Here is a 114,773-nt window from a genome sequence, read left to right on the forward strand (position 1 = left end):
CCCCCGGCCCCCCCCCCCGCCCCCCCCCCCCCCCCCCCCCCCCCCCCCCCCCCGGGGGGGGGCCCCGCTTCCCCGGCAGAGGAGACCATGGAGACCTTCGTCAACGAGTTCGGCACCATCTGGGGCGGATTCCTCGCGACCTTGTCGCTCGCTGCCGCCTCGGCGGTGCTGTCATTGGTGCTCGGCACGCTGCTCGCGGTGATGCGCGTCTCTCCGATCGGCCCTCTCCGCACCTTCGGCACCGCGTACGTCGAGATCGTCCGCAACACCCCGCTCACGCTCATGTTCTTCTTCTGGGTGTTCGTCGCGGGATCGCTCGGCATCCTGCCGGGCCTGGGATTCCAGACGGCGCTGGTCTCGCTGTCGCTGTACACGAGCGCCTTCGTCTGCGAGGCGTTGCGATCCGGAGTCAACTCAGTCGGGCTGGGGCAGGCGGAGGCCGCCCGGAGCATCGGTCTGACCTTCGGCCAGACGCTGTCCCAGGTGGTGCTGCCGCAAGCGTGGCGCACGTCGGTGCCGCCGCTGATCTCCGTGCTCATCGCGCTCACCAAGAACACCTCGGTGGCCGCCGGCTTCGCGTACGCCGAGCTCGTCACCGTGCAGCGCAACCTGATGACCGACGCTCCGGGTGACGCCCTCTTCATCTTCTTCGGAATCGCGCTCATGTACCTCGTGATCACCATCCCGCTCGGCGTCACCGCCGGACGTATCGAGAAGAAGGTGGCGTTCGCACGATGAGCAGCTCCTCGGTCCTCTACGACGCTCCCGGTCCCCGCGCCAAGCGGCTCGACCGCATCTTCAACGTCGGCTTCTCGCTGCTTCTGCTTGCCGGCATCGCGTACGTCATCGTGTCGTTCTACCGGCGCGGCATCTTCGACGAGCGATGGGCCGTGCTGTGGGACCCGCCGAAGGGACAGACAGCATCGGACGTGTGGCGCTCCCTGTGGTCGGGGCTGCGCGCGACTCTCTGGGCGGCGCTGCTCGCCACCCCTCTCGCGCTCGTGATCGGAAGCGCCGTGGCGATCATTCGTCGTGGCGTGACCAAGCGGCTGGTGACGGGCAGCGCGACCGTCGTCACCGAGTTCGCCCGCGGGCTGCCGGTGCTGATGCTGATGTTCCTCGCCCGATTCGGGTTCCAGTGGGAGACCCTGCCGTCAGTCGTGTTCGGGCTCGTGGTCTACAACGCGGCGGTCGTCGCTGAGATCCTGCGCGCGGGCCTCGCGGCGCTGCCGAAGGGACAGCGCGAGGCAGGATTGAGCATCGGCCTGTCGCCGATGCGCACCACGCTCATGATCGAGCTGCCGCAGGCGGTGCGCATCATGCTGCCCGCGCTCGTGAGCCAGATCGTGGTGCTCCTCAAGGACACGGCGCTCGGGTACATCGTGGCGTACCCGGAGCTGCTGCGGACCATCAAGATCAACCGTGACTACTTCGGCGACCAGTACACGATCCCCCTGTTCGTGGTGGGAGCCACGATCTACATCCTCATCAACCTCGCGATCTCCCGCCTGGCCACGCTGATCGAGCGCCGGCTGCGCGAGCGCGGCAAGGGAGGCACACCTCCCGAGATCGGCCCGGCGGGTCCGATCCCGCAGTCCGGCATCGGAGGCCCTGCCCGTGAGGAGGGCGCCCGCGCAGGCGACCCCGTCTTCGGCGCGAAGCGTCCGGTGCAGTCGCATGGAGCGCCGCAGCGTCGTCCGGGCGAGACTGACGAGGACTTCCGACGTCGTGTCGGGGAGGTCGACTGGCGTCGCGCAAGCATGCGGTCCAACACCAGGACGGGCGACTCCGAGATCTAGGGCGCTGGCGCGTCGATTCGAAGCGTGCGGCACGGCTCGCCATTCCCGCACCGTGCCCTGACGTACAGACAAGCCGGCCCGCCCATCGCCCCGTCCCGCCTTTACGCCGTCCCGCCTTTACGCCGTCCCGCCTTCGCACCGTCACCCCCCCGTCCCGCCTTCACCCCGACACTTCGCACCAATCTCGGCGGCGACACCCGGGCGACACCCCGCGTTTGGCCGCGACACGCTGGCGTGTCGCTCGGCAGTCTGGTTCGAACTGTCGGGGTGGGCCGGACGTGGGCGGGGTGGACCGGGTGGACCCGACCGGGACAGGGGGGGCGCACCGGGGTGGGTCGGACCGGGAGGGGCGACTCGGCCCTCGCGCACGCGTCGGCCCCTACCGGTTGGGGTGGACGACGCCTGTGGGGTAGAATTGTCGTCGCCGTAAAACGGCCGCGGTTCATAGTGCCCCGGTGAACAAGCCCGGGTGCGCCGCGCAACGATCCTAGAAGGAGAGCACAGTGCCGCTCGACGCAGCCACGAAGAAGTCCATCATGACCGAGTACGCGACCAGCGAGGGCGACACCGGCTCGCCCGAGGTCCAGGTCGCGCTGCTCACCGCGCGCATCACCGACCTGACCGAGCACCTCAAGGAGCACAAGCACGACCACCACTCGCGTCGTGGCCTGCTGCTGCTCGTCGGTCGCCGCCGCAACCTGCTGAACTACCTGCAGCGGGTCGACATCGAGCGCTACCGCTCGCTGATCGCGCGTCTCGGCATCCGCCGCTAAGACTTCCGCCCCGGGGCTTCCAGCCCCGGGGCGATTTCTGTGTCACGCTAGTGACCGGCGGCTCGACGCCGCCCACACAATTTCACCAAAGAAACGCGTCCGGCTGCCTGGTCCTCGGTAGTGGCCTCCTCACTTGAACACAGGGGAGTGGGCCTCGATCGACGACCGACATCTGGACGCCCTCATGACAAGGAGGGTGACCCATGGAGGGTCCCGAGATCCAGTTCGCCGAGGCCGTCATCGACAACGGTTCGTTCGGCAAGCGCGTGGTGCGCTTCGAGACCGGCCGCCTCGCACAGCAGGCCGCCGGCTCCGTCGCCGCCTACCTGGACGGCGACACGATGCTGCTGTCCGCCACCACCGCGGGCAAGCACCCGCGCGACGGCTTCGACTTCTTCCCGCTGACCGTGGATGTCGAGGAGCGTTCCTACGCTGCCGGCAAGATCCCCGGCTCGTTCTTCCGCCGCGAGGGCCGTCCGTCCACGGACGCGATCCTCACGTGCCGCCTGATCGACCGTCCGCTGCGCCCCACCTTCGTGTCGGGCCTGCGCAACGAGGTCCAGGTCGTCATCACGGTCCTGTCCATCAACCCGGACGACGCGTACGACACGCTCGCGATCAACGCCTCGTCGGCGTCGACCCAGCTGTCGGGTCTGCCCTTCACCGGTCCGATCGCCGGTGTGCGCATCGCGCTCATCGACGGCCAGTGGGTGGCGTTCCCCAAGTACTCGCAGAAGGAGCGCGCGGTCTTCGACATGGTCGTGGCCGGTCGCATCGCGGGTGACGACGTCGCGATCATGATGGTCGAGGCCGAGGCGACGGACGATGCCTTCAACCTCATCTCCGAGGGCGCCAAGGCTCCCACCGAGGAGGTCGTGGCCGAGGGCCTCGAGGCCGCCAAGCCGTTCCTCAAGGCGCTGTGCGAGGCTCAGATCGAGCTCGCCGAGAAGGCCGCCAAGGAGACCGTCGAGTTCCCGCGCTTCCTGGACTACCAGGACGACGTGCTCGCGGCCGTCACCGAGTTCGCCGGCGGCAAGATCGCCGAGGCGCTCACGATCGCCGACAAGCAGACCCGCGAGAGCCGCCTCGACGAGATCAAGGCCGAGACGCTCGACAACTTCGCGACCGAGTTCGAGGGCCGCGAGAAGGAGGTGTCGGCAGCGATCCGCTCCGTCACCAAGCAGTCGGTGCGTCAGCGCATCCTCAAGGACGGCGTTCGCATCGACGGTCGCGGTCTGCGCGACATCCGCCCGCTGTCGGCCGAGGTCGGTCCGATCCCGCGCGTGCACGGCTCCGCGATCTTCGAGCGCGGTGAGACCCAGATCATGGGCATCACCACGCTCAACATGCTCAAGATGGAGCAGCAGATCGACTCGTACAACCCCGAGACGCGCAAGCGCTACATGCACCACTACAACTTCCCGCCCTTCTCCACGGGCGAGACCGGTCGAGTGGGCTCCCCGAAGCGTCGCGAGATCGGCCACGGTGCGCTCGCTGAGCGTGCGCTCGTGCCGGTGCTGCCGTCGCGTGAGGACTTCCCGTACGCCATCCGCCAGGTGTCCGAGGCTCTCGGCTCCAACGGCTCCACCTCGATGGGCTCGGTCTGCGCCTCGACGCTGTCCATGCTCAACGCCGGTGTGCCGCTGCGCGCACCCGTCGCGGGCATCGCGATGGGCCTCGTGTCCGACACGGTCGACGGTGAGACCCGCTACGCGGCCCTCACCGACATCCTCGGTGCCGAGGATGCCTTCGGCGACATGGACTTCAAGGTGGCCGGAACCTCCGAGTTCGTCACCGCGATCCAGCTCGACACCAAGCTCGACGGCATCCCCGCGTCGGTGCTCGGCGGCGCGCTCACCCAGGCCAAGGAGGCCCGCCTCCACATCCTGGACGTGATGGCCCAGGCCATCTCGGAGCCCGACGAGATGAACCCGTTCGCGCCCCGCATCATCACCGTGCGCGTGCCCGTGGACAAGATCGGCGAGGTCATCGGCCCCAAGGGCAAGATGATCAACCAGATCCAGGACGACACCGGCGCCGACATCTCCATCGAGGACGACGGCACCGTGTTCATCGGCGCCGTGGACGGCCCGTCGGCGGAGGCCGCGCGTGACGCGATCAACGCCATCGCCAACCCGCACATGCCTGAGGTCGGCGAGCGCTTCGTCGGCACCGTCGTCAAGACGGTCGCCTTCGGCGCCTTCGTGTCCCTCTCGCCGGGCAAGGACGGACTGCTGCACATCTCGCAGATCCGCAAGCTCGTGGGCGGCAAGCGCGTGGAGAACGTCGAGGACGTCCTGAACGTCGGCCAGAAGATCCAGGTCGAGATCACCGAGATCGACCCGCGCGGCAAGCTGTCGCTCGGCGTGGTCGAGGAGGCTGCTGCCGAGTAGTCAGCAGCGCCACACGTCCGCAAGGGGCGGTCCCGATTCCTCGGGGCCGCCCCTTCGGCGTTAGGCTCGCTCCCATGCCTTACGTCCTGCCCCTGGTGGCACCGTCGTCTGTCGGGAGCTCGGTGACCATCGAGCAGGATCACGGAGCCGTGATCCGACGTTCCATCCTCCCCGGCGGTGTGCGCGTGTTCACCGAGACCATCCCCGGAATGCGGTCCGCGACGATCGGCGCCTGGTTCGGCGTCGGCTCCCGTGACGAGACCGACGAGCATGCAGGGTCCACGCACTTCCTCGAGCACCTGTTGTTCAAGGGCACGGCGCGTCGCAGCGCGCTCGACATCGCGGAGGCCTTCGATCGGGTCGGCGGCGAGTCGAACGCTCTGACCGGCAAGGAGTACACCTGCTACTACGCGCGGGTGATCGACCAGGACCTTCCGATGGCGATCGACGTGATCCTCGACATGGTCACCTCGGCGCGGCTGGACCAGGCGGACTTCGACATGGAGCGTGGCGTGATCCTCGAGGAGATCGCCATGAACGAGGATGACCCGGGCGATGTGATCCACGAGCGCTTCGCGGAGGCGGTGCTGGGCGGCCATCCGCTCGGACGCCCGATCGGCGGCACCCCCGAGATCATCGAGTCCGTCTCCCGCGAGGCCGTGTGGGAGCACTACACGCAGCACTACGGGCCGCAGACGCTGATCGTCACCGCTGCCGGAGGCGTGGACCATGACGTGGTGTGCGCGCTCGTCGAGCAGGCGCTGCTCGCCGGTGGATGGGACCTGTCCGGCACCGGCGCCCCCGCGGGCAGGCGCGACCCCTTCGCGCCCGTCGCCTCGCTCCACACGGCGGAGATCGACGTGATCCGCACCGAGCTCGAGCAGGCGCACCTGCTGCTGGGCGCGCGCGGGTTCGCGGCGACGGACGATCGGCGCAACACGCTCGCCGTCTACAACGCGATCCTGGGCGGAGGCATGAGCTCTCGCCTGTTCCAGGAGATCCGCGAGAAGCGCGGTCTCACGTACACGGTCTACTCGTTCGGCGCACCGAGCGCCGAGACGGGGCTGTTCGGCATCTACGCGGCGTGCACGCCCAGCAAGGCTCCTGAGGTCGAGCGGCTCATGGCGCACGAGCTCGAGCGGATGGCGGAGGGCGTCACGGAGGCCGAGCTCGAGCGCGCGAAGGGCCAGATCGCCGGTTCCATGGTGCTGAGGCTCGAGGACTCCTATTCGCGCATGTCCCGTCTGGGCAAGGCCGAGATGGCGTTCGGTGAGCTGTGGAGCATCGGCGAGATGCTCGACCAGGTGCACGCCGTCACGGCCGACGAGGTGGTCTCGCTCGCCGCGGAGATCGCGGGCAGGGAGCGTGCGGTGGTGCGGGTGGGTCCCGCGCGGTAGCCGGCCGGCGGCCCGGACACGCGCACGCTGAGACGGCGCACTCCCGTGTCCGACGTGCCCGGTACGCTCGAACCATGATCAACGTCGCAGTGCTGGGCGCCTCCGGGCGCATGGGAGCAACCACCTGTCGTGCCGTCGAGTCCGCGGAGGACATGGCCCTCGTGGCCGCGCTCGACGCGGGTGATGAGGTCGCGATGGCGGTCCGCGCCGGAGCCGAGGTGATGGTGGACTTCACCGTGCCGTCGGCCACCGAGGCGAACGTGCACGCGGCGATCGAAGCCGGTCTCCACTGCGTGGTCGGCACCACGGGATGGACTGCCGATGCGCTCGCGCGCGTGGACGAGCACCTCAAGGAGCGTCCTGAGCTCGGTGTGCTGATCGCCCCGAACTTCGCGCTCGGCGCGGTGCTCGCGATGAGGCTCTCCGCGGCGGCAGCCCGCTACTTCGAGTCAGTCGAGATCGTGGAGCTGCACCACCCTGACAAGGTCGACGCGCCGTCAGGCACCGCACGCCACACCGCCGCGGGCATCGCCGCCGCGCGAGCGACCGCGGGAGTCGCGCCGTCGCCCGACGCGACGACCGAGGACCCGGACGGTGCCCGCGGCGCCGTGGTCGACGGCATCCACGTGCATGCTGTGCGCCTCCGCGGACTGGTGGCGCACGAGGAGATCATGATGGGCAACCCGGGGGAGCAGTTCACGATCCGCACCGACAGCTTCGACCGCGTGAGCTTCATGCCCGGCGTCCTGCTCGGCGTGCGAGAGGTCGCGATGCACCCGGGCCTCACGGTGGGCCTCGACGGATACATGAGCCTATGAGGCTGATGCGTCGCCCGGCGTTCCTGGGCGCCGTCGCCATGACGGTGCTCGTGGCGCTGTACTCCGTGTACGTGGGCCAGCAGGCGGTGCTGTTCCTCGAGTCAGGTCAGATCGTCGGTTTCGCGATCGGTGTCGCGATGCTCGCGCTGCCCGTGCTCGCGGTGTGGTGGCTGTACAACGAGTGGCGGCTCGGCGTGACCGTGCAGCGCATGGCCGACCGCCTGGGCGAGGAGGGGCGCCTTCCCGTCGATGACCTGGAGCGCACGGAGTCGGGACGGATCTCCCAGGAGAGCGCCGACGCGGCGTTCGAGGTCGCGAAGCGCGCCGTGGACGAGCGGCCGGAGGACTGGGCTGCGTGGTTCCACGTGGGCTTCGCGTACGACGCCTCGGGCGACAAGCGCATGGCCCGCAAGTCGCTCAACTACGCCGCCCAGCTGTTCAGGGCTGAGGGCCGTCGGGGCTGACCCCTGGCGGATGGCTTCCGGGCGTCACGCCTCCGGCGTGAGGTCGGTGTGCCACAGCTGCTCGGGGATCGTGATCCCAGGGCCGTCGAGCTCGCGGCGCATGCCCGCCTCGGCGAAGCCGGCCATGCGCAGGAAGTCCACACGCACCCGGTCCTTCTCGAGCGCCCACAGGCGCATCGTCTCGGCGCCGTGCGCACGCATGTGATCGGCCGCGGCGGCGAGGAGGCGTGAACCGTGCCCCCGGCGGCGCCGGTCCGGCGACACCTCGAGCGCGATGAGGTCCTTGGGCGGTGCGCATGCCACGAATCCGCACACCTCGCCCTCGTCTCCGAGCGCGACGAAGACCTGGTGGCCCTCCGATGGGGGCTCGACGATCGCCTGGTGCCATCCGGCCTCGACCGCCACCGGGTCGAAGGCTGTCTGCCTGCGAGGCCCGAGGCGCTCGCCCAGGGCTGACACCCAGGACGCGATCTGGATCTGGGCGATCGCCGCCTCGTCTCCAGGACGGGCGGCACGGACGGTATCTGCGGGGGAGGCAGGTGCGCTCATGGACACGACACTAGGGCCTTGCGGTCCCGGAAGGGAGGACAACGGGCCCACGGACCCTCGCTAGGGTGGCGGAATGGGCCTGCTTCTCTCCGCATCGGCCGCCGCGATCGGTATCGGCACTCTGCTCGTCGGCGCCCTGATCGCATGGCGGTGGGATCTGCCGACGCGGGCCGTCGGCGCTGTGATGGCCTTCGGCTCGGGGGTGCTGATCGCGACGCTTGCGCTCGAGCTCGTCGCCGAGGCGTCCGACGGGGGCGTGGTCTGGCCGGTGGTCGTCGGCTTCGCTGCTGGTGCAGTGCTCTATGTCGCGGGCGACCAAGGGGTGAGCCGGCTGACATCGCGCCGACGCCGTCACTCGACGGGGGAGTCGGGCTCGCGGAACGTCACCGCACGACGTGGCGGTGACACCCCGGGTGACGAGGCGGCCATCGCCGTCGGCGCACTGCTCGACGGGATTCCTGAGGCGATCGTGATCGGCCTGTCGGCGGCGAGCGGTTTCCCTGTCGGCATCGTCGCGGCGATCGCGTTGTCGAACGTCCCGGAGGGGCTGGCGGGTACCGTCCCGCTCAAGCGCTCGGGCAGGAGCCTCAGGTTCGTGCTGCTGCTGTGGGGCGGAATCACCGTGCTCGCCGTCGCCGCGTCGCTCGTCGGCGCCGCGCTGATGGCCGATGCGTCGCCCGAGGCGCTCGCCGTCGTCCTGTCGCTCGCCGCTGGCGCGTTGCTGGCGATGGTGAGCAACGCGATGATCCCCGAAGCGTTCGACGACGATCGCCAGTTCACCGGTCTGATCGCGACCCTGGGCTTCCTGGTCGCGTTCGTGCTGCAGGAGCTCGCCTAGCCCCAGCCGAGCGCCCGAAGTCCCGCCGCAGTGGCCGCCGCGGCGACGACCACCACGAGGAACGGTGCCCGACGCCACAGCAGGATGGCGGCCACCGCGATCGCTGCCACCCGCGAGTCGAAGGCGAGCGCCGCGTCGGACGTGAAGGTCTGGACGGCGGCGAGCGACACGAGCAGTGCGACCGTCACGAAGGCGGCGATGCGATGGACCCGGGGGTTCTCGACGAAGCGTTCGGGAACTGTGTGCCCGGCGAGCTTGGTGAGCCAGGCCAGCAGCCCCGCGGCGATGATCGCGATCCACGTCCACGCGTAGGCGCTCATTCGGGCACCTCCTCGACGGGAGCCGCCTGCCATCCGGCGGCGACGCCCACGAGCGCCGCGACGAGGATCGGCACGCCTGCGGGCAGCAGCGGCGTGAGCGCGAGCGCGACCACGGCGGAGATGGCGGCGACCGCCTGCGCGCGGCGGGAGGCGAGCCTGGGCCAGACGAGGCCGAGGAAGGCGGCGGCCGCGGCGGCGTCGAGCCCCCAGTCGGCAGGATCGCCGATCTGCTGGCCGAGCACAGCTCCCAGGACGGTGATGGCGTTCCACAGCACGAACACCCCGACGCCGGTCCACCAGAAGCCGACCCGACGCGCATCAGGCCGGTCGTGCGGCTGCGCGAGCGCCACGGCCGTGGACTCGTCGATGGTGACCTGCGCGCCCCAGGCGAGCCTGAGCCCGCGCAAGGGACGCATGAACTCGGCGAGGGCGACTCCGTAGAAGCCGTTGCGGATGCCCAGGAACGTGGACGTGGCGACGGCAGCGGCCGCGGTGCCTCCCGCGCCCAGCACCCCGACGAACGCGAACTGAGAGCCGCCGGAGAACACGAGGAGCGACAGCGCCATCGTCTGCCACACGTCGAGCCCCGCGGCGACGGAGAGCGCGCCGAAGCTCAGCCCGTAGGCGCCCGTCGCGATCGACACCGACAGCGCCTGCTGGCGCGTCGGATCGAGTCGTGGCAGCGGCATGCGTTCATCCTGGCATCGAGGGGGCGGTCCGCGACCGTCCCGGGTGGCCCCTTGTCGGTCGCGGTGTGGGATCGGACCAGCGGGGTGTCAGGCCGACGTGATGGGGTCCGGACGACGCGACGGTGTCAGGCCGACGCCGCGCTCGGCCAGGAGATCTCCTGACCGTGCGCGTCGAAGGCGCGGGGCCGCGCGAAGTTGCCGGCGAGCGACCCGCCCAGCTCCGCAAGCCGCAGCTGCCAGATCTCCACGAGCGCCCGATGGTCGGGCCCGCCGCACATGTCCACCCGGGTGTCCATGTGAGTGAAGCCGAGCCGCTCCGGGACCCGGTGCGAGGGCGTGTTCGCGGGTTCGCACCGGATCTCCACCCACTCCGCGCCAAGCAGCTCGAGTGCGATCCGGGCGAGCGCGGAGGCCGTCTCGCTGACGAGCCCCTCGCCCTGACGGTCGGAGCGGATCCAGTAGCCGATCTCGAGCGCGTCCTCGCCCAGGCGGGTGTGCAGCCCGGTGCCGCCCAGGTACGTGCCGTCGGTCCGGTCGAAGATGCCGAGCGTGAAGTCCTTGCCGGAGTCGAACTCGTCCATGAACCGCGTGACGGTGGCGGCACGCGCCTCCTCGGTGACCGGTTCCGCCTCCGCCCAGGTGAGGAAGGGCAGCAGGTGCTCGCGTTGGGCCGGGATCAGCCCGGACATCGCCGCAGCGTCCTCCTCCCGGTAGCGGCGCAGCTCGAGCCGGTCGGTGAGGATGGTGTGGGGCATGTCCCAGGTCATGTGCGTGAGCCTAGCGAGCGCTCATGTTGTGCCCGGGAGGGCCGAGGCTCCCGTCGCGGATAGCCGGGTGGAGTCGCCTAGAGGCGTGTGTAGGTCAGGTACCGGTACTCGGGTCCGTCGCCGTCGCGCTGCGGCTCAGACTCGGCGGCGACCCGCCAGTACGCGGGGGAGACCTCGGGGGCGTACGTGTCACCCTCGACCTCCAGGTCGATGAACGTGACCTCGATCGTGTCGACCACGTCGAGCGCCTCGGCGAACAGCCGTGCTCCGCCCATGATCCAGATGTCGGTGCCGGGGTCCTCCGCTTCGGCGAGCTCGAGCGCGGCCGGCAGCGATGAGGCAGCGGCGGCACCCCGAGGCGCCTCGTGCGAGGTGACGACGATGTTGAACCGGTCGGGCAGCGGGCGCGCGCGATCGGGCAGGGACTCCCAGGTGTGGCGGCCCATGATGACGGCGGCATTGTGCGTCAGGCGCTTGAAGCGTGCGAGGTCTCCGGGAAGGTGCCAGGGCATGCCGCCGTTGAGGCCGATGACCGGCCGGCCGCTCGCGTCCCGGGCCTGGGCCCAGATGGCGTGGATGGGGGCGCGATCGTCCGACATATGACCTCCTACACCGCCACCGGTGCCTTGATCCCTGGGTGATGCACGTAGTCCTCGATGACCACGTCCTCGATCTCGTAGTCGAAGAGGCTGTCGCGCGGTGCGAGCCGCAGCGTGGGGTACGGGTAGGGCTCGCGGGAGAGCTGGAGCTCGACCTGCTCCACGTGGTTGGAGTAGATGTGGCAGTCGCCGCCCGTCCACACGAAGTCTCCGACCTCGAGGCCGGTCTGCGCGGCGATCATGTGGGTCAGCAGCGCGTACGACGCGATGTTGAACGGAACGCCGAGGAACAGGTCGGCGCTGCGCTGGTACAGCTGGCACGAGAGCTTCCCGTCGGCCACGTAGAACTGGAACATCGCGTGGCACGGCGCAAGCGCCATGTCGGGGATGTCGGCCGGGTTCCAGGCGGAGACCATGAGGCGGCGCGAGTCGGGGTTGTCGCGGATCTGCTGGACGACCTCGCTGATCTGGTCGATGTGGCGTCCGTCCGGCGCCGGCCACGACCGCCACTGGTAGCCGTAGACCGGGCCCAGCTCGCCGTCGGCGTCCGCCCACTCGTCCCAGATGGTCACGCCATGCTCGTGGAGCCACTGCACGTTCGTGTCGCCTCGGAGGAACCACAGCAGCTCGCCGACGATCGAGCGCAGATGCACCCGCTTGGTCGTGATCAGCGGGAAGCCCTGGGACAGGTCGTAGCGCAGCTGGCGTCCGAAGACGGAGGAGGTGCCGGTCCCCGTGCGGTCCCCCTTGGGGGTGCCGGTGGCCAGCACGTCGCGAAGGAGGTCCTCGTACGGCGTCGGGATGTCGGTCACGGGGTCAGCGTACGGCCTGTGAACGGTCCCGGGCGGGCGATCGGCCGAGTCCGCCGGGATCTGCGCGCCGATGGGCGTCACGGAGGCGCCGGACGACGGGGGAGCGGACCCGTCGTGCGCGGTAGGTTTAGACCTATGACTGATCCCGCACGCCCCTTCGGCACTGTCCTGACCGCGATGGTCACGCCGCTGCATGAGGGAGGTGCCATCGACTACCGGGGCGCTCAGCGTCTCGCGCAGTACCTCGTGTCCCGCGGCTCGGACGGCCTCGTGCTGTCCGGCACCACGGGCGAGGCCCCCACCACGCACGCTCCCGAGAAGGTGGACCTGATCCGTGCCGTCCGTGAGGCGGTCGGCCCCGACGTCACGCTGCTCACGGGAGCGGGCTCGAACGACACCGCGCACGCGGTGCGCATGGCGGAGCAGGGCGAGGAGGCGGGCGCCGATGGCATCCTGGCGCTCGCGCCCTACTACTCGAAGCCGTCTCAGGCAGGCATCGTGGCGCACTTCCGTGCGATCCTCGGCGCCTCCGGGCTCCCCGTCATGATCTACGACATCCCTGGCCGCACCTCGATCGCGATCTCGGACTGGGCGTACGACGAGCTCGCGCCGCACCCGCGCGTCGTCGCGGTCAAGGATGCGACCGGCGACGTCGCCACGGGGAAGGCGCGTCACGAGCGCACCGGCCTCGCCTGGTACTCGGGCGACGACGGTCTCACCCTCGACTTCCTCCGCGCCGGCGGCGTCGGCACGGTGTCCGTCATCGCGCACGTCGCCTCCCAGGAGACCAAGGCCATGATCGACGCGTACGTCGCGGGCGACGAGGCGGAGGCCCAGCGCATCCACGAGTCCCTCCTGCCCGTCGTCGACGCGATGTTCGCCATCCCCGGCGCCGTGAGCGCGAAGGCGTCGATGCAGTGGGCCGGCGTGCTGGACAACCGCGCCATGCGGCTCCCGCTGCTGCCCGCCTCCGACGCCGAGTACGGCGCACTGACCGCGGCCCTCGAGGCCGCAGGAATGACACGATGAACTTCCACCCTGAACTGTCCGCGCCCCCGGCGCTCAAGCCCGACACCCTCCGCGTCGTCCCGCTCGGCGGGCTGGGCGAGGTCGGCCGCAACATGCATGTGCTCGAGCTCAACGGCCGCCTGCTCGTCATCGACTGCGGCGTCCTCTTCCCCGAGGAGAACCAGCCGGGGGTCGACCTGATCCTGCCCGACCTCACGTACCTCGAGGAGCGGCTCGACGACATCGAGGCGATCGTCCTCACGCACGGCCACGAGGACCACATCGGCGCGGTGCCGTACCTGCTGCGCATGCGCCGTGACATCCCGATCCTCGGATCGCAGCTCACGCTCGCCTTCATCGAGGCGAAGCTCAAGGAGCACCGCATCACGCCGGTGACCCTCGCCGTCAAGGAGGGGCAGGTCGAGCAGCTCGGGGCCTTCGGGCTCGAGTTCGTCGCAGTGAACCACTCGATCCCGGACGCGCTCGCGGTCTTCGTGCGGACGAGCGCGGGCACCGTGCTCAACACCGGCGACTTCAAGATGGACCAGCTGCCGCTCGACGGCCGCATCACCGACCTGCGCGCCTTCGCCCGGATGGGCGAGGAGGGCGTCGACCTGTTCATGGTCGACTCGACCAACGCCGAGGTGCCCGGGTTCACCACCGCGGAGGCGGAGATCGGGCCGACGCTCGACGGGCTCTTCGCCCGCACCGAGGGCCGGATCGTCGTCGCCTCCTTCGCGAGCCACGTGCACCGCGTCCAGCAGGTGATCGACGCCGCGCACGCGCACGGACGCAAGGTCGCGCTCGTCGGCCGATCGATGGTGCGCAACATGGGCCTCGCGGCCGAGATGGGGTACCTGACCGTCCCGGACGGGATCCTCGTCGACCCCAAGAAGGCCGACCAGATGCCTGGCCACCAGGTGGTCTACATGTCCACCGGATCCCAGGGCGAGCCGATGGCCGCGCTGAGCCGCATCGCCACCGGTGACCACAAGGTGACCGTGGGGGAGGGCGACCTCGTGATCTTCGCGTCGTCGCTGATCCCCGGCAACGAGAACGCCGTCTACCGCGTCATCAACCTGCTCATGCGGATCGGCGCGACCGTCGTGCACCAGGGCAACGCGCGGGTCCACGTCTCGGGTCACGCGAGCGCGGGCGAGCTGCTCTACTGCTACAACATCCTGCGGCCCAAGAACGTCATGCCGATCCACGGCGAGGTCAGGCACCTGCTCGCCAACGGCAACCTGGCGATGAAGACCGGCATCCCGTCGGAGAACGTGATGTTCGCCGAGAACGGCGTCGTCGTGGACCTCAAGGACCACAAGGCGCGCATCGTCGGCGCGATCGAGCACCACAACGTCTACGTGGACGGCTCGTCGGTGGGCGAGATCACCGAGACCGAGCTCAAGGACCGCCGCATCCTCTCCGAGGAGGGCTTCGTGTCCGTGTTCGCGGTGATGGACTCCGCGACGGGCAAGGTCGTCTCGGGCCCGGAGGTCCACGCGCGTGGCCTCGCCGAGGACGATGCGGTGTTCGAGGCGGTGCTGCCCCAGATCAAGGAGGCGCTCGAGGACGCCGCGAAGGGCGGCTCGACCGACGCGCACCAGCTCCAGCAGGTGATGCGCCGCGTCCTGGGACGCTACGTGGGCAACAAGCTGCGCCGCCGCCCCATGATCGTGCCCATCATCATCGAGGCGTAGCCGACGCGCCTCCACCGCACGCGCGCGCGTCCGTCGTAGCCTGGCGGCACCATGGCTCAGTCACGCTCGTCCTCGCGCACGTCGACCACCAACCGTTCCGGTGGGTCGAAGCCGCGCTCGCGCGCGCCGCAGAAGAAGCAGCCCGCGAAGAAGCAGCCGCCGGCGATCCTGCGAGGGATCCGCGCGGTCGGCAACGGCATCTCGCACGGCATCGGTGCGGTGGTGCGGTCGATCGGTGACGGAGCCAGGGACGTCAGCCCCGAGGTGCGCCGTGACGGCGCCGCGGTGCTGCTGCTCATCGTCGCGGTCATCGTGGCCGCACGCGAGTGGTGGCACGTCGACTCGGTCGCGGGCGACGTGGTGCACCGCATCTTCGCCGGCACGTTCGGCGTGCTCGCCTACGCGCTCCCTGTCGTGCTGCTGGCCTTCGCGATCCGGCTGTTCCGCGCGCCCCAGGAGGACGACGCGAATCAGCGCATCATGGTGGGCGGCCTGCTCGTAGCGCTCACGCTGGGCGGTCTGATCCACCTGGGCGCGGGAAGGCCCTCCCCGTCGGACGGGCTCGGCCCCGTGCAGGACGCGGGTGGCATCCTCGGGTTCCTCATGGGCACCCCGCTCGCGGCGGTGGTCACGGTGCCGATCGCGGCGATCATCCTCGTGCTGCTGCTGGGACTGTCGCTGCTCGTGGTCGCCGGGATCCCGCTGCGCGAGGCGCTGGCACGCGCGAAGGCGCTCGGCTCGCGCATCGGCGGCCCCCGCGTCACCGTGAGCCGCGACGGCGACGACCTCGACCTTCCTGACCACGGCTCACTCGAGGGCGACGAGGCACCCAAGCGGCGCCGAAGCCTCATCGGGCGCAAGCGCAAGGACGACGACGGCCTCGACTCGTACGAGGGCGACGAGGCGTTCCAGTCCTCCGCGAGCGTCGAGCGCCACGCCGAGGACGACGTGTACGGCGCCGAGCCGGGACCGGCTCAGGCAGCGCGCACCGAGGTTCTCGGCGGCCCGGACGAGCCCGCCCCGAGGACGCCAGGCCCCATCTCGCCCTACGTCCCGAGCGACGACGAAGGCGACGACTACGAGCCGCGCGCGACGGTCTCCGACCCCGAGGCGCCCACCGAGCCCGAGTTCGAGATCGCCGCGCCCGCCGCCACGCACGTGGTGCCGCAGGGGGAGCAGGGCGAGCTCGACGACCTGGGGCCCTACATCCTCCCCGAGATGACGGTGCTCGCGCAGGGCGCGCCGCACAAGACCCGCTCCGCCGCGAACGACCGCGTCGTCGAGTCGCTCCAGGGCGTGTTCGAGCAGTTCAACGTGGACGCCGAGGTCACGGGCTTCACGCGCGGGCCCACGGTCACCCGCTACGAGATCGAGCTCGGCACCGGAGTCAAGGTCGAGAAGATCACGCAGCTGAGCCGCAACATCGCCTACGCCGTCGCGAGCCCCGACATCCGTATCCTGTCGCCCATCCCCGGCAAGATGGCGATCGGCATCGAGATCCCCAACGTCGACCGCGAGACGGTCTCGCTCGGCGATGTCCTCCGTTCGCCTGCGGCACGCAAGAACGACCACCCCATGGCGATCGGCATCGGAAAGGACGTCGAGGGAGGGTTCGTCATGGCGAACCTCGCGAAGATGCCGCACCTCCTCGTCGCAGGTGCCACGGGAGCCGGCAAGTCCTCGTTCGTGAACTCGATGATCACGTCCATCCTCATGCGCGCGACCCCCAAGGAGGTCCGCATGGTGCTCGTGGACCCCAAGCGCGTCGAGCTGACGATCTACGAGGGCATCCCGCACCTGATCACGCCCATCATCACCGACCCCAAGAAGGCCGCTCAGGCGCTCGAGTGGGTCGTCAAGGAGATGGACACCCGCTACGACGACCTCGCGCTCTTCGGCTTCAAGCACATCGACGACTTCAACAAGGCGGTACGCGCCGGCAAGGTGAAGCCGCTCCCGGGCTCGAACCGCCGCATCACCACCTACCCGTACCTGCTCGTGATCGTCGACGAGCTCGCCGACCTCATGATGGTCGCGCCGCGTGACGTCGACGAGTCGATCCAGCGCATCACCCAGCTCGCGCGTGCGGCAGGCATCCACCTGGTGCTCGCCACGCAGCGTCCGTCGGTGGACATCATCACGGGAACGATCAAGGCGAACGTCCCCTCGAGGCTCGCGTTCGCCACATCGTCCCTTGCGGACTCCCGCGTCGTGCTGGACATGCCCGGCGCCGAGAAGCTGATCGGCCAGGGTGACGCCCTGTTCCTGCCCATGGGGTCGTCGAAGCCGATGCGAGTGCAGGGCGCGTGGGTGTCCGAGACGGAGATCCACGCCGCCGTGGAGCACACCAAGTCGCAGGCGGAGCCGCAGTTCAGGGACGACGTCATCCAGGCGCAGTCGAGCGCCGTGGTCGCCGAGGACATCGGTGACGACCTCGAGGACCTCATCGCCGCGGCCGAGCTCGTGATCACCACGCAGCTCGGATCCACGTCGATGCTGCAGCGCAAGCTCAAGATGGGATTCGCCAAGGCGGGGCGTCTCATGGACCTGCTCGAGACCCGCGAGATCGTCGGCCCGTCGCAGGGATCCAAGGCTCGCGACGTGCTGGTCAGACCCGAGGATCTGGCTGGTACGCTCGCTATCCTCAGGGGGGAGAGCCCCCCAGCGATGGCCGCAGGCCCAGAGGACACCGAGGAAGTGCCATGGGAGGACTCGTAGACGGGACGAGCACGTCGACCGTCGCGATCGGGCTGCTGGCTGTCCTCCTCGTCTTCGCGGTGGCGGCGTTCATCTTCCTGGGTCGCGCGCGACTCGCCCGTGAGGCCCGCGACGGCGCAGTGTCACGCGAACGCGCGCTGCGCCGCCAGTTCGAGGCCGTCATGTCCTCCGCGCGCGACGGCGTCCTCATCACGACCCGCCGAGGCGACGTGGTGCTGCTGTCCGAGACCGCGGCGCTGATCCTGGGCGTCACCCGCGAGGAGATGCTCGGCCGCTCGATCGCCCGCCTCCCGCTGCGCATCGTGGACGAGCACCTCAGGCCGGTGCTGCCGCAGGAGGTCTTCATCCCCAACGTGGACGACGAGGTGCCGCGCATCGTCGGCGTCCCCGGCCGACGTGGTGCCGAGGACATCCGCTGGGTCCAGGTGTCGTCGCGCCTCCTCACGGGGGAGGACGACGGAGAGCCGATCACCGTCACGACGATCATGGACACCTCCGGGCTGCGCGAGGCCGCCGAGGCGCTGAGCCGTTCCGACGCCCAGTTCCGCAAGGCCATGGAGAACGCGCCGGTCGGAATGGCGCTCGTCGACCTCGAGTGGCGGCTCATGGAGGTCAACCGTGCCTTCGCCGAGATGATGGGCTCCACCGTGGCGGCGCTTCGAGGAACCCCGTTCTCGGCGCTGTCCCACCCGCAGGACATCTCCGCGGAGGCCGATCAGCTCCAGCGCCTCTACGACGGCTATCAGACGCGGTTCACCTGTGAGAAGCGCTACGTGAAGGCCGACGGCAACGTGGTCTGGGCCGTGCTCGACGTCGGCCTCGTCCGGTACCCAGGTGGGGCACCGGACCACTACATCGTCCAGGTGCGCGACAGCACCGACGATCGCATGAACTCCGAACTGCTCGCACACCGCGCCATGCACGATCCGCTGACAGGTCTCGCGAACCGCACCCTGCTTCAGGACGTGCTCCAGCGGGTGCTCGCCAAGCATGCGGATGACGAGCAGGTCGGCCTCATCGCCGTGGACCTCGACGGCTTCAAGGGGCTCAACGACCGGTTCGGCCACGCGACCGGCGACAACGCGCTCGTCCACGTCGCAGGCGTGCTCCGCACGGCTGCAGGCAGCCGCGGCACCGTCTCCCGGATCGGCGGCGACGAGTTCATCATCGTGGTCCAGTCTCCCGAGTGCGCCCAGGCCATGAGGGAGATCGCCGACGCGATCCATGCCGGACTGCGGCGGCCCCTCCAGGTGAAGCGCCACCAGATCAACCTCAACGCCTCCGTCGGGCTCGTCGTCGGTGACGCGGAGCTCGTCGCTGGCGGACCCACCGCCCTCCTCAGCGCGGCCGACGCGGCGATGTACAGGGCGAAGGCCGCGGGCAGGTCCCGCACTGAGATCTACGACAGCTCGATGCGCACCGCGTCCGACTCCCAGTCGGCGCTCGCGCTCGAGCTCGACGATGCGATCCGCCGTGGTGACCTGGTGCTGCACTATCAGCCCGTCTACGACCTCACATCCCGCCGCGTGGTCGGCTTCGAGGCGCTGGTCCGCTGGCAGCACCCCACGCGGGGTCTGCTGCTGCCTGGTGCGTTCCTGCCGCTGCTCGAGGACCGGAACCTCTCCGTCGCGCTCGGCATCGCGCTCGTCGACCAGGCCGCCGAGTTCCTTGCGGCGCAGCCCATCGACGACACGTGGGTCTCCCTCAACGTCTCCGCGGACCAGCTGGGCAACTCCGAGTTCGCCGACAGGGTGCTCAGCTCGATCGGCACGTACCACCTGAGCCCTCAGCGCATCGTGATCGAGCTGACCGAGGCGTCCCTCGTGGCGCCGAACACCCGCGTGCGCCACGAGCTGACGGAGCTCCGCAACGCGGGCGTGCCGATCCTCCTGGACGACTTCGGCACGGGTGTCTCGCCGCTGTCGTACCTGCGCGATCTTCCCGTCTCGGGCGTGAAGCTCGACATGTCCTTCGTGGCAGGGATCCCCGAGGATCCTGCGGGTGCCAGGGTGTCCCGCGCGCTCGGCGCGCTCGCCCGCGAGCTGGGGCTCGCGACGATCGCCGAAGGCATCGAGACGGAGGCGCAGGCGGACTTCCTGCAGAGCTGCGGGTGGCGTCTGGGCCAGGGATGGCTGTTCGGCGTCGCGCAGCCCGGTCAGGCCTTGCTGGAGATGGGGCTCGACATCGGTTCAGGGCCGATCGACCCGCGCCCGGTCGACCTCGACGAGTCGACCGACCTGCTCTAGTCGTCGCCGGACGACAACCAGGCCACGACGGCGTCCGCGATCATCCCGCGGTAGTGGTCGCGCCGTTCGGGGTCGAGCATGTCCCGCTCGAACAGGAATCTGATCGTGTAGCGGTTCGCGACCTGGAAGAAGCAGTAGGCGCTGATCATCATGTGCACGTCGAGCGCGTCGACGTCGGTTCGCACGGTGCCGTCGGCCCTGCCTCGCTCGAGGAGTCGATCGAGGAGACCGAGCGCATTGCGGTTGACTTCTCGCAGGGGCTCCAGGTGGCGGATCGAGCTGCCGTGGTGGATGTTCTCGATCGCGACGAGGCGGATGAACTCGCTGTGCTCGAGGTGGTGGTCGTAGGTGACCTCGGCGACCCTGCGGAGCGCGTCGAGCGGGGACATCTCCTCCACGTCGGGCGCCTGCTCGGCCTCGCGGATCCCGCGATACGCCTTCTCCAGCACGGCGAGGTACAGCTTCTCCTTGCTGCCGAAGTAGTAGTAGATCATCCGCTTGGTCTTGTGGGCGCGCTCAGCGATGTCGTCGACGCCCGTCCCGGTGTAGCCCGAGGCGGCGAAGGCGGTCGTGGCGACGTCGAGGATCTCCGCGCGGGTGCGCTTGGCGTCGCGGAGTCGTTCCCGGGGCTCGTTCACGGGACCACCCTACTGACGAGGCACCGAGGGTCAGCGGCGCGGCGCGGCGTCATGCGCGTCCCAGCAGCGTCGCGGGGTTGCGCACCATCATCTGGTCCAGCTCGTCCTGTCCGACGCCGGCGCGCTCGAGCTCGGGGATGATCCTCCGGTGCAGCGAGTCGAGCCGCCAACGAGGTGATCTCGCCGCGCGCCAGGACGGCGGCGTGGCGGTGCTGAAGACGGCGGCGTCCTGCGAGAGGACGATCTGGCTGGCGAGCCCGCGCTCGAGCAGGGCGAGCAGCGTGCGCACCCGCGCCTCGTCGTCGAGCACCTGCTCCATGCCGAACCGGTCGAGTCCCAGGAAGGCGCCTCGCGAGGCTATCTCTGCGAGGAGCGCCACGTCGGTGGTGTCGCCGCAGTGTCCGACGACGATCCGTGCGGCGGGCACCCCGCGACGGACTAGGAGATCGAGCTGTGCCAGGCTCGAGCCCGTCGCGGGGTCGCTGTGGGTGAGGATCGGCGCTCCGGTCCTGCGGCTCGCCTCCACTGCGGCCACGAAGGCGTGCCTCGTCTCGGGCGCGGGGTCCGGTGAGTCGGACGCGACCTTGATGGCCGCGGCCTTCACATCCGTGCCTTGGATCCCCAGGGTGAGGTCGCCGATCATGAGGTCGATCAGCGGGTCGTCGTCGCACGCCGGTCGCTCGCGAGCCTCCTCGAGGGCGTGCGACGGCAGCGGGCGTGTCGAGTACCAGCCGGTGGCGGCCATCAGCAGGACGGGGGAGCGGGCGGCGACTCGGGCGACGCGCCCGGCGTCGCGCCCGAGCCCCGGCACGGTGAGGTCCATGAGGGCGCTGACGCCGAGCGCAGCGAGAGCCTCGAGCTCGCGTACCGCGGTGTCGATGGCCGTGTCCTCATCCCACTCGGCGTGCTCCCATGGCCCGCGCGGCTCCTCGACGTTGACGAACAGGTGCTCGTGGATCAATGTCTGGCCGAGCCGAGGGGCCGGGACGGTGCCGCTGAAGGTGGGCACCGTCCCGGTGATCGGCGCGCCGTGGCGCGCGGCGTGCATCCGCCGTCAGTTCGCCGTGGCGCGGATCGCCTGGAACACCTCGAGCGATTCGCCGGTGAACGTCTCCTCGAGGTAGGTGGTCGCCATCTCGGAGAAGGCATCGCGGTCGACGTCGTCGATGACCTCCATGTCATCGCCGGCGCGCCACTCGTCCAGGGTGGCCTGCTCCGTCTCGTCGATGCATGCGGTGACCTCGGTGACGGCCATCTCGACCGCGCTCGTCAGCGCGTCCTGCTGAGCCGAGTCGAGCTCCTCCCACACCGGGCTCATGACCACCAGGTTGGTGTTGAGCTGGTGTCCGGAGAGGCTGATGTAGTCCTGCACCTCGGCGAGGTTGGACGCGAGGATGTTCGTGACCGGGTTCTCCTGACCGTCGACGGTGCCGTTCTGGAGCGCGAGGTACAGCTCCTCGTACGCCACCTCCGTCGCGGTCGCGCCGAGAGCGTCGGCATTCATGAGGTATTGCGGTGACCCGGGGAACCTCATGCGCAGTCCCTCGAGATCGTCGGGCGTGCGGATGGGCGTGTTCGCGGTGAAGTGGCGTGCTCCAGCGGACCAGACGCCGAGCGTGTACACCCCCGTCTCCTCCGCGAAGCCGTCCACGAGGACCGCGGACTCGTCGCTGGCCATGAACGCGGCGAGGTGATCGGCGTCGTCGAATGCGAACGCGGAGTCGAGCACGGAGATGGGCTCGTACACCGCGCCGAGGGCGGACGCGCCCTGGATGTCGATGTCGATGTCTCCGGACACGACGGAGGCGATGCGGTCGGCATCGCCTCCGAGCTGGCTCGCGGGGAAGATCTCGATCGTGAGCCCGACGCCGGCCGCAGCGACCTCGTCGGCGATGACCTGGGCTCCGCAGGCGTGCTGCGGCTGGTCCTCGGTGTAGCTGTGGGCGAGCGTCAGCGTGCGCTCCTCGGCCATGGTATCGCCGTCGTCGGACGCGCCGGCGTCGGTCGGGTCGGCGTCGTTGCCACCCGACGAGCACGCGGTGAGGGCGAGCACGGGCACGGCGGCGAGGGCGAGCCAGCGCGCCCGGTGGGGACGTGTTGCCTTCATCGTTCCTGTCCTTTCCTAGTTGCCCCGTCGTCAGGGGCCCGGGTCGCCTCGTCGGCGACCAGGTCTGTGAGGTCGCCGAGCATCGCTCGGCGGTCGGCCTTCTCCTGGGTGAAGATCTCGAAGGCGTCTGCCGCCTGGTTCATCGCCATGCCGAGCCCCGTCATGACTCGCATGCCTCGCTCGCGTGCGCGGCGGATCATCTGGGTCTCGACGGGCCGGTAGACGATGTCCGCGACGAGCGCGCTGCGGGGCACGATCGCGGGATCGACAGCCATGCCGGGGTGATCGTGCATCCCGAGCGGGGTGGCGTTGACGAGCGTGTCGGCAATGGTGAGCGCCTGCTCCGCGGTCGTGGGGGTGAGTGCGGTGACGCGGCCGGGGGCGTCCAGCCTGTCGACGAGCTCGTCCGCTCGCCGCTGGTCCGTGTCGAGGATGGCCAGCGTGGTGTCCTCCCGGTCCAGGAGGGCGTGGGCGACGGCCGCTCCGGCACCTCCGGCTCCGCACAGCACCGTGAATCCCGCAGGTGCACCGGCGAGGGTCGAGTCGAGTGCGGCGGCGAAGCCGGACATGTCGGTGTTGTGGCCTATCGAGCGGCCGTCCTGGAGCACGACGGTGTTGACGGCGCCGACGCGGGCGGCGCTCGGCGCGAGGTCGTCCAGCAGCGGCAGCACCGTCTGCTTCACAGGGTGGGTGACATTGAGCCCGTCCAGGCCGCACATCCATGCGGCCTCGAGGATGGTGCGCAGGTGCTCCTCGGTGCCTTCGTGGGCGGCGATCTCGATGAGGCGGTAGACGTACGCCATGCCGTGGCGTGCGCCTTCGAGCTCGTGAAGGGCCGGGCTGAGAGACGGCTGGATGCCCGAGCCGACGAGGCCGACGACGCGGCTGCGGGGACGGGTGCGTGCGGCGTTCGTCATAGTCCGAGCACCGTGGGCAGCCAAGCGATCGTGCCGGGGAAGACGATCGCGGTGATCGCGATGAGCACCGAGGGGATGAGGAACGGCAGGGAGCCGCGGAACACCTCGCCGACCCGGGTGTGGGAGACGTGCGCGGTGACGAAGAGGACCGTGCCGACGGGCGGGGTGAGCAGCCCGATCATGAGCGACACGATGAGCAGCACTCCCAGGACGATGGGGTCGATGCCGAACTGCGCGGCGATGGGGAGCAGGATCGGCACGGTGAGCACGAGGATCGCCGTCGCGTCGATCACGGTGCCGAGCATCAGCATCATCAGCGCGGTGAGCGCGAGGAAGACCATCGGGTCGGAGGTCACGGAGAGCGCCGCATCGGTGAGCAGCTGCGGCAGCCGCTCCTTGGCGAGGATGTATCCGAGGAGGGACGCGGAGGCGACGATCAGCATGATGCTCGCGGTCGTGGTGACGGCGTCCTTGATCGCGGCGATCGCGACCTTCACGGTCAGGGAGCGCTGCACCAGGCCGACGAAGGCGATCCAGACGACGCCGATGGCGGCGGCCTCCGTCGGGGTGAAGAGGCCTCCGAGGATGCCTCCGAGGATGATCACGGGCGCGAGCATCGGGAGCAGGACTCCGGGGATCGAGGCTTTCAGCTCCGTGACGTCGAACGTGCCGGCCTTGATGGAGCGGTCGCGTCGGACGAGGACGAACACCACGATGCACAGTCCCAGCGCCATCAGCAGCGCGGGGATGACGGAGGCGGCGAACAGCGCGCCGGTCGAGACGGCGGCGAGGCCCGCGTAGATCACGGCGGGGATGCTCGGGGGCATCACGGGCGCGACGAGGGAGGAGGTGGCGGACACTCCGGTGGCGAATCTGCGGCTGTAGCCGGCCTTCAGCATCGCGGGGATCTGCACCTTGCCCAGTGCGGCAGCGTCGGCGACGGCGGACCCGCTCATCCAGGAGAAGGCGACGGAGGTGCCGACGGCGACGTAGCCGAGGTTTCCGCGGATGCGGGCGAGTGCGGCGAGGGCGAACCTGAAGAACTTCTCGGCGATGCCGGTGTGGTTCGCCAGGGTGCCGAGCAGCACGAACAGGGGCACGGCGAGGAGCGGGAAGCTCGCGGCCGCGTTGGTGACGTGGCGCAGCGCCATGCCGAGCGACTGGCCTTCGACCGCCATGTACACGAGCGAGGGTCCGAGGAACGCGAATGCGACGGGAACCCTCAGGACCAGCAGGAGGGCGATGCCGATGCCGAGCAGTGCGAGGGTCATGCGGCGCGCTCCTCGGTCTCTGCGTCGACCTCTGACGGGTCGATCCAGGGTCCGTGCCGCGCGACGTCCCACGCGGCGAGGGCGGCGCGGACGGTGGTGCTCGCAGCACCGAACAGCACGGGCATGTACACCCACGACATCGGCAGCCGCAGCACCGGCGATTTGATGATGCCCTGCGTGGTCACGAGCGCCCAGGCCTCGATCGTGAGGCCGGCGCCGGTGGCGGCGACGATCACGAGCGCGAACACCTGCACCGCGCGGACGAGCTGCGGTCGGGGGATCGTGTCGACGATCTCGAGCGCGATGTGCCCCCGTGCGGTGACGAGCCATCCTGCGACGGAGAAGGTCAGCCAGACGAGTGAGAAGCGGGCGACCTCGCCGGTCCATGCGATCTGGTCGATCGGGAGGTAGCGCTGCAGCGCCTGGTGGAACACCAGCACCAGGATCGCCACGAGCGAGAGGGAGCCGAGCGTGAGCTCGATGACGCCGAGCACCGTGAGGAGGCGGCGGATGCCGCCGGAGGTGCCGCGCTGTCGCGGTAGTTCGGTCACGAGACGCCTTTGTTCGTTCCGAGTCGACCCGTCGTTGGGCCGCCTGCGCCACAATGTACCGACCGGTACATAACTTCGCAAGACCCTCGGGCGAACTAATGTACCGAGTGGTACATTGCCCGCATGAGGACCTCCATCGCCACCGTCTGCCTGTCCGGTGGCCTCGTCGAGAAGCTCGAGTCGTGCGCGGCAGCAGGCTTCGACGGGGTCGAGATCATGGACGCCGACCTCGTCGCAGCGGTCGAGTCACCCGAGGAGATCCGAGCGCTCTGCGCGAGGCTCGGGCTCACGATCGACATGTACCAGCCGTTCCGCGACGTGGAAGGCGTCACCGACGACGAGTTCCAGGACACCCTCCGTCGCGCGGAGGCGAAGTTCACGGTGATGGACAGGCTCGGCACCGACCTCATGCTCGTGTGCAGCAACGTCGGTACGGCGTCGATCGACGACGACGCGCTCGCCGCGGAGCAGCTCGGCGCCCTCGCGGACCTCGCCGCCACCCATGGCATCAGGCTCGCGTACGAGGCGCTCGCGTGGGGCCGCTACGTGAACGACTACCGCCATGCCTGGGACATCGTCCGCCGCGCCGACCGGCCGAACCTCGGCACCTGCCTCGACAGCTTCCACATCCTGTCCCGCGGCGACGATCCGTCAGGCATCGAGCAGATCGACGGCGAACGGATCTACTTCGTGCAGCTCGCCGACGCGCCGGTGCTCGACATGGATCTTCTGTCGTGGAGCCGCCACCACCGACTCTTCCCTGGCGAGGGTGGGTTCGACCTCATCGGCCTGCTGGGCCACATCGACCGCGCCGGATACCGCGGCCCGATCTCGCTCGAGGTCTTCAACGACACCTTCCGACAGACCGACGTCTCACGCACCGCCGCGCATGCGCGGCGGTCCCTCACGTGGCTCGCTGATCGCACGTCGGAGGCGGAGCATCGCGCGCAGGACAGGCTTCCGGCAGCGCAGCAGGCGCGAGGAATCGACTTCGTCGAGATCGCGGGCCAGGACCTCGCGCCTGTCGACGAGCTGCTGTCGCAGCTCGGCTTCTCGTTCGGCGGTCGCCACCGAAGCAAGGACGTGAGGCTATGGGAGGCGGGCGACGCCCGCCTCATCCTCAACGAGCAGCGGCGGTCGGAGAGCTGTGTCCTGTCGGCGATCGGCCTGTCCGTCGACGACGCCGCGACCGCCTCGGCCAGGGGCGAGCTGCTGGGCGCACCCCCGGTGTTCCGGCGCACCTACGCGGGGGAGCACGAGCTCCGCGCTGTCGCAGCGCCCGATGGCACCGAGGTGTACTGGAGCGACGCAGGCGCCGAGCCCGCCTGGCTGCCGGAGTTCGTCGGTGGCTCCCTGGCCGCCACACCTCTCCGTGCCGTCGTGGACCACATCAACATCGGCCATCCGTGGCAGGAGTTCGACGAGGCGGTGCTCTTCGCAGGCGCGGTCCTGGGGCTCACGCCGGAGCCGGTCGAGGAGGTTCCTGGGCCGGTCGGGCTCGTACGCAGTCAGGTGATGCGCTCCGCGGACGACGTGGTGCGGCTTGCGATCAACGTCGCCCCGCCGACGTCCCCAGAGCCTCCGCGCCACGTCGCGCTCGCGTGCGACGACGTGCTCGCCGCGACGCGCCATGCGAAGGCCGCGGGCGCGGCCCTGCTCCCCGTGCCTGCGAACTACTACGACGACCTCGAGGCGAGGTTCGGAGGCACGATGGACCGCGCGCTGCTCGACGAGCTCAGGGCGCTCGGGGTGTTCTACGACCGCCAGGGCGCGGGTGAGTTCCTGCACGTCTACACCCAGGCGGTGGGTGGAGTCTTCTTCGAGCTCGTGGAGCGCAGGGGAGGGTATGACGGCTACGGCGCCCCGAACGCGCCCGTGCGGCTCGGTGCTCAGCGGCGGGTCGCGGCACACCGCTGAACCGTCGTCTCATCTGGCAGCGGGAGACCTCACCAGCCGGTAGGAGTAGTCGGCGAGGGACTCGGCCGGACGGAGCCGCTCGGGGGCGGGATCGCCCACCGCCTTGGCGACCATGGCGTGCCGCCGGGCCACCTCGTCGGCGCTGAGCGTGCCGAGCGGCCCCTCGGCGCCGCTGAGCACGTACATGCGATGGCCGCCCGACCGATCAACCGTCGTGGCGGTCCACTCGACGCCCACGTCGACCTCACCGGAAGGTTCGACTGTGAACGTCGCGGTGAGCAGCACTCCGTTGCTGGTCTGCGGGACGCAGCAGGCCGAGGACTGGTTCGAGAGCATGTTGCCGAGTCCATAGGCGACCCACATGCCGTCGCCGTCGGGGCCGCCTGGAAGGTCCACGATGGGCTGCGGGACGTGCGCGTGGTGGCCGACGTACAGATCCACGGTGCCGGACTCCGCGATGAGCTCGGCGATGCGGATCTGCGCGTCCGTCGGCAGCGTCCTGTACTCGACGCAGCAGTGCACGGAGGCGATCACCACGTCGGCCCCTGCCTCGCGTGCCGCGGCGGCCGCCTCGATGATCGGCGTCGGGTCGGCCGCGTCGGCGTCGAACAGGTCGACCGATCCGGGAACGGTCACGGGCAGCCCGTTGGTGCCGTACGAGTAGGACACATGCGCGACGTCGAGCGGCGCGCCCGCGTCGCCGATCCGATACGTCTGCACGCTCGCCGCCTCCTCCTCGTCGCGCGCCGTGCCTGCGTATCCCAAGCGTGCGGCCTCGAACGCCTCGATGGTCGCGACCACGCCGTCGTACCCCTTGTCCACCGAGTGGTTGGAGGCCGTGGAGCAGCCGTTCCAGCCCACCTCTGCCAGAGAGCTCACGAGCTCGACGGGAGCGCCGAAGACCGGGAAGGTCGTGATGTCGCCCTGATCAGGCGCGACGGGCACCTCCATGTGGCATAGGGCCAGGTCCGCGCCGGACACGAACGGCGCGATCCCCTCCATGAGAGGCGCGTAGTCGTAGCCGCCTTCCACGGCGGCGGAGCGGTTGACGGGGGAGTGCGGGAGCACGTCCCCCGCCGCCACGAGGGTGAAGCTCACAGGGTCGGGCTCGGTCGGCGCTGCGAGAGAAGGCGACGGTGTCGTCGAGTGCGAGGCGGCCGGCGTCGGCGCCGCGAGGTCCGTGCCAGCCACCTCTGCTCCGATCGCGGCGACGATGGTGAGCAGTCCGAGCGCGCCGAGGAGGGACGCGAGCGCCGTCGTGCGCCTCGTGCGCCGCGCGCGGCCGGCGGTGTCGTTCCTCATGCGACCAGTATCAGGCCCGTGGCGGACGTTCCTCCACGCTCGCCCCAGTAGGGTGTGGGGGTGATCTCCGCGCTGCCCAACGTGCTCACGGTGCTCCGGCTCATCGGCGTGCCGGTCATGGTCGTCGCGCTCCTGCTCGACGCCGGGGAGCAGGGCGCGTGGCGCTGGGCGGCGCTGGTGATCTTCCTTGCCGCTGCGGCGACCGACTACCTCGACGGCTACCTCGCACGACGCTGGGAGGTGGTCTCGGACTTCGGCAAGCTGGCGGATCCGATCGCCGACAAGGCGCTCGTGCTGGCCGCCCTGGGCACGCTCATCGCCACGGACGGGCTGCCGTGGTGGCCCGTCGCGATCATCGCGTTCCGCGAGGTGTACGTCACGGTCGGCCGCCTGCTCGTGGCGCACGACGTCGTGATCGCCGCATCGCCCGGGGGCAAGCTCAAGACCGTGCTGCAGATCGCGTCGATCGCCCTGTACCTGTGGCCGGCAGCGCCCACGTGGATGCTGACGACAGCGTGGGTCCTGCTGCTCGCCGCGACGGCGGTCGCGCTGTACTCCGGGATCGACTACGGCATCAAGATCGCACGGGCGCGCCGCGAGCATCCGCCGCAGCCGGGCGAGTCGCGCGTGCCTGAACCGGAAGCAGGAGGATTCCCCGAGTGACCGCCCCTTCGGACGTGATCCACGCCGCCAACGAGTCTGGCGTCACGGTGGCGGTCGCAGAGTCCCTCACGGGAGGAGCCGTGTGCTCGGCGCTCGTCTCCGTTCCCGGAGCCTCGGAGGTGCTGCTCGGCGGCGTCGTCTCGTACGCGGTCGAGGCGAAGCATCGGCTGCTCGGCGTGCCCCGTGAGCTGCTCGACGAGGTGGGCCCGGTGTCGCGCGAGGTCGCCATGGCGATGGCCGAAGGGGTACGCGCACGGCTGGGTGCCGACGTGGCGGTGTCCACGACCGGCGTCGCCGGACCGGACCCTCATGACGGCCAGGCGCCCGGAACCGTCTGGATCGGGGTGGCGACCGCACAGGGGTCCGAGGCCACGCTCCACCGGATCGAGGGCTCCCGGTCGGAGGTCCGCACGGCCGCCGTCGCATGCGCGATGGCCGCGCTCGCAGCGGCGTTGACGCAGGTTTCACACGACTGAAACCGGCTCGTAGCCTCGCGGAACAACCGTGGGGTAATGTGCGTTGTGTCAGACATGGACAAGGGCCTGACTCTCAAGAAGGGAGGACGCATGCCAATTCTCCGCACCGAACTGGGCGACGTCCTCCGCGAGGCGCGCCTCACGCAGGGCAAGACGCTGCGTGACATCTCCTCGGCCGCACGCGTCTCCCTCGGATATCTGTCCGAGGTCGAGCGTGGCCAGAAGGAGGCGTCGTCGGAGCTTCTCGCGTCGATCTCGGATGCTCTGGAGGTGCCCATGTCGGACATCCTCCGAGAGGTCTCGGACCGTTTCGCGACCGCCGAGACGCTGGACCAGGTCGCGGTGATGCCGGTGATCCCGGACACCGCCGAGGAGCTCCTCGACTCCATGCCCCGTCGCTGACGGGCTCTCCGCACCAGTGCGCCACAGCGAGTTCTGGAAGCTCATGGACGCCGTCTTCGGCGAGGTCTATGCACCCACGCTCGCGCGCGACCACGCCCTGACGGCTCTCGACTCCCGCACGTGCGTCCAGGCGCTCGACGACGGGGTCCCTCCTCGCGATGTGTGGCACGCGCTGTGCGACGAGATGGAGGTGCCGCTCGACCGCAGGGACGGCGGCGATCGCCGACGCATGGTTCCACCGCGGCGCTGAGCGCGCACGATGCTGACGCTGCACTGAGCTGATCTCAGCGCCTCGGGTGGTCGAAGGCGCCAGGGGTGAGGCTTGCTCGCCGTGAGCCTGTCCGGCGTGTCGCTTGCCTTCGTTCGAACATTCGTTCGATACTTGTGCACAGGACGCCGGGACGCGGGCGTTGTCCCCCGAGGGGCAGGCGCGCGGCTGCGATGTCAGTGGCCCCGCATAGCGTGGGTCATGTTCACAGGACGGCTCACCGGCCACGACAGCGAGACAGGGGAGAACCCGGATGGCACAGGCAGCAGACCGCGCGAAGGCCCTCGAGGCGGCGCTCGGACAGATCGACCGTCAGTTCGGCAAGGGCTCGGCGATGAGGCTCGGCGAGCAGCAGCGGGTGGCGGTCGAGGCGATTCCGACCGGTTCGCTGTCGCTCGACATCGCTCTCGGTATCGGCGGACTTCCGCGCGGCCGCGTCGTGGAGATCTACGGACCGGAGTCGTCCGGTAAGACCACGGTGGCGCTCCACGCCGTCGCCAGCGTCCAGCGCGCTGGTGGCGTCGCGGCCTTCGTGGACGCTGAGCACGCGCTCGACCCGGAGTACGCCCGCAAGCTCGGCGTCGACACCGACAACCTGGTCGTCTCGCAGCCCGACACAGGTGAGCAGGCACTCGAGATCGCCGACATCCTCGTCCGCTCCGGTGGTATCGACATCCTCGTCATCGACTCCGTCGCGGCGCTCGTGCCGAAGGCTGAGATCGAGGGCGAGATGGGCGACTCGCACGTGGGCCTCCAGGCGCGCCTGATGTCTCAGGCCCTGCGCAAGATCACGGGTGCGCTCAACACGACCGGCACCACCGCGATCTTCATCAACCAGCTGCGAGAGAAGATCGGCGTCTTCTTCGGGTCGCCCGAGACCACCACGGGTGGAAAGGCGCTCAAGTTCTACGCCTCGGTGCGGCTCGATGTGCGACGGATCGAGACCCTCAAGGAGGGCACCGAGCCGGTCGGAAACCGCACGCGCGTCAAGGTCGTCAAGAACAAGATGGCCCCGCCGTTCAAGCAGGCCGAGTTCGACATCCTCTACGGCCAGGGGATCTCCAAGGAGGGCGGCATCATCGACCTCGGTGTGGAGCACGGCTTCGTGAAGAAGTCCGGTGCCTGGTACACGTACGAGGGAGACCAGCTTGGTCAGGGCAAGGAGAACGCCCGCAACTTCCTCAAGGACAACCCGCAGCTCGCCGACGAGATCGAGCGCAAGGTCAAGGGCAAGCTCGGTATCGGCAAGGCTGCCGAGGTTGAGGCCGAGCCGGCCGCGGCCCCAGCCGAAGAGGCCGCGCCTGCCGCTCCCGCCAAGGCGGGAGCGAAGCGCGGACAGAAGGCTGACTTCTGACGGGACGACGACGGCCGCCGGGCCGGTCGCGCAGGGAAGGATCTCCCGATCACAGCGCGGTCGACCCTGCGGAGCGTGCCCGTGAGATAGCACTTCGTCTGCTCGACCATTCCGCGCGATCAGCCGCACAGCTGCGCGAGGGACTGCTGAAGCGCGAGGTCGCACCGGAGATCGCCGAGCAGATCATCGAGCGGTACCGCGAGGTCGGTCTCCTCGACGACGCGGCGCTGGCGAGCACCATCGCCCGCACCCGTCACAGGGAGCGGGGGCTGTCACGGCGCGCCATCGAGCAGGAGCTTCGCCGCAAGGGTTTTGAGCACCCCGAGATCGAGGGCGCCCTCGCACAGATCGACGGTGACGACGAGGCGGATGCCGCGCGGGAGCTTGCCGCGGTACGGTGGCGTCGTCTCGCGGGGCATGACGATCAGACTCGCGTGCGTCGCGTGGTGGCCATGCTCGGAAGGAAGGGCTACGCCCCCTCGCTTGCATTCGAGGTCGTGCGCGAGCTTCAACATGCCGATAATGTCGGTGACTCTGACTGAAGGATGCGGGAGGTGAGTGCCTGTGGAGGCGCCGGTCATCATCGTGATGTTGCTCGGCGCTTCGCTGGTCGCGCTCCTCCTCGTCGTCTTCGCCAGGCGCGAGGCCGCGGCGGAGCGCGCCTCCGCGCACCGCGAGGCCGAACTGCTGCGCTCCGAGGCGAAGTCCGCGATGGCCGAGGTCGTGCGCCGCGACCAGCACGTGGCCGAGCGCGAGAAGGAGATCGCCTCCGATCAGCGCAACGCACAGGCGTATGCGCGCGGGCTCGACGAGCGTGTCGAGGTCATCGCGCGGGACGAGAGGCGCATCGCCGCCGAACGTGCAGCCCTGGAGGAGGAGCGTGCACGCCTTCGCGCGGATCATGCGGCTGAGATCGCCGCGCTCACGCAGACGGACCCCGACACGCTCCGTGAGCAGTTGAGGCAGCAGCTCCTGGATGAGGCTCAGGAGTCCGCGCAGACCGAGCTGCGGCGCCTTGAGCGCAAGGCCGAGGCCGACGCCGCGCAGCGCGGGCGCGAGATCCTCGTCGATGCGATGCAGCGTCAGACCGGCGAGACGACCACCCATGCGACCACCACGTGGATCGCGCTGCCCTCGGACGAGATGAAGGGGCGCATCATCGGACGTGAAGGCCGGAACATCCGTGCCTTCGAATCGCTCACCGGAGTCAACGTGATCGTCGAGGAGAACGTGGACGCGGTTCAGCTGTCCTCGTTCGACGTGCAGCGGCGTGAGATCGCCGAAGTCACGCTCCGCGCGCTGATCGAGGATGGGCGGATCCAGCCTCAGCGCATCGAGGCGGCCTACACCCGCGCACTGGTGGGGGCGGACCAGCGACACCGTCAAGCGGGGCTCGACGCCGTCGACGAGGCAGGCGTCAAGGGAGTGCCCCTCCCGATCGTGGACACGCTCGGCAGGCTGCGCCTGCGCACCTCGTTCGGGCAGACGGTGCTCTCCCACCTGGTCGAGTGCGCGCAGCTCGCCGCGTCGATCGCGACCGACCTCGGCGCGGACGTCGACAGGGCGCGCCGCGCGGCGTTCCTCCACGACATCGGCAAGGCCTTCACCCACGAGCGTCAAGGCACCCACGCGCGCCTCGGAGCGGACCTGCTCGCCGAGCATGGCGAGGACCCGCTCGTCGTCAACGCCGTCGCGGCGCACCACGATGAGGTTCCGCAGGAGTCGCTCGAAGCGGTGATCGTCCAGGTCGCGGACGCGCTCAGCGCGGCGCGCCCCGGCGCGCGCCGAGAGGACCTCGACGCCTATGTGCAGCGCATGGAGAGCCTCGAGAAGCTCGTCGGATCCCACGCCGGAGTGTCCTCGGCGGTCGCGATGGCGGCAGGCCGAGAGATGCGGGTGGTCGTGGAGCCCGACGAGGTCGACGACGAGGGGGCCCGGGCGCTGGCGCGTACAATTGCTGAGCACATCAGCAAGGACTTCACGTTCCCCGGAGAGATCAAGGTGACGGTGATCCGCGAGCTTCGCGCGGACGCCGTCGCAGGATAGGCATGACCGACACCACCCTCGCCCCCACCTACGTCGTGCGCACGCTCGGCTGCCAGATGAACGTCCACGACTCGGAGCACATGGCCGGGCTGCTCGAGGGAGCGGGCTACGTCGCCGCCCCCGAGGGCGTGGACGTAGCCGACGTGGTCGTCATCAACACATGCGCGGTCCGCGAGAACGCGGCGACCCGCCTCTACGGAAACCTCGGTCAGCTCGCCTCGAAGAAGGCCTCGCGCCCGGGAATGCAGATCGCGGTCGGCGGATGCCTCGCGCAGAAGGACCGCGGCGAGATCGTGGACAAGGCGCCGTGGGTCGACGTCGTGTTCGGCACGCACAACATCGACGTGCTGCCAGCGCTCCTCGAACGGGCTCGCCACAACGCGCAGGCCCAGGTCGAGATCGAGGAGTCGCTCAAGGTCTTCCCGTCCACGCTGCCGAGCCGCCGCGACGCGATCGCGTCCGGATGGGTCTCCATCTCGGTCGGCTGCAACAACACGTGCACGTTCTGCATCGTGCCGTCCTTGCGCGGCAAGGAGCGCGATCGCCGTCCGGGCGAGATCCTCGCCGAGGTGGAGGCGCTCGTCGCGCAGGGCGCGGTCGAGGTGACGCTGCTCGGGCAGAACGTGAACTCGTACGGCGTCGAGTTCGGCGACCGCGGCGCGTTCGCCAAGCTCCTGCGCGCATGCGGCGAGATCGAGGGCCTCGAGCGTGTGCGCTTCACGTCGCCGCACCCGGCGGCGTTCACCGACGATGTCATCGAGGCGATGGCAGAGACGCCCAACGTCATGCCGAGCCTCCACATGCCCCTGCAGTCCGGGTCCGACCGGGTGCTGAGGGCGATGCGTCGCTCCTACCGGTCCGAGCGTTTCCTCGGGATCCTCGACAAGGTCCGTGCTGTCATGCCGGACGCCGCGATCACGACCGACATCATCGTCGGGTTCCCCGGGGAGGCCGAGGAGGACTTCCAGGAGACCCTCCGGGTGGTCGAGGCCTCGCGGTTCACGTCGGCCTTCACCTTCCAGTACAGCCCCCGCCCGGGCACTCCTGCCTTTGAGCTCGAGCCTCTGCCCAAGGAGGTCGTGCAGGAACGCTTCGAACGGCTGCTCGCACTCCAGGAGAGGATCACGCTTGAGGACTCCCAGCGCTTCGCTGGACGCACCGTCGAGCTGCTCGTTCTCGATGCGCCCGGGCGCAAGGACGACGCGTCGGCGCGCATGTCGGGCCGCGAGGCCGGCAACCGGCTCGTGCACTTCAGCGTGCCCGCGGGCGACGGCCCCGACGGGCGCGGAGCCCCACGGCCCGGTGACCTGGTGACGGTCGACGTCACCCGCGCCGCGCCACACCATCTGATCGCCGACTCCGCGATCGAGGGCGGCACCTATCGTGTCCGTCGGACACGAGCAGGCGACGCCTGGGATGCGGTCCAGCTCGGAGAGCACACCCACGGTGGCGACTCGTGCGGCACTGGCGCTCCCGCGCCTGCCGGCCCCGTGGGGCTCGGGATCCCGACCATGCGCCCCGTCGGCGCCTAGGCGCACGTGAGCAGCGCCCGCGCAGGCGCCTCCACCGAGGATTCGTCAGCGCCCTCGTCTCACGTGATCGCGATCGTCGGAGCCACCGCGACCGGCAAGTCAGCGGTCAGCGTCGCGATGGCTCACCTCCTGACGGAGCGGGGGACGCCCGCCGAGATCATCAACGGCGACGCGATGCAGTTCTACCGGGGGATGGACGTGGGCACGGCCAAGATCTCCGAGGAGGAACGTGCTGGCGTCCCGCACCACGAGCTCGACTGGCTCGACGTCACCGAGGACGCGTCGGTCGCCCGGTTCCAGGAGCGGGCTCGTGCGGACATCGAGGCGATCCACGCCCGCGGCGGGCGCGCCATCGTCGTCGGCGGGTCGGGGCTGTATCTCCGCGCGCTCCTGGACGTGTTCGAGTTCCCCGCGACCGACCCGACGCTGCGTGCCGTGCTCGAGTCCCGCTGCGCCGTCGAGGGCCCGGGCGTCCTGCATCAGGAGCTCGCGGCCCTGGACCCCGAGGGTGCGCGGACGATCGACCCCCGCAACGCGCGCCGCGTCGTCAGGGCGCTCGAGGTGGTGACCCTCACAGGGGAGCCTTTCGGTGCGACCCTGCCCCGGCACGAGTACGCGATCCCTGCCGTCCAGGTCGGACTCGAGCTCGGCTACGACGTCCTCGATCCCCGGATCGAGTCGCGCGTGCAGCGCATGTGGGAGTCCGGCCTGGTCGAGGAGGTCGAGCGGCTTGTCGATGAGGGGCTCCGCGAGGGCACCACGGCCCGTCGCGCCGTCGGCTACGCCGAGACGCTCCGTCATCTGGACGGCGAGTTCGACGCCGCGACAGCGCAGGAGCTGATCGCGCAGCACACCCGCCGGCTCGCGCGTCGCCAACGACGTTGGTTCAACCCGGATCCGAGGGTCAGCTGGGTTCCCGCTCCGGCGGATGCCGCCGACGTGGAGCGCGCTGCCTCGGAGGCGTTGGTCGCCGTCGACCGGGGCGGTCCGGCACCGTCGGACCCGGCCGTAGGCTAGGGCGCATGACGACTCTGCGCTTCACCAAGGGGCACGGCACCGAGAACGACTTCGTGCTGCTGTTCGACGAGGGTGGACAGACGCCGGTGACTCCGGATCGGGTGCGGTTCCTGTGCGACCGCCGTGCGGGTCTCGGAGCGGACGGCGTGATCCGCGCGGTGCGTGCTGGAGCGCTCGACGCCGGTGCGGGCTTCGCGCCGGACACGTGGTTCATGGACTACTGGAACGCGGACGGCACCACCTCCGAGATGTGCGGGAACGGCGTGCGCGTCTTCGCCCGCTTCCTTGAGCGCGAGGCAGGGGTCGACCTGGCCCAGGGGCTCGCGATCGGCACCCGCGCGGGTGAGCGGACCGTGACCTCGCTCGGCGGAGGTCGCTACTCGGTCGGGATGGGGGCGTGGAGCCTGGACGACGAGGTCGCCGTGGTCTCCGCGGCAGGCCTGACGCCACCCCGTCCTGCACAGCCTGTCGATGTGGGCAACCCGCACCACGTGGTCGCGCTCGCGTCAGAGGCGGAGCTCGCCGATCTCGATCTTCACCGTGCTCCTGAGGTCTCGCCGCGTCCGCCGGAAGGGTCGAACGTCGAGTTCGCCGTGGCCTTGGGGCACGACGAGGTCGACGGCGAGCTGCGAGGACGCGTGCGCATGCGCGTCCACGAGCGCGGTGTCGGGGAGACCCGCTCATGCGGCACAGGCGCCTGCGCGGTCGCCCTGGCCGTGCGTTCGTGGGCTGGTCCCGGTGCCCCGGATGTGTGGGACATCGAGGTGCCGGGGGGCGAGGTGACGGTCAGGGTCGAGGACGGCCGCACCGTGCTGGAGGGCCCCGCGGAGCTCATCGCCGACGGAGACGTCGTGCTGCCCGCGGCTATCGCCTGACGAGAGCCGCCGCCCAGCGCTCGGCCTCTGGGGCGTCAGCGCGCGTCGACGCGCAGGACGCGGAACCCCTTCGCCGAGGCGACCTTCTCCACCGCGCCCCAGCCGCCCGTCTGCTCGCCGCGGACCGTGAGCCACTTCGCAAGCGAGTCCGCGCCGAGGTTGCGCTGGACGACGAGCCATGCGCTGCCGCCGGGAGCGAGCCGTGGCAGCCACATGTCGAGCAGGTCATGCAGCGCGTCCTTCCCGATGCGGATCGGAGGGTTCGACCAGATCACGTCGAAGCGCACCTCAGGATCGACCTCGTCTGCCCGCGCGGCGGTGAGGGGGGCGAGCGGCGCCACGGCTGCGGCCCGCGTGGCGTTGCGTCGCAAGAGGTCGAGCGCGCGCTCGTTCACGTCGACGGCCGTGACGGCGGCCTCCGGGGCCCGCAGCGCGGCGGTCAGCGCGATCGGACCCCACCCGCATCCGAGGTCGAGGACGCTCCCGTGCGGTTCGGGCACCGACCTCAGCAGCACCTGTGTGCCCAGGTCGACGTGGCCTGGGGAGAACACGCCCGCGGCGGTCTCCAGGGTGAGCTCCGTGCCTGCGAGCACCACGGGGATGGTGCGCCGCTCGTCGGCCGAGGCGGGCTGGGCGCTGAAGTAGTGGTCTTCGCTCACGCCAGAAGCGTAACGTTCCCCACCTCATGGTCGGTCGGCTCCCAGGGGTGAGACAATGGATGCCCTATGACAGACCGCCTTCCTCATCTCGATGATGACCTCGCCGACGAGCTGGAGCTCCTCGGTCCGCAGTCCCACGCGGCACGCACCGATGCGGTGATCGACCGCGTGCTCTCGCGCGCCGGTACAGCGGTGAGCGAAGGCGGCAACGTCGAGACCGAGTACGACGGCGACCAGTACGACCGCGAGGAGCGTGCCGCGCTTCGACGCGTCGCTGGCCTGTCCACGGAGCTCGAGGACATCACCGAGGTCGAGTATCGCCAGCTCCGCCTGGAACGGGTGGTGCTCGTGGGTCAATGGTCGCGAGGCACCGTGGAGGAGGCCGAGATCGGCCTCAGGGAGCTCGCGGCACTGGCGGAGACCGCAGGCTCCGAGGTGCTCGATGGCGTGCTCCAGCGTCGGCCCCACCCTGACCCCGCCACATACATCGGCGCGGGCAAGGCGGAGGAGGTGCGCGACCTGGTCAAGGCGCTCGGGGCGGACACGGTGATCGTCAACGACGATCTCGCGCCCAGCCAGCGGCGCGCGCTCGAGGACGTGGTGAAGGTCAAGGTGATCGACCGCACTGCGCTGATCCTCGATATCTTCGCCCAGCATGCCAAGTCCCGAGAGGGCAAGGCGCAGGTCGAGCTCGCGCAGCTCGAGTACCTGCTCCCGCGACTGCGCGGATGGGGCGAGTCGATGTCCCGCCAGGCCGGTGGTCGCGTCGCGGGCGGTGAGGGCATCGGCTCCCGTGGCCCCGGTGAGACGAAGATCGAGCTGGATCGCCGCCGTATCCGCACCCGCATGGCGCAGCTGCGGCGTCAGATCCGTGCGATGGAGCCTGCACGCGCCGTCAGGCGCGAGCGCAGGCTCGGGCTGCCGAACGTGGCGATCGTCGGCTACACCAACGCAGGGAAGTCCTCCCTGCTCAACCGCGTGACGGGCGCAGGCGTGCTGGTCGAGAACGCGCTGTTCGCGACGCTGGACCCGACCGTGCGACGCTCGCAGACGCCCGACGGTCGCGCCTTCACCGTGTCCGACACCGTCGGATTCGTCCGTGATCTTCCACACCAGCTGGTGGCGGCGTTCGCCTCCACCCTTGAGGAGGCGGCGAACGCCGATCTGATCCTCCACGTCGTCGACGCGTCTCACCCGGATCCTGAAGGTCAGGTGCGCGCGGTCCACGAGGTGCTCGCGGATGTCCCCGGTGCCATGGAGGTGCCCGAGCTCCTGGTGCTCAACAAGTGCGACGTCGCCGACGCCGCGACTCTGATCGGGCTCCGCTCGCGTCGCGAGCGGACCGCCGAGGTCTCCGCGCTCACCGGCGAGGGCATTCAGCCGCTCATGGAGGTCATCGGGGAGATGCTTCCGCGGCCCGGCGTCAGGGTCGACCTCGTCGTGCCCTACACGCGTGGTGATCTGATCAGCGAGACGCACACGCACGGCGAGGTGCTCACGGAGGAGCACGGCCCCGATGGCACGCACCTGATCGCGCTCGTGGACGAGTCGCTTGCAGCCCGCCTCGAGGCGAGCGCGGCGGCATCCTCGTGACGTCTGCTCAGAGCGACGTGGAGTCGCCCGAGCTGGAGGACCCGCACGAGATCGCAGAGCTGCTCGAGGCTGCGGTCGAGGCGTTGGCAGGGCGTCCGCGCGAGGGCCAGCAGCGGATGGCCGCCCTGGTCGCCCGTTCCCTTCACGACGGTGAGCATGCGCTGGTGCAAGCCGGCACCGGCACCGGAAAGTCGCTCGGATATCTTGTTCCGGCAGTCGCGCACGCGGCGCGCACGGGGCAGCGCATCGTCGTCTCCACAGCGACGCTCGCCCTGCAGCGCCAGGTGTACACGAAGGATCTTCCGCTCGTGCTCGACGCCCTCGAGCCGCTGCTGGGTCGTCGGCCGGGGATCTCCCTCTTCAAGGGTCGTTCGAACTACCTGTGCGTGCATCGTCTCAGCGGGGAGTACCCCGAGCCGGATGACGGGCAGCTCTTCGACGTCGGCCCCACGAGCGAGCTCGGCAAGGAGGTCGCGCGACTTCACCAGTGGGCGGACCAGACCGAGACCGGGGATCGGGACGACCTGGTTCCCGGCGTCTCGGGCCGTGCGTGGGCGCAGGTCTCGGTGTCGGGGCGTGAGTGCCTCGAGTCCAAGTGCCCCATGGCGACGGAGTGCTTCTCGCAGCGCGCCCGCGCGCAGGCCGCCGACGCGCAGATCGTGGTGACGAACCACGCGGTGCTCGGAGTGCAGGCGGCGAGCCACGACCTGCTCGGCGAGCACGACGTGCTGATCGTCGACGAGGCGCATGAGCTGGTGCAGCGCATCACGTCGGCCGCGACGCACGAGCTGACCGTGCGGGGGCTCGATCGCGCTGCGAGCGCGGTACGTCGGTGCGGCAAGACCACGGACGATCTGGACAGGGCGGCACGCGCCGTCGACTCCGCCCTCGGGGATCTCAACGTCGGACGCCTGCGACTGGGTCTTCCTGAGGAGCTGGCCGCCGCAGTCGAGCTGACGAGAGGAGCGGCGCGCGCGCTGTTGACGGAGGTGGCCAAGACCTCGGAGCAGCTGGGCGCGACCGCGAAGATGGCGACGGCGCAGCTGACCGAGATCATCGATGTGTGCGAGGAGCTGCAAGGGGATCACGGTCGATACGTGATCTGGCTGGCACCGCCAGACGGCGAGTACGACGAGCAGCGTCCCTCACGCATCGTTGCGGCACCGCTCGACGTGGCCGGTCTGATCGGGCATCGCCTGGTGGAGGAGAAGGCGACCGTCTTCACCTCGGCAACTCTCGCCCTCGGTGGAGGGTTCGACGCGATCTCGCGCCACCTGGGTCTCGACGAGCCCTTGACGCTCGATGCGGGCAGCCCGTTCGACTACGGGAAGCAGGGGATCCTGTATGTCGCCTCGCATCTGCCCCGGCCGGGCGCGGGCGGGATCTCCGAGGAGGCGCTCGAGGAGCTTGTCGCGCTGGTGCAGGCTGCGGGTGGACGCACGCTGGGTCTGTTCAGCTCGCACCGCGCGGCGCAGGCGGCGACCGACGCCCTCAGGGAGCGGCTCGACCTTCCGGTGCTCAACCAGAGGGACGATCAGCTGCCCACGCTCGTCAAGCAGTTCGCCGAGGACCCGAGAGCCTGCCTCTTCGGATCGACCTCGCTGTGGCAGGGGATCGACGTGCCAGGGCCGACGGCCTCGCTCGTGGTGATCGACAGGATCCCGTTCCCGCGTCCTGACGACCCGGTGGCTCAGGCCCGCACGGAGGCGGTCGCGGCAGGGGGAGGGAACGGCTTCATGGCTGTGAGCGCCACGCATGCGGCGCTGTTGATGGCTCAGGGTGCTGGCCGCCTGATCCGCGCGATGGATGACAAGGGCGTGGTCGCGGTCCTCGACTCGAGGCTCAAGACCGCCAGGTATGGCGGCTTCCTCGCGCGTTCGATGCCGGCGCTGTGGGGGACGACTGATCGCGACGCGGTGCTGGGTGCGCTCAGGCGCCTGGATGACGCGGCGTGCGCCGACGGTCGGTAGGGCCGCCGTCAGACTCGACGCATCACCGAGACGACCTTGCCCATGATCTGGGCGTGCGTGCCGTCGATCGGCGTGTAGGCAGGGTTGTGGGGCATGAGCCACACCTGGCCGTCTCGCCGGCGGAAGGTCTTCACAGTCGCCTCGTCGTCCAGCAATGCGGCGACGATGTCGCCGTTGTCGCAGCTCGCCTGACGGCGCACGACGACCCAGTCGCCATCGCAGATCGCGGCGTCGATCATCGAGTCACCTGAGACCTTGAGCATGAAGAGCTCTCCGTCGCCCGTCAGCTGGCGGGGCAGGGTGAAGACGTCCTCCACGACCTGGTCGGCGAGGATCGGTCCACCTGCGGCGATGCGGCCGACCAACGGCACTCCGACGGTCGGCCCGTCCGAGTCGCCTGCGTAGGGGAGAGCGGTGGGTGTCTCTGGGGCGCTCTCGGCGGGCGCAGCGATCTCCTCAGGCATCACGACCTCGATCGCACGAGGCCGGTGGGGGTCCCGGCGCAGAAGGCCCTTCGACTCCAGGGCGCTGAGCTGGTGCTTGACCGACGAGGTGGAGGTGAGGCCGACGGCCTCGCCGATCTCGCGCATCGACGGCGGATAGCCGCGCGAGGCGACCGAGTCGCGGATGTGCTCAAGGATGAGGCGCTGGCGCTCGGTGAGGCCCACGCCGCCGCTCACGTCGGGGAACGCGTGGATCGTCGCGTCCTGCTGGTCGTCGCTCGCCATGACTGTGTCCTCCATGCCCGCCGGGTTGTCAGACCCCGGTGATGTCCTTGTCTCGAACCTAGGGCAGACGGACTGCGAAATCAAACATTTGTTCGACCGTGTCTTGTGAATGTCGGCGGGCGATGCTAGAACTAGAACATACGTTCGATAGAACACATGTTCGAAGGAGGATGAGATGACGATCGGAACGATGACGGTGACGGCCCCTCGGACCGCATCCGCTCGCATGCGCAGGAGCGTGCTGCTCGCTGTCCTTGTCCTCCTCGCCACGCTGATCGCTCCGCGAGCCTTCGCCGGCGGCGATGAGGTGCCGGTGGGCTCCGCGCTCACCACCTACACCGTGTCCTCTGGGGACACCCTCTGGGAGATCGCCTCCTCTCTCACTCCCGCTGGCGAGGACGTCTCAGAGAAGCTCGCGGACATCGTCGAGCTGAACCGGATGGAGTCGTCCACCATCGTCACGGGCCAGCAGATCCTGGTTCCGCTCGCAGGCTGACGCAGCGGCTCGACGCGGTGCACCGCGCGCTGGGCGTGAAGGCTCCTGAGGTGCTCACACGGTTTCGCGGTGCCCCCTGAACGTGGCCGCCTCGGCATAGCTCTCGGGCGAGTCCGGCATGTGAGTCGCCTTGCAGGGAAGGACGCTGATGCGTGCGTGACAGGTGTGAGTCGTGGGAGAGTAGGGGCATGTACTGCCCGTTCTGCAGGAACCCTGACTCCCGCGTGGTCGACTCTCGTGTCGCCGACGACGGAAGTCAGATCCGTCGTCGGCGCGAATGCCCCCAGTGCGGCAAGCGCTTCTCGACCGTGGAGACGCCCACGCTCATGGTGATCAAGCGCACCGGTGTGGCCGAGCCCTTCAGTCGGGACAAGGTCGTCACGGGCGTCCGCAAGGCGTGCCAGGGACGGCCGGTGGGCGAGGACGACCTGATCAAGCTGGCGTACCGCGTCGAGGACTCGATCCGCGAGGGCGGCCAGGCGGAGATCAACGCGCCGGACATCGGCAAGGCGATCCTGGAGCCGCTCCGCGAGCTCGACGAGATCGCCTACCTGAGGTTCGCGAGCGTCTACCAGAGCTTCGACTCGCTCGACGACTTCCAGGCCGCGATCGACAGGCTCCGCGCCGAGGACGCCGCCCGCGACGCATAGTCGGCCTCAGGTGACTTGCAGCCCGGGTCGTCTACCGTCTGCTGCTCGATGCCCAGCGCCGCCCATCCACCATCGCGGATGCGCCGCCCACGCAGGCGGTCGTCCGTCGATCACACGACGAAGGCCCGGTCCGAGGATCCTCGGACCGGGCCTTCGTGCTGAGCGCTGAGCGCTAGGACAGGACGCGCACTCGCACGGTGCCCGCCATACCGCGAAGCTCTTCGACGGTCTCGCGGTCGAGGCCCGACGCGACGTCGGTGACCACGTATCCCAGCTCACCGCGGGTCGACAGCATCTGCGCATCGATGTTGACGTCGTGCGCCGCGAACACCTGGTTGACGGCGGCGAGCACGCCGGGCACGTTCTCGTGCAGGTGCGCCACGCGGTGCGAACCCTGCACCTGCTCGAGCGACAGGTTCGGCATGTTGACCGACAGGGAGGTGGAGCCGTGCCGCATGTAGTCACGCATGCGCGAGGCGACGAACTGGCCGATGTCCCGCTGCGCCTCCTCGGTGGAGCCGCCGATGTGGGGCGTGAGGATGACGTTGCGCTTGCCGCGCAGCGGCGAGTCGAACACGTCGCCCTTCTTCTTCGGCTCCACGGGGAAGACGTCGAGAGCGGCACCGCCGATCGCGCCCGACTCGAGGCCTTCGCCCAGCGCCTCCATGTCGACGATGAATCCGCGCGACAGGTTGAGGAACTTGGCGCCGTGCTTCATCGCGCCGAACTGCTCGCGGCCGAAGAAGCCCGAGTTCCCGGCGCGCCCGTCCACGTGGAGCGTGACGATGTCGGCCTCAGCGAGCAGAGCCTCCAGTGAGGGCATGGGCGTCGCGTTGCCGAGCGCGAGCTTCTCCGCAGTGTCGTAGAAGATCACGTTCATGCCGAGCGCCTCGGCGATGACGGACAGCTGCGAGCCGATGTTCCCGTAACCGACGATGCCGAGAGTCCGCCCGCGGATCTCATGCGAGCCCTCGGCGCTCTTGGACCAGACGCCCTCGTGCATCGAGTTGTTGTGCTCGGCGAGGCGTCGGGTCAGGGAGATCATCTCTGACACGGCCATCTCCACCACGGAACGCGTGTTCTGGAACGGCGCGTTGAACGCGGCGACCCCGTATCGCGCGGCAGCGCCGAGGTCGATCTGGTTCGTGCCGATCGAGAAGGCGCCGACCGCGAGCAGGGACGGGGACTCCTTGATGACTCGCTCCGTCAGGTGGGTCTTGGAGCGGATGCCGAGCATCTCGACACCGTCGAGGGCCGAGATCAGCTCGTCCTCGTCCATCGCTCCGACATGGTTGTCCACCTCGATGCCGGCCGCCGTGAGGACGTCGGTGGCTCGGGGGTGGAGGGACTCGAGAAGTAGTGCGCGCACGAGCGCAATACTCTCGCAATTCGCGTGGATTCCCAACTTGTTGCGCCTCCCTGAGAGAGCACTCGCTCCCGGCGTGGCAGTCTGAACCCGTGAACTCCGCAGGCCGCGCGCTCTCGACCTTCCTCATCGCCGTGATGGTGGTGGGCGTGGGCGGTTTCGTCTGGGCGGCGTTCGCGAGGGGCCTGACCTGGAACGACGTCACGCAGTTCGCCCTCCCGCGCAACGGCGTGATCGTCGCGGAGCAGCGCTATGTGGTGCCGGAGCCCACGGGGGACGGGTCTCGGCTCCTGCCACAGGTGATCGTCGCCGAGGGCGGCACCTACGAGATGTGGTACCCGGGCGTCGACGGCGACCCTGTCCGCTACGACCCGTGCGAGCCGGTCGAGTGGGTGTACAACCCTGGCTCCGAGCCCGAGGGCGGCGCGCAGATCGTCGCCGACGCTGTCCAGCGTGTCTCCGACGCGACGGGCCTGCTGTTCGTCTACGAAGGCGAGACCGAGGAGCCCCTCTCGGACTCACGCGACGCGATCCAGGAGCGCTACGGCGTCGACCGTTACGCGCCCGTCGTGATCGGGTGGAGCGACTCGGGAGCCCTCGCCGCGCTCGAGGGCACCGTCGTGGGCGTGGGCGGCTCGAGCGTCGTCCCCGCAGCCAAGGGCGACGGCGAGTACCTGGCCGCCGGCTCCGTCGTGATCGACGTGGACGACGCACAGGACCTGCTCGACGGCTTCGACGGAGATGCGGTGCTTCGCGCGGTGATCATGCACGAGCTCGCGCACGTGGTGGGTCTCGCCCACGTGGACGACGAGGCCGAGCTGATGAGCCCCGCCAACCGGTGGAAGACCGAGTGGGGCCCTGGCGACCGGACCGCGCTTGCGCTCGCCGGCAGCGGCGCCTGCCAGTCCTGACCGGCGGCTAGCCCTCCAGGCCCGGCGGCAGAGTCCCCGTGTGGACGATGTCGAGGTGCCTCGTGGGTCGGGTGAGCGCCACGTAGAGGTCGCCTGCGCGTGCCGCGATCGCGGCGGGATCCACGACGACGACCGCATCGAACTCGAGGCCCTTGGACGCAAGCGCCCCGATGACCTCCACGTCGGAATCCCCGAGGGCGGCCCGCAGGTCCGCGTGCAGGCCCTCGGGCGCGATGACTGCGACGAGCCCTCCACCCGAGGAGGCGAGCTCCTCGAGCCGATGTGATGCCCGTCGTGCAGACGCATCGACGAGCGAGCTCGCGTCCACGCGGTGGAACGCCACCGCGTCGTCCACGTCGCGCGCGGCGCTCAGCTCCGAGACGGGCAGCCCGACCGCCTTCGCGAACGACTGCGCAGCCTGCGCGACCTGCGCCGGGATTCGATAGCTGACGGTGAGCTCGCGCAGGTTCCACGTGCCGCCGAACAGAGGGTCCATCGCCTCGGGCCACCACGTGGTGCCCGCAGCCGACGACGTCTGGGCGACATCGCCGACGATCGTGAACGAGCGGGTGGGGCAGCGGCGGGACAGCATCCGCCACGCCATGGGGCTGAGCTCCTGCGCCTCGTCCACGACCACGTGCCCGTACGTCCACGTGCGGTCGGCGGAGGCGCGCTCCGCGACGGTGAGGCGGGTCGACCCCTCGCGCATGCGGGAGGCGAGCGCCTCGGCGGTGACCATGCCCCCGTCGCCGAAGGTCTCGAGCACCTCCTTCGCGTACTCGACCTCCTCGGTGGTCAGCGCGCTCGCGTCGGGCCGGGGCGAGCCGTTCGGCATGTCGCCGAGCAGCTCGGCCGCCTCGTCGAGCAGCGGGACATCCGCGTCGGTGAACGGTGCCGAGGTCGGGCGCAGGAGGAGATCCCGGTCGGAGGCGCTGAGCCGCGGCGCCGCGTTGTCGAGCAGATGCGGCTTGGAGAACAGGTCCTTCAGCAGCTGCGCCGGGGTGATCGGCAGCCAGCACAGGTTGATCGCGACCCGGATCGACCGGTTGTCGCGCACCTCCCGTTCGAGCTCCATCCTGTCGTCGGCCTCGACGTGCTCCAGCTGCTCAGCGAGCTGCGCGGTGAGGCGACCGATCATGTCCTTCGCGAACGTGGCGCGTGCCTCGTTGTGCGGGCGTCCGTCGCGTCGTGCACGGGCCTGGGCGTCGCGGATGTCGGACCTGCGGATCACGACGGGCCGGCCGTCCAGGCGGACCGTCTGGTCGGTGCGGGGGACGCGCTGGCGCTCGCGGACGGCCCGCTTGATGACGCCCGCCATGTCGCTGCGCCCCTTGATGCGGGCCACGGCGTCGGACTCGACGCCGGCGATGGTGACGCCCTTCACGAGGCCCTCGAGCGTGGTGGAGACCGCGCCGGTCTCGCCAAGCGACGGCAGCACGTGGTCGATGTACCGGAGGAACTGGCGCGAGGGGCCGATCAGCAGCACGCCGCGGCTCGCGAGCCTCTCACGGTGGTGGTAGAGCAGGAACGCGGCACGGTGCAGCGCGACGGCTGTCTTGCCAGTGCCGGGTCCGCCCTGGACGACGAGCGCTCCCTCCATGGGGGCGCGGATGACGGCGTCCTGCTCGGCCTGGATCGTCGCGACGATGTCGCCCATGCGTCCGGTGCGGCGTGCGTCGAGGGCCGCAAGGAGCGCGCCTTCACCGGCGAGGGAGCCCTCACGGCCGGCGGCACGGAGAGCCTCGACGTCGAGCACGTCGTCCTCGACCGCTGTCACGGTGCGGCCGCGCGTCGTCAGATGGCGGCGGTTCATCACGCCGCTGGGCGCGGCGGCGGTGGCCGAGTAGAAGGCGCGCGCGGCGGGCGCGCGCCAGTCGGTCAGCAGGGGAGCATGCTCGGCGTCGGACAGCCCGATGCGGCCCACATAGAGGGTCTCGCCGTCGATCATGTCGAGCCGACCGAAGCACAGCCGGTCCTCGACGGCGTCCAGCTGGCCGATGCGGTCCTCGTACAGGGTGGCGAACGCGTCGCGCTCCGAGCGGTTCTGCGGCGAGCCCGAGGGGCCCTGGCGACGGATGTCGGCGAGCCGCTCCTCAGCCTCGTCTCGCAGCGTGTCGAGCCGTCCGTAGAGCGTGTCGACTACCTGCTGCTCGGCATCGAGTCCCGTGGCGGTGGCGGCGGGCTCGTCGTGCATGGCATATCCCTCGGGTCGGGTGGTCCGTGGCGAAGCAGTCAACCATTATCGCAGGATTCGCATGCCGCATCGTACGCATTCCCGGCTTTCGCCCGACGCGGAAGTCGACGGATGTGCTCGCGGGCCATGCCAGGATGGAGCGATATGGAGACGAAGCTGGTGACGTGGGACCCGGACGGCGTCGCGGCGTGGGCCGAGGAGGCCCCGTCGGAGGGCGCCGTGCTTCTGCATGCGCTGCGCGGGTTCATCGACGCAGGCAAGACTGGACGCCTCGTCGCGGAGCACGTGCATGACATGGGAGAGCCGGTGAGGCTCGCGACCTTCGACATCGACGAGCTGCTCGACTACAGGTCGCGCCGCCCCGAGATGACCTTCTCCATCAACGAATGGACCGACTACGACGAGCCGTACCTCGCACTCGACATGGTTCGTGACGCGGAGGGCACCCCCTTCCTGATGCTGCATGGCTTCGAGCCTGACATCCGGTGGGAGGCGTACATCAGGGCCGTGCGGGACGTCGTCGAGCGTCTCGGCATCGGCCTGGTGCTCGGCACCCACGGCGTCCCCATGGCGGCGCCTCACACGCGCGCGCTTGGCGTCACCGTGCACGGCACGTCTCAGGAGCTGCTGCCCGATCAGCCCAGCATGTTCGGCACGGTGAGCGTGCCCGCCTCCGCGCAGAACCTGCTGGAGTACCGCTTCGGACAGTGGGGCCTCGACGTGGTGAACGTCGCCGTCCACGTGCCTCACTATCTTGCGCAGTCCTCGTACCCGCAGGCGGCGCAGCGTGCGCTGACCGCGCTCGAGGATCTGTCCGGCCTGGTGCTGGAGCCGCAGGGGCTCGATGCCGAGGCTGATCGCGCGGAGGAGGAGATCACGCGGCAGCTCACGGAGTCGGAGGAGGTCCAGGCGCTCGTCGCCGCGCTGGAGGAGCAGTTCGACGCGTTCCAGGAGTCGCGCGACGACGAGATGCTCCAGGACGGGCTCATCCCCTCGGCGGACGAGCTAGGCGCCGAGTTCGAGAAGTATCTCCGTCAGCACGGGCGGGATTTCCCTCAGGGCTGATCATTTTTGCGGCGCGGCACGCCCAGAAGTGTCGCGCTCGCGGCCCTGTGCATGACACACTTGGTCTCGGTTGCAAGAACGTAGTGTGCAGGAACCCGCCCCTCATGGGTGGGAGAGGTCATTGCGGCGACGAGCGCGGCAAAGTGTCGCGCTTCCCTCCCAGGGCATTTGAAACAAAGGGAGAAACCCGCATGGCGCAGGGTTCCGTGAAGTGGTTCAACGCAGAGAAGGGCTTTGGATTCATCGCCCAGGACGGTGGCGGCGCTGACGTCTTCGTCCACTACTCGGCGATTGAGACCGATGGCTACAAGTCGCTCGACGAGCAGCAGCGCGTCGAGTTCGAGGTGACGCAGGGTCCCAAGGGCCCGCAGGCGTCGAACGTCCGCCCGCTCTAAGGACGACGCGGGCGCCCGTCAGGGCGTCCAGTCGCTCCTGACGCCCGTCGGCAGGGATGCCGACGCGGCGTAGCGTGCGAGCACATCCACATCGAGGCGCGTCGACGCGGCGAGCACCACGTTCCCGCGTCGACGCCCCTTGAGGACGGCATGCTCGCCGATCGCCACGACGCTCCCGAGCGCGGCCCGCGCGGCCGTGACATCGGTTCGAGCGGTGGCCCCCTGAGGCCCAGCGCCCACATTCGCGAGGATCAGTCCTCCTGGCCGTAGCGCACGACGCGCGTGGCCCCACCACTCCTCGTCCGCCAGATGCGGCGGAGTGTCCGACCCTGAGAAGGCGTCCCGCACGATCAGGTCGATGCTCTCGTCACGCCGAGCGGCAAGCGCCTCGAGACCGTCCTGGGCGCGGATCCTCAGCCTCGGAGCGCGCGGAAGATCCCACCACGTGCGCACCAGCTCGGGCAGGGTCGCGTCGATGTCGACAGCGATGTGCCCCGAGTCGGGGTAGCGGTGCGCGAGATACCGCGGGAAGGCGCACGCGGCCGCGCCCACGTGAAGCGCGAGCATCCTCGCAGGAGGCTCCCATGCCTCGACGACCGCCGCGAAGCGCTCCATGTACTCGAAGTCGAGCACGTCGAGCTCAGGGCGCAATGGCGAGCTGGGAACTCCATTGACCCATAGAAACGTTGTCCCATCGGGTTCGTCCTCAAGACGCGCGACGCCGGTGGCGATGGGGAAGTCGACTCCCCGCGGCACGTGTGGCGCGATCGCGTCGAAGGTGTTCCCGCGTCGTGCCATGGGTCCAGCGTAGACGGCTGGATTGCGGTGGCTGTTCGAACTAGACTGGCGTCAGGTCCAGGTCCCCATGGACCTCATGACGGTGAGGAGGTGGCGCGATGCCGCTGTCGGAGTATGAGCAGCGCGTGCTCGAGCAGCTCGAGCGCGATCTGGGTTCCGACCCGCAGCTCGGGCGCGCGATGAAGCGCGGACCGAAGTCGCGCAGTCGCATCGCGCTCGGCGTCGTGGGCGTCGTCGTCGGACTCGGCGTCGTGGTGATCGGCGTCATGACCCAGCTGCTGTGGCTCGGCATCGTCGGATTCGCGCTGATGATCGCGGTGGCCCTGTGGGCCCTGCTCGGCGGCTCGTCCTCCAGTGAAGGCACGACCCCTGCCAAGCAGGCGAAGGGCAAGTCGGGGCCATCCAAGCCGCAGGCGAAGAAGCCCTTCATGCAGCGCATGGAGGAGCGGTACGACCGTCGCCGCGAGAAGGGCGACTTCTAGTCGTCTGCGCTGGTTCCTGAGACCGGCTCCTCTTGACGCGCGCCCTGGGGCGCGCGCATTTCTGTGTCCACCGTGGTGCCGTTGAGCCCGCCGTGGTGCTGTGCCTTCGGCGAGCCGGCGTGGCGTGACGTGGGCGGCACCCGTGCGACCTTCACGCGGTGCCGGCGCGGCTGGCTCCTGTGACGACGGCGTCCGCCAGACCCTTGAGGCGCTCCACCTCGTCGTGCGGCAGCTCCTCGGTGGCTCCGTGCGGCGCGTAGCGCAGCGTCATGACGGACTCCGTGAGCTCGTCCAGCGCCGCGTCGGCCTCAGGCGAGAGGGCGACGTGATCTCGGACGTGCCGAGCGGCCTCGTAGGGTGTGGCCGACAGGGCCCATCGAGCCTCCGCAGGAAGCCTGTCGCGCAGTCGCGACCACGCCGACTCGGCGCCCCTCGCCGCCTCCCGCGCGGAACTCCGCCGGCGGCCGAGGATCCACGCGGCGACGCCTGCGGCGGCGATCACCGCGAGCGCGACCCAGGGCAGCACCGCAGGAACCCCTGTAGGTGAGGCATCACCCGGCTCAGCGGCAGCGCTCGCAGACGCGGACGGGCTCGCCTCAGCGGACGGCTCCGCAGGCGCGGACGGCGCAGGCTCGGAGGACGTGCTGGGCGACGGCGAGGGAGTGGGCGTCGCGCCGGAGTCGGAGCCCTCGGCGTACTCGGGGGCGCTCGCCTGGATCGCGGGCGTCGGCTCGAACCTCACCCAGCCGGTGCCGGGGAAGTACAGTTCGGGCCACGCGTGGGCGTTGCCGCCGATCACCTCGTACTCGCCGGGCGAGATCGCCTCGCCGCCGAGGAACCCGACACCCATGCGTGCGGGGATGTCGAGCGTGCGTGCCATCACGACCATCGTGGTGGCGAACTGCACGCAGTAGCCCTGCCTCGTGTCCAGGAACTCGGACACCGCGTCGCGTCCTTGGAGCGCCACGGTCGTGTCGTAGGTGAACTCTGCCGGGTCGCGCAGCCACCGCTGAATCGCGAGCGCCTGCTCGTACTCGGTGGTGGCTCCCGCCTCGGTCACGAGATCGCGGGCGATCGCACCGATCCGGTCCACGTCGATCGGGTCGGCGAGCTCGAGCGCCTGGCTCTGCTCGCCTTGGAGGGCAGGTGCCGCCTGAAGGCGCTCCGCGGTGATGTAGCCGGGGTCGGTCACGACCGTGTAGGCGAGGCCCTGCGTGTCGGTGGTGGCCGACCGCACCTCGTCTCGGACGGGGTCGTAGAACCAGTCATCTGAGGCGTACACCCGCCGCGGGTCGACCGTGACCGGCAGCGCGTCCTGCTGGAGGGTCTCGATCGAGATCTCGAGGGAGGCCCCTGGATCGCGTTCGAGCAGGCCCGGTTCCGGCCACAGCACGCCGGTGTTGACCGGGCTGCCCTGCTCCTGCTCCTCGCCGCGATCCCACTCGCTGCCGTTGAAGTCCTCGGCGGTGTAGAGCCGGAGCACGTCGGCGCTGCCGCTGGTGGACGCGTAGGTCAGCACCACGGAGTTCGATCGAGAGTTGAGGGACTCCCTGAGGTCGAGGTCCAGGTCGAGGCGGGTGGCGGCGTCCCCGCCGATCTGCGCCTGGGGGAGGCGTCCCCAGCCAGGAGCTCCGACGGCGAGGGGTGTGAGCATGGCGGCGACGACGATGGTGGCGGCGACTGCGGGCACCCAGGCGGTGAGGCGCGGCGGAAGCGGCACGTCCTCATGCATCGAGGTGAGGGCGAGCGCTCCGAGCCAGGCAGCCAGGGCGGCGGCGGCTGCCTGCCAGGGCACCGACCAGGGGACGATCGCCGCGGGCAGCCAGGGCAGCAGCAGGAAGGCTCCCGCGATGCCTGTCGCACGCCAGGAGACGGAGATGTGCTCGGTCACGAGGAACAGCAGGACCAATGCCACGGTCACGAGTGGCGCGAGCGGGGTGGCGTCCTCCACCGGCGCGACGGAGGTGGCGGCGTAGGTGACGCCCTCGCCCACGGCATCGACGAGGGCACGTGCGGCGGCGGGAGTGGGGAACGCGTAGTCGGTGTGCAGCGGCACCGCTCCTGCGAGCGCGACCAGCAGTCCGAGCGCGGTGGGCAGCAGTCGCGAGCGGGTCACCGCGCGCGTCACGACCACCACGAGGGCGACACCGGCCAGCAGCGTGAGAGGTCCGAGCAGCCAGCCTCCGAGGTCGACCGGATCGGAGTACGCGAGCAGGCTGATGCCTGTCGCTAGCGCGAGCAGCATCGAGGCGGGCCACGGGACCCGGATCCTGCCGCTCATGCGCGCTCCGTCGCCTTGGCGACCGCTGCCCAGGCCTCGGGGAGGTCCTCGAGATCCTTCCATCGGGCGCATCGCCAGCCGCCCCGCTCGAGCGCATGGGCGGTCTCGGCGGCTCGCGGCGCCTCACGCACGAGTGCGACGGCGTGCCCGGCGGCGCCGAGCCCCGCGAGCATGCGCACGCCGGCGTCGGCTTCTCCCCGCGGCTCCACGAGCGCGACGAGCAGGGAGCCTGAGCCTGGCTCGGACATCAGCGCGTGCGCCGCGTCGACGAGGGCGTCCGAGGGTGAGCCGTGGGCGGGCTGAAGGTCGATGCAGTCGTCGAGCAGTCCTGCGCGTGCCTCGTCCCGCGCCTCGGCGGCCCAGCGGTTCAGCGGTCGTGTGCCTGGTGCGACGATCCGGACCGCATGTCCGTCGGCCAGTACTGCGAGCGAGAGGGACGCGGCGGCAGCGACCACCGTCTCCAAGTCTTCTCCGGGGGAGGGCAGGTCTGCGAGGAGGTCCGCCGGCGGGCGGCCCGCGTGCTCGTCGGCGCGGACCACGAGTGAACCGCGTCGGGCGCTGCTGGGCCAGTGGACGCGTCGGGGGTCGTCGCCGTGCCGGTACTCGCGGACCGCGGCGTCGTCGGCCGAGGCGCGGCGAGCTCCGCGTGAGATCTGCTCGAGCCCGTCAAGGCGTGAGCCGCCGGCGGCCGTGAGATCGACGACCCTGGGGCGGACGGGCACGAGCTCCTCGGCGCCGACGGGGGTGTCGGCCCATGCGAGACCCAGCGGGTCGGCGGCCCGCACCACGGCGGGGCCGAGCGGCCAGCGCCCGCGGGAGGTCGGGCTCAGCGAGTACGACAGGAGCACGGAGCCGGGCCTGCGCGTCACGGAGGCCGAGGTGGGGCGCATGCCTGTGAGCTCGGCTGCCGCCTGCTCGCGGATGTCGAGCTGGGGCACACGGGTGCTGCCGTGAGAGGAGGCGACCTCGACATGGACGGTGCCGGCTTCCCCTGCCACGAGCGGGAAGGGGCTGATGACGCGCCGCGCAGTGCGATAGCGGCGTCTGAGGAGCTGGACGGAGCTCAGGAGCCAGAGGGCGGCGACCGCCGCCGTGGCGAGGGTGGCGATTCCGAGCATCACGATGAGCGTCGAGGCGAGGCCGATCCCGAGCGCGGTGAGCGCGAGGCCGCCTCCCGTCATCCCGATGCCCCTTGCGGTGACGACTGTCTCCGTCCTGCCGGGACGCGTGGAGGCGGGAGCCGTGGCGGCCGTGGCGGTGCCGCGGCGGCTCATACGGTCTGCACGCTCCTGTCGCGGGCGTCGGCCGGGACGGGGACCTGGTCGGTGAGGCCCGCGATGATCTGCTCCGCGGTGCGTCCTGCGGTGCGTGCCTCGATCGACGGGATCACGCGGTGCGCGAGCACGGGCACGGCGAGCGCCTTGAGGTCGTCGGGCAGGACGTGGTTGCGGCCGTGGAGCGCTGCGCGTCCCTTGGCTGCGGCGAGCAGCTGGAGAGAGGCGCGCGGGGACGCGCCGAGCCGGAGCGTGCTCTCGGCGCGGGTGCCTCGCACCAGGTCCACGATGTACTGCTTGATCGCGGGTGCTGCGTAGATGCGCGTGGCGACGCCGATCAGGCGGGCGAGGGTCTCCGCGTCGGTGACCGCGGTGACGTGGTGCAGAGGATCGGTGCCGTCGTGGCTGTCCAGCATCGCGAGCTCATCGCCTGCGGAGGGGTAGCCGACGGAGATCCGCGTCATGAAGCGGTCCCTCTGGGCCTCGGGAAGCGGGTAGGTCCCCTCCATCTCGACCGGGTTCTGCGTCGCGACCACGAGGAAGGGCGAGGGGAGCGGGTGGGTGGTGCCGTCGATGGTGACGCGCCGCTCCTGCATCGACTCGAGGAGCGCGGACTGGGTCTTGGGCGAGGCGCGGTTGATCTCGTCGGCGATCACGACGTTGGCGAACACTGGGCCCGGCCTGAACTCGAAGCGGTGCTCGTCTGCGCGGTAGACGCTCACGCCGGTCACGTCGGACGGCAGCAGGTCGGGGGTGAACTGGATGCGTCCGACGCTCGCACCGACGGAGGCGGCGAGCGCTCGGGCGAGCGTGGTCTTGCCGACGCCGGGGACGTCCTCCATGAGCACGTGGCCCTCCGCGAGCACCGTCGCGAGGGTGGTCTCGATCGCAGGCTCGAGTCCTGACAGGACCGTGGCGATCGAGGCGCGGACGCGCCCGAGGACCTCCGCCACCTCGTCGAGCTCCGCTGCGGTCGGGATCGGGTGTGCCATGCGGTTCCTCCTGTTCGCCCTGGTTCGAGGGTAGCCGACCCGCAGGTGGGTGCGATGACCCTCCACCATGTGATGTGGCCACCTACCGGGGATTTTGATCCTCTGAGTGTCAGATTTCTCTCAGGTATCGCGTTTTGTGGGGGGAAGTGGAGTAAAGTGGGGGCATCGGGTGAGCCGTGGCGAGGGGAGGTGAGGCCACGTGTCGGACGCGGCAGTGCATGGCCTGGGCCCCACAGGGGTCTTCCTTGGCACGTTCATGCCTCGCCTCGACGACAAGGGCCGGCTGATCCTGCCGGCCAAGTTCCGTGGCCGGCTCGCCTCAGGCCTGGTCGCCACCCGCGGCCTCGACCGCTGCATCTTCGTGTTCCCGATCGACGAGTTCCAGGAGGTCCACAGCCGGCTTCGCAAGGCGCCGCTCGAGAACAAGGCGGCGCGCGACTACATGCGCAGCTTCCTGGCGTACGCCCAGGACGACATCCCCGACAAGCAGGGGCGGGTGCTCCTGTCGCAGCCGTTGCGCAAGTACGCGGGCATCGACCGCGAGGTCGCCGTGGTCGGCATGGGCTCGCGGGTCGAGATCTGGGACGTGGAGGCGTGGGAGGCCTACCTGGAGGCAGGCGAGGACGCCTACGCGGAGACGGCGGCAGAGGTCTTCGACGACATGTGACGGCGCGTGCCCTGTGGCCTTCTTCCGAGCAGCTCTGGCGGACTTCCCCCCGCCAGAGGGCCGGAGGGAGACCTCGGGGCACGACACGACTGAAGGAAGGGAGGGGCCATGGGCCAGGACGCCGCGTCACGGCACGTGCCGGTCATGCGTGACCGGTGCGTCGAGCTGATGGCCCCTGCGCTCCAGCATGAGGGCGCGGTCGCGATCGACGGCACCCTCGGCATGGGCGGCCACACGGAGGCCCTTCTCGAGCGCTGCCCGAGGGCACGGGTGGTGGGAATCGACAGGGACGAGCAGGCCATCGCGCTCGCGTCGGAGCGGCTCGCGCGCTTCGGCGACAGGTTCCTCGCGCACCACGCGACGTACGACGACATGAGCGGCGCGCTCGCCGCGGCCGGTGCCGACGCCGCGGACGCGATCCTGTTGGACCTGGGCGTCAGCTCGCTGCAGATCGACGAGGCCGACCGCGGCTTCTCCTATGCGCAGGACGCGCCGCTCGACATGCGGATGGACCGCTCCGAGCCGCGCACCGCGGCGGACCTCCTCCGCGACGAGGACGAGCGGGAGCTGACGCGGATCCTGCGCGTCTACGGAGAGGAGCGCTTCGCCCCGCGGATCGCCCGAGCCATCGTGCGTCGCCGCGAGACGGCGCCCCTCACCCGCTCCACCGAGCTGGCCGAGCTCGTGCTCGAGGCCATGCCCGCGGCGGCGCGTCACGCGCCCGGCGGTCACCCCGCCAAGCGCACCTTTCAGGCGCTCCGCATCGCCGTCAACCGCGAGCTCGAGGTGCTTGAGCGCGCGGTGCCCGCCGCCGTCGAGTCCGTCGGCGTCGGGGGACGTGTCGTGATCATGAGCTACCACTCGCTCGAGGACAGGCTCGTGAAACGCGCCTTCGCCGCCGGCTCCGAGGTCGACGCGCCCCCGGGGCTTCCCGTCGTCCCCGACGAGGCTCAGCCCTACCTCCGACTCCTCACGCGCGGCGCCGAGAAGGCGTCCGAGCTCGAGGCCCAGGAGAACCCGCGCTCCAAGCCCGTACGGCTCCGAGCCGTCGAGCGGCTGCGCCCCACGCCGCCGTCACGCCTCAGGAGGTCCGCGTGAGCGCCGTTCCGAAGCATCGTCCTGCCCCCGCGTCCCGACCCGCACCGGTGCGCGGGGCTTCCGCGCGCGCCGCCACCGCCGCCGCCGCGACCGCGCCGCGTCGCCAGTCGCCGCGGACCGAGCAGGCAGAGCCGAGCCGCGCCTCGCACCTGCGGGCCGTCGCCGCGCCCCAGCAGGCGCGCTCTCTCGTGCCCTTCGCGCTGCTGTGCATCGGGATCGTCGTGGCCGCGCTGGCCTCGGTCCTGCTGATCAACATCGTCATGACCGAGGGCGCGTACGAGCGTCGCGACCTCAAGCTCGAGATCGCGGACCTCGCTCGCCAGCGTGATGACCTGGTCATGGAGCTCGAGGCGAACGCCGCGCCCCAGCAGCTGGCACAGCGTGCCTCCGAGCTCGGCATGGTTCAGGCGGATACTCTCGGCTCCGTGTTCCTCCAGCAAGGCGTGGTCCTCGAGGCAAGGACGGGCTGATGGCTGAACGCGCCAGGCCGTCGCATCTGCCGCGCGTGGGGCACCCCGTGCGCCGGCAGCGGCTCCTCTCCGTGGCATCCCTCGTCGTCCTGCTCGTCTTCGTCGGCAGGCTGGTCATGGTGCAGGGCGTCGACGCCGCCGAGCTGTCCGCGGAGGCACTCGCAGGGCGCCTCACCACCGCGAGCGTGTCCACCGAGCGTGCGGACATCGTGGATCGCAACGGAGTCGTGCTCGCCACGTCTGTGCAGCGGTACCACGTGGTGGTCAACCAGGAGGAGCTCGCGGGCTGGATGCGCGCGGAGAACGGGCACATCACGGCCGAAGGGCCGCTCGACGCGGCGCGCATCCTCGCGCCCATCCTCGGCGTCAGCGAGAGCGAGCTCGCCGCCGAGCTCGTCGGCGACAGGACCTACGTCTACATCGCGAAGTACGTGACCCCGGAGACCTGGGAGCTGATCGACGACGAGGACATCGCCGGGATCTCTCGGGAGAGCGCCTCGCTTCGGATCTACCCGAACGGCAGCGTCGCGGGCAACGTGATCGGCTTCATGGGCGGACGCTCCGACCAGCCCGGAACCTTCGGCAACGCGGGGATCGAGCTCGCGCTCGAGGACACGCTCGTGGGCGAGGACGGCTCCATCACGTACGAGCGCGGAGGCGGCGGCACGGTCATCCCGACCGGCATCCTCGACGAGGTGGCCGCGCGGCCGGGGGACACCGTGGTGCTCTCGGTCGACTCCGACATCCAGTACCAGGTGCAGCAGATCGTGGACGACGCGGTCGCGAAGACGGGCGCCTCCGCGGGCATCGTGATCGTGGAGGACGTGAAGTCGGGCGAGATCTACGCGCTCGCAGACTCCGACACCGTCGACCCGAACGAGCCAGGCGAGTCCGACGCCGACGACCGGGGATCCCGTGCCGTGTCGACCGTGTTCGAGCCGGGCTCCACAGCGAAGGTCATCACGATGGCCGCCGCGATCGAGGAGGGCACCGCCACACCCACGTCCAAGTACGTGGCGCCGTACGAGTACACGACCGAGAACGGTCAGACCTTCAAGGACTCCCACGAGCACGCGGACCAGCCGCTGACGCTCGCGGGCATCCTCGTCTCGTCGTCCAACACCGGCACCATCCAGGTGGGGCAGGAGCTCGACCTCGCCACCCGCTACGAGTACCTCTCGGCCTTCGGGTTCGGGTCCGCGACGGACGTCGGACTGCCCGGTGAGTCAGGAGGCATCCTGCGCGACTGGCAGAACTGGGACGGCCGCACGGAGTACGCGGTGCTCTACGGCCAGGGCGTGTCCGTGACCGCGCTCCAGACGGCGCAGGTGTATCAGACCATCGCGAACGGCGGGGTGCGGGTGCAGCCCACGGTCGTGTCGGGCTACGAGTCGGCCGACGGCACCTTCACGCCTCGCGAGACCCAGGACGAGACCCGGGTGATCAGCGAGGAGACCGCAGACGACCTCATGAGGATGCTCGAGGATGTCACCGCCGAGGGCACGGGCGGCAACGCACGCATCGACGGCTACAGGGTCGCAGGCAAGACGGGTACCGCCCAGGTCTTCGGCAGCGACGGGAAGCAGAACGGCACCGTCGCGTCGTTCGTGGGCATCGCGCCTGCGGACGACCCGCGTATCGTCGTGTCGGTCATCATGTTCGACCCGAAGACCTCGATCTGGGGCGGCGAGGTGGCCGCGCCGGTGTTCCGCGACGTGGCAACATTCACGTTGCAGTCGCTGGGGGTGCCCCCGTCGACCGGCAAGGCGGACCCGTACCCCACGACCTGGGAGTGAGCTTGACTCAGATGGAGCTGCGGCCCGCACACGCGGAGCCGGTCAGCGTCGCACGCGTCGCGGCGAGGCTCGGCGTGGACGTGCCCGCCGACGTCGCCGCTCTGCAGGTGACGGGAGCGACCGTCGACTCGCGCGAGGTACGCGCGGGGGACCTCTTCGGCGCCTTCCCCGGTTTCAAGGTCCACGGCGCGCGCTTCGGCGCGCAGGTCTCCGGCTCAGGGGCGGTCGCCGTCCTCACGGATGCGGAGGGTGCGGAGATCCTCCGTACCGACGGGGTGGACCTGCCCGTCATCGTCGTGGACGACGCGCGTGCGGCCATGGGCGAGGCCGCGGCGCTCATCTACGGAGACCCGTCCAAGGACATGGCCTTCGTCGGCGTCACCGGCACCAACGGGAAGACGACCACCAGCTACTTCATCGAGTCGGCGCTGAAGAGGGTGCACGCGCGCACGGGCATCATGGGCACCGTCGAGCTGCGGATCGGCGACGAGGCGATCGAGAGCCCGCGCACCACGGTCGAGTCGCCCGTGCTGCATGGCCTGCTGGCGCGCATGCGCGAGGAGGGCGTGACCTCCGCCGTGACAGAGGTGAGCTCGCATGCGGCCGCGCTGGACAGGATCGCGGGTGTGGAGTTCTCGGTCGCCGTCTTCACGAATCTCCAGTGGGACCACCTCGACTTCCACAAGACGATGGACGGCTACCTGGACGCGAAGGGCAGACTGTTCGAGCCCGGGCGCGCGCGCCGTGGCGTGATCAACGTCGACGACGAGTGGGGCCGCAAGCTGGCCGCACGCGTCGAGATCCCGTGCGAGCGGGTCTCCACCCGTCCGGAGGCGCCTCAGGAGGCCGAGTGGATCGTCACGTGGGCCGATGTCGGCCTGGACGGCGTCGGCTCGCGCTTCACGTTCACGGACCCGCAGGGAGTCCAGCATCACGCGGAGAGCCCTCTGCCAGGGCTCGTCAACGTGAGCAATGCGATGGTCGCGATCGTGGCCGCCCACGCGGCGGGCGTGCCGCTCGCTGAGGCGATCGCCGGTGTCGCGGGCGGGCACGAGGTGCCGGGACGGATGGAGCGCGTGATCGAGCGCAGCGACGTGGATCCGCTCGCGATCGTCGACTATGCGCACACGCCTGACGCGCTCACGCTCGCGCTCGAGGGCGTCCGCCCGATCACCCCGGGCCGTCTGATCTTGATCTTCGGCTCCGACGGTGATCGCGACCAGGGCAAGCGGCCGGTGATGGGCGAGATCGCGGCGACGCTCGCCGACGTCATCGTGCTGACGGACGAGAACCCTCGCTCCGAGGAGCCGGCCGCCATCCGCGCCGCCATCCGCGAGGGGATCCAGAAGGTGCGTCCTGAGCTTCACGACGTGCACGAGGTGGAGCCCCGCGTCGCGGCGGTCGAGTACGGCCTCCGGCTCGGACGGCCGGGCGACACCGTCATCGTCACGGGCAAGGGCCACGAGCCGACCCAGGAGATCGCAGGAGTGTTCCACCGGTACAACGACAGGGACGCCTACCTTGCGGCCCACGCCAGGATCGTCGCCGAGCGGAAGGCGGAGCAGCAGTGAGGCCCGTGACAGCGCAGTGGGTCGCGAACGCCGTCGGGGGAGAGCTCGTGGCGGAGGTCGACACGAGGATCACCTCGGTCGAGAAGGACACGCGCCAGATCACACACGGTGCGCTGTACGCGGCATTCATCGGAGAGCGGGTGGACGGGCACGACTATGTGGCCGACGCCGTGGAGGCAGGCGCAGTCGTGAGCCTGGTCTCACGTCCGGTGGCAGCGCCGCACATCCTGGTGGACGACGTCCAGACGGCGCTCGGGGCGCTCGCACGCGCCTACCTCGCGCTCCTGCGCGCCGAGGGCGACCTCACCGTCGTGGGTATCACTGGCTCCAACGGCAAGACCTCCACCAAGGACCTGCTGGCGCAGATCCTGCCCGACGTGGTCGCGCCCGTCGGCAGCTACAACAACGAGATCGGCCTGCCGCTCACGGTGCTTCGTGCCGACGACTCGACGCGCCACCTCGTGCTTGAGATGGGGGCGAGCGCCCCTGGCGACCTCTCCTATCTCACCCGCATCGCCCCGCTCGACATCGCAGTCGTCCTCACCGTCGGCACGGCGCACCTGGGCGGCTACGGGTCGCCCGACGCGCTCGCGGAGGAGAAGGCGTCCCTGCTCGACGGGCTCGTTCCCGGAGGCACTGCGATCCTCAATGCAGACGACCCGCGGGTGCTGTCCATGGCGAGCCGTGCGTCGCTCGGCGAGGACGGCCGTCGGGTGCGCCTGTTCGGACTTGAAGGGCAGGGCCCCTCGCTCGACCTCGCCGCCGTCGGGCTCGAGCTCGATCACGGCCGGGCCCGTTTCACGCTGCGCGCCTCGGATCCTGAGCTCGGCGGGCCCGAGCTCACGTTGAGGCTCATCGGCGCGCACCATGCCACGAACGCTCTCGCGGCCGCCTCCGTCGCCTCGGTCTGCGGCATGCCGCTCGACCAGATCGCGTCCTTGCTCGAGGCCGCGGGCCCGCTGAGCCCTCACCGCATGGCGCTGACGGAGCGGGCCGACGGGGTGCGGATCCTCGACGACGCCTACAACGCGAGCCCCGAGTCGATGAGGGCAGCGCTGCGCGCGCTCAAGGAGGTCGCGCAGGGCGGACGCTCGATCGCCGTGGTGGGCGAGATGCGCGAGATGGGCGAGGCCTCTGTCGCGGCCCACGAGGAGATCGGGCTCGACGCGGTGCGCCTGCGCCTGGACCACCTGCTGGTGGTCGGTGAAGGTGCTCGTCCCGCCTACGTGTCCGCGGTGCGCGAGGGCTCCTGGGGCGATGAGGCCGGCTACGCCGCTACGATTGACGAGGCGCGCGCGGTGCTCGCAGAGATGCTGAGGCCGGGGGACACCGTGCTGGTGAAGGCTTCGCAGGGCTCCGGCCTGTGGAGGCTCGCCGACGACCTTCTGGAGGAGAGTGCATGAGGGCGGTAGTCGCCGCAGGCGGGCTCGCGCTGCTGGTATCCCTCCTGGGGACGCCGCTGTTCATCCGCTACCTGACCAGACGCGCGTACGGGCAGTTCATCCGTCAGGACGGACCTGCCTCGCACCATGTGAAGCGCGGTACGCCCACCATGGGTGGCGTCGTCATCATCCTCGCGACGCTGCTGGGCTGGCTCGGCGGCAACGCCTTCATCGGGCGCGCGCCTGACGCCTCCTCGATGCTGGTCGTGTTCCTCCTGGTGGGCCTCGGCTTCGTCGGCTTCCTGGACGACGCGATCAAGATCTCGCAGGAGCGCTCGCTCGGTCTGCGCGCCAGGTGGAAGATCCTGGGCCAGGGCGTCGTCGGCATCGCCTTCGCCGTCATGGTGCTCCAGTTCCCCAACGCCCAGGGGATCACGCCTGCCTCGACCGCGATCTCCTTCCTGCGCGACACATCGATCGACCTGGCGATCCTGGGTCCCGCCCTGTCGGTCATCGCCTTCGTCATCTGGGCGAACTTCCTCATCACCGCCTGGTCGAACGCGGTGAACCTCACCGACGGTCTCGACGGACTTGCGACCGGCGCGTCCCTGATCTTCTTCGGCTCGTACGTGATCGTCGCGATCTGGCAGCTCCAGCAGAACTGCCGCCTCAGCGATGACAGCACGCTCTGCTACGAGGTACGCGACCCGCTAGACCTCGCGATCCTCGCCTCGGCCATCGCGGGCGCCTGCTTCGGCTTCCTGTGGTGGAACACCTCGCCTGCACGCATCTTCATGGGCGACACCGGCTCGCTCGCGCTGGGTGGCGCGATCGCGGGCATCACGATCGTCTCGCGGACCGAGTTCCTGGGCCTCATCATCGGCGGGCTCTTCGTCATCGTGGTCCTCTCGTCCGTGCTGCAGATCGGCTGGTTCAAGATCAGCGGAGGCAAACGCATCTTCAAGATGGCGCCGCTCCACCACCACTTCGAGCTGATGGGGTGGAACGAGGTCACGATCGTGGTCAGGTTCTGGATCATCGCGGGCCTGTGCGCCGCGATCGGCGTGGGCATCTTCTACGCCGAATGGGTGGCGAGCCTGTGAGCATCGCCGGCCTGAGGGTGCTGATCCTCGGCGTCGGCGTCGCGGGGACGTCGGCGTTGCGCGCGTGCCGTGAGGACGGCGCCCACGCGGTGACGGTCGATGCGAACGGCAAGGCCGATCACCGCGACGTATCCGAGCTGGATCTCGCCGAGTTCGACGTCGTGATGGCCTCCGCCGCCTTCGCGCCGCACTCGTCGGCGATCGTGGCCTGCCAGGAGGCGGGCCTGCCGATCTGGTCCGAGATGGAGTTCGCCTGGCGAGTGCGCAGGGAGGGCGTCCCGTGGGTGCTGGTGACCGGCACGAACGGCAAGACCACCACCACGCAGATGGTGGGCGCGATCGCCGAGGCCGGCGGCATGGATGTGGCCGTGTGCGGCAACATGGGCATCCCCGTGATCACCGCAGGACGCGAGGAGCACGACCTCGTCGCCGTGGAGATCGCCAGCCTCCAGCTCCACTTCACGGAGACGCTCTCGCCGCACGCGGCGGTGTGCCTCAACGCCGACGACGACCACACCGACTGGCACGGCACCCTCGAGGCGTACCGGGAGGCGAAGGCCCGCGTGTACCGCCACGTGCAGGTCGCATGCGTCTATCCCGCGGCCGACGCGCTCGTGGAGTCGATGGTCGAGGAGGCCGAGGTCGTCGAGGGGTGCCGCGCAGTGGGCGTCGCGCTCGGATCGCCTGCGCCCTCCCAGCTCGGGGTCGTCGAGGGCATCCTCGCCGATCGTGCCTTCGTGGCCGACCGACGCCGCGAGGCGGCGGAGCTGGGGCACGTCTCCGACCTCGCGCACCTCGTCGCCGGCAGCGTGCCGCCGTACCTCGTGACCAACGCACTCGCAGCAGCGGCGCTCGCGCGTGCCGTCGGCGTCGCACCCGAGGCCGTCGGCGAGGGGCTTCGCGGATTCGCGCTCGACAAGCATCGGACGGCGTTCGTGCGAGAGATCGACGGGGTCTCGTATGTGGACGACTCGAAGGCGACCAACGCGCATGCCGCGATCGCCGCGTTCGGAGGCATGGCCCAGGGAAGCGTCGTCTGGATCGCCGGAGGACAGCCGAAGGGCCAGGAGTTCTCGGCGCTCGTCCAGGCCGTGCGCGACCGCGTCAAGGCGGTGGTCCTGATCGGTGAGGATCCCGCACCGCTCCTGAGCGCCCTCCAGGGACACGCGCCCGATATACCCGTGACCCGCGTGGAGCCGGGGGACACTGTGATGGCGAGGGCTGTCGCATCGGCCCGGTCGCTCGCCGTCGCGGGGGACACGGTGCTGCTGTCTCCGGCGTGCGCATCGTTCGACCAGTTCGCCAGCTACGCAGACCGAGGAGAAGCCTTCGCCGAGCAGGCGAGGTCACTGGAATAGGCGCCCGGCGCCGAGGGGAGGTGGATGTGACCCAGACGGCAGGCCGTCGCAAGGCCGCACCCGCGCCCCAGGGATCCCCGGTCACCACCTACTACCTGTTGGCGGCAGCGACCACGATCCTCATCCTCATCGGACTCGCGGTCGTGCTGTCGAGCTCCTCGATCGCGTCGATCCGCTCGACCGGCGGCAACCCCTGGGCCCTGTTCCTCGTCCAGTTCGCCGCGCTCGTGGTGGGCCTCGCGGCGCTCATCCTCGGATCGCGGATGCCGATCAAGTGGTGGAAGCGCATGACGCCGCTCGCTTTCTACGGATCGCTCGTGCTGCTCGTCATGGTCGCGCTCGCAGGAGTCGCGGTGGGCGGAAACAGGAACTGGATCCGCATCGCAGGCTTCTCGCTGCAGCCCTCCGAGCTCGCGAAGCTGGGGCTCGCGCTGTTCCTCGGGCTCGTGCTGTCACAGATGAGGCACCAGCTGACCAGCCTCAAGGCGGCGCTCGTGCCCGGTGGCATCGCCGTGGCGGCGGTGCTGGGACTCGTGCTGCTCGGCCACGACATGGGCACCGCGATCGTCATCGCCATGATCGCGGCGGGTGCGTACTGGGTGGCGGGCCTTCCCGCACGCTTCTTCGGGCTCGCGGGGATCGTCGGCGCGCTCGGCGCCGTCGTGCTGCTGTTCCAGGGCGAGTCGCGCACCGCGCGCATCAACGTGTGGCTCGCGGACACCTGCGATGCGCAGGCCGACTGCATGCAGCAGACGCAGGGCCTGTACTCGCTCGCCTCGGGCGGGCTGTGGGGGCTCGGGCCCGGTCAGAGCCGAGGCAAGTGGGGCTACCTGCCCGCCTCGGACAACGACTACATCTTCGCGATCGTCGGTGAGGAGTGGGGCCTGATCGGCACCCTGATGATCCTGATCGCCTTCGGCATGATCCTCGTCGCGGTGATGCGACTCGTGCACCGCCACCGCGACCCGTTCGTCCAGATCACCTCCGCGGCGCTCGGCGCATGGATCGTCGGGCAGGCGTTCATCAACATCGCGGTCGTGCTCGGACTCCTGCCGGTGTTCGGCGTGCCGCTCCCGCTCGTGTCCTCCGGCGGGTCCTCCCTCATCGCCTCGCTCGCCGCCCTGGGCGTGCTGATGGCCTTCGCTCGCCGAGAACCCGGCGCCCAGGAGGCGTTCGCCGCCCGACCGTCCATGATCAAGCGCTCCATCGCAGTCGTCTCAAGGGGGCGTCGTGGGTGAACCCCTCCTGCTGGCCGGCGGTGGTACCGCCGGCCACGTCAATCCGCTGCTCGCCACCGCGGCCGAGCTGACCGCGCGAGGCCATGCGCCCGCGGCGCTCGGCACTGCCGAAGGCCTGGAGACGGACCTGGTGCCCCGCGCGGGGCTCGAGCTCTTCACCGTGCCGAAGGTGCCGATGCCTCGACGCCCCTCGGGCGACCTTCTGCGCCTGCCGGCGAACCTCAAGCGCGCCGTCGACGCGGCGTCGGACGCGATCGACGCGATCGGCGCGAAGGCTGTCATCGGCTTCGGCGGATACGCCTCGACGCCCGCCTACCTGGCGGCGCGACGCAAGCGCCTGCCGGTCGTGGTCCACGAGGGCAACATGCGTCCCGGCCTCGCGAACAGGCTCGGAGCGCGCTGGGCGGCCGCGGTCGCGACCACGTTCCCCGGGACCCCGCTCAAGGGTGCCGTGGTGACGGGCCTGCCGCTGCGCGCCGAGATCGGTGAGCTCGCGGAGCGGCTGGCGCACGACGACTCGCGGGCCGAGGCGCAGGCGCTCGCACGCATGAAGCTGGGCTGGGCTCCGGAGACGCCCGTCCTGCTCGTGACAGGCGGCTCCTCGGGAGCGGCGAGCCTCAACACGGCGACGGCCGGCGCCGCGGCCAGGCTGACGGCGCACGGCGTCCACGTGATCCACCTGACCGGCAAGGGCAAGGCCGACGAGGCGCTGCGGGCGAAGGGCGACCTTCCTGCGGCGCATCGCGGCATGTACGTGGTGGAGGAGTATGCGCACGACATGGCGTCGATGCTCTCGGCAGCCGGCGCAGTCGTGGCGCGCTCCGGCGCGGGCATGGTCTGCGAGCTGACCGCGCTCGGCATCCCCGCGCTGTACGTCCCGCTCCCGCACGGCAACGGCGAGCAGGGCCTGAATGCCGGCCCCGCCGTCGACGCGGGCGCGGCGACCATGATCCGGGACGAGGACCTGAACCCGGCGTCGATCGAGATGGCGGCGGAGCGGATGCTGCTTGACCGCGAGGCGCCAGCGCGCATGCGAGTCGCGGCGCGACGCGTGGGCATCGCGAACGGCTCCGCGAGGCTTGCGGACCTGGTGGAGCACCAGCTGACAGGAGAGGAGCAGCCGTGACGGACCGCATCCACTTCATCGGCGTCGGCGGGTCGGGCATGTCCGCCGTGGCGCGGCTGACCGCCGCAACGGGCGTGGACGTCTCAGGCTCCGACGCCAAGGAGAGCGCCTACTTCCTGGCGCTGAAGGCGGCAGGCATGGATGTGCGCATCGGCCACGACCCCGCGCTCGTCGAGGGCGCGGCTGCCGTGGTGATCTCGACCGCGGTGCGCGACTCGAATGTGGAGCTGATGCGCGCCCGAGAGCTGGGGATCCCGGTCGTGCACCGGTCGGAGGCGCTCGCGCGAGCGCTCGACGGGCAGAGGCTCGTCTCGGTCGCGGGCTCGCACGGGAAGACCACCACCTCAGCCCTGACGGCGCACCTCCTGCATGCGTGCGGGATCGACGCGAGCTATGCGGTGGGCGCACGGGTGCTGGGCATCGAAGGTGCGGTCGCCGGTGGCTACGCGGGCGCGAGCGGGATCGGGGTGGTCGAGGCCGACGAGTCGGATGGCTCGTTCCTCCGGTACCGCACCGAGGCCGCGGTGATCCTGAACATCGAGCCCGATCATCTGGACCACCACGGCACCGTGGAGGCCCTTCATCAGGCGTTCGAGGACTTCGCCCGGGGCGCGGAGCTCCTGGTGGCGTGCGTGGACGACCCTGTGGTCAGAGGCATCGCGGATCGGCTGCGGGCCGAGGGCCGCACTGTCGTCGGCTACGGCGTCGCGGATGATGCGGATGTGAAGGTGACCGCCGACGCGCTCGTGCGCGAGGGCGTCGCGTTCCCGATCGCCCCTGCGCTGCCTGGAATGCATCAGCGGCTCAACGCGGCCGCGGCGTGGGCATGCGCCGTGCACATGGGCGCGGATCCGTCGCGGGCCGCTGCGGCGGTGTCGACCTTCGGAGGCACGGGACGACGTTTCGAGCAGCGCGGCGAGGTGGACGGCATCCGCGTGGTCGATGACTACGCGCATCATCCGACCGAGGTCGCGGCGATGCTTGCGGGAGCGCGCAGCGCGGGAGCCGGGCACCTCGTGGTGCTCTTCCAGCCTGCCCTCTTCACGCGCACGCAGCTGCACGCCGAGGGGTTCGGCAGGGCGCTGTCCGTCGCGGACGCGGACGTGGTCCTGACCGAGGTGCACGGCGACCGTGAGGACCCGATCCCGGGGGTGTCCTCCCAGCTGATCGCTGACGCGACCTCGATGCCAGAGAGCTCGACGCTGCACCTGGTTCCCGACCTCGCCGACGCGGCGGCCGAGGCTGCGCGTCTCGCGCGTCCTGGTGACCTGGTGCTCACGGTCGGGTCCGGACCCGTGACCCAGGCCGCTGGCTGGATCCTCGACGCGCTGCGGAAGGGCGAGGGCGGTCTCGCACATGCCTGAGCGGCCCTCGGTCCCGCCTCGTCCGTCAGCGGCGAAGGGGCGCCCGCCGGCCCCTGGCGCCCGGCGGCCTGGAGCGACGCCGGCGAGCGTCGCCCCGCGGGAGGTGCGCGGACGTGGGCCCGAGGCGGAGCGTGGAGGAGCTCGCACGGCGGTCACCTCCTCCGAGGCGCGGACAGGGGAGAGGCGTGGGGGCGCCGTCGAGACGACGGACGCTTCGAAGGTGGACGAGGCCGAGTCCGTCGCGACGCGCCCGGAGGCCACGGTGGAGCCTGCGGTCGATCCGTCGGTGTGGCATCGCACCGAGGCGAAGGCCGCTGATCGGGTGACCCTGCGGATGCAGGAGCGTCTCGCGGAGAAGCGCTCGGTCGAGCGCCGGCGGCTGTGGCGTCGGTGGGGCACGCGCGGGGCGATCGCCGCGGCGGGGCTGCTCGTGCTGTGGGCGGTGGCGATGTCGCCGCTGCTGCGGTTCGATGCGGGTGAGGCGGAGATCTCTGGCCTCGGCACCTACGTCGACCCTGCTGCGGTGGATGCCGTGGTGGCGGAGCACGAGGGCGAATCGCTCGTGCTGCTCGACGTGAGCGGGCTCGTGGACGGTTTGAAGGAGATCTCCGGCGTGGCCGATGCGCGGGTGGAGCGGCTGTGGCCGTCGACGCTTCGCATCTCCCTCGTGACGCGTGAGCCGGTGGCGGCCGTGCCGCAGGCGGACGAGGGCTTCGCGATCGTCGATGACGAGGCGGTGACGGTGGGGATCGTCGAGGAGGCGCCGGACGCGCTTCCCGTGGTGACCGTCCCGTTGGGGGAGGACGGCGAGGCGGTGCTGCAGGCGGTGCTGGGCGTGATCGACGAGCTTCCCGTGGAGCTGCGCGCCGAGGTCGAGGGGATCGAGGCGAGGACGGCCGATTCGGTGAGCTTCACGCTTCGAGATGGGCCGCTGGTCGAGTGGGGCGGTGTGGAGGACTCTGCGACGAAGGCGCAGGTGCTCGCGGTGCTTCTCGACTCGAGCGAGGCCTCGTCCGCAGACGTGATCGACGTGTCGGCGCCCACGTTGCCGATCACGCGGTCGAACTGACAAGCCGGATCGGTGGAGAGCCGATCGGCGCGACACGCGTGTCGCCTACGGTCGTGATGACGCGTGGGGACGTACCTTCGACGTGGATCAACTTGACATAACTATAACCCTCAAGTTGAAGGTTAATGTTTAGGGGAGGCACCCATGGCCGCACCGCAGAACTACATCACCAACATCAAGGTCGTCGGAGTCGGCGGAGGTGGCGTCAACGCCGTCAACCGCATGATCGACGTCGGCCTCAAGGGTGCAGAGTTCATCGCGATCAACACCGACGCTCAGGCGCTGCTCATGTCCGATGCGGACGTGAAGCTCGACATCGGGCGAGAGCTCACGCGCGGCCTCGGCGCCGGCGCCGACCCTGAGGTCGGACGCCAGGCCGCCGAGGACCACGAGGACGAGATCACCGAGGCGCTCAAGGGCGCCGACATGGTCTTCGTGACCGCAGGCGAGGGCGGCGGCACCGGCACCGGCGGCGCGCCCGTCGTCGCCAAGATCGCCCGCAACCTGGGCGCGCTCACCGTCGGCGTCGTCACGCGCCCCTTCGGCTTCGAGGGCCGACGCCGCGCCGACCAGGCGGAGAACGGCATCATGTCGCTCCGTCAGGAGGTCGACACCCTCATCGTCATCCCGAACGACCGACTGCTCGACATCTCTGACGCGCAGCTGAGCGTCCTGGGTGCGTTCGCGGCGGCCGACCAGGTCCTCCAGGGCGGCGTCCAGGGCATCACCGACCTCATCACGACCCCCGGTCTGATCAACGTCGACTTCAACGACGTGAAGTCCGTCATGCAGGGGGCGGGCACCGCCCTCATGGGCGTCGCCTCCGCGCGCGGCGACAACAGGGCGCTCGAGGCCGCCGAGGGCGCGATCTCCTCGCCGCTGCTCGAGGCCTCGATCGAGGGCGCGCACGGCGTGCTGCTGTCGATCTCGGGTGGTTCGAACCTCGGCATCAAGGAGGTCGAGTCCGCCGCCCGCCTGGTGCGTGAGGCCGCCCACGCCGAGGCGAACATCATCTTCGGCACGGTGATCGACGACTCGCTCGGCGACGAGCTGCGCATCACCGTGATCGCGGCGGGCTTCGACGGCGGAGCCCCGCCGTTCCGCCAGCATGACAACGCGCTCGGAGGCTTCGAAGGGTCCGTCCCGGCCCCCGCAGCCGTCGCCGCGGAGCCGGTGTCGGCGCCTGTCGAGGTCCCGGCCATCCCCACCGCCATCGACGCGGAGGAGGCCGAGCCCACGACCGACGCGATCGAGGTGAAGCCGAAGGTCGCCGCCGTCGACGAGCTCGACGTCCCCGACTTCCTGCGGTAGCCGCTGTTGCTCGACGCGGGCCTGCCCGTCAGAGCGTTCTTCACCGAGCGATCAGGCGGCACGTCCGTCGGCGACTTCGCGAGTCTGAACGTCGCGGGGCACGTGGGTGACTCTCCCGAGGCCGTCGCACGCAACCGCGCGCTCGTGTCGGAGCAGGCAGGCGCGCCTGTCACCTTCCTCGCGGCGGAGCACGGCGTCCGGGTCGCGAGGATCGATGCGCCCACGGACTCGCCGCCGGTCGCCGACATCCTGCTCACCACCACACCAGGCGTCGCCCTCGCGGCGATCGCCGCGGACTGCGTACCGTTCCTCCTTCACGACCCCATGACCGGCGCGGTGGCCGCCGTCCATGCAGGCCGTGAGGGGCTCTTCAAGGGAGCGGTCGACGCGGCCGTCGCGGCGATGCTCGACCTGCGTCCGTCGCGGGTCGGCACGGCGGGCATCTCCGCGGCCATCGGACCAGCGATCTGCGGGAGCTGCTACGAGGTGCCCGCGGACATGCGGGCACGCGTGGGGGCGCGCCATCCCGTCGCTGTCTCGTCGACGCGCTGGGGAACGCCGTCGCTCGACATCCCGAGGGCCATCGAGACGCGCCTCGCCGAGCTCGGCATCGATCCGATCGTCAGGCACCGCGCCTGCACGCTCGAGGACGAGCGCTGGTTCTCCCATCGACGCCACGCGCCCACGGGCCGCCACGCAGGGGTGATCGTGTGCGAGGGCCCGGTCGGCGTGTCGGTCCCGCCGCGCCGCGATTCGGAGACCTACCGTTGACACCGATGAGCAAGGACCACCAGCAGGGGAGAGGGGCACGCCGATGAGCGCACTGCGCAAGGCGATCCAGTACCTCGGATTCGACGTGAGCGACCACGAGGACTACGACTACGCCGAGGACGAGCTCGCCCCGGTGACGAACCTGCACGACGTGTCTGAGGCGCGCGAGCAGGCGGCGCGCCGCAGCGGCCCGCAGACCGGCTCGGTGCGTGCCGCCCACCGCGAGCCGCGCCCCGTGTCGCCGCAGGACCTGCGACGCATCCAGACCATCAAGCCGCGCTCGTACAGCGACGCACGCCTGATCGGCGAGGCCTTCCGCGAGGGCGTGCCGGTCATCATGAACCTCACCGAGATGTCCGACGCGGACGCGAAGCGTCTTGTCGACTTCTCCGCAGGCCTCTCCTTCGGCCTGCACGGTTCCATCGAGCGCGTGACCACGTCGGTGTTCCTCCTGTCGCCCGCCCACGTGGAGATCGGCATCGACGAGGAGCCGCACGAGTCCCAGCAGACCTTCTACGACCAGGCCTGACCCTGCGCCCAGCGGTGCAGGAACGGCTCCGGACGTCAGTTAGGCTCGTCGCGTGAGCTTCGTCATCGGCCTGCTTCAGTTCGTCGTCTTCCTGTTCTTCCTGGCATTGCTGGCACGCGTCGTGCTGAGCTGGGTCCAGGTGCTGGCGCGCGACTGGCGCCCCTCAGGCATCAGCCTTGTCATCGTGGAATCCGTGTACAGCGTCACCGATCCGCCGATCCGTCTGCTGCGCTCGGTGATCCCGCCGCTGACGATCGGTCAGATCCGCTTCGACCTGGCCGTGATCATCCTGTTCTTCGTCGTCTACTTCCTGAATGCGCTCCTGGCGATGCTCGCCAGCGCGCTGGGGTAGAAGGGGGACGGCCTGCGCGCTCAAGTGCAGGCCGATACGTAAGTGAGTAGAGTGACTGAAACGACACGCCCGGTTTGTCCGGGCGCAGCGAGGTGGTGAGCAATGGCTTTGCTGACAGCAGAGGACGTGCTGAACAAGGCGTTCTCCAAGACCAAGTACCGCGAGGGCTTCGACCAGGACGAGGTCGACGACTTCCTCGACGAGGTGGCCCACACCATCTCCGTCCTGACCGCGGAGCGTGACGACCTCGCTCAGCGGCTCGCGGCAGTGCAGGCCTCCGGAGGTGCGGTGGCTGCCGCGCCCGCCGGTCAGCCCGGTTCGCTTCTCGAGGCGGCCACCGATCCCAACCAGCCTGGCGGCACCGAGATGGTGGCCATGGCTCAGAAGCTGCAGGACGAGTACGTCAAGGCCGGCGAGGAGGAGCGCGACCGCATCATCGATGAGGCGCGTGCGAAGGCCGACGAGCTGATGCGTCACGCCGAGTCGGACGCCTCGACCCGCATGGACCAGCTCGCGCTTGAGCGCTCGTCCGTCGAGCGCAAGATCGACGACCTGCGCCGTTTCGAGCGCGACTACCGGGCGCGCCTCAAGACCTACCTCGAGAACCTCCTCGGAGACCTCGATCACGGAGCGGCGCCGTCAGGTGCGCCCGCGTCCGGCCCCGCGTTCCCGAGCACGGGCAGCATCGCCGCAGTCGCCGCTGCCGGTGGCCTCGAGGGCGCCGTCGGCGTCGGCGAGGACACGGTGCCGTACGAGGACGAGACCGAGGCTGAGGCAGAGGAGAGCGTCGAGGACACGCCGGTCGCCGACGAGGCGGCCGAGGTTCAGGAGGAGGAGCCGGTCGTGGAGGCCGAGCCCGAGCCCGAGCCCGTGGCTGCCGAGGACGCCGCGCCCGCCTGGTCGGCCGCGATGCCCACGTTCCCGGCGGAGCCCGAGGTCGAGGCCGAGCCGGCGGGCGAGCCCGAGCCGGCGTCGGAGTTCGGCGCAGCGCCTTCGGAGTACACGCCCGCCGCGGCGGAGTACTCGCCCGCCGCGACCGACTTCGGTCAGTTCGAGCCGGCAGCCGAGACCCAGCCCGAGCCGGAGCCCGAGCCCGCAGCAGCGGAGCCTGAGCCGTTCCAGGCGTTCGAGCAGCCCGCTGAGCGTCCCGAGCAGCCCGCGCCCTACCAGCCGCGGATGTTCGCGGCGCCGGAGGAGCCCGTGGCGGCCTCGGAGAGCGAGCCTGAGTCCGCACCTGCAGCGGAGGAGGCGCCGTCCGCCCCCGCACGGCCGTCGCTGTTCTCGACCGCACCGCAGGTCGCCTCGCCGTACACGCCGCAGTTCAGCCCCGCACCGGAGGAGCAGTCCGCTCCGGAGCCCGAGGCACCTGCCTACACCGAGCCGCCCCGCTACGAGGCGCCCACGACGCAGGCGACGCCCATGTGGGCGCCGACCACCTCGGCGGTGCCGCAGCAGCAGGAGCCGGCGCAGGGCTCGGCCCCGTCGGGTGAGAGCCCCGAGGCAGAGGACGAGGCGCAGCCCAAGTCGGACATCTACGACATCCGCTCGATCTTCGGCGATGTGACGCCGCGAGACGAGAACCGCTGACCGCACAGCGATCGACAAGGGCCGGGCGAGTTCGCCCGGCCCTTGTCGCGTCGGCGACGGCTGCGCCCCGAGGAGTGTTCGCCATGCGAGGATGTACGCCGACGGCTGACATGGCGCGTCGCGCTTTGCCTGAGACGCGAAACCGGACTACTCTCGCGTCACTACCGAGAAGAGGTGTGTCATGACCAGCACGGATGTGACGATCATCGAGATCGATCCGGCGGACCTCAAGCCCGCCGCAGTGAAGTCGATGCCGGTGCGGGAGGGCGACGAGCCCTGGAAGATCTCGGAGCTGAGGGACATCGTCGTCCTTCTGAACGCCGACGTCGCCCGCCTGCTCGAGGAGTTCCGCGACACGGAGACCGAGCTCGACGACCTTCTGCACACCTCCGACGGCGCAGGTGACGATCAGGCCGACGCGGGCTCGACCGCTCTCGAGCGCGAGCAGGAGATGTCGATCGTGAACAACACGCGCGACATGCTCGAGCAGAGCGTGGACGCGCTGCGTCGCGTGAAGGCCGGCACCTACGGCGCCTGCCAGGTGTGCGGCAACGGCATCGGCAAGGCGCGCCTGCAGGCGTTCCCGCGTGCCACGCACTGCGTCGTCTGCAAGCAGCGCGAGGAGCGTCGTTGAGCTGGCGGCCAGCCTTCTGGCTGGCCGCTGTTCTCACGGTGGCCGTCGATCAGGCCACCAAGCAGTGGGCGCTGTCCGCGCTCGAGCCGGGTGTCGACCACCCTCTCGTCGGTGACCTGCTCTCCTGGAAGCTCGTCTTCAACTCCGGTGCCGCATTCTCGTTCGGCAACTCGACCACGTGGATCCTCACGATCGTCGCGCTCGCGATGACGATCGGCATCCTCTGGTACGGGCGCCGTGCGGCCGCGACGTGGTCTGCGGTGCTGCTGGGGCTCGGCCTCGGTGGCGCGATCGGCAACCTGATCGACCGCATGTTCCGTGAGCCGTCCTTCGGCCAGGGCCACGTGGTCGACTTCATCAACTACGCGGACTTCTTCATCGGGAACGTCGCGGATATCGCGATCGTGGGCGCCGCCGTGTGGGCGGTCCTGGCGGGCCTGCGAGGCCACCACCTGCTCGCCCCGTCCTCCAAGCCGCACGATACGGTCGTTGAAGGGTCCTCCGACGGTGTCTGACACCCGCTACCTGCCGGTGCCGGACGGCGTGGTGGGGGAGCGCGCCGACGCCGCCCTGTCGCGCATGCTCGGGCTCTCCCGCACCAAGGCTGCAGAGCTCCTCGAGTCCGGGGCAGCGATCCTTGACGGCCGGATCCTCGGCAAGTCGGATCGCCTGACCGACGGCGTGCTCGCGGTGACGATCCCTGACGAGCGCGAGGCCGCGCCCGAGCCTGAGATCCCTGGCGGCCTCACGATCGTCTACGAGGACGAGGACCTGGTGGTCGTCGACAAGCCCGTCGGCGTCGCGGCGCACCCGTCGCCCGGCTGGACCGGGCCCACGGTGGTCGGCGCGCTCGCCTCGGCCGGGGTCACCCTCGCCGACGCCGGCCCCGCTGAGCGCAAGGGCATCGTCCACCGTCTGGACGTGGGCACCTCGGGCCTCATGGTGGTCGCCAAGTCGGTGACCGCCTACAGCAGCCTCAAGCGTGCCTTCAAGGAGCGCACCGTGGAGAAGATCTACCACGCGATCGCGCAGGGCCACCTCGATCCCACCTCCGGGACGATCGACGCGCCCATCGGCAGGCATCCCAGCTCGGACTGGAAGTTCGCAGTCGTCGAGGGCGGCAAGCCGTCGGTGACGCACTACGAGGTGCTCGAGATGTTCCCCTCGGCCTCGCTGCTCGAGATCCACCTGGAGACGGGCCGCACGCACCAGATCCGGGTGCACATGCAGGCGATGAGGCATCCGCTCGTCGGCGATCTCACCTATGGCGCCGATCCTGTGCTGGCCAAGCGGCTCGGGCTGTCCCGTCAGTGGCTGCACGCCCACGAGCTCGCATTCGAGCACCCCACGCGCGGCGGTGAGGTGCGTGTGTCCTCCGAGTACCCGGAGGATCTCGCGACGGCGCTGGAGCGTCTGCGTGGCTGAGCTGCGCGTGCACACGGTGGAGAGCGCGGCGGATCTCGACAAGGCCATCGCGGTGCGCCTGCGCGTGTTCGTGGACGAGCAGGGCTTCGATGCCGACGGCGAGCGGGACGCGATCGACGACGATGCTCGGACCGTGCACGCGCTGTGCGTGGATATGGACGGCGCGGTGCTGGGTACTGCTCGTCTCGTGGCGCCGGGCAGCGACTCGTCGCACGGCGTGGACGGCGGGATCGGCGGGATGAGTGCGGACGCCCCGCACATCGGCCGCGTGGCGGTGGTCTCCGAGGCGCGAGGACGTGGCGTGGGGGTCGCGCTCATGGAGCTCCTGGAGGCCGTGGCGCTCGAGCGCTTCGGAGTGGACGGCACGGTGCGCGTGGAGGTCAGCGCCCAGCGGCAGGCGATGCCGTTCTATCTCCGCCTTGGCTACGTGCCCTTCGGCGATGCCTACCTCGACGAGCACGTCTGGCATCAGGACGCCGTCAAGACGATCGGCGCCTGACGATCCCTCAGCCGTCCTGAGGCGTGAGCCTGGTCAGCCAGTCGAGGGCGTGCTCGGAGATCTGCTCCTGCGCCTCCTCGTCGGTGATCTGGGAGGCGCCGTCGCCGGGCTGGTTGCCGTAGGAGCCGAACTGGGCGTGATTGCCGCCCTGGATCACCACGAACGAGGTGGTGCCCGGGAGGTCGTCCACCGAGGCCATGATCGAGTCCGGCGTCGCGAGCCCGTCCTCCGAACCGGAGATCGACAGGACTGAACCCGAGTAGTCGCTCATGTCGCCCGCGGGGTAGGACGCGAAGAGGAGCAGCCCCAGGCCCGTCGCCTCGGTGCCGTTCGCGAGCATCAGGCTCTCTCCGCCGTCGGCCACGGCCTCCGCCTCCAGTGCCGCGACCGTGCCGCCCAGGGAGTGGCCGCCGATCGCCCACTGGGTGGCCTCCACTCCGGAGCCGACGGCCAGCGAGTAGCCGTTCGTGGCGAGGAACGCGATGCCGAGCGGCTGCTTCACGATGACGACGGGGTGGCCCGCCTCGGCGAGCGGCCGCAGCACTGCGGCGTAGGCGCGCGGGTCGACGCGCGCGCCGGGCTGGAAGACGAGCCCCACGTCGGACGTCTCGCCCGTGGGCGTGAAGGTGATGAGGGTGGAGGACTCCTCGACGGCGACCAGGGGGTTGGACCGCATGGCGTCGAGCGCGGGCTCGTCGGCCGAGAATGGGCACAGCCATGCGATCAGGAAGATCCAGCCTGCTCCGGCGACCGCGCCGAGGATGCGGATCGCCCGCCGCCAACCCGCGCGGCCGCGACGGCTCAGCAGAGACCAGATCCCGACCGTGAGGGCGCCCCCGACGGTGATCGCGAGCAGCACGGCGTAGGCAGGGTGGCTGTGGAGGATCCCACCGCTCTCCGTGAGGAGCACCCACCCCACGACCATGAGCGCGGCGACCGCGAGCGCCCGCTCGATCCAGACGAGCCAGGTGGGAGTGGTGTCGTTCATGTCGCTCCTCGATGCGTGGCCGGCGGCGGGGGACGCGGCGAACGGCCTGATGGTTCAGACGCTAGCGGATCTCGGCAAGCGCCTTGCGGATGCGCTTGTCAGACACGGGGCCGTCCGTGCCGAGCTGCTGGGCGAAGAGTGAGACCCGGTACTCCTCGAGCATCCACCGGACCTCGTCGAGCCGTGCCGTCCTCTCGGGGTCGGGGCGCCCTGACTCCACCGCCGTGCGCACGCTCTGGTACTCGTCCCCGATCTCGCGCACCTTCCAGGCGAGCTCGGTGTCCCGGGCCGACGCACCGGCCGCCTTCTCGAGCCGGACCTTGGCCGCCTTGAGGTAGCGGGTGAGATGTCGCAGGCGCTCGGGCGGGGTGCGGCGCAGGAAGCCGTCGGAGACGAGCTCGGCGGACTGTGCGCGCAGCTCTGACAGGACCCCGAGCAGCGCCATCGAGGTGGAGGCGCGTACGGCGGAGTCGAGGTCGCGGGCGGCCTGCAGCACGGGGAGGGTCCTGGCGACGATCGCGTGGACCTCGTCCTCGAGCCGTTCCCGCAGGAGCGTGCGGGCCTTCGCGTAGGTGTCGGCGCCGGTGACCTGCGCGGCGTCGATGCCAGTGTCGGCGCCGCGAGTCGTGAGCGCGGTGACGGCGGCGAGCTGCAGGTCGTCGACGAGCGCGTCGGTCGAGCGGTAGGGCGCGGAGGCGAGCAGGAGCGATTCCTGCGAGTTCCAGCGTGACGTGACGCGCGCCGTCTGCAGCCCGATGTCGTTGACGAGCAGGCGACGGATGCCCGCCGGGTGCGCAGCGTCGCGTGCGGCCGCGTCGGGCAGGATCCGGAGCGACGCCGTGCGGCCCTTCTCCGCCACGATCGCGGGATACCCGCGCACGGCGACTCCGCCCACGACACCCTCGACGTGGTCGGGAAGCGTGCCTCCGGGGAGCGTCGGCCACGCGGTGAGGCCCTCCTGCTCGGGCAGGGTGGTCGGCACGGCCGGCGTGAGGTCCGCGGGGCTCGGCTTCGATGGCTGCCCGCCCTTGCGGTCCCGGGACGACGGGCGGGGCTGGGCGACTGCGCGTCGGACGGCGGCCTCGGTCTTGGGTGCGAGCTCGCGCTGGAGGGCGATCAGGTCCGTGGACGAGGACACCGTGCGCTTGCCCTCGACGGCTTCGAAGGTGACCCGCAGATGTGACGGAAGACGACCGTCGACCTCGAGCCACGCGTCGTCGGGGATGTCGACGTCCTTGGTCGCCTTGATCGCGCGGGTGAACGCGTCGCGGAAGGACTCGGCCATGTCCCCGGCGCGCGCCATGTCCTCCCATGCGGGGGTCTCGCGCCGGAGCCAGGCGACGACGTCGCGTGCGGTGTCGGGCGCGGGCACGAGCCTCCGGCGGATCGCCTTGGGCAGGGCGCGTACCGTCTCGGTCGCCAGCTCGTCGAGCAGTCCAGGCACGAGCCAGTCGAAGCCGTCGGGGACCACGCGGGGGAGGAGGGTGAGCGGGATGCGCACCGTGACGCCGTCGTGCAGGGCTCCGGGTTCGAACGCGTACTGGAGCGGCAGTGCCAGTTCGCCCTGGGGCCACGAGTCGGGGAACTGGTCGGGGTCCACGTCGGCCTCGGGCGGGAGCAGGTCCTCGCGGCGCAGCGTGAGCAGGTCAGGGGTGGCGCGGGAGGCGTCCTTCCACCAGCGGTCGAAGTGCCTGGCGCTCACGACCGAGTCGGGGATGCGCTCGTCGTAGAAGTCGAAGAGGGTCTCGTCGTCCGCGATCAGGCCGCGCGTGCGGGAGCGTGCCTCGACGTCGGCGAGCTCATCGAGCAGGCGCTGGTTGTCCTTCCAGAAGCGGTGGTGCGTGGTCCACTCGCCCTGCACGAGCGCGTGCCGCACGAACATCTCGCGTGCCTCGGCGGGGCGGATGCGCCCCCAGAGGATCGTGCGGTCGGAGATGATCGGCACGCCGTACAGCAGCACCTTCTCGTGCGCCATCGCGGCGCCCTGCTTGGTGGACCAGTGCGGGTCGGAGTAGGTGTGCTTGGCGAGCTCGCCCGCGAGCTCCTCGGCCCATTCGGGCTTGATGCTCGCGACGTCGCGCGCCCACAGCCGGTTCGTCTCGACGATCTCGGCCGCCATCACGAACTCGGGCGGCTTCTTGGACAGCGGCGAGCCGGGGTTGATGGCGAACCGGACCCCGCGCGAGCCCAGATACTCGTTCGATGCGCGCTTGCGGGCCTTGCGGATCGCCGCCTGCCGCTTGTCCCCGGTGAGGTGGGTGAAGTCCGAGGCCTTGACGTCGATCGTCTCCTGCATGCCGATCTGGGACAGCAGACCGGCGAGCACCGAGCGGTGGATCGCCTCCTCGTTCCAGAGGTGGCGGAGGGCGCCGGTGGCCTTCTCGTCACCGTCGACGGTGACGCGCTTGGGCTTGCCCGACTGCATCTGGATGCCGAGCGGCTTGGCGGCCTCGCGGATCTGCTGGACCACGTCCTGCCACTCGCGCACGCGCAGGTAGTGGAGGTGCTCGGCCTTGACCAGGCGACGGAACGCGCTGCCGGACAGCTCGCGTCGGCGCTCGCGGAGGTGCTCCCACAGATTCAGGTAGGAGAGCAGGTCCGACGAGGGGTCGGCGAAGCGCCGGTGCATCAGGTCGGCGGCCTCGCGGTTCTCGCTCGGGCGCTCGCGAGGGTCCTGGATGGACATCGCCGCGGCGATCACTGCGACCTCGTGCGCGACGCCGTGCTTCGCGGCCTCCACGATCATGCGGGCCTGGCGCGGGTCCATGGGCAGGCGTGCGAGCGCGCGGCCCACGTCGGTGAGCCGGGTGCCGCCGTCGCGCTGAGTGATGGCGCCCAGCTCCGCGAGCAGGTTCATGCCGTCCCGGATGGCGCGGGTGTCCGGCGGCTCGACGAAGGGGAACGACGCCATGTCCTCCGGAGAGGCCACCACACCGACGCTGATCATCTGGAGCAGGACGGACGCGAGCGACGTGCGCAGGATCTCCGGCTCGGTGAAGCGCGGCCGCGACTCGAAGTCCTCCTGCGAGTACAGCCGGATCGCGATGCCGTCGGCCAGGCGTCCCGCGCGGCCCGAACGCTGGTTGGCGCTCGCCTGCGAGATCGGCTCGATCGGCAGCCGCTGCACCTTCGTGGCCTTGGAGTAGCGCGAGATGCGGGCGGTGCCCGGGTCCACGACGTAGTGGATGCCGGGGACCGTGAGCGACGTCTCGGCGACGTTCGTGGACAGCACGATGCGCCGGGCCGTGTGGCGTTCGAACACGCGATGCTGTTCGGCGGCCGTGAGGCGGCTGTACAGCGGCAGCACCTCGATGCGCCTCGGGTGGCGCGGATTGCGCACGCGGTCGCCGTAGTGGCCCTCGAGCGCGTCGGCCGCGTCGCGGATCTCCCGCTCGCCGGACAGGAACACGAGGATGTCGCCATCGCCCCATGTCATGAGCTCGTCGCACGCGTCGACGATGCCCGTCACCAGGTCCTTCTCGTCGCCCTTCGTCTCTCCTTCGAGCGGCCGGTACAGGATCTCGACCGGGTACGTGCGGCCGGTGACCTCCACCACGGGGGCCGTGGGGGCGTCGTCCGTGTCCTGGGGAAGGGACGACGCAGGGGTGGCGGTCGCGTCGTCCAGGTCAGCGGGAGGCTCGTAGGGGAGCGGGCCGCCGGGCGCGAAGTGGCGGGCGAAGCGCTGCGAGTCGATCGTGGCCGACGTGATGATGACCTTGAGGTCGGGGCGACGCGGCAGCAGGTTCGTGAGGTAGCCGAGCAGGAAGTCGATGTTGAGGCTGCGCTCGTGGGCCTCGTCGATGATGAGGGTGTCGTAGGCGCGCAGCTCCGGGTCGCGCTGGATCTGCGCCAGCAGGACGCCGTCCGTCATGACGCGCACGAGCGTCTCCGGCGAGGACTCGTCGGTGAAGCGCACCTGGTAGCCGACGATCCCGCCGAGCGTCGTGCCGATCTCCTCGGCGATGCGCTCCGCGACCGAGCGGGCGGCGATGCGGCGCGGCTGGGTATGGCCGATCTGGCCCGCGCGCCCGCGACCGAGCTCGAGGCAGATCTTGGGAAGCTGCGTCGTCTTGCCTGAGCCCGTCTCGCCGGCGACGATCACGACCTGGTTGTCCCGGATCGCGGCGGCGATGTCCTCGCGGCGCGCGCTCACAGGGAGCTCCGCGGGGTAGGTGATCGGCGGCAGCTCGACCGCGGCGCGCTTCTCCGCGGCGGCGGCGAGGGCTGCGATGCTCACGCGGGGCTGGCGAGGCGCCCCTTGGCCGCGCCCGCGACCCGAGCCGTTCCCGCGACCCGAGCCGTGACCCCGGCGTCGGCCGCGACCGCCTGAACCGCGTCGGCCCGGGGACTCCGCGCTGCCCTCGTCCTGGGCGCGCGCGGGCGCGCCTTCAGGCTGCGTGGAGTCGGTCATGAGGTCCATTGTCCCAAGGTGTCAGGGGTGATCCGTCACGCGTCGGTACGGCCCACCCCGATGGCCGCGCGTCCCGCATCCGGCTGTCAGCGGCGGGACCTAGAATCGTCGTCATGCCGGGCCGGGAATTCAATCACCTTCATGTCCACACCGAGTACTCCATGCTGGACGGAGCGGCCCGCATCGGCGACCTGATGACCGAGGTGAAGAGCCTCGACCAGAGCGCGGTGGCGATCACCGACCACGGCTACCTCTTCGGCGCCTACGAGTTCTGGAACAAGGCCACGGCCGCGGGCGTGAAGCCCATCATCGGCATCGAGGCGTACCTCACGCCCGGCACGGCGCGGCAGGACAAGAGCCGCGTGCGCTGGGGCGAGCGCGGCCAGGAGCAGGACGACGTCTCGTCGGGCGGCGCGTACACCCACGCCACCATGTGGGCCGAGAACACCGCGGGCATGCACAACCTGTTCCGCCTCGCCTCGTACGCGAGCCTCGAGGGGCACTTCTTCAAGGCGCGCATGGACCGCGACCTGCTGCAGCGGTTCAGCAAGGGCATCATCGCCACCACCGGCTGCCCGTCGGGCGAGGTGCAGACGCGCCTTCGACTCGGCCAGTACGAGGAGGCGGTGAAGGCGGCCGCGGAGTTCCAGGACATCTTCGGCAAGGAGAACTACTTCGTCGAGCTGATGGACCACGGGCTGTCCATCGAGAAGCGTGTGTACGAGGACCTGATCCGCGTCTCGAAGGCCATCGGCGCGCCGCTCGTCGCCACGAACGACCTCCACTACACGCGCAAGGAGGACTCGAAGGCGCACGAGGCGCTGCTGTGCATCCAGTCCGGCTCCAACCTCAACGAGCCCACCTACGACCAGGGTGGCAAGCGCTTCGCGTTCTCCGGCGACGGCTACTACGTGAAGTCGGCCGAGGAGATGTGGGCCATCTGGGGCGACGCGCACCCCGAGGCGCTCACGAACACGCTCGCGATCGCCGAGCGCTGCGAGGTCGAGTTCAACACCAAGGCCGACTACATGCCGGTCTACGACTGCCCGCCCGGCGAGGACGAGCACTCGTGGTTCGTGAAGGAGGTCCAGAAGGGCCTCCACGAGCGGTTCGGCGAGGTCATCCCGTCCGAGGTGCAGGAGCGCGCGAACTTCGAGATCGAGGTCATCGCGGGCAAGGGATACCCCGGCTACTTCCTCGTCGTCGCCGACTTCATCCAGTGGGCGAAGGACAACGGCATCCGCGTCGGCCCGGGCCGTGGCTCCGGTGCAGGCTCCATGGCGGCGTACGCGATGAAGATCACCGACATCGACCCGCTCGTCCACGAGCTGTACTTCGAGCGCTTCCTCAACCCGGAGCGCGAGTCCAAGCCTGACTTCGATGTGGACTTCGACGAGCGCCGCCGCTCCGAGGTCATCCGCTACGTGACGGACAAGTACGGCGAGGACAAGGTGTCCATGATCGTCACGTACGGCACGATCAAGGCCAAGCAGGCGCTCAAGGACGGCGCCCGCGTGCTCGGCAAGCCCTTCGCCGTCGGCGAGCAGCTCACCAAGGCGTACCCCGACGCGATCATGGGCAAGGACATGCCGCTCGGCGCCGTCTACGACGAGAAGCATCCGCGCTACCACGAGGGTGCCGACTTCCGGGCGCTGCTCGAGGCGGACCCCGAGGCCAAGGAGGTCATGGAGCTCGCTCAGGGCCTCGAGAGCCTCAAGCGCCAGTGGGGCGTGCACGCCGCGGGCGTCATCATGTCCTCGGATCCGCTGATCGACATCATCCCGATCATGCGCCGCGAGCAGGACGGCGCGGTCATCACGCAGTTCGACTACCCGACGTGCGAGACGCTCGGCCTGGTCAAGATGGACTTCCTCGGCCTGCGCAACCTCACGATCCTCGACGACGCGCTCGACAACATCGTGGACAACGGCAAGGATCCGCTGATCCTCGAGGACCTTCCGCTCGAGGACGAGGGCACGTTCAAGCTCCTCCAGAGCGGTGACACGCTCGGCGTGTTCCAGCTCGATGGGCTCGCGATGCGCTCGCTCCTGCGGCAGATGAAGCCCGACACGTTCGAGGACATCTCCGCCGTCCTGGCGCTGTACCGCCCGGGACCCATGGGCATGGGCTCGCACACCAACTACGCGGAGCGCAAGAACGGCCGCCAGCAGGTCGAGCCGATCCACCCCGAGCTGGACGAGCCGCTCAAGGAGGTCCTCGGGATCACCTACGGCCTCATCGTCTACCAGGAGCAGGTGCAGCGCATCGCGCAGATCGTCGCGGGCTACACCCTGGGTGCTGCAGACCTGCTCCGCCGCGCGATGGGTAAGAAGAAGAAGGAGATCCTCGACAAGGAGTTCGGGAACTTCGAGTCCGGGATGAAGGCGAACGGCTACTCGGACGCCGCTATCGACGCGCTGTGGAAGACCCTGCTCCCGTTCGCGGACTACGCCTTCAACAAGGCGCACACCGCCGCGTACGGCGTGCTGTCCTTCTGGACCGCCTACCTCAAGGCGCACTATCCGACCGAGTACATGGCGGCGCTCCTCACCTCGGTCGGCACCGACAAGGACAAGTCCGCCCTGTACCTCGCCGAGTGCCGCCGCATGGGCATCTCCGTGCTCACGCCGGACGTCAACGAGTCGCGGGCCTTCTTCTCGGCTGTCGGCAGCGACATCCGCTTCGGCATGGCCGCGGTCCGCAACGTCGGCTCCAACGTGGTCGCCGAGATCGTCAAGGCGCGCGAGGAGAAGGGCAAGTTCACGTCCTTCTCCGACTTCCTGGAGAAGGTGCCCGCGTCGGTGTGCAACAAGCGCACCATCGACTCGCTCATCAAGTCCGGCGCATTCGACTCGCTCGGCCACACCCGCCGTTCGCTCAACACGATCCACGAGCAGGCCATCGACTCGATCGTCGGCGTGAAGCGCCAGGAGGCGACGGGCCAGTTCGACCTGTTCGGCATGGATGAGGAGCTGGGCGGCGGCGTCACGGTGAGCGTGCCCGAGATCGACGAGTGGGACAAGAAGACCCTGCTCAACCTCGAACGCGACATGCTCGGCCTGTACGTCTCCGACCACCCGCTCTCGGGGCTCGAGAACGTGCTGCGCTCCGAGGCGTCCCACCAGATCCTCACCGCGACGCCCTCGCATGGCGTGTCCGACGGCGACCAGGTCACCTTCGCGGGCCTGCTCACCCGCGTGGACCGCCGCATCGCCAAGTCCGGCAACGCGTACGCGATCGTCACCCTCGAGGACCTCTCCGGCGAGACCGAGATCTCGTTCTTCGGCAAGACCTACGAGACCTACGCCCGCGATCTCGCCGACGACGCGGTCATCGCCATCAAGGCGCGCGCCCGCGAGCGCGGCGACGGAGGCATGCAGTTCTCCGCGGTCGAGCTCCGCGTGCCGAACCTCCAGGTGCAGGACACCTCGCCGCTCGTGATCACGCTGCCCGCGTCGCGCGCCACGCCTCCCGTCGTCGAGGAGGTGCGGTCCATCCTCACCTCCCACCCCGGCGGCATCGAGGTGAAGATGGTGCTCACGGGCTCGGGCGAGCCCGTCACCGTGTCCATCGCGGACCAGTACCGCGTGTCCCGATCCAGCGCGCTCTACGGCGACCTCAAGGCGGTGCTCGGCCCAGGCTGCCTCGCCTGACCTCGCCCCGCCCGTTGCGGGTCACTGAGCGTCGCTTCTGGCCCGGCTCGGCTCGTTGCGGGTCGCTGAGCGTCGCTCTGCGGGTGATCCGGCTCGTTGCGGGTCACTGAGCGTCGGTTCTGGCCCGGCGCGGCTCGTTGCGGGTCACTGAGCGTCGCTTCCAGCGGCTTGAGGTGTGTTCGGGGTCGCTCAGCGTCGCGTGCGGCTCGCATCGGGACGGGTCGACGCTCCGAACCGGGCGCGCCCGGCGAGCGACCAGTACTGGTTGCCGCGTAGCGCGCAGCGTTCGGCTGGAAGCAGTGCTGGTTGCCGCGCGGCACGCACGAACCGTCGGTGCGCGGACGTGAGCGGTCGTGAGCGTCCTGTGGGAGACAGAGTTGCCGGTGGAGCGGTCGTGAGCGTCCCGCGGGAGACAGGGCTTGCGGGCGGGCGGTCGTGAGTCTCCTGGGGCCGGAACGAGGCACGCAGCGCCAGTAGGCTGGAACCATGCTGAGCCGTATCGATCTGCGCGACCGTGACCTCACCACCCGCGAGCTGCTGGCCGTGGTTCCGAGGGCCGAGGTGGACGTCGCCGCAGCACTGCGCACTGTCGAGCCGATCCTCGCCGACGTGCGCGCTCGCGGTGAGGAGGCGCTGCGCGAGTACGGCGAGCGCTTCGACGGCATCTCGCCCGAATCGCTCAGGGTGCCGGCGGCGGAGATCGAGGCCGCGCTCGAGACGCTCGACCCTGCAGTCCGGGCGGGCCTCGAAGAGGCGATCACGCGCGTGCGAGCGTTCCACGTCGCTACCGTGCCTCCGCCCGTGTCCGTCGAGCTCGCGCCGGGCGCGACGGTCTCGCAGAAGTGGATCCCCGTGGCGCGCGTGGGCCTCTACGTGCCGGGTGGGCTCGCCGTGTACCCGAGCTCGGTCGTGATGAACGTTGTCGCGGCCCAGGCAGCTGGCGTCGAGGCGATCGCGGTGACCAGCCCGCCTCAGCGCGAGTTCGGCGGATCGGTCCACCCGACGATCCTTGCCGCATGCGCCCTGCTCGGCGTGCATGAGGTGTACGCGGTCGGCGGCGCTCAGGCCATCGGCATGCTCGCCTACGGTGCTGCCGCGAACGACGGTGGTGCGCTGTGCGAGCCCGTCGACGTGATCACGGGGCCGGGCAACGTCTACGTCGCCGCAGCCAAGCGTGCCGTCAACGGGGTCGTCGGAATCGATTCCGAGGCCGGGCCGACGGAGATCGCGATCGTCGCGGACGACTCTGCCGACGCCGACTTCGTCGCCGCTGACCTGCTCAGCCAGGCCGAGCACGACCCGATGGCGGGGTCGGTGCTCATCACCGACGACGAGGACCTCGCCGAGCGCGTGGAGCAGGCGTTGCTGCGCCGCGCCGAGGCGACCAAGCACGTCGGCCGGACCAAGGAGGCGCTCACCGGCGTGCAGAGCGCTGTGATCCTCACCGGGAGTCTCGAGCAGTCCATCCAGGTCGCCGACGCCTACGGGGCGGAGCACTTGGAGATCCACACGCGCGACGCGTCAGAGGTGGCGGGGCGCATCCGCAACGCCGGCGCGATCTTCGTCGGTGCGCACAGCCCGGTGCCGCTCGGCGACTACCTCGCGGGATCGAACCACGTCCTGCCGACGGGTGGTACCGCGCGCTTCGCGTCGGGGCTGAACGTGACGAGCTTCCTCAAGGCGGTCTCGGTCATCGAGTACGACGCGGACGCGCTGGCGAGCGTAGGGGAGAAGGTCATCGCGCTCGCGAACGCCGAGGACCTGCCTGCGCACGGCGAGGCCATCGCGGCGCGCCTCGAGCGCGACTGACCGCACGGGCACGGCTCGAGCCCCGCTGACCGCACGCGGCACGGCTCGTACGAGACCGGCCCCACGTGGCACGGCCCGAGCGCGGCTGACGTCGCACCGCCTCGCGCCCGCTGTGGCGGGCCTGCGGCCGAGCACGCGGCCGCAGTGGGGGCCGCGGCGAGCCTGTCGGTGGGCTGTCCTTGCGTGGAAGCGAGCCGGGGTTGTCGCTCCGTGCAGGATCGCGCGGATTCCCGCCGCGTTGTGGGCGTGTCAGGGAGACTGATGGTCGCGGGAGTGCAAAAGTTGGGCTAGCCTCACTTTCCTCACCGCAGTCCTTTGGAGGTCCCCTTGAGCGCCGTCGACACCGAGACGCAGCCCACGCGGTCCACCGCGTCCTTCGCGCGCAGGATCGCTGGCCTGCTCGGCCCCGCCTTCGTCGCGGCGATCGCCTACGTGGACCCGGGCAACGTCGCCGCCAACCTCACCGCCGGAGCGGAGTACGGCTACCTGCTGATGTGGGTGCTGGTCGTCTCGAACACGATGGCCGTGTTCATCCAGTACTCGTCGGCGAAGCTCGGCCTGGTGACGGGCAAGAGCCTGCCGGAGCTGCTCGGCGAGCGGCTCGGCAAGGGCACGCGTCTCAGCTACTGGGCGCAGGCGGAGATCGTCGCAGCCGCGACGGACCTGGCCGAGGTCATCGGTGGAGCGATCGCGCTCAACCTCCTGTTCGACATCCCGCTCGTGCTCGGTGGGCTGATCGTCGGCATCATCTCCCTCGGGCTGCTCCGCGTGCAGTCGCAGCGCGGCCAGCGACCGTTCGAGTTCGTGATCATGGCGATGCTCGCGATCATCGCCGTCGGCTTCCTCACGGGGCTGTTCTTCACCGACACCCAGTGGGGAGAGGCGGCCAACGGTCTGGTCCCGCGCTTCGACGGAGCGCCGACCGTGCTGCTCGCCGCATCGATGCTGGGCGCGACCGTCATGCCGCACGCGATCTACCTCCACAGCTCGCTCTCGCGCGACCGGCACGGCAGCGGCCATGGCCACGGACGCCTCAAGGAGCTGCTGCACGCGACCAAGTGGGACGTGGGGCTGAGCCTCGTCATCGCGGGCTCGGTGAACATCGGCATGCTGATGCTCGCCGCGGCTGCGCTGCGCGGCGTGGGCGGCACCGACTCGATCGAGGGCGCCTACGCGGCGATCGACAGCGCGCTGGGCCCGGTCGTGGCGGCGATCTTCGGCGTGGGGCTGCTTGCCTCGGGTCTGGCCTCCACGTCCGTCGGCTGCTACGCCGGCGCGTCCATCATGGGTGGCCTGATCCACCGCAGGATCCCGCTGATCGTCCGCAGGTCGATCACGCTGATCCCCGCGCTGATCATCCTCGGAAGCGGCGTCAGCCCCACGTGGGCGCTGGTGATCTCGCAGGTGGTGCTGAGCGTGGGCATCCCGTTCGCGCTCATCCCGCTCGTGAGGCTCATCTCCAACCGCGACCTCATGGGCATGCACGTGGCGAGCATCGGCACGAAGACCCTCGCGTGGGGCATCGTCGCCGCGATCGTGGCCCTCAACCTGGTGCTTCTGGTGCTGACCATCTTCGGGGATGTGGGCGTCGGCTGACCATTTCGGCCGCCACTAGACTCGCTCGCATGACCCTGCCGCTCCGCCCGGACCTCGCGGGCCTCACGCCGTATGGCGCTCCGCAGCTCGACGTGGTCGCGCGTCTGAACGTGAACGAGAACCCGTACGCGCCGCCTGCGGTGGTCGTCGATGCGATCGCGACCGCGGTCCGTCAGGCTGCGTCGGGCCTCAACCGCTACCCGGATCGTGACGCGCTGGAGCTGCGAGGCGACCTCGCGTCGTACCTCGCGGTGGAGAGCCAGGCCGACTTCCTGGCGGCCGAGAACATCTGGGCCGCCAACGGCTCGAACGAGGTGATGCTGCACCTTCACCAGGCCTTCGGCGGCCCGGGCAGGAAGGTCCTCAGCTTCGCGCCCACGTACTCGATGTACCCCGAGTATGCGCGAGACACCCTCACCGACTACGAGACCCTGCCTCGCCGTGCGGACTTCACGCTGGACGTCGACGCAGCGGTCAAGGCGATCGAGGAGCTCGAGCCGGTCATGGTGATCGTCGCGAGCCCCAACAACCCCACGGGCACGGCGCTTCCGCTGAGCGAGACCGAGCGCCTGTGCGCAGCGGTCGCGAAGGTGCCGGGAGGCAGCCTGCTCGTGATCGATGAGGCCTACGCGGAGTTCCGCCGCCACGGCGTTCCGAGCGCGCTGTCGCTGCTGCCGGACCACCCTGAGCTGGTGGTGAGCCGCACCATGTCCAAGGCGTTCGCGATGGCGGGTGGCCGGCTCGGCTACCTGGCCGCTGCGCTCGAGGTCGTCGACGCGCTCCAGATCGTCCGCCTGCCGTACCACCTGAGCGCGATCACGCAGGCGAGCGCTCGTGCCGCGCTGGCGCACCACCGCGACCTGCAGGCCCAGGTGGACGAGATCCGCGCCGAGCGCGATGAGACGGTCGCCTGGCTGCGCGAGCAGGGGTACACGGTCGCGGACACGGACGCGAACTTCGCGCTGTTCGGTCCGTTCGAGGACCGGGAGAAGGTGTTCCAGGGGATGCTGGAGCGCGGAGTGCTGATCCGCGTCACCGGCCCCGAAGGTTGGCTGCGCGTGTCGATCGGCACGCCGCAGGAGATGGCGCTGTTCCGCAGCGCGTTGGTGGAGGTTGTCGCATGAGCCGTACGGGACGCATCGAGCGGGCCACGAGCGAGTCGCAGGTGCTCGTCGAGCTGGATCTTGACGGGACCGGCGTCACGGAGATCGACACGGGCGTGCCGTTCTACGACCACATGCTGACCGCGCTCGGCAAGCACTCGCTCATGAACCTCACGGTGAAGGCCACGGGCGACGTGCACATCGACTCGCACCACACGGTCGAGGACGTGGCGATCTGCATCGGCGAGGCGCTGAAGGAGGCGCTCGGCGACAAGGCTGGCATCTCCCGCTTCGGCGACGCCCTGGTGCCGTTGGACGAGGCTCTCGCGCAGTGCGTGGTCGACGTCTCGGGTCGGCCCTACTTCGTGCACACGGGGGAGCCCGTGGGCCAGGCGACGCACCTGATCGGCGGCAACTACGCAGGCTCGCTCACGGCGCACGCCCTCGAGTCGATCGCGCACCACGCGGGCATCTGCGTGCACATGCGCGTCCTGTCGGGTCGCGACCCGCACCACATCGTGGAGGCGCAGTTCAAGGCGCTCGCCCGTGCGCTGCGCGCCGCCGTTACGGAGGACCCGCGCATCGCGGGCATCATCCCGTCGACGAAGGGCGCGCTGTAGTGGCTGACGCCGACATCCTGGCGGTCTTCACGCCCATCATGGACCAGCGTGTCCTGGCGGCCGTCATGGCCATGGGCGGGTGCAAGGGCAGGGTGATCCTCACGTCCGGCGGGTCGCTCGCGGTGCTCGACGACACGTCCGACGAGATGGCGGCCCGCGCGGGCCAGGTCGTGTCCAACTTCGTCAAGGAGATGCCCGTGGTGGTCCTGGACCGCAAGGACGGTCAGATCTCCGCGATCCAGTGGACGCAGGGGATGCGCGGCGAGTCGCTCCCACCCGGCCTCGCGCTCGACAACGCCCCGGGCGTGGTCCTGACGCTGCTCTCGGGCGCCCAGGAGTTCGACGAGGTCGCGTCGCTCCACGAGGACAAGGTCGCCGACGCGCGCATGTCCAAGTGGCAGGCGTTCCGCGCGCTGCGGAGGATCGCGAAGGAGACCCGCGGCAGGCTGGAGCGTCAGCTCAAGCAGGACGACGCGTCGGAGGACTGACCTCCCTGGATGAGTGAGCAAGCCGGCGCAAGGAGCCTGGCGCGGGCTGATGCGCGTCGGGGTATGGCGCGTGTCCTTGGCGTCCTAGGCATCCCCTACGCGATCAGCTTTCAGGGCCTGTCCGGTGCAGACCTTCCCGTGTGGGTGAAGCTGCTCCCCACGGCGATCATGATCATCGCGTTGCCCGTCGGCGCGATCGTGGGCGGGATCCGTTCTCGGGATGTCCGGGCGCTCGCACTGCGCACAGGGATGACGGTGTTCAGGGAGCTCGAGACGACGGTGGCGCAGCAGGCCACCTTGTTCCCCTTCGACAGCCGACGGAGACGATCGGCTGATGGCGTGGTCGGCTGGCACTCTGGCAGGCCGCGCTTGCGCTTCGTTCATGGTGCGCGCGTGATGGTGCACGCAACACGGTTGGATCGTCCGCTGCCGCCCCTGCAGTTGCTGCCTCGGCGCCCGGATGTCGTGCTGGACGCGGGTGGCGGAGAGGTTCTCCCGATCGGAGCGGAGTGGTTCGACTCGGCGTGGCGGATCGTCGCGCCATCGTCCCGGTATGCGCACGCGGTGCTGGTCCCCACGGTGCTTGAGAGCCTCGAGCCGCTTCGTGGCCGTCGACCTGTGATCGCGATCGAAGGCTGGTGGATCTGGTCGGTCGACCCTGTGCACCGGATGGCACCGGAGCGGTCGCTCGAGCGGTTCGAAGCCCTGGAGCGAATCGCTGAGCGCATTCCTGGATTCGTGCGCGGTGACGACGCGGGAGGAACGCTCGATCAGGCTTCCTCCTTCTTTCACGGGTATCGGACTGAGAACTCCGTGGGTCGCATCGCATTGGTGCTCGGTGCATCGCTGGTGGCAGCGCCGGTCGGGCTACTGGTGGCGTTCCTCGCGCGTCGCGCGGTCCGGCGCGGTGCGGCGGACAACCGGAAGACGGTGGAGTGGGCCTTCTGGTTGAGCCTTGTGGGCACGGTGCTCTGGGTGGGGTTCGTCGCTGGAGCTACCGCAGGTTGGCTCTGAACGCGACGTTAGACTGGCCCGCGTGAGCACCCCCACCGTCTGCATCTTCGATTACGGCTTCGGCAACGTCCGCTCTGCGACCAGGGCTCTGGAGCACGTGGGCGCTGAGGTGCATCTGACCGCGGACCGTGACGTCGCGATGAATGCCGACGGGCTCGTCGTCCCTGGTGTGGGAGCGTTCGCGGCGGTCATGAATGGCTTGCAGGAGGCGCGCGGCGACCAGATCGTCGGCCGTCGGCTCTCGGGCGGGCGCCCGGTGCTGGGCATCTGCGTCGGCATGCAGGTGATGTTCTCCCGCGGTGTGGAGCACGGTCAGGAGACCGAGGGTCTGGACCAGTGGCCGGGCACGGTCGAGCTGCTTCAGGCACCGGTGGTGCCGAACATGGGCTGGGCGACGATCGAGGCGCCCGAGGACACCGTTCTGTTCGATGGCGTCCAGGACGAGCGCTTCTACTTCGTGCACAGCTACGGCGCCCGCGAGTTCCCGCTCGGGACGACGGAGGACACCGGTCGCTTCAAGGCGCCGTCGGTGACGTGGTCGGAGGCGGGCACCGCGGAGCAGACCGACCGCTTCGTCGCGGCGGTCGAGAACGGCCCGCTCGCGGCGACGCAGTTCCACCCCGAGAAGTCGGGTGAGGCGGGGCTCGCGCTGCTGCGCAACTGGGTGCGCTCGCTGTAGCGCGTCCGGCTCCGCGCGCCGTACGGTGGCGTGCAGGCACGGGAAGGAGCGCACGTGACGGTGACCCGGCGTCGGCTGGTGGTCGGCAGCGTGATCGCGCTCGCCATCACGGCTGGTCTCGTGTTCTCGGCTGTCGCACAGCATCGTGCCGAGCAGGAGCTCCAGGCGTCGATCGAGGCACTGGACCCGCTCCGCGCCGAATGCCGTGAGGCGCGCGCCCACATGCGGGAGGAGCAGGTCGCGGCGAGCGAGGCGCTTGAGACGACGACCCTGACGCAGGACATCGCGGAGGTGGACGCGCTCGCAGCCACGCTGGACGAGGCGGTGACGCTGGATCTGTGTGACATGGGTCCGGGGGACTCGGTGGAGGCCAACGAGGACGTCGCGACATGGCTGAGCTCCACTCGCGCCTCCGCGGAGATGATCCAGGACGCGTTGGCGGGCGGCCAAGAGGCGCTCGCCGCCGCGGAGGCCGACGCGGCTGCTGCTCGCGCGGCCGAGTCCTACGGGATTCAGGCGTCGGCGGCGGAGGCGGCGGCGAAGGAGGCGCGCGCGCTCCTGGCCGAGAGCGCCGGCGCGGTGGTCGACGCGACGACGGTGGAGGTGCTCCGGGCGACGATTCGTGCAGTGGAGGACTCGCTCGCGGTGCAGCCCGCTGACGACGCCGATGCGGCATGGTTCGAGGCACGGGAGCGTGCGCTTGCCGATGCGACCGAGCTCCTGGAGAGCAGGTCCGACGCTGTCGAGGAGTCGCATGCGGCATGGGAGAAGGCGCAGGCCACGGCGAGGAGCGCGCCGTCCTCGTCGGGAACCTCGGGTTCGGGATCGTCCACGGGTTCGTCGTCGGGCTCCGGCTCAAGCCCGAGCGTCACGTATGCGAAGGGCTCCGCGGCGGAGTTCTGCGCGGTCCTCAACGCCGCGCGCACGAGCAACGGGGTGGCGGCGTTCTCCCGCTGCGGCGAGTCCTCCTCCCAGGTCGCGCATGCGCAGGACATGGCGCGGTCCGGCTCGATCTGGCACACGGGGGGAGAGAACATTGTGGGCTATGCAGGCTCGATGTCGTCCCTCATGTCGGCCTTCATGGGGTCGTCGCAGCATCGCGATCTCATCCTCTCCGGCGGTTCGCCGGCCAGCGTCGGCTGCTATTGGCGCCACGAGTCGCGCACGAGCGAGGTGTTCTGCTCGGCCGCGTTCTCGTTCTGACCGCCTCAGGCGGGGACGGCGAGGGCGCTCGCGCACTCGGTGACGGCGCCGCGCCGGTACGCTTGACGACGGCCAGACCCCCTTGATCAGAGAGCGACCGCGATGACCGACCTTCCCCGCCTCGAGCTCCTTCCCGCCGTCGACGTGGCCGACGGCCAGGCCGTCCGCCTCACCCAGGGCGAGGCAGGTTCGGAGACCAGCTACGGCGACCCGCTGTCCGCCGCGATGGACTGGGTCAACGGTGGCGCGGAGTGGATCCACCTGGTCGACCTCGACGCCGCCTTCGGGCGCGGCTCCAACGCCGAGCTGCTCGCGTCGGTCGTGAAGGCCGTGGACGTGAAGGTCGAGATGTCCGGTGGCATCCGGGACGACGAGTCGCTTGAGCGCGCCATGGCGACGGGCTGTGCGCGCGTGAACCTGGGCACTGCGGCGCTCGAGAACCCCGAGTGGACCGCGTCGGCGATCGACCGCTTCGGCGACCGCGTGGCCGTCGGCCTGGACGTGCGCGGCACGACCCTCGCGGCGCGCGGCTGGACCAAGGAGGGCGGCGACCTGTGGGAGGTGCTGGCGCGTCTGGATGCTGCCGGCTGCTCACGCTACGTGGTCACCGACGTGAACAAGGACGGGATGCTGAACGGCCCCAACCTGGAGCTGCTGGCTCAGGTGTGCGAGGCGACGAAGGCGCCCGTGGTCGCGTCGGGCGGCGTGAGCTCGCTCGCCGACATCGAGGCGATCCGGACGCTCACGCCGAAGGGCGTGGAAGGCGCGATCGTCGGCAAGGCGCTGTACAACGGCAACTTCACCCTGCCGCAGGCGCTGGACGTCGCAGGCCGCCCGTAGCGGGAGCTCTTCTCTGGCCGGGCCGTTGCCGCTCGCCTAGGCTTCCTCGTATCGGATCGGACGGGGGAGCTGATGCGCGGGACCTGGGCCGCGGCGACGATGGCGACGGCAGTGATCGTGCTGGCGGGGTGCTCGGGGGAGCCTGCTCCGGACGGCGCGCCCTCTGGGACAGGGCCCCACGACACGCCGAAGGCGCGCGCCGAGGTGGCGTGTCCCGACGCGTTGGTCGAGGCCGAGGGGGACAAGGAGTCCGGCGGTTGGACGCCGGCCGACCGTGACGTCGACCTGGAGCCGTTCGACGCGGCATGGCTGTGCGAGTACTCGTGGGCGAACGCGACGCCCGATACCGGGGGAGAGTCGTCGCCGTGGACGCTCCAGGGCGATCCCGCTCCGATCGTCGACGCAGACCTCGCCGCGCTGTCTGACGCACTGGGGGCCCTCGAGCTGTGGACCGACCGCGCCGACGAGATCGTGTGCACCCTCGACCTGGGCCCCACGTGGATGCTGATCCTCGCGGATGGCGAGAGTCTGACCGGGGTCACTTTCGAGGAGTTCGGCTGCGGGTTCGCGCGGCTCACGGATGACCCGTACTCGACAGCGCCCGGGCAGTCCCGGACGCTTCCCGCAGGCTCCTATCTCGGTGGCGACGTGCTGCGCGAGATCCAGAGACTCGCGGGCGTGACGCCGCGTCGATAGGTACGCGAGGCCGGTGAGCGCGAGGGTGGGAATCGCCACAGGGGAGTGCCCCGTTGTCGGCCGGTGACCGTACCCTGGTGGCATGACCGACGAGGAGCCTCTGAAGGAGATCCCCGAGTCGATCTTCGCGGACGACGACGGCAGCGCGGATGCGCGGCTGGCGCAGGCGTTGATCAGGCATTCGCGGGGCAAGGCGCCGCTCACCGAGGTGGTGGAGGCGCTCGCGTACGCGCGCGTGCTGGTGCCGGTGCTCGCCGATGGCGAGCAGAGGGTCATGGGCAAGCACGGTCTCGAGCAGGACCACGTGGCTTCCACGGGGGTCGTCGCCGTCCAGATGCCCGACGGGCGCGCGGGCCTGCCCGTCTTCACCGATGTCGACGCGATGCAGTCCTGGAACGATCAGGCCCGTCCCATCCCTGCGGAGGGGCCGCGCGCCGCGCTCGCGGCGATCGCCGAGGAGTGGGCCGTGATGGTGCTCAACCCGGGCATGGAGACCACCGTGATCCCTCGCCCCGCCGTGTGGGCGCTGGGTCAGGGCGAGACGTACAGGCCGGCGCTCGTGGACGGCGTGGTGCAGCCCGATGTGCTCGAGGCGGTGCGCGATGCGGTGACGTTGGACGACCGTCTGAGGGCCGTCGAGGTCGCGCCGGGGCGTCGCAGCGAGGTCGCCGTCGTGCTGAGGCTCATCCCGGGCCTCACGCAGCCGGAGGTGGACGACCTGCTGCGCCGCGTGCAGCGCCAGCTCGCCGCATCGGACGTGGTGGCGCACCGCTTGGACAGCATGGAGCTGCGGCTCGCGCCTGCGTCGGACGACGCCTGAGGCTGGACCGGCCACACGGAGCCCGCGGAGAATCCCGAGCGCGGGCCACGATCCCATGGGAGCGTGCGCTCCAGGGAGCGGAGTCTCAGGACGCGCAGATCTCCGCGACCGGCTCGCGCACGCCCGGGTCGTCAAGCATCGTCGTGAGCGAGTCCAGGCTCACGGCGTACGCCCAGCCGAGCCCCTCCGTGTCGACGGCGTAGAGCACGCCGACAACCTCGTCCTCTGCGTTCACGACCGCGGATCCGGAGCTGCCGGGTGCGGCGGTGACGCGGATCACGAGCACCTCGTCGGGGTCGGTGCCGAAGACCTCGGGGGCCATGTTGCGGTAGGGCCCGGTCACGGTGGTGAGGACATCTCCCTCGGGGTAGCCGGAGACCGTCACATCGTCGCCGAATACCGGATCCTCGTCGGCGAGCTCGAGCCATTCGTCGAGCTCCTCGTCCACCGTGAGCAGCGCCAGATCGGCTTCGGTGTCCGACTGGACCTCTGCGACCTCCATCTCGCGGCCGTCGTAGCTGGTCAGGGTGACGAGCGCGGCGCCTTCGACGACGTGGCGGTTGGTGACGAGCGTGTGCGCATCGATCGCGAACGCCGTTCCGGTGGACCAGCCGTCGCAGGTGCGTACGCGGACGCGGTACGCGGTGTGCTCGGTCAGCGTGAAGCCGTCTTCTGAGACGTAGGACGTGGCGGCGGAGGCGCTGACCGCGGGCACGAAGCTGTCGGGCAGGGGCGGCGGTGGCGCGGGGAGAGCGCTGCAGCCTGCGAGGGTGCCGAGGAGGGCGAGGCCGAGCGCCAGGCTCCCGGTCGCGCGGGCGGGCGTCATCCGGCGTCCGCGACGAACTCGTCGAACGCCTCGGAGAGCGAGTCGCAGTAGTCGGCGACGTCGTTCTGCACGGAGCGGGCGTTCGAGTTCGAGTAGGTGTAGCCATTGCGGAGGGCGTCGGAGAGCGTCTCGTCGTAGTTGGCGATGCACGACTCGTAGGCCTCGATCAGGTCGGAGAGGTACTCGACGTCGTCGCCGGCGTGCGCCTCCTCGTTCGCGAGGTCGGACAGCCTTTCCGTCGTCGCGTCGAGCTGGCCGTCGAGCGTCGTGACCTGCTCCTCGAGCGTGGCGACCTGGGATTGAGCGAGGCCGAGCTCGCTTCCGAGTTCGGTGGCCTCGGCACGCAGCTCGTCGTTCTGGCTGGTCCACTGAGAGCTCACGAGCCACAGGTAGCTGGCGAGGGTCGTCGTGGCCAGCAGTGCCACACCGAGCAGCGACACTGCGATGATCCACGGGGCCCGACCACGCGTGCGCCGGGGCGCTGACGGCGGTGGCGTGAAGTCCTGCAGGTCGTCGATCACGGCGGTTCCCCTCTTGTTGACGCGTGTCAGCGTCTGGGCACTCTAGCGGAGTGGCGCCGATGGCCGCTGTGACGCGCGCGACATCGCGGTCACGGGATGCTGGTGCCGTTCGTCGTCTGGGACGGCGCGTCGCAGCTGAGCGCCTCTGGCACGAGCAGGGAGGTCTCCGCGAGCAGGGTGCGCAGCGTGGAGACGGGGATGATGAGGCTGTTGCCGTCGTCGGTCTTGGCATAGACGACGCCGACGACGGCGCCGCTCTCGTTGAGGACCGGCGAGCCTGACGAGCCGGGCTCGACCTCCGCGCTGGTCACGAGCACCTTGCCGACGGCGGAGTCGAGCGGGTCGGCGGTGCTGCCGAGCACGACTCCCGTGACCGTGGTGAGCTCACCGCCGCCGGGGTACCCGATCACCGTGATCACGGAGCCTTCCTCGGGGTCCTCCTGCGCGAGGGCGGCGAAGCTGCGGAGCACGGACTCCTCGGTGCGGATGATCGCGATGTCGGCGACCGTCGTGGAGGACACGGCGGTCGCGGTGAGGTTGGTGCCGTCGTAGGTGGAGACCTCGATGCTGCGGGAGTCCTCGATCACGTGGCGGTTGGTGATGAGCGTCGAGTCGTCGTAGGCGAAGCCGGTGCCGGTGGCGATGAACCCGCAGCCGATGTTGCGCACGCGCAGCGTCATCCGCTGGGCGCGCGAGAACCCGTCGGGGGAGATCGCGTCGGCGCGGGCGGCGGGCGAGACGGTGGGGGTGGGCACCCAGTCCGACGGCATGGGGGAGGGGCCGTCGGGGAGCACGCCGCAGGCCGCGAGCAGCATGGTGGATGCTGCTGCGGCGGCGATGCGGGTGAACCTCATGATGCTCAACCGTTCAGGAGCTGCTGGAACTCGGAGTTGGAGTCGCGGGCGGCGGTGCACAGCTCTTCGACCGACTCCTGGAAGGCGAGGATCTCCTCCTCCTCGTAGTTCTCGGGATCCTCGAGGTAGGTGACGAGCTGCTCCTCGCCGTCGATGCAGCGGGTGAGCGCGTTGGCGACGGCGGCGCCGGTGGCGGCGAGTCCTTCGAGCTGCTCGATCTGCTGCGCGGTGTACGCGCGGTCGTCGTCGTAGTTCGCGGTCTCGTTGGCGAGCGCCGTGATGCGGTCCTTCGCAGTGTTGAGCTGCGTGGTGAGGACGTCGATGCGGGTGGTCTGCGCCTCGATGGTGTCCTGCGCATCTGCGAGCTGCGCGCCCAGGTCGTAGTTGACCTCGGTGAGCTCCTCGGTGCGCAGCTCCCACTGCGAGACCACGTCGGAGAGGTAGAGGCTGACGCCGATCAGGGACAGCACGGTGACGCCGAGGAACGCGGTGAGGAGGATCCAGCGCCGACGCTCGGTGGTGGGGTCGAGGCGTTCCTGCTCCTCGAGCTCGGCCTCGGTGGGCTCGGCGGCGCCGGCCTGCGACGTCGTGGGTGCGTCGTCGTGACGCGTGGAGGTCTGGGATGCGTCCTCGCCGGGAGAAGCCGCGCTCGCGGTCGCCTCAGGCGCCTCCTCGACGATCGGCTGCTCCTGCGTCTGCGCGCGCTCGCGCACGATGCGTGCACGCCGCGACTCACGGGAGCCGCGCGAGGCGCGCCTGGATCGGCGTGGCGCCGACTCGGAACCCTCAAGGGACTCCGCGGGCGTCACCGCCGGCTCGTCTCTGGTGTCCTTCTTCCGCGCCATCTTGCTCAGCTGACTGCTCCCGTGTACTTCTCGCCCGGTCCTTCGCCCGGCGCGTCCGGAATGACCGAAGCCTCCCGGAATGCCAACTGTACGCTCCGCAGGCCGTCCCTCAGAGCCCGTGCGTGGGTGTCCCCGATCTCGGGCGCGGAGGCGGTCACGAGCCCGGCGAGCGCGGTGATCAGGGTGCGCGCCTCGTCCAGGTCCGTGTGCTCCTCGCCGTCCTCGGCGAGTCCGCAGCGCAGGGCGGCGGCGCTGAGAAGATGGACGCTGACGGTGGAGATGAGCTCGACCGCGGTGACGTCGGCGATGTCGCGGGTCTCGTCGGAGGCGTCCGCCCAGGTGCGGCGCTCATGGCTGGCGGGGGCGTCGGAGGACGGTGCGGGCGTATTCGTGCTCATCGTGATATCCTCTTACATCGACCGGCCACGGAAAACTCCGTGGCGCACAAGTGGAGTCCGCCTCCCACCCTTGGGCCAGCAGATGGGCCAGGGTCCCGGTCCTGCCGTAAGGCGTGCCTCCATGGTACGCGGGCGGGAACCTCCGGTGGGCCTCTGCTCGTGTTCGGGCAGGGGCTTTTTCTCTGTCTGGGGTCGGCGAGGAAGTCATACGAGGAGGAGCACCATCAACGAGCCCCGCATCAACGAGCGCATCCGCGTCCCCAAGGTCCGTCTTGTCGGTCCGCAGGGCGAGCAGGTCGGCATCGTCCGAGTCGAGGATGCGCTACGTCTGGCGCAGGAGGCCGATCTCGACCTGGTCGAGGTTGCCCCCAACTCGCAGCCGCCGGTCGCCAAGCTCATGGACTACGGAAAGTTCAAGTACGAGGCGGCGGTGAAGGCGCGCGAGGCGCGCCGTAACCAGGCGAACACCGAGATCAAGGAGATGCGTTTCCGTCTCAAGATCGACGAGCATGACTACGAGACCAAGAAGGGCCACGTCATCCGCTTCCTGAAGGGCGGCGACAAGGTCAAGGTCACGATCATGTTCCGCGGTCGTGAGCAGTCGCGTCCCGAGATGGGTCGCCGGCTCCTGATGAAGCTGGCGGACGAGGTCCAGGAGTACGCGGTCGTCGAGAACCGTCCGAGCCAGGAGGGCCGCAACATGTCCCTCGTGCTCGGTCCTCTGAAGAAGAAGGCAGAGGCTCGCGACGAGCAGCGCAAGGAGCGCGAGGCGCGCAAGGCGGCGGAGGCCGCAGAGCGCACCGAGCGCGAGACTGCGAAGACCGGCAAGCCGCAGGACGCGGAGCCGGCCGAGGTCGCCGAGGCGCCCGAGGCGTAGTCCTCATCACAGATTTCCCGGGTCCTGCGGGTCCCGGACACACGTGTCGTGCCCTGAGGGGTGCGGCCTGACTTGAGAAGGAGGCCATCGTGCCGAAGAACAAGACCCACTCGGGTGCCAAGAAGCGCTTCAAGCTCACCGGCACCGGCAAGGTGAAGCACGCCTCGGCGATGAACGTGCACAAGTTCGAGGAGAAGCACTCCTCGCGCAAGCGCCGCGTCGCGCAGGACCAGATCCTTTCGGACGCTGACACCAAGAAGATCAAGAAGCTGCTGGGCAAGTAAGCGCCCGTAAGAACCAAGGAGTAAGAAATGGCACGCGTCAAGCGGGCGGTCAACGCCCAGAAGAAGCGCCGGTCCACCCTCGAGCGGGCTGCGGGTTACCGCGGCCAGCGCTCGCGCCTTTACCGGAAGGCCAAGGAGCAGGTCACCCACTCGATGGTGTACAGCTACCGGGACCGCCGCGCTCGCAAGGGTGAGTTCCGCAAGCTGTGGATCCAGCGCATCAACGCTGCGGCCCGCGCGAACGGCATGACCTACAACCGCCTCATCCAGGGCCTCAAGGCCGCGGAGATCGAGGTCGACCGTCGCATGCTCGCCGAGCTCGCGGTGAACGACGAGGCCGCGTTCGCGCAGCTCGTCGAGGTCGCCAAGAAGGCCCTTCCGGCCGACGTCAACGCGCCTGCCGCGTAAGACTCCCGCATGACAGGACGCCCCGCCGGGCCCCGCCTCCGTGACACGCTCTCGAATCCGAGGGCTGACCGCGTGAGAGGCGTGAGGGCCCTGGCGGGGCGTTCTGCGCGTAGGCGCTCGGGCACCTTCCTGGTGGAGGGGCCGCAGGCGGTGCGCGAGGCGGTGCGTTTCGCTGCGGAGGATGTCCGCGACGTGTACGTCACGGACGACGCTCGTGTGTCTCACCCTGAGATCGTCGATGAGGCGCTCGAGGCGGGCCTGTACGTGCATCCGGTCACCGATGAGGTGGCGCATGCCATGAGCGAGGATGCCCAGGGCGTGATCGCCGTGGTGACGGCGCGACCCGAGCACGGAATCGACAGCCTTCCTTCCGACTCCACGCTGGTGGCGGTGCTCAGCGCCGTGCGCGACCCCGGCAATCTTGGTGCCGCCATCCGCGTGGCCGACGCGGTGGGCGCCGATGCCGTGGTCCTTGCCGGTGACTGCGTGGACCCCCGCTCCCCGAAGGTGGTCCGCGCGTCGGTGGGCAGCGTGTTCCACCTGCCGATCCTGCGGGCGGCGGGGATCGCGGAGTCAGCCGCTCAGCTCCAGGAGGCGGGGCTCGAGCTCGTGGCCGCGGATGTGAGCGGCACCGCGGAGCTCGGCGCGGAGACCCACGCGATGCTGACCGGTCGACATGCCTGGGTCTTCGGGAACGAGGCGTGGGGGCTCACCGAGTCCGAGCTCGCGTCGATGGACCATGTGGTGCGCATCCCGATCGCTGGCCACGCGGAGAGCCTCAACCTCGCGACCGCGGCCGCAGTCTGTCTCTACGCGAGCCGATTCGCCCGCGGCTGACGACTCGTCTGCGCCGGACCGGGACGGTTCGGGGGCATGGTGCCCATCGGGCGCATGCGGTGCCTGGTGAGGGTTCGTGAGAACCCCCACAGCGCCTCGATCTGAGCACGGTTCGCCGCCTATTCTCACGTCGTGTCCCCTCTCCCGAACCCGCGCCGCGTGACGGGTCGCGACCTGTTCTCGATCGGCATGGTCGTGATCTCGTTCGTCATGCTGACGATGATCTCGATGGCGGTGTGGCTCCAGAACGTGTCCCGTAGCGGCACGGATGCTGCGGTCGAGTCGGTGCTGACGACCCGCACGGAGTCCGCCGCGAGCTGGGTCGCCGACTATGTGGAGGCGACGGAGACGACCACGCACGGCTTGAAGCTGTGGTTCGAGGCCGCCCCGCGCACTGTCGACCAGGTGCGGGAGCAGCTTCTGGTGATCGCGGCGATCGATGATCAGCTGACGTCGACCGGCATCGGCTTCGCGGATGGTTCGTGGCTGGGCATTCGCAGGGCGGCGCCGGACCAGGAGGGCGTGTGGCTGGTCAGCCTCGCCGACGCTGGTGGGTCGCGGAGCCTTGAGGTGTACGACGCCGAGTTCACGCTGCTCTCGCGGTGGGAGGGCGAGCCTGCGGGCGCTTCGGATGAGGCGCCGTTCTGGCGTGCCGCGAGCACGTCCGAGGATCTTGAATGGGTGACGACCCAGGCGACGCCCGGCATGATCGAGGCCGGCGTGTGGGCCGCGGAGGCGGTCCGTGACCAGGACGGCTCGGTTGCAGCGGTGGTGGCGACGGAGTTTCCGGTCGACGCGATGACCGAGGTGCTGGAGGCTGTCGTCCTGGGTGATCAGGGGGGTGTGTTCCTGCTCGACGGTGAGCGCAGGGTCATCGCCTCTCCGTTGGGGGTGGAGGACATCGCGATGGTGTCGGTGGGGCCGACGCCTGCACCGACCTTCTCGACCGTCACCGGGCGGACCCTGGAGAGCCTTGGTATCTCGACGACGGAATCGGCGGAGCCGTACAGCGCGGAGATCGCGGTCGGGTACGACGGTGACCTCCATACGGCGGAGCTGGGTCTCGCTGAGCTGGGGGTGCCGTGGGTGCTGCATCTTCGCGCGCTCGACGCCCAGGTGGCGTCGGCGATCTTCGATCTTCAGGTGGCGATCCGGTGGGCGTCGGGCATCCTGCTGGCGGCGCTGCTGGCCGCGTCGGGGCTGTTCTTCTTCTTCTGGCGGCCTACCCGTGACCTGCACAAGCGCGCCAACACTGACCTGCTGACCGGGCTGCTGCGCAGGGGTCGTTTCCTGCAGCTCGCTCCCGCGGTGCTGGCGGAGTCGAGGCGTGTGGGGCATTCCTCGTGCGCGGTCGTCCTGGACCTGGACAACTTCAAGTCTCTGAATGACGAGCTCGGGCACGAGACGGGTGATGTGGCGCTTGAACGCGTCGGGACGTCGCTTCGCTCCGCGACCCGGAGCGGCGATCTTGTGTCGCGATGGGGCGGTGACGAGTTCGTAGCGCTGCTGGAGCTGATCGACCCGACGGATGCGTTGTTCGCCGTCGAGCGGCTTCGCGAGAAGGTCGAGGCGCAGCTGCGGGAGGAGTTCCCTGACCACCCTGAGCTGGGCGTCACCGCGGGTGGTGCTGTCTCGTGTGGCGAGGAGTGCGACATCGAGACGCTGATCCGACAGGCGGATGAGGCGCTCGTGGAGGGCAAGAGGACCCGGAAGTCGCGCACCTACATGGCCGTGGTCTGAGCCGTTCTCCCGCACGTGTGGGACCCTTGTCCTAGGGCGTGCCTCGGCCTTCCCGGCGACCGGGACATATACCCCGTGAGGCATCGTGAGAACTCCCACACAGGCGTTCAAAAGGTGTGGGCCGCGTCCTAGTCTTCGGCTGTGACCACCGCCCCAGCCGCGCCCGCGCGAAGGCGACGGCTGCCGTTCGTCGTCGGCGTCGTCGTCGTCGATGTGGTGCTCGCGGTGCAGGTGGCGCTGTCCATCTGGACCGGCGTCGAGGCCCGCACGGGGGTGGCGGAGGCGATCGAGGACACGTTCACCTATGTGGCCGATGTGTCGGCTGCGAGCGTGTCCCGCTACGTGGACGCGTCGGAGTCCACGACCGCCTCGCTCGTGCTCTGGATGGAGCGGGAGGATCCGTCGCCGGACGAGGTCGCAGAGCGGTTGCTGGCGCTGCGTGCGGCCAACTCGGAGCTGCGCGCCATCGCCGTCGCGTATCCCGACGGCTCCTGGGTGGGAGTCGCGCCGGACAAGCAGGAAGGCTCGGCGGCCGAGTACGTGGTCGCGACGGCAGTCGCCGACGGCAACGGAGGCGGCACCTACACGCTTGAGGGCTACTCGCGGACGCTCGCGCCCGTCGAGCGGCGTGAGCAGCCCTGGTCAGTCGACGCGGTCGCCCTGGGATTCTGGGACGCGGCGGCGCTGTCGTACGACCTGGTGTGGACGGACCCTGCGCTGCGTCCCGTCACCGGAGAGGGTGGCGCGTGGGCGGCGCAGCGTGTCCTTGCGGACGACGGTGGGGTTGCGGCCGTGGTCGGAACGGACTTCTCGCTCGACGCTCTCGCGCGAGAGCTCAACAGCCTCCCGCTCGGGGACGACGGTGAGGTCTACCTTCTCGATGCGCAGCGGCGCGTGCTGGCGGCGCCGGCCGTTGACCAGGAGCGTGTCGATGAGGGCTTCGCGGAGGGGGCCGCGCCGTCGGCCGCGTCGTTCGATCTGAGAGCCACGGACGCCGCGACGCCATACGAGATCGCTGTCCAGTTCGGCACGAACGGGGATCTCAGGACGGCGGAGCGCGGCCTCAACGACGTGGGGGTGCCGTGGGTGCTGCACCTGGAGGCGTCGGATGAGTCTCTCGCGCCCGCGGTGGCGAGCCTCGCGTGGGTGCTGCACATCGCGACCGTGGTGTCGCTGCTGGTGCTGCTCGCGGCAGTGGCCGTCTACGTCGTGGTGTGGAAGCCGCTGCTGGAGATGCAGCGCGCCGCCTACACGGATGTGCTCACCGGATTGCTCACGCGTCGACGCTTCGAGCAGTTCGCGGGCGAGGCGATCCAGAACGCGCACAGGATGGGCGGGCATGCGTGCGTCGTGGTGCTCGACATCGACCACTTCAAGCAGATCAACGACACGCATGGGCACAAGGCGGGCGACGCTGCGCTTGCCTTGGTGGGCGAGACCCTGTCGAGGCATGTGCGGCAGGACGATCTGGTGTCCCGGTGGGGTGGCGACGAGTTCGTCGTGCTGATGGTCATGAAGCCGGGCAAGGATGGCACCAGCGCGATGGAGAGGCTGCGGGCGAGCGCCCAGCAGGCGTTGCGCGAGGCGTTCCCCGACCAGTCGGACCTGGGCATCACGGCAGGCGGTTCGGCCTCCGTGTCCGGTTCGTCCAGGATCGACGACCTTGTCCGGGTGGCCGACGACGCGCTGGTCGCAGGGAAGCAGGTCGCGAAGGCGACGTCCTACGCGGCGAGCCTCTGAGGCCGCGCGCGGCGCTGGTAATCTCAGGCGGGATCCGAGGAGGCTTCATGGAGAACATCGTCCCGCTGGAGATCGGCGGCGCCCGCGGCAAGGTCGAGCTGGAGGGCGTGCTCGGCGTGTTCGCGAAGGTGCTGGTGGACGGCACGCCGGTCCGTGCGCAGCGGGGCGTGTTCCCTGTGCCGCTGAAGGGTGGACGCACCGCGTCGGTGCGCCTGCGCGGATTCCTGCCTGGCTTCCAGAAGGTGCTGGTGGACGGCGAGCAGGTGATGGCGCTCGGCTCGCACGTGCCGATGGCGGCTCGCATCACGATGTTCGCGCCGCTGCTGCTCGTGCTGGCCGGGGGATACGGCCCCGCGCTGGGCGCGGTCGGCCTGGTGCTCGGTCTGCTGCTGTTCTTCCTGTCGATCCTGGTGGTGAAGAACGACGCGATGCCCGTGCCGATGCGCGTCGCGCTGCCCGTGGTCAACACGATTGCCGCCGGCATCGTGATCCTCGTCTTCGCAGGGGCGCTCGGATAGGCCCATGTGGGAGAGGCTGAGCCGACGTCTGCAGGATCCGCTTGCGTGGGTCATCGGCGTCGCCCTGCTGACGCTCGCGGTCATCGGCGCGACGTCTTTGTACGTGCGCGCGAACGTGGCGGACGAGGCGCGTGAGATCACGTCCGACGCGGTGCAGGTGATCGGCGACGCGGCGGCGGCGCAGCTGGTCGAGTCGTCGCAGCCCGCGGATCTGGTGCTGACGGCCCTGCAGTCGGGCATCTACGCGGATCCGAGCCTGTTGGAGCAGGATCAGCTGGTGTCGGTGCTCGCCACAGCGATGCTCTCGTTCGACGAGGTCGGCTCGCTGTCCGTGGAGGCGGCCGACGGCGGCGTCACGGCGATGTACCGCGTGCCGGACGGCTTCGCGCTCGTGCATCGCAGCACGGACGACGTAGTCACGGCGGAGCACTATGACCCGCTGTTCACGCGTTCCACGGTGGTGCAGGATCCGCCGCAGGATGTGGCTCAGCCCTTGGAACCGGTGCGCGTGGGGCGGATCGCCCGTGGCGAGCCGGAGCCGATCGGCACCGCGGGTGCGCTGGCAGTTCCGAGCAGGCTGTCCGTCTACGGGGAGAGCCGGGAGCTGGTCGCGACCGTGCAGGCGGCGATCGACATCGACCGGCTGGGCGATGTGCTCGCGTCGACGCGCGCCGCTCAGGAGGGCATCGTCGCGCTCTACTCGGAGGACGGCCGGCTGATCGCCGGTGAGGACATCACGCTGCCCGAGGGCGTCGAGTCGCAGGTGCAGGGCGAGGGCGAGGTGGTGGTCGACGGCAAGTGGGTCTACTACGTCCGCACCGTCTCGGGTTCGGCCGGGCTCGGCTGGACGCTGGTGCTGTGCGCGAGCGCGGAGGACGTGGTGCCGGCCGCGTCCGCGGTGGCGAGCACCATGACCGCGTACACGGCCGTCGTCCTGCTGCTGGTCGCCGGGTTCGCGATCATCGCGTGGGTGCTGCGCAGGCCCGTGGGGGAGATGTCCCTGCGCGCCAGGACCGACGCCGTCACGGGACTGTCCAACCGTCACCACTTCGAGGCGCGCGGGCGCGACGTGCTGCGCGCTGCCGAGCGCAGGAGCGCGCGAGTGGTCGTCGCGGTGTTCGACCTGGACGGGTTCAAGTCCGTCAACGACACGATCGGGCACGACGCCGGAGACGACGCTCTGAGGGCCGTGGGCGACGCGCTCGCGGACCATGTGGGCCCGCGCGACATCGTGGCCCGCACTGGCGGTGACGAGTTCGCGTTCGTCCACTGGCTGTCGAGCGACGAGCCGCCGAGCGATGCGGTCGAGCGGCTTCGCGCCGCAGCGGAGCGCGGCCTGCGCCAGGCTGCCTCGGGTGCGACGGTGGGCGTGAGCGCGGGCTGGGCGGAGACCTCACCGGGGCAGTACCGGCTCGACCGGCTCATGCGCGCCGCCGACGAGGCGATGGTCGTGGGCCGTCAGGACGAGAAGGGCGTCGCGTACGAGGGCGATGCCGCGTCGGCCACCGACTGACGTTTCCGCTGTGGCGACGATCCAGGGGGCTGTCGTCCTGCGTCGGCCCGTTGGTATCGTGGGCCCGTGAGCATGAAGCCGAGCAGCGCCCCCAGGTCCGTCGCGACCGCGCGCTCCGCCATGCTTGCCGCCGCGCCCAGCGCTGGCGGCGTCTTTATCTAGGCCCGGCGAGGACCGCCGGGCCTGAGACGCGCGCGCGGCCGCCACGCTGCCCCCGCCCGCGCCGGTAGACTCCCGCACGGACATTCCCTCAAGGAAAGCAGCCATGACCGACCTTTCACCGCTCGACGCCGACGGCGTCCAGGCGGCTGTCGACGAGGCGCTCGCCGCCTTCGCCGCCGCCACCACCCTCGACGAGCTGAAGGAGGCGCGGATCGCCCACACCGGCGACAAGGCGCCTCTGACTCTCGCCAACCGCGCCATCAAGGACGTGGAGCCCGCCGACAAGGCCGCCGCAGGCAAGGCCATGGGTGCCGCGCGCGGCGCGCTCGGCAAGGCGCTCGCGGCCCGCACCGAGGAGCTGGAGGCGGAGCGTGACGCCCGCGTGCTGCTCGAGGAGACGGTGGACGTGACGCTGCCGGTGCAGCGCGGCCTCAAGGGTGCACGCCACCCGCTGGAGACGCTTCAGGAGACCATGTGCGACACGTTCGTCGCGATGGGCTGGGAGGTGGCCGAAGGCCCGGAGATGGAGGCGGAGTGGTTCAACTTCGACGCCCTGAACTTCGATCCTGACCACCCGGCGCGCGAGATGCAGGACACGTTCTTCATCGACCCGCCCGAGTCGGGGCTGCTGCTGCGCACGCACACGTCGCCAGTCCAGGTGCGTGCGGCGCTCGAGCGTCGTGACGCGCTGGTGCACGAGGGGCGCGGCATCTACGTCGTCTGCCCGGGCAAGACGTTCCGCACGGACGAGCTGGACGCGACGCACACGCCGGTCTTCCACCAGATCGAGGGCCTGGCCGTGGACAAGGGCCTCACCATGGCGCACCTCAAGGGCACGCTCGACGCGTTCGCCCGGTCGCTGTTCGGGCCTGACGCTGTGACGCGCCTGCGCCCGTCGTTCTTCCCCTTCACCGAGCCGAGCGCGGAGATGGATCTGCGCTGCTTCGTGTGCGGCGGCCAGGATGCGGCGTGCCGCACCTGCCACGGCACCGGCTGGATCGAGTGGGGCGGCTGCGGCATGACGCACCCGAACGTGCTGATCGCCGCGGGCATCGACCCGTTCGAGTACACAGCCTTCGCCTTCGGCATGGGGATCGAGCGCACGCTCATGTTCCGCCACGGCGTGAAGGACATGCGTGACATGGTCGAGGGGGATGTGCACTTCTCCCAGCAGTTCGGGATGGAGATCTGACATGCCCAAGATTCCGCTCAAGTGGCTTGAAGAGTCGATCGACCTGCTGCCCGGCTCCACCGCCGAGGACGTCGCCGCGGCGCTCGTGAAGGTGGGTCTCGAGGAGGAGGGCATCGAGGGCGGCTCCGTCACGGGCCCGCTCGTGATCGGCCGCGTGATGTCGCTCGTCAAGGAGCCGCAGTCCAACGGCAAGACGATCAACTACTGCCGCGTGGACGTCGGCGAGCACAACGACCCCGCCGGCCCGGGCCACAAGCCCGACAACAAGGTCGACTACCCGGAGTCGAAGGGCATCGTGTGCGGTGCGCACAACTTCGTCGAGGGTGACTTCGTGGTCGTGGTGCTGCCCGGCGCCGTGCTGCCCGGTCCGTTCCCCATCGGTGGCCGCAAGACGTACGGCCACTGGTCCGATGGCATGATCTGCTCCGCGAAGGAGCTGGGCCTGGGTGAGGACCACTCGGGCATCATCGTGCTCAAGTCGCCTTCGGGGGAGTCCCAGGTGTTCGCCGGGGCGTCCGTGCCCGACGAGGCGCTCGTGCCCGGTGCCGACGCGATCCCGCTGCTGGGGCTCGACGAGCAGACCATCGAGATCAACGTGACGCCGGACCGCGGCTACTCGTTCTCGGTGCGCGGCGTGGCGCGCGAGTACGCGCACTCAACCGGTCAGCCGCTGCGCGACCCCGCGAAGGTGGAGCTCACCAGCAAGCGCGGCTCGGGCTTCGAGGTCGACATCGACGACCAGGCGCCCATCCGTGATCGTGTGGGCTGCGACCGCTTCGCGGCCCGTATCCTGCGTGGCTTCGACCCGAAGGCGTCCAGCCCCACGTGGATGAAGCGTCGTCTGGATCAGGCGGGCATGCGCCCCATCTCCCTGGCCGTGGACGTCACGAACTACGTGATGCTCGAGCTCGGCCAGCCGCTGCACGCCTACGACCTGGCGAAGGTGCACGCGCCCATCCAGGTGCGTCGGGCGAAGCCGGGGGAGACCCTCGTCACCCTGGACGACGTGGAGCGCAAGCTCAGCCCCGAGGACATCCTGGTGTGCGACTCGCCCGACGGGCGCGGCTCGCGCGTCATCGGCCTGGGCGGCGTCATGGGTGGCTTGGAGACCGAGATCTCGGACACCACCACGGACGTGCTGCTCGAGGCGGCGCACTGGGACCCGATCACTATTGCCCGCACCGCGCGCCGTCACAAGCTGGGCTCGGAGGCGTCGCGACGCTACGAGCGCGGCGTGGACACCGCTCTGCCGCCGTACGCGATCGAGCGTGCGCTGCGCCTCATGCAGGAGTTCGGCGGCGGTGAGCTGGACGAGATCTACACGGACATCAACGACGTGGAGCCCGTGCGGCCCATCTCGATGGATGCCTCGTTCCCCGGCACGATCGTCGGCGTGGAGTACCGCCAGGACGTCGTGGTGGACTCGCTGGAGCAGGTGGGCTGCAAGGTGGAGGTGTCCGGGAGCATGCTCTCGGTGACGCCGCCCACGTGGCGTCCCGACCTTGAGGCGCCCGTGAACCTCGTGGAAGAGGTCGCGCGCCTCGAGGGCTACGAGAGCCTGCCTTCCGTGCTGCCCGTCGCGCCCCCGGGGCGTGGCCTCACGCACTCGCAGAAGGTGCGCAGGTCCGTGGCGCGCAGCCTGGCCGAGGCCGGTCTGACCGAGGTGCTCACGTACCCGTTCATGTCCGAGCAGCGGCTGGACGACATGCTCGTGCCGGCTGACGACATCCGTCGCGTGCAGGCAGTGCGCCTTGCCAACCCGCTGTCCGCGGCCATGCCGCTCATGCGGACCGGCCTCACCTCCACGCTGATCGACGCGGTCAAGACGAACCTGGGCCGTGGCGCCCAGGACGTGGCGGTGTACGAGATCGGCCGCGCGTACCGTGCCGACCACATCGGTGAGGTGCCCACGTCGTTCTCCGGCAGCACCATCACGCCCGACGACGTGGAGCGGCTCAACGAGGCCCTGCCGGGTCAGCCGCGCCGCGCCGCAGGCATCATGGTCGGCAACCGCGTGCCCGCGTCGTGGAACCACGGTGCCGAGGCGTTCGACTGGACCGACACCATCGCCATGGTGAACCTCATCGCCGACGCGTGCGGCGTGACTCTCCAGGTCTCGCGGGATCCGTTCCCCGGGCTTTCGACCATGCCGTTGCACCCTGGTCGCGCCGCGACGTTCCGCCTGTCCGACGGCACGCCCGTGGGTGTCGCGGGGGAGATGCACCCGAAGGTGTGCGAGAACCTCGGACTCCCGCCGCGCACGGTGGGCTTCGAGGTGATCCTGGACGACATGATCGCCGAGTCGGAGGGGCGCATCGCGCCTGCGAGCCCGGTCTCGCAGCAGGTGCTGGCCAAGGAGGACTTCGCGTTCGTGGTCCCGGACCACGTGGCGGCAGGCGACCTGGTCGCTTCGGTGAAGTCGGCCGGCGGCGAGCTGGTCGAGGACGCGCACGTGTTCGACGTCTACACGGGCGAGCAGATCGGCGAGGGCAAGAAGTCGCTCGCGGTGAATGTCGTGATGCGTGCCGCGGACCGGACGCTCGGTGCTGATGAGGTGCTCGCGGTGCGCGAGGCGATCATCGCGGCGGCAGGCGAGGAGTTCGGAGCGGTGCTGCGCTAGCGCGGCTCACTCTCAAGCGGACGCAGGGGCGGCAGGCGGGCAATGGCCCGCCTGCCGCTCTTCGTGCGGGTGAGGGCGCATGGGCCGTCGGCACGTACACTTTCCGGGTGAGTTCTCAGGAGGTGGTCGGCGCTCGATGCGCCGACATCAGGTAGTCCCGCCCCGGGCTGCGCTATACGGCGCGGCCTGTTGAAGCGCACCTGAAATCACCTCGCCCGTGCGGCGCGCGACCCGCGCCCGGGCACTCCAGAAAGAGAACCCCATGCTTCCCCTCGCCCCTGCGGCCATCCGCGCGTCCTTCGTCAACGCCTCCCGCAAGGAGCGATCCGACCTCACCCTTCCCGCCGACTTCGACGCGCTCGACTGGGAGCGGCTCGACTTCCTGGGCTGGCGCGACCCCAAGCTCGAGCGACGGGCCTATGTGATCGTGCCGGGTCTCGAAGGCGAATTCACCGGCATCCTGTTCCGTCACCCCGGGTCCACGCCCCGCACAAGGGCTCAGTGCTCGTGGTGCAACGACACCACGCTCCCGAACGACGTGGTGCTCTATAACGCCAAGCGCTCGGGCGCGGCGGGCAAGAATGGCAACACCCTCAGCACGCTCGTCTGCGAGGACTTCCAGTGCTCGCTCAACGCCAGGCGCCCGCCGAAGGCCTGGTACGAGGACTTCGACCGCGAAGCGGCGAGACTGCGGCAGGTCGAGGAGCTGCAGTTGCGGGCGGCGGCGTTCGTGGCGCAGGTGTAGCACGAGGGGGCCGGGCCCTCTCGGCCCGGCCCCCTCGTGGCGGCTTCCGCGTCTTTGAGACCGCTACGCGTCGAGGTACCGTCGGACCGTCTCTCGAATCGCGTCGATGTGCAGGTAGATGTCCTCAAGGCTGTCGATCGGCACTCGAGTCTCGTTCTTGTCCGCGTCAAGAAGACCGATGTACTTCTGCTTCTTGTTGTTGAACCATAGACGTGCGATCGGCTTGCGATTGTTGTCGTCGAGAAGGATCGCGAAGTAGCTCTTTGCATCGCGATGTACCACTCGATGCGGCTTCACCTCGGCGCATGCGATGGCCTTGACGATCTGGAAGCCTTCGAGTTCCTCCAGCGTCGTCTCGATCTCGGTATCGCGGTTCAGGTCTTCCTCAACGACGGGCTCGCTCTCCACGGCTGCGCTCGGGGCTTCATCGCCCGAAGGTGCGGGAGCGGTGTAAGACGCCCCCAATGCCGTCTTTAGACGGTCATTGACCTGCTCAGTGATGAACTGGCGAAGGGCCTTCGAGACGAGTGATGTGAACTGCTGACGGACGTCCTGCGTGAAACGTCCGTCGTAGACCTGGCTGGTGAGCAGGCGGACGAACTGCTCGCTGGGTTCCTTGAACTCAGCGGAAACGGCGCGCTTGAGAGAGCCTACGTACTTCAACTCCTCGGCAGCGTTAATGACTGAGTCGATGTCGAAGATCTCTTTGGAGAGCTTCTTGAGCTCTGGAATCAGAGTCGGATCGATGTCCAGGAGGTCGAGTACTAGAAACGGGCGATCGTCCATGCGGTTCGGGACATCGAGGTCGGTATAGAAGTTGTAGACCTGACCGTTGGTAAGCACCGCGATACGCGCGTTGGTTACTGAGAAGTAGCGGAAGAGCTGAGAGGCGTGCTCGATCTTGAGATTTCCGGACGACTTCTTGCACTCGATAAGCATCTGTACTTCGCCGTCTCGCAAGATGGCGTAGTCGACCTTCTCGTGGCGCTTCGTTCCCACGTCTGCGGTGAACTCGGGCTCCACTTCGAGCGGATTGAAGACGTCGTAGCCGAGGATCGTCGCGATGAATGGCATTACGAATGCATTCTTCGTCGCCTCTTCGGTCTGGATAGCGTCCTTCTGGTCCTGAACTTTGCTCGCGAGAGCGGCGAGCTTGTCTTCGAACTCCATAGTTCCCCTTTCAGATAACGATGACGCTATCCGAGAAGCCTGACGGTCGGCTGGAGCGGCACGCTTCGCGCGTGACCGTGTGACGTATCCGTCGCTCGTACCAGCAATGTGACTCAGCCGGGCGAGCCGGCTAGTTGTTGGTCGACCTCGTCGCTGAAACGTGGGCGTGGATATGGGAGGCAAGCTCGTCGAGTTCGTGACGTGCTGGCTCGCTCCATGACGCCTCTAGCTTCAAGCCGTCATCGGTGCTTCTGGGGACTACGTGCAAGTGTGTGTGGAAGACCTCCTGGAAAGCCGCCTCCCCGTCGGCAAGGAAGAAGTTCACACCCTCGCATGTGATGTTCGAGCGGCGCATCGCGGCGGCAATGCGTTGGGCTGCGCCAAACATTGCTGCTCCGGTGTGCTCGTCGAGATCGTTGAGCCCTGTTGAGTGACGCTTGGGGATGATAAGGACGTGGCCCGTTGTCGCAGGCTGAATGTCCATGAACCCAAGCACATCCTCGTCCTCGTACACGATGCTGGACGGCAGATCTCGCGAGACAATCTGGCAGAACACGCAGGACACTTCAGACATGGCACCACTATGCCGAACGTCGTCCTGCAGGCGCGTGGGGCCGACCTGGAACGGCAAGTCCGCCAAAGTCTCGCCCCATGGAGCGGAGTCGCGGCGTTCACCGACCCCGAAGCGACCAAGGGACTTTGAAATCGACGGTCGGCGACCCGCAGAGCGCCGCGCGCGTCGGTTTACGCGGGCATCTCCCACAGCTCGATCGGAAGGCCTTCCGGATCGTGGATGCGGACGAACCTGCCGTACTCCGTCTCCCATTCGGGTCGCCGCTCGACCTCGATCCCTGCCTCGTCGAAGTGCGCGAGCATCTCGTCGAGTCCGGTGACCCGGAGGTTGAGCATGAAGGGCTGGTCGGCCGCGAAGTAGTCGCTCTCGGCCGCGAACGGCGTGAAGACGGTCATGCCGGCTTCCTGCTGCCAGACTGCGTCGGATCCTTCCTGGCCCGCATCGATACCGAGGTGCTCCCGATACCAGGCGGCGCTCGCCTCCGGGTCGCGGCTACGGAAGAACAGTCCGCCGATTCCTGTCACGCTCATAAGGCCCACGCTAGACGCGAGAGCGCCATTGCGACAGGGATGATCCCGACTAGGAGTGTCGTCACATGG

The 114,773-nt window shown here is 69.9% G+C and carries 106 protein-coding genes; 75 read left to right on the forward strand and 31 right to left on the reverse strand.

Annotation, left to right across the window (positions count from 1 at the left end; all coding sequences use genetic code 11):
* Positions 1-87: 87 nt before the first annotated feature.
* From QQX04_RS11460 to QQX04_RS11490, 7 genes are all read left to right on the forward strand, one after another.
* A complete protein-coding gene (locus QQX04_RS11460; RefSeq protein WP_301129314.1) occupies positions 88-738 on the forward strand; it encodes an amino acid ABC transporter permease in 651 nt (216 codons plus the stop codon).
* Complete coding sequence (locus QQX04_RS11465) at positions 735-1,799, forward strand: amino acid ABC transporter permease (RefSeq protein ID WP_301129316.1); 1,065 nt, start codon at positions 735-737, stop codon at positions 1,797-1,799. Before QQX04_RS11460 ends, QQX04_RS11465 begins: the two co-directional genes overlap by 4 nt.
* A 503-nt stretch (positions 1,800-2,302) precedes the next feature.
* On the forward strand, positions 2,303-2,572 hold the full coding sequence (gene rpsO / locus QQX04_RS11470; RefSeq protein WP_301129318.1) for a 30S ribosomal protein S15: 270 nt from the start codon (positions 2,303-2,305) through the stop codon (positions 2,570-2,572).
* Positions 2,573-2,775: 203 nt separating this feature from the next.
* Positions 2,776-4,965 carry a polyribonucleotide nucleotidyltransferase gene (locus QQX04_RS11475; protein ID WP_301129320.1) on the forward strand — a complete coding sequence of 730 codons (2,190 nt, stop codon included), beginning with the start codon at positions 2,776-2,778 and terminating at the stop codon, positions 4,963-4,965.
* Between the two features lie 74 nt (positions 4,966-5,039).
* On the forward strand, positions 5,040-6,362 hold the full coding sequence (locus QQX04_RS11480) for a M16 family metallopeptidase (protein ID WP_301129322.1): 1,323 nt from the start codon (positions 5,040-5,042) through the stop codon (positions 6,360-6,362).
* Between the two features lie 74 nt (positions 6,363-6,436).
* Positions 6,437-7,180, forward strand: coding sequence for a 4-hydroxy-tetrahydrodipicolinate reductase (dapB, locus tag QQX04_RS11485; protein ID WP_301129323.1), 744 nt, complete (start codon positions 6,437-6,439; stop codon positions 7,178-7,180).
* Positions 7,177-7,644, forward strand: a complete 468-nt coding sequence (locus QQX04_RS11490; RefSeq protein ID WP_301129325.1) for a hypothetical protein — start codon at positions 7,177-7,179, stop codon at positions 7,642-7,644. The genes dapB and QQX04_RS11490 overlap by 4 nt, the downstream gene beginning before the upstream one ends.
* A 24-nt stretch (positions 7,645-7,668) precedes the next feature.
* Here the strand turns inward: QQX04_RS11490 and QQX04_RS11495 are convergent, their stop codons facing one another.
* A complete protein-coding gene (locus QQX04_RS11495) occupies positions 7,669-8,193 on the reverse strand; it encodes a GNAT family N-acetyltransferase (protein ID WP_301129327.1) in 525 nt (174 codons plus the stop codon).
* A gap of 73 nt (positions 8,194-8,266) precedes the next feature.
* On the opposite strand from QQX04_RS11495, the gene QQX04_RS11500 reads away from it, so the two are divergent.
* On the forward strand, positions 8,267-9,031 hold the full coding sequence (locus tag QQX04_RS11500; protein ID WP_301129329.1) for a ZIP family metal transporter: 765 nt from the start codon (positions 8,267-8,269) through the stop codon (positions 9,029-9,031).
* Here the strand turns inward: QQX04_RS11500 and QQX04_RS11505 are convergent.
* From QQX04_RS11505 to QQX04_RS11525, 5 genes are all read right to left on the reverse strand, one after another.
* The gene (locus QQX04_RS11505) at positions 9,028-9,351 is read right to left on the reverse strand and encodes an AzlD domain-containing protein (RefSeq protein WP_301129330.1); all 324 of its coding nucleotides are present in this window, start codon (positions 9,349-9,351) and stop codon (positions 9,028-9,030) included. The two genes, QQX04_RS11500 and QQX04_RS11505, sit on opposite strands and share 4 nt — an antisense overlap.
* Positions 9,348-10,040: an AzlC family ABC transporter permease gene (locus tag QQX04_RS11510; RefSeq protein WP_301129332.1), complete on the reverse strand. Its 693-nt coding sequence runs from the start codon at positions 10,038-10,040 to the stop codon at positions 9,348-9,350. Before QQX04_RS11510 ends, QQX04_RS11505 begins: the two co-directional genes overlap by 4 nt.
* A 125-nt stretch (positions 10,041-10,165) precedes the next feature.
* The gene (locus tag QQX04_RS11515; RefSeq protein ID WP_301129334.1) at positions 10,166-10,807 is read right to left on the reverse strand and encodes a GNAT family N-acetyltransferase; all 642 of its coding nucleotides are present in this window, start codon (positions 10,805-10,807) and stop codon (positions 10,166-10,168) included.
* Positions 10,808-10,884: 77 nt separating this feature from the next.
* A complete protein-coding gene (locus QQX04_RS11520; RefSeq protein ID WP_301129336.1) occupies positions 10,885-11,406 on the reverse strand; it encodes a dihydrofolate reductase in 522 nt (173 codons plus the stop codon).
* Positions 11,407-11,414: 8 nt separating this feature from the next.
* Positions 11,415-12,218 (reverse strand): thymidylate synthase, encoded by an 804-nt coding sequence (locus QQX04_RS11525; protein ID WP_301129338.1) that lies wholly within the window; start codon positions 12,216-12,218, stop codon positions 11,415-11,417.
* A gap of 135 nt (positions 12,219-12,353) precedes the next feature.
* On the opposite strand from QQX04_RS11525, the gene dapA reads away from it, so the two are divergent.
* Genes dapA through QQX04_RS11545 form a run of 4 tightly spaced genes read left to right on the forward strand, consistent with a single transcriptional unit; the run spans position 12,354 to position 19,890 of the window.
* On the forward strand, positions 12,354-13,247 hold the full coding sequence (gene dapA, locus QQX04_RS11530; RefSeq protein WP_301129339.1) for a 4-hydroxy-tetrahydrodipicolinate synthase: 894 nt from the start codon (positions 12,354-12,356) through the stop codon (positions 13,245-13,247).
* Positions 13,244-14,926, forward strand: a complete 1,683-nt coding sequence (locus QQX04_RS11535) for a ribonuclease J (protein ID WP_301129341.1) — start codon at positions 13,244-13,246, stop codon at positions 14,924-14,926. Before dapA ends, QQX04_RS11535 begins: the two co-directional genes overlap by 4 nt.
* 51 nt (positions 14,927-14,977) lie before the next feature.
* Entirely contained in the window at positions 14,978-17,644 is a 2,667-nt protein-coding gene (locus tag QQX04_RS11540; protein WP_301129342.1) for an FtsK/SpoIIIE family DNA translocase, read from the forward strand.
* Positions 17,629-19,890: a putative bifunctional diguanylate cyclase/phosphodiesterase gene (locus QQX04_RS11545; protein WP_301129344.1), complete on the forward strand. Its 2,262-nt coding sequence runs from the start codon at positions 17,629-17,631 to the stop codon at positions 19,888-19,890. The genes QQX04_RS11540 and QQX04_RS11545 overlap by 16 nt, the downstream gene beginning before the upstream one ends.
* On the opposite strand, the gene QQX04_RS11550 is transcribed toward QQX04_RS11545, so the two are convergent.
* The 6 genes from QQX04_RS11550 to QQX04_RS11575 are packed head-to-tail and all read right to left on the reverse strand — an operon-like array spanning position 19,887 to position 25,374.
* On the reverse strand, positions 19,887-20,528 hold the full coding sequence (locus QQX04_RS11550) for a TetR/AcrR family transcriptional regulator (protein WP_301129346.1): 642 nt from the start codon (positions 20,526-20,528) through the stop codon (positions 19,887-19,889). The genes QQX04_RS11545 and QQX04_RS11550 overlap by 4 nt on opposite strands.
* A gap of 49 nt (positions 20,529-20,577) precedes the next feature.
* Positions 20,578-21,576: a phosphotriesterase family protein gene (locus QQX04_RS11555; RefSeq protein ID WP_301129347.1), complete on the reverse strand. Its 999-nt coding sequence runs from the start codon at positions 21,574-21,576 to the stop codon at positions 20,578-20,580.
* A 6-nt stretch (positions 21,577-21,582) separates the two neighbouring features.
* Positions 21,583-22,635, reverse strand: coding sequence for a DctP family TRAP transporter solute-binding subunit (locus tag QQX04_RS11560; protein WP_301129349.1), 1,053 nt, complete (start codon positions 22,633-22,635; stop codon positions 21,583-21,585).
* Positions 22,632-23,552, reverse strand: coding sequence for a shikimate dehydrogenase (locus tag QQX04_RS11565; protein ID WP_301129351.1), 921 nt, complete (start codon positions 23,550-23,552; stop codon positions 22,632-22,634). Before QQX04_RS11565 ends, QQX04_RS11560 begins: the two co-directional genes overlap by 4 nt.
* Positions 23,549-24,823, reverse strand: a complete 1,275-nt coding sequence (locus QQX04_RS11570) for a TRAP transporter large permease (RefSeq protein WP_301129353.1) — start codon at positions 24,821-24,823, stop codon at positions 23,549-23,551. The genes QQX04_RS11565 and QQX04_RS11570 overlap by 4 nt, the downstream gene beginning before the upstream one ends.
* Positions 24,820-25,374: a TRAP transporter small permease gene (locus tag QQX04_RS11575; RefSeq protein WP_301129355.1), complete on the reverse strand. Its 555-nt coding sequence runs from the start codon at positions 25,372-25,374 to the stop codon at positions 24,820-24,822. The genes QQX04_RS11570 and QQX04_RS11575 overlap by 4 nt, the downstream gene beginning before the upstream one ends.
* 123 nt (positions 25,375-25,497) lie before the next feature.
* Between QQX04_RS11575 and QQX04_RS11580 the strand changes: the two genes are divergently transcribed.
* Entirely contained in the window at positions 25,498-27,291 is a 1,794-nt protein-coding gene (locus tag QQX04_RS11580; RefSeq protein WP_301129357.1) for a bifunctional sugar phosphate isomerase/epimerase/4-hydroxyphenylpyruvate dioxygenase family protein, read from the forward strand.
* A 9-nt stretch (positions 27,292-27,300) separates the two neighbouring features.
* Here QQX04_RS11580 and QQX04_RS11585 read toward each other — a convergent pair whose 3' ends face one another.
* Complete coding sequence (locus QQX04_RS11585) at positions 27,301-28,593, reverse strand: CapA family protein (protein WP_301129359.1); 1,293 nt, start codon at positions 28,591-28,593, stop codon at positions 27,301-27,303.
* A gap of 60 nt (positions 28,594-28,653) precedes the next feature.
* On the opposite strand from QQX04_RS11585, the gene pgsA reads away from it, so the two are divergent.
* The 10 genes from pgsA (at position 28,654) to dapF (ending at position 37,226) form a co-directional block, all read left to right on the forward strand.
* On the forward strand, positions 28,654-29,256 hold the full coding sequence (pgsA, locus tag QQX04_RS11590) for a CDP-diacylglycerol--glycerol-3-phosphate 3-phosphatidyltransferase (RefSeq protein ID WP_301129360.1): 603 nt from the start codon (positions 28,654-28,656) through the stop codon (positions 29,254-29,256).
* Positions 29,253-29,732 carry a CinA family protein gene (locus QQX04_RS11595; RefSeq protein WP_301129362.1) on the forward strand — a complete coding sequence of 160 codons (480 nt, stop codon included), beginning with the start codon at positions 29,253-29,255 and terminating at the stop codon, positions 29,730-29,732. The genes pgsA and QQX04_RS11595 overlap by 4 nt, the downstream gene beginning before the upstream one ends.
* Before the next feature lie 90 nt (positions 29,733-29,822).
* A complete protein-coding gene (locus QQX04_RS11600) occupies positions 29,823-30,134 on the forward strand; it encodes a helix-turn-helix domain-containing protein (protein WP_301129364.1) in 312 nt (103 codons plus the stop codon).
* A 16-nt stretch (positions 30,135-30,150) separates the two neighbouring features.
* Complete coding sequence (locus tag QQX04_RS11605; protein ID WP_301129366.1) at positions 30,151-30,384, forward strand: DUF3046 domain-containing protein; 234 nt, start codon at positions 30,151-30,153, stop codon at positions 30,382-30,384.
* 271 nt (positions 30,385-30,655) lie between these two features.
* On the forward strand, positions 30,656-31,756 hold the full coding sequence (recA, locus tag QQX04_RS11610; protein ID WP_301129367.1) for a recombinase RecA: 1,101 nt from the start codon (positions 30,656-30,658) through the stop codon (positions 31,754-31,756).
* A gap of 131 nt (positions 31,757-31,887) precedes the next feature.
* A complete protein-coding gene (locus QQX04_RS11615) occupies positions 31,888-32,298 on the forward strand; it encodes a regulatory protein RecX (protein WP_436968480.1) in 411 nt (136 codons plus the stop codon).
* A 22-nt stretch (positions 32,299-32,320) separates the two neighbouring features.
* Positions 32,321-33,802, forward strand: a complete 1,482-nt coding sequence (rny, locus tag QQX04_RS11620; RefSeq protein ID WP_301129369.1) for a ribonuclease Y — start codon at positions 32,321-32,323, stop codon at positions 33,800-33,802.
* Between the two features lie 2 nt (positions 33,803-33,804).
* A complete protein-coding gene (gene miaB, locus QQX04_RS11625) occupies positions 33,805-35,334 on the forward strand; it encodes a tRNA (N6-isopentenyl adenosine(37)-C2)-methylthiotransferase MiaB (protein ID WP_301129371.1) in 1,530 nt (509 codons plus the stop codon).
* Positions 35,335-35,340: 6 nt separating this feature from the next.
* Complete coding sequence (gene miaA, locus QQX04_RS11630; protein ID WP_301129375.1) at positions 35,341-36,351, forward strand: tRNA (adenosine(37)-N6)-dimethylallyltransferase MiaA; 1,011 nt, start codon at positions 35,341-35,343, stop codon at positions 36,349-36,351.
* 5 nt (positions 36,352-36,356) lie between these two features.
* On the forward strand, positions 36,357-37,226 hold the full coding sequence (dapF, locus tag QQX04_RS11635; RefSeq protein ID WP_301129378.1) for a diaminopimelate epimerase: 870 nt from the start codon (positions 36,357-36,359) through the stop codon (positions 37,224-37,226).
* A 35-nt stretch (positions 37,227-37,261) separates the two neighbouring features.
* Here dapF and QQX04_RS11640 read toward each other — a convergent pair whose 3' ends face one another.
* Complete coding sequence (locus tag QQX04_RS11640; protein WP_301129380.1) at positions 37,262-37,885, reverse strand: class I SAM-dependent methyltransferase; 624 nt, start codon at positions 37,883-37,885, stop codon at positions 37,262-37,264.
* A 66-nt stretch (positions 37,886-37,951) separates the two neighbouring features.
* On the opposite strand from QQX04_RS11640, the gene hflX reads away from it, so the two are divergent.
* The gene (gene hflX, locus QQX04_RS11645; protein WP_301129382.1) at positions 37,952-39,478 is read left to right on the forward strand and encodes a GTPase HflX; all 1,527 of its coding nucleotides are present in this window, start codon (positions 37,952-37,954) and stop codon (positions 39,476-39,478) included.
* Positions 39,475-41,448: an ATP-dependent DNA helicase gene (locus QQX04_RS11650; protein ID WP_301129384.1), complete on the forward strand. Its 1,974-nt coding sequence runs from the start codon at positions 39,475-39,477 to the stop codon at positions 41,446-41,448. Before hflX ends, QQX04_RS11650 begins: the two co-directional genes overlap by 4 nt.
* Positions 41,449-41,456: 8 nt before the next feature.
* Here the strand turns inward: QQX04_RS11650 and lexA are convergent, their stop codons facing one another.
* Positions 41,457-42,176 carry a transcriptional repressor LexA gene (lexA, locus tag QQX04_RS11655; RefSeq protein WP_301129386.1) on the reverse strand — a complete coding sequence of 240 codons (720 nt, stop codon included), beginning with the start codon at positions 42,174-42,176 and terminating at the stop codon, positions 41,457-41,459.
* A gap of 175 nt (positions 42,177-42,351) precedes the next feature.
* Here lexA and QQX04_RS11660 point away from each other — a divergent pair, with 175 nt between their 5' ends.
* Both QQX04_RS11660 and nrdR read left to right on the forward strand, forming a co-directional pair.
* Complete coding sequence (locus QQX04_RS11660) at positions 42,352-42,672, forward strand: LysM peptidoglycan-binding domain-containing protein (protein WP_301129388.1); 321 nt, start codon at positions 42,352-42,354, stop codon at positions 42,670-42,672.
* A 188-nt stretch (positions 42,673-42,860) separates the two neighbouring features.
* Positions 42,861-43,322 carry a transcriptional regulator NrdR gene (gene nrdR, locus QQX04_RS11665; RefSeq protein WP_301129390.1) on the forward strand — a complete coding sequence of 154 codons (462 nt, stop codon included), beginning with the start codon at positions 42,861-42,863 and terminating at the stop codon, positions 43,320-43,322.
* 172 nt (positions 43,323-43,494) lie between these two features.
* On the opposite strand, the gene serA is transcribed toward nrdR, so the two are convergent.
* Positions 43,495-44,700, reverse strand: coding sequence for a phosphoglycerate dehydrogenase (gene serA / locus QQX04_RS11670; RefSeq protein ID WP_301129639.1), 1,206 nt, complete (start codon positions 44,698-44,700; stop codon positions 43,495-43,497).
* Between the two features lie 80 nt (positions 44,701-44,780).
* Between serA and QQX04_RS11675 the strand changes: the two genes are divergently transcribed.
* Positions 44,781-45,599, forward strand: a complete 819-nt coding sequence (locus QQX04_RS11675) for a matrixin family metalloprotease (RefSeq protein WP_301129392.1) — start codon at positions 44,781-44,783, stop codon at positions 45,597-45,599.
* A gap of 7 nt (positions 45,600-45,606) precedes the next feature.
* Here QQX04_RS11675 and QQX04_RS11680 read toward each other — a convergent pair whose 3' ends face one another.
* Complete coding sequence (locus QQX04_RS11680; RefSeq protein WP_301129394.1) at positions 45,607-47,793, reverse strand: HelD family protein; 2,187 nt, start codon at positions 47,791-47,793, stop codon at positions 45,607-45,609.
* A 144-nt stretch (positions 47,794-47,937) separates the two neighbouring features.
* Here QQX04_RS11680 and QQX04_RS11685 point away from each other — a divergent pair, with 144 nt between their 5' ends.
* Positions 47,938-48,858, forward strand: a complete 921-nt coding sequence (locus QQX04_RS11685; protein ID WP_301129396.1) for a PAC2 family protein — start codon at positions 47,938-47,940, stop codon at positions 48,856-48,858.
* A gap of 191 nt (positions 48,859-49,049) precedes the next feature.
* Positions 49,050-49,253: a cold-shock protein gene (locus tag QQX04_RS11690; RefSeq protein ID WP_062203110.1), complete on the forward strand. Its 204-nt coding sequence runs from the start codon at positions 49,050-49,052 to the stop codon at positions 49,251-49,253.
* 18 nt (positions 49,254-49,271) lie between these two features.
* Here the strand turns inward: QQX04_RS11690 and QQX04_RS11695 are convergent, their stop codons facing one another.
* On the reverse strand, positions 49,272-50,051 hold the full coding sequence (locus tag QQX04_RS11695; protein ID WP_301129399.1) for a spermidine synthase: 780 nt from the start codon (positions 50,049-50,051) through the stop codon (positions 49,272-49,274).
* Positions 50,052-50,149: 98 nt separating this feature from the next.
* On the opposite strand from QQX04_RS11695, the gene QQX04_RS11700 reads away from it, so the two are divergent.
* Positions 50,150-50,533 carry an SCO2097 family morphological protein gene (locus tag QQX04_RS11700; RefSeq protein WP_301129401.1) on the forward strand — a complete coding sequence of 128 codons (384 nt, stop codon included), beginning with the start codon at positions 50,150-50,152 and terminating at the stop codon, positions 50,531-50,533.
* Between the two features lie 151 nt (positions 50,534-50,684).
* On the opposite strand, the gene QQX04_RS11705 is transcribed toward QQX04_RS11700, so the two are convergent.
* From QQX04_RS11705 to QQX04_RS11715, 3 genes are read right to left on the reverse strand one after another with little or no spacing between them, the layout of a single operon-like run.
* Positions 50,685-52,814: a transglutaminase TgpA family protein gene (locus QQX04_RS11705; RefSeq protein ID WP_301129403.1), complete on the reverse strand. Its 2,130-nt coding sequence runs from the start codon at positions 52,812-52,814 to the stop codon at positions 50,685-50,687.
* The gene (locus tag QQX04_RS11710; protein ID WP_301129405.1) at positions 52,811-54,088 is read right to left on the reverse strand and encodes a DUF58 domain-containing protein; all 1,278 of its coding nucleotides are present in this window, start codon (positions 54,086-54,088) and stop codon (positions 52,811-52,813) included. The genes QQX04_RS11705 and QQX04_RS11710 overlap by 4 nt, the downstream gene beginning before the upstream one ends.
* Complete coding sequence (locus QQX04_RS11715; protein ID WP_301129407.1) at positions 54,085-55,080, reverse strand: AAA family ATPase; 996 nt, start codon at positions 55,078-55,080, stop codon at positions 54,085-54,087. The genes QQX04_RS11710 and QQX04_RS11715 overlap by 4 nt, the downstream gene beginning before the upstream one ends.
* A 199-nt stretch (positions 55,081-55,279) precedes the next feature.
* On the opposite strand from QQX04_RS11715, the gene mraZ reads away from it, so the two are divergent.
* The 21 genes from mraZ to QQX04_RS11820 all read left to right on the forward strand — a co-directional run bounded on the left by mraZ (position 55,280) and on the right by QQX04_RS11820 (position 76,430).
* Positions 55,280-55,747, forward strand: coding sequence for a division/cell wall cluster transcriptional repressor MraZ (gene mraZ, locus QQX04_RS11720; protein ID WP_301129409.1), 468 nt, complete (start codon positions 55,280-55,282; stop codon positions 55,745-55,747).
* Between the two features lie 108 nt (positions 55,748-55,855).
* Positions 55,856-56,845, forward strand: a complete 990-nt coding sequence (gene rsmH, locus QQX04_RS11725) for a 16S rRNA (cytosine(1402)-N(4))-methyltransferase RsmH (RefSeq protein ID WP_301129410.1) — start codon at positions 55,856-55,858, stop codon at positions 56,843-56,845.
* Entirely contained in the window at positions 56,842-57,315 is a 474-nt protein-coding gene (gene ftsL / locus QQX04_RS11730; RefSeq protein ID WP_301129412.1) for a cell division protein FtsL, read from the forward strand. The genes rsmH and ftsL overlap by 4 nt, the downstream gene beginning before the upstream one ends.
* Positions 57,315-59,111, forward strand: coding sequence for a peptidoglycan D,D-transpeptidase FtsI family protein (locus QQX04_RS11735; protein ID WP_301129414.1), 1,797 nt, complete (start codon positions 57,315-57,317; stop codon positions 59,109-59,111). Before ftsL ends, QQX04_RS11735 begins: the two co-directional genes overlap by 1 nt.
* A gap of 11 nt (positions 59,112-59,122) precedes the next feature.
* Positions 59,123-60,682 carry a UDP-N-acetylmuramoyl-L-alanyl-D-glutamate--2,6-diaminopimelate ligase gene (locus QQX04_RS11740; protein WP_301129640.1) on the forward strand — a complete coding sequence of 520 codons (1,560 nt, stop codon included), beginning with the start codon at positions 59,123-59,125 and terminating at the stop codon, positions 60,680-60,682.
* Between the two features lie 5 nt (positions 60,683-60,687).
* Entirely contained in the window at positions 60,688-62,085 is a 1,398-nt protein-coding gene (locus tag QQX04_RS11745; protein WP_367312960.1) for a UDP-N-acetylmuramoyl-tripeptide--D-alanyl-D-alanine ligase, read from the forward strand.
* Positions 62,082-63,167 (forward strand): phospho-N-acetylmuramoyl-pentapeptide-transferase, encoded by a 1,086-nt coding sequence (gene mraY, locus QQX04_RS11750; RefSeq protein ID WP_301129418.1) that lies wholly within the window; start codon positions 62,082-62,084, stop codon positions 63,165-63,167. The genes QQX04_RS11745 and mraY overlap by 4 nt, the downstream gene beginning before the upstream one ends.
* A complete protein-coding gene (gene murD / locus QQX04_RS11755; protein WP_301129420.1) occupies positions 63,164-64,525 on the forward strand; it encodes a UDP-N-acetylmuramoyl-L-alanine--D-glutamate ligase in 1,362 nt (453 codons plus the stop codon). The genes mraY and murD overlap by 4 nt, the downstream gene beginning before the upstream one ends.
* A 26-nt stretch (positions 64,526-64,551) precedes the next feature.
* Complete coding sequence (locus QQX04_RS11760; protein ID WP_301129422.1) at positions 64,552-65,763, forward strand: FtsW/RodA/SpoVE family cell cycle protein; 1,212 nt, start codon at positions 64,552-64,554, stop codon at positions 65,761-65,763.
* Positions 65,756-66,889 (forward strand): UDP-N-acetylglucosamine--N-acetylmuramyl-(pentapeptide) pyrophosphoryl-undecaprenol N-acetylglucosamine transferase, encoded by a 1,134-nt coding sequence (locus QQX04_RS11765; RefSeq protein WP_301129423.1) that lies wholly within the window; start codon positions 65,756-65,758, stop codon positions 66,887-66,889. The genes QQX04_RS11760 and QQX04_RS11765 overlap by 8 nt, the downstream gene beginning before the upstream one ends.
* Complete coding sequence (murC, locus tag QQX04_RS11770; RefSeq protein WP_301129425.1) at positions 66,886-68,253, forward strand: UDP-N-acetylmuramate--L-alanine ligase; 1,368 nt, start codon at positions 66,886-66,888, stop codon at positions 68,251-68,253. Before QQX04_RS11765 ends, murC begins: the two co-directional genes overlap by 4 nt.
* Before the next feature lie 220 nt (positions 68,254-68,473).
* Entirely contained in the window at positions 68,474-69,322 is an 849-nt protein-coding gene (locus QQX04_RS11775; RefSeq protein WP_301129427.1) for a cell division protein FtsQ/DivIB, read from the forward strand.
* A 144-nt stretch (positions 69,323-69,466) separates the two neighbouring features.
* Positions 69,467-70,633, forward strand: a complete 1,167-nt coding sequence (ftsZ, locus tag QQX04_RS11780; RefSeq protein WP_301129429.1) for a cell division protein FtsZ — start codon at positions 69,467-69,469, stop codon at positions 70,631-70,633.
* Between the two features lie 6 nt (positions 70,634-70,639).
* Complete coding sequence (locus QQX04_RS11785; RefSeq protein WP_301129430.1) at positions 70,640-71,404, forward strand: purine nucleoside phosphorylase YfiH/LACC1 family protein; 765 nt, start codon at positions 70,640-70,642, stop codon at positions 71,402-71,404.
* A 43-nt stretch (positions 71,405-71,447) separates the two neighbouring features.
* Complete coding sequence (locus tag QQX04_RS11790; RefSeq protein WP_301129436.1) at positions 71,448-71,933, forward strand: cell division protein SepF; 486 nt, start codon at positions 71,448-71,450, stop codon at positions 71,931-71,933.
* A 52-nt stretch (positions 71,934-71,985) separates the two neighbouring features.
* Positions 71,986-72,285 carry a YggT family protein gene (locus QQX04_RS11795; RefSeq protein WP_301129438.1) on the forward strand — a complete coding sequence of 100 codons (300 nt, stop codon included), beginning with the start codon at positions 71,986-71,988 and terminating at the stop codon, positions 72,283-72,285.
* A gap of 102 nt (positions 72,286-72,387) precedes the next feature.
* Positions 72,388-73,872: a DivIVA domain-containing protein gene (locus QQX04_RS11800; protein WP_301129443.1), complete on the forward strand. Its 1,485-nt coding sequence runs from the start codon at positions 72,388-72,390 to the stop codon at positions 73,870-73,872.
* Positions 73,873-74,053: 181 nt separating this feature from the next.
* Positions 74,054-74,506 carry a TraR/DksA family transcriptional regulator gene (locus QQX04_RS11805; RefSeq protein WP_301129444.1) on the forward strand — a complete coding sequence of 151 codons (453 nt, stop codon included), beginning with the start codon at positions 74,054-74,056 and terminating at the stop codon, positions 74,504-74,506.
* Complete coding sequence (gene lspA, locus QQX04_RS11810) at positions 74,503-75,021, forward strand: signal peptidase II (RefSeq protein WP_301129446.1); 519 nt, start codon at positions 74,503-74,505, stop codon at positions 75,019-75,021. The genes QQX04_RS11805 and lspA overlap by 4 nt, the downstream gene beginning before the upstream one ends.
* Positions 75,014-75,931, forward strand: a complete 918-nt coding sequence (locus QQX04_RS11815; RefSeq protein ID WP_301129448.1) for an RluA family pseudouridine synthase — start codon at positions 75,014-75,016, stop codon at positions 75,929-75,931. Before lspA ends, QQX04_RS11815 begins: the two co-directional genes overlap by 8 nt.
* The gene (locus QQX04_RS11820) at positions 75,924-76,430 is read left to right on the forward strand and encodes a GNAT family N-acetyltransferase (RefSeq protein ID WP_301129450.1); all 507 of its coding nucleotides are present in this window, start codon (positions 75,924-75,926) and stop codon (positions 76,428-76,430) included. Before QQX04_RS11815 ends, QQX04_RS11820 begins: the two co-directional genes overlap by 8 nt.
* Before the next feature lie 7 nt (positions 76,431-76,437).
* Here QQX04_RS11820 and QQX04_RS11825 read toward each other — a convergent pair whose 3' ends face one another.
* Positions 76,438-77,418, reverse strand: coding sequence for an alpha/beta hydrolase (locus tag QQX04_RS11825; RefSeq protein ID WP_301129452.1), 981 nt, complete (start codon positions 77,416-77,418; stop codon positions 76,438-76,440).
* Positions 77,419-77,479: 61 nt separating this feature from the next.
* On the reverse strand, positions 77,480-81,829 hold the full coding sequence (gene hrpA, locus QQX04_RS11830; RefSeq protein WP_301129454.1) for an ATP-dependent RNA helicase HrpA: 4,350 nt from the start codon (positions 81,827-81,829) through the stop codon (positions 77,480-77,482).
* A 113-nt stretch (positions 81,830-81,942) separates the two neighbouring features.
* Here hrpA and dnaE point away from each other — a divergent pair, with 113 nt between their 5' ends.
* From dnaE to QQX04_RS11890, 12 genes are all read left to right on the forward strand, one after another.
* A complete protein-coding gene (dnaE, locus tag QQX04_RS11835) occupies positions 81,943-85,482 on the forward strand; it encodes a DNA polymerase III subunit alpha (RefSeq protein WP_301129455.1) in 3,540 nt (1,179 codons plus the stop codon).
* 486 nt (positions 85,483-85,968) lie between these two features.
* Complete coding sequence (hisD, locus tag QQX04_RS11840) at positions 85,969-87,291, forward strand: histidinol dehydrogenase (RefSeq protein ID WP_301129457.1); 1,323 nt, start codon at positions 85,969-85,971, stop codon at positions 87,289-87,291.
* Between the two features lie 327 nt (positions 87,292-87,618).
* Entirely contained in the window at positions 87,619-88,887 is a 1,269-nt protein-coding gene (locus QQX04_RS11845; RefSeq protein ID WP_301129458.1) for an Nramp family divalent metal transporter, read from the forward strand.
* 29 nt (positions 88,888-88,916) lie between these two features.
* Positions 88,917-90,011, forward strand: coding sequence for a histidinol-phosphate transaminase (locus tag QQX04_RS11850; RefSeq protein ID WP_301129460.1), 1,095 nt, complete (start codon positions 88,917-88,919; stop codon positions 90,009-90,011).
* Entirely contained in the window at positions 90,008-90,610 is a 603-nt protein-coding gene (hisB, locus tag QQX04_RS11855) for an imidazoleglycerol-phosphate dehydratase HisB (protein ID WP_301129462.1), read from the forward strand. Before QQX04_RS11850 ends, hisB begins: the two co-directional genes overlap by 4 nt.
* Positions 90,610-91,098, forward strand: coding sequence for a hypothetical protein (locus QQX04_RS11860; protein ID WP_301129463.1), 489 nt, complete (start codon positions 90,610-90,612; stop codon positions 91,096-91,098). The genes hisB and QQX04_RS11860 overlap by 1 nt, the downstream gene beginning before the upstream one ends.
* A 63-nt stretch (positions 91,099-91,161) precedes the next feature.
* Positions 91,162-92,112 carry a hypothetical protein gene (locus QQX04_RS11865; protein ID WP_301129465.1) on the forward strand — a complete coding sequence of 317 codons (951 nt, stop codon included), beginning with the start codon at positions 91,162-91,164 and terminating at the stop codon, positions 92,110-92,112.
* A 22-nt stretch (positions 92,113-92,134) separates the two neighbouring features.
* Positions 92,135-92,791, forward strand: a complete 657-nt coding sequence (hisH, locus tag QQX04_RS11870; protein WP_301129467.1) for an imidazole glycerol phosphate synthase subunit HisH — start codon at positions 92,135-92,137, stop codon at positions 92,789-92,791.
* A gap of 54 nt (positions 92,792-92,845) precedes the next feature.
* Positions 92,846-93,994, forward strand: a complete 1,149-nt coding sequence (locus tag QQX04_RS11875) for a CAP domain-containing protein (protein ID WP_301129468.1) — start codon at positions 92,846-92,848, stop codon at positions 93,992-93,994.
* A 102-nt stretch (positions 93,995-94,096) separates the two neighbouring features.
* On the forward strand, positions 94,097-94,834 hold the full coding sequence (gene priA / locus QQX04_RS11880) for a bifunctional 1-(5-phosphoribosyl)-5-((5-phosphoribosylamino)methylideneamino)imidazole-4-carboxamide isomerase/phosphoribosylanthranilate isomerase PriA (protein WP_301129470.1): 738 nt from the start codon (positions 94,097-94,099) through the stop codon (positions 94,832-94,834).
* A gap of 72 nt (positions 94,835-94,906) precedes the next feature.
* On the forward strand, positions 94,907-95,530 hold the full coding sequence (locus QQX04_RS11885) for a hypothetical protein (RefSeq protein ID WP_301129472.1): 624 nt from the start codon (positions 94,907-94,909) through the stop codon (positions 95,528-95,530).
* Positions 95,531-95,612: 82 nt separating this feature from the next.
* Positions 95,613-96,350 (forward strand): SseB family protein, encoded by a 738-nt coding sequence (locus tag QQX04_RS11890; protein WP_301129474.1) that lies wholly within the window; start codon positions 95,613-95,615, stop codon positions 96,348-96,350.
* Between the two features lie 85 nt (positions 96,351-96,435).
* On the opposite strand, the gene QQX04_RS11895 is transcribed toward QQX04_RS11890, so the two are convergent.
* From QQX04_RS11895 to QQX04_RS11915, 5 genes are all read right to left on the reverse strand, one after another.
* Positions 96,436-97,176, reverse strand: a complete 741-nt coding sequence (locus QQX04_RS11895) for a S1 family peptidase (RefSeq protein WP_301129476.1) — start codon at positions 97,174-97,176, stop codon at positions 96,436-96,438.
* Entirely contained in the window at positions 97,173-97,697 is a 525-nt protein-coding gene (locus QQX04_RS11900) for a coiled-coil domain-containing protein (RefSeq protein ID WP_301129478.1), read from the reverse strand. The genes QQX04_RS11895 and QQX04_RS11900 overlap by 4 nt, the downstream gene beginning before the upstream one ends.
* 89 nt (positions 97,698-97,786) lie before the next feature.
* Complete coding sequence (locus tag QQX04_RS11905; protein ID WP_301129480.1) at positions 97,787-98,551, reverse strand: S1 family peptidase; 765 nt, start codon at positions 98,549-98,551, stop codon at positions 97,787-97,789.
* Between the two features lie 5 nt (positions 98,552-98,556).
* Positions 98,557-99,396: a hypothetical protein gene (locus QQX04_RS11910; RefSeq protein ID WP_301129482.1), complete on the reverse strand. Its 840-nt coding sequence runs from the start codon at positions 99,394-99,396 to the stop codon at positions 98,557-98,559.
* A 5-nt stretch (positions 99,397-99,401) separates the two neighbouring features.
* Complete coding sequence (locus QQX04_RS11915; RefSeq protein ID WP_301129483.1) at positions 99,402-99,794, reverse strand: DUF1844 domain-containing protein; 393 nt, start codon at positions 99,792-99,794, stop codon at positions 99,402-99,404.
* 121 nt (positions 99,795-99,915) lie between these two features.
* Between QQX04_RS11915 and infC the strand changes: the two genes are divergently transcribed.
* From infC to QQX04_RS11970, 11 genes are all read left to right on the forward strand, one after another.
* The gene (gene infC, locus QQX04_RS11920; protein ID WP_301129485.1) at positions 99,916-100,671 is read left to right on the forward strand and encodes a translation initiation factor IF-3; all 756 of its coding nucleotides are present in this window, start codon (positions 99,916-99,918) and stop codon (positions 100,669-100,671) included.
* An 89-nt stretch (positions 100,672-100,760) separates the two neighbouring features.
* Positions 100,761-100,955: a 50S ribosomal protein L35 gene (gene rpmI, locus QQX04_RS11925; protein ID WP_301129486.1), complete on the forward strand. Its 195-nt coding sequence runs from the start codon at positions 100,761-100,763 to the stop codon at positions 100,953-100,955.
* Positions 100,956-100,982: 27 nt separating this feature from the next.
* The gene (gene rplT, locus QQX04_RS11930) at positions 100,983-101,363 is read left to right on the forward strand and encodes a 50S ribosomal protein L20 (protein WP_084075948.1); all 381 of its coding nucleotides are present in this window, start codon (positions 100,983-100,985) and stop codon (positions 101,361-101,363) included.
* Positions 101,364-101,372: 9 nt separating this feature from the next.
* Positions 101,373-102,200 carry a TrmH family RNA methyltransferase gene (locus QQX04_RS11935; RefSeq protein WP_301129493.1) on the forward strand — a complete coding sequence of 276 codons (828 nt, stop codon included), beginning with the start codon at positions 101,373-101,375 and terminating at the stop codon, positions 102,198-102,200.
* 132 nt (positions 102,201-102,332) lie between these two features.
* Complete coding sequence (locus QQX04_RS11940) at positions 102,333-103,940, forward strand: GGDEF domain-containing protein (RefSeq protein ID WP_301129495.1); 1,608 nt, start codon at positions 102,333-102,335, stop codon at positions 103,938-103,940.
* A gap of 141 nt (positions 103,941-104,081) precedes the next feature.
* Positions 104,082-105,680 (forward strand): diguanylate cyclase, encoded by a 1,599-nt coding sequence (locus QQX04_RS11945; RefSeq protein WP_301129497.1) that lies wholly within the window; start codon positions 104,082-104,084, stop codon positions 105,678-105,680.
* Positions 105,681-105,727: 47 nt separating this feature from the next.
* A complete protein-coding gene (locus QQX04_RS11950; protein ID WP_301129499.1) occupies positions 105,728-106,198 on the forward strand; it encodes a hypothetical protein in 471 nt (156 codons plus the stop codon).
* A gap of 4 nt (positions 106,199-106,202) precedes the next feature.
* Positions 106,203-107,711 carry a GGDEF domain-containing protein gene (locus QQX04_RS11955; protein WP_301129501.1) on the forward strand — a complete coding sequence of 503 codons (1,509 nt, stop codon included), beginning with the start codon at positions 106,203-106,205 and terminating at the stop codon, positions 107,709-107,711.
* Positions 107,712-107,976: 265 nt separating this feature from the next.
* Positions 107,977-109,065, forward strand: coding sequence for a phenylalanine--tRNA ligase subunit alpha (gene pheS, locus QQX04_RS11960; protein ID WP_301129502.1), 1,089 nt, complete (start codon positions 107,977-107,979; stop codon positions 109,063-109,065).
* A 1-nt stretch (position 109,066) separates the two neighbouring features.
* Positions 109,067-111,685, forward strand: coding sequence for a phenylalanine--tRNA ligase subunit beta (gene pheT / locus QQX04_RS11965; RefSeq protein WP_301129504.1), 2,619 nt, complete (start codon positions 109,067-109,069; stop codon positions 111,683-111,685).
* Between the two features lie 262 nt (positions 111,686-111,947).
* Positions 111,948-112,430: an FBP domain-containing protein gene (locus QQX04_RS11970; protein ID WP_301129506.1), complete on the forward strand. Its 483-nt coding sequence runs from the start codon at positions 111,948-111,950 to the stop codon at positions 112,428-112,430.
* 63 nt (positions 112,431-112,493) lie between these two features.
* Here QQX04_RS11970 and QQX04_RS11975 read toward each other — a convergent pair whose 3' ends face one another.
* From QQX04_RS11975 to QQX04_RS11985, 3 genes are all read right to left on the reverse strand, one after another.
* Positions 112,494-113,600: a type I restriction endonuclease gene (locus tag QQX04_RS11975; protein ID WP_301129508.1), complete on the reverse strand. Its 1,107-nt coding sequence runs from the start codon at positions 113,598-113,600 to the stop codon at positions 112,494-112,496.
* 130 nt (positions 113,601-113,730) lie between these two features.
* The gene (locus QQX04_RS11980; RefSeq protein WP_301129509.1) at positions 113,731-114,174 is read right to left on the reverse strand and encodes an HIT family protein; all 444 of its coding nucleotides are present in this window, start codon (positions 114,172-114,174) and stop codon (positions 113,731-113,733) included.
* A 170-nt stretch (positions 114,175-114,344) separates the two neighbouring features.
* On the reverse strand, positions 114,345-114,704 hold the full coding sequence (locus QQX04_RS11985; protein WP_301129511.1) for a VOC family protein: 360 nt from the start codon (positions 114,702-114,704) through the stop codon (positions 114,345-114,347).
* Positions 114,705-114,773: the final 69 nt, after the last annotated feature.

The organism is Demequina zhanjiangensis (assembly GCF_030418315.1).
Classification (GTDB): domain Bacteria; phylum Actinomycetota; class Actinomycetes; order Actinomycetales; family Demequinaceae; genus Demequina; species Demequina zhanjiangensis.

Coding starts and splice junctions, on each gene's coding strand:
- QQX04_RS11460 (WP_301129314.1), top strand. CDS start 88: ATGGAGACCTTCGTCAACGAGTTCGGCACCATCTGGGGCGGATTCCTC.
- QQX04_RS11465 (WP_301129316.1), top strand. CDS start 735: ATGAGCAGCTCCTCGGTCCTCTACGACGCTCCCGGTCCCCGCGCCAAG.
- QQX04_RS11475 (WP_301129320.1), top strand. CDS start 2,776: ATGGAGGGTCCCGAGATCCAGTTCGCCGAGGCCGTCATCGACAACGGT.
- QQX04_RS11480 (WP_301129322.1), top strand. CDS start 5,040: ATGCCTTACGTCCTGCCCCTGGTGGCACCGTCGTCTGTCGGGAGCTCG.
- dapB (WP_301129323.1), top strand. CDS start 6,437: ATGATCAACGTCGCAGTGCTGGGCGCCTCCGGGCGCATGGGAGCAACC.
- QQX04_RS11490 (WP_301129325.1), top strand. CDS start 7,177: ATGAGGCTGATGCGTCGCCCGGCGTTCCTGGGCGCCGTCGCCATGACG.
- QQX04_RS11495 (WP_301129327.1), bottom strand. CDS start 8,193: ATGAGCGCACCTGCCTCCCCCGCAGATACCGTCCGTGCCGCCCGTCCT.
- QQX04_RS11500 (WP_301129329.1), top strand. CDS start 8,267: ATGGGCCTGCTTCTCTCCGCATCGGCCGCCGCGATCGGTATCGGCACT.
- QQX04_RS11505 (WP_301129330.1), bottom strand. CDS start 9,351: ATGAGCGCCTACGCGTGGACGTGGATCGCGATCATCGCCGCGGGGCTG.
- QQX04_RS11510 (WP_301129332.1), bottom strand. CDS start 10,040: ATGCCGCTGCCACGACTCGATCCGACGCGCCAGCAGGCGCTGTCGGTG.
- QQX04_RS11515 (WP_301129334.1), bottom strand. CDS start 10,807: ATGACCTGGGACATGCCCCACACCATCCTCACCGACCGGCTCGAGCTG.
- QQX04_RS11520 (WP_301129336.1), bottom strand. CDS start 11,406: ATGTCGGACGATCGCGCCCCCATCCACGCCATCTGGGCCCAGGCCCGG.
- dapA (WP_301129339.1), top strand. CDS start 12,354: ATGACTGATCCCGCACGCCCCTTCGGCACTGTCCTGACCGCGATGGTC.
- QQX04_RS11535 (WP_301129341.1), top strand. CDS start 13,244: ATGAACTTCCACCCTGAACTGTCCGCGCCCCCGGCGCTCAAGCCCGAC.
- QQX04_RS11540 (WP_301129342.1), top strand. CDS start 14,978: ATGGCTCAGTCACGCTCGTCCTCGCGCACGTCGACCACCAACCGTTCC.
- QQX04_RS11545 (WP_301129344.1), top strand. CDS start 17,629: ATGGGAGGACTCGTAGACGGGACGAGCACGTCGACCGTCGCGATCGGG.
- QQX04_RS11555 (WP_301129347.1), bottom strand. CDS start 21,576: ATGCACGCCGCGCGCCACGGCGCGCCGATCACCGGGACGGTGCCCACC.
- QQX04_RS11560 (WP_301129349.1), bottom strand. CDS start 22,635: ATGAAGGCAACACGTCCCCACCGGGCGCGCTGGCTCGCCCTCGCCGCC.
- QQX04_RS11565 (WP_301129351.1), bottom strand. CDS start 23,552: ATGACGAACGCCGCACGCACCCGTCCCCGCAGCCGCGTCGTCGGCCTC.
- QQX04_RS11570 (WP_301129353.1), bottom strand. CDS start 24,823: ATGACCCTCGCACTGCTCGGCATCGGCATCGCCCTCCTGCTGGTCCTG.
- QQX04_RS11580 (WP_301129357.1), top strand. CDS start 25,498: ATGAGGACCTCCATCGCCACCGTCTGCCTGTCCGGTGGCCTCGTCGAG.
- QQX04_RS11585 (WP_301129359.1), bottom strand. CDS start 28,593: ATGAGGAACGACACCGCCGGCCGCGCGCGGCGCACGAGGCGCACGACG.
- QQX04_RS11600 (WP_301129364.1), top strand. CDS start 29,823: ATGCCAATTCTCCGCACCGAACTGGGCGACGTCCTCCGCGAGGCGCGC.
- recA (WP_301129367.1), top strand. CDS start 30,656: ATGGCACAGGCAGCAGACCGCGCGAAGGCCCTCGAGGCGGCGCTCGGA.
- miaB (WP_301129371.1), top strand. CDS start 33,805: ATGACCGACACCACCCTCGCCCCCACCTACGTCGTGCGCACGCTCGGC.
- dapF (WP_301129378.1), top strand. CDS start 36,357: ATGACGACTCTGCGCTTCACCAAGGGGCACGGCACCGAGAACGACTTC.
- hflX (WP_301129382.1), top strand. CDS start 37,952: ATGACAGACCGCCTTCCTCATCTCGATGATGACCTCGCCGACGAGCTG.
- lexA (WP_301129386.1), bottom strand. CDS start 42,176: ATGGCGAGCGACGACCAGCAGGACGCGACGATCCACGCGTTCCCCGAC.
- QQX04_RS11660 (WP_301129388.1), top strand. CDS start 42,352: ATGACGATCGGAACGATGACGGTGACGGCCCCTCGGACCGCATCCGCT.
- nrdR (WP_301129390.1), top strand. CDS start 42,861: ATGTACTGCCCGTTCTGCAGGAACCCTGACTCCCGCGTGGTCGACTCT.
- QQX04_RS11680 (WP_301129394.1), bottom strand. CDS start 47,793: ATGCACGACGAGCCCGCCGCCACCGCCACGGGACTCGATGCCGAGCAG.
- QQX04_RS11685 (WP_301129396.1), top strand. CDS start 47,938: ATGGAGACGAAGCTGGTGACGTGGGACCCGGACGGCGTCGCGGCGTGG.
- QQX04_RS11690 (WP_062203110.1), top strand. CDS start 49,050: ATGGCGCAGGGTTCCGTGAAGTGGTTCAACGCAGAGAAGGGCTTTGGA.
- QQX04_RS11695 (WP_301129399.1), bottom strand. CDS start 50,051: ATGGCACGACGCGGGAACACCTTCGACGCGATCGCGCCACACGTGCCG.
- QQX04_RS11700 (WP_301129401.1), top strand. CDS start 50,150: ATGCCGCTGTCGGAGTATGAGCAGCGCGTGCTCGAGCAGCTCGAGCGC.
- QQX04_RS11705 (WP_301129403.1), bottom strand. CDS start 52,814: ATGAGCGGCAGGATCCGGGTCCCGTGGCCCGCCTCGATGCTGCTCGCG.
- QQX04_RS11710 (WP_301129405.1), bottom strand. CDS start 54,088: ATGAGCCGCCGCGGCACCGCCACGGCCGCCACGGCTCCCGCCTCCACG.
- QQX04_RS11715 (WP_301129407.1), bottom strand. CDS start 55,080: ATGGCACACCCGATCCCGACCGCAGCGGAGCTCGACGAGGTGGCGGAG.
- rsmH (WP_301129410.1), top strand. CDS start 55,856: ATGGGCCAGGACGCCGCGTCACGGCACGTGCCGGTCATGCGTGACCGG.
- QQX04_RS11735 (WP_301129414.1), top strand. CDS start 57,315: ATGGCTGAACGCGCCAGGCCGTCGCATCTGCCGCGCGTGGGGCACCCC.
- QQX04_RS11740 (WP_301129640.1), top strand. CDS start 59,123: ATGGAGCTGCGGCCCGCACACGCGGAGCCGGTCAGCGTCGCACGCGTC.
- mraY (WP_301129418.1), top strand. CDS start 62,082: ATGAGGGCGGTAGTCGCCGCAGGCGGGCTCGCGCTGCTGGTATCCCTC.
- ftsZ (WP_301129429.1), top strand. CDS start 69,467: ATGGCCGCACCGCAGAACTACATCACCAACATCAAGGTCGTCGGAGTC.
- QQX04_RS11790 (WP_301129436.1), top strand. CDS start 71,448: ATGAGCGCACTGCGCAAGGCGATCCAGTACCTCGGATTCGACGTGAGC.
- QQX04_RS11800 (WP_301129443.1), top strand. CDS start 72,388: ATGGCTTTGCTGACAGCAGAGGACGTGCTGAACAAGGCGTTCTCCAAG.
- QQX04_RS11805 (WP_301129444.1), top strand. CDS start 74,054: ATGACCAGCACGGATGTGACGATCATCGAGATCGATCCGGCGGACCTC.
- QQX04_RS11825 (WP_301129452.1), bottom strand. CDS start 77,418: ATGAACGACACCACTCCCACCTGGCTCGTCTGGATCGAGCGGGCGCTC.
- hrpA (WP_301129454.1), bottom strand. CDS start 81,829: ATGACCGACTCCACGCAGCCTGAAGGCGCGCCCGCGCGCGCCCAGGAC.
- dnaE (WP_301129455.1), top strand. CDS start 81,943: ATGCCGGGCCGGGAATTCAATCACCTTCATGTCCACACCGAGTACTCC.
- hisD (WP_301129457.1), top strand. CDS start 85,969: ATGCTGAGCCGTATCGATCTGCGCGACCGTGACCTCACCACCCGCGAG.
- QQX04_RS11850 (WP_301129460.1), top strand. CDS start 88,917: ATGACCCTGCCGCTCCGCCCGGACCTCGCGGGCCTCACGCCGTATGGC.
- hisB (WP_301129462.1), top strand. CDS start 90,008: ATGAGCCGTACGGGACGCATCGAGCGGGCCACGAGCGAGTCGCAGGTG.
- QQX04_RS11865 (WP_301129465.1), top strand. CDS start 91,162: ATGGCGCGTGTCCTTGGCGTCCTAGGCATCCCCTACGCGATCAGCTTT.
- priA (WP_301129470.1), top strand. CDS start 94,097: ATGACCGACCTTCCCCGCCTCGAGCTCCTTCCCGCCGTCGACGTGGCC.
- QQX04_RS11885 (WP_301129472.1), top strand. CDS start 94,907: ATGCGCGGGACCTGGGCCGCGGCGACGATGGCGACGGCAGTGATCGTG.
- QQX04_RS11890 (WP_301129474.1), top strand. CDS start 95,613: ATGACCGACGAGGAGCCTCTGAAGGAGATCCCCGAGTCGATCTTCGCG.
- QQX04_RS11895 (WP_301129476.1), bottom strand. CDS start 97,176: ATGACGCCCGCCCGCGCGACCGGGAGCCTGGCGCTCGGCCTCGCCCTC.
- QQX04_RS11905 (WP_301129480.1), bottom strand. CDS start 98,551: ATGAGGTTCACCCGCATCGCCGCCGCAGCAGCATCCACCATGCTGCTC.
- QQX04_RS11910 (WP_301129482.1), bottom strand. CDS start 99,396: ATGGCGCGGAAGAAGGACACCAGAGACGAGCCGGCGGTGACGCCCGCG.
- QQX04_RS11915 (WP_301129483.1), bottom strand. CDS start 99,794: ATGAGCACGAATACGCCCGCACCGTCCTCCGACGCCCCCGCCAGCCAT.
- infC (WP_301129485.1), top strand. CDS start 99,916: ATGGTACGCGGGCGGGAACCTCCGGTGGGCCTCTGCTCGTGTTCGGGC.
- rplT (WP_084075948.1), top strand. CDS start 100,983: ATGGCACGCGTCAAGCGGGCGGTCAACGCCCAGAAGAAGCGCCGGTCC.
- QQX04_RS11935 (WP_301129493.1), top strand. CDS start 101,373: ATGACAGGACGCCCCGCCGGGCCCCGCCTCCGTGACACGCTCTCGAAT.
- QQX04_RS11950 (WP_301129499.1), top strand. CDS start 105,728: ATGGAGAACATCGTCCCGCTGGAGATCGGCGGCGCCCGCGGCAAGGTC.
- QQX04_RS11955 (WP_301129501.1), top strand. CDS start 106,203: ATGTGGGAGAGGCTGAGCCGACGTCTGCAGGATCCGCTTGCGTGGGTC.
- pheS (WP_301129502.1), top strand. CDS start 107,977: ATGACCGACCTTTCACCGCTCGACGCCGACGGCGTCCAGGCGGCTGTC.
- pheT (WP_301129504.1), top strand. CDS start 109,067: ATGCCCAAGATTCCGCTCAAGTGGCTTGAAGAGTCGATCGACCTGCTG.
- QQX04_RS11970 (WP_301129506.1), top strand. CDS start 111,948: ATGCTTCCCCTCGCCCCTGCGGCCATCCGCGCGTCCTTCGTCAACGCC.
- QQX04_RS11975 (WP_301129508.1), bottom strand. CDS start 113,600: ATGGAGTTCGAAGACAAGCTCGCCGCTCTCGCGAGCAAAGTTCAGGAC.
- QQX04_RS11980 (WP_301129509.1), bottom strand. CDS start 114,174: ATGTCTGAAGTGTCCTGCGTGTTCTGCCAGATTGTCTCGCGAGATCTG.
- QQX04_RS11985 (WP_301129511.1), bottom strand. CDS start 114,704: ATGAGCGTGACAGGAATCGGCGGACTGTTCTTCCGTAGCCGCGACCCG.